We start from the raw sequence: 104,338 nt of genomic DNA on the forward strand, positions 1-104,338 counted from the left end.
CCTTTTTTAAGTTACAAAATCTATGTTTCTAGCCAGCACTGAGCGGAGTCGAAGTGTGTTGAAAATAATTACACCCAACGGGTTATAATTAGTGTAAATTAATGAAATTAGTGTTCGGTTTTTAATCGTTCTCTTAAATCCGCAACACCTTCAGAAGCAACTTTAGGAATAACTTCAACTTTATTTCGAATATTCGGAATCGAAATCGGTTTTGGATCAATATAAAAAACAGGAGTAATGCTGTAAGTGTACGAAATCAGTCCGGCTGCCGGATAAACTTGCAGAGATGTACCGATTACGGCAAAATAATCAGCTTCTTCTACTATTTTAATGGCTTCTTCAAGAGCAGGAACTTCTTCTCCGAACCAAACAATATGCGGACGCAGCTGATGTCCATTTTCGTCAAAATCTCCGGTAAATAAATCTTCTGTCCAGTCTAAAATCAGGTTTTTGTTTTGCGTACTTCTCACTTTTAGTAATTCACCATGCAAGTGCAATACTTTTGTACTTCCTGCGCGCTCATGTAAATCGTCTACGTTCTGAGTAATAATATGTACATCAAAATCTTTTTCTAATTCGGCCAAAATCTGATGCCCTAAATTAGGTTGGACTTCTTTCAGCTGCTGACGTCTTTTATTATAAAAATCCAATACCAATTCCTGATTTTTATACCAGCCTTCCGGAGTTGCAACTTCCATTACATCATGACCCTCCCATAAACCATCGCTGTCGCGAAAAGTTTTTATTCCGCTTTCAGCACTAATTCCTGCACCGGTTAGAACGACTAATTTTTTCTTCATTTTGATTTGATTCTAAAAAATAAAAATAATCAATTCTCAACTAAAACGAACTGTTGATTTTATAAAAAATGAATTTATTAAAGCAATCATTTTTTTAGTATTTTTACTATAAATAAACAGCAATATGCTGATTTATATCATTTTGTTTTACGTGTGAAAATAATTTTCAAATGATACTAATACAATTTACAGGTCTCTCAGGTTCCGGTAAAACTACATTAGCAAAAAATGTGGAGCATTTGCTGGTAGAGAAAGGACACAAAGTTGAAATCGTAGACGGCGACATTTACAGAAAAACACTTTGTAAAGACCTGGGATTTTCAAAAGATGACAGATGCGAAAATGTCAGGCGGCTTTTTAATGTCGGGCAGGATTTTGTTCAGTCTGAAGTTATCGTTTTAATGTCAGTAATAAATCCTTACGAAGATTTAAGAAACGAAATAAGACAATATGATTTTGTCAGAACGGTTTTTCTCGACTGTTCGATAGATAATCTCATTAAAAGAGATCCGAAAGGCTTATACCAAAAAGCACTTCTGCCGGATAACGACAGTAATAAGATAAAAAATTTTACAGGAATAAGTGATGTTTACGAAGTTCCTTTAAAAGCTGATTTAACACTTAAAACTGATTCAGAACCGGAATCAGTTTCAACAAATAAACTTTATTACTTTATAATAGATAACATTACTAATGCTGTTTAAGATCATAAAAGCTGACAATAAAATAAATTTTAGTGTATGGAAAATATAGATCACCCTCTTTTACATTGGATTCCTTATAAGTTAATTGAAAAAGATGGAGAGGTGTATTTTGAATGGATTTATCTGGGAGAAAAAAGGTATTCAGATCCTTTTTTTGATGAAACAATGATAAAATGCAGAAGTCATTCCAACAATTCAAATTTTTTTAAAGTTGTAAGTACTGTACAAAATCTTATTGATTGGTCTGCACAATTGGTTTCTGCTGAGTTAAAAGCATTTGTATTTCATATATCGCGTTGCGGTTCTACGATGTTAGCGCAATCTTTAGCAGTTTCTCCACAAAATATAATAGTTTCTGAAGCCCCGATTATTGATGAGGTTATAAGAAGTGAATTTTTTGATCTGGATAAAAAAAGAACTCTTGTCAAAGCCATAATTGTAATATTAGGACAGAAAAGGTTTCCGGAAGAAAATAATTTAGTTGTAAAACTGGATTCCTGGCACATATTTGAAGCTGACGAATTAAGATCAATTTTTCCTGAATTGCCTTTTGTTTTGCTTTACAGAAACCCAATTGAAGTTTTAAAATCGCATTCGAAACTTAAAGGAATGCATATGGTTCCGAATTTACTTCCGGCCGCTATTTTTGGTATAAGTAATAAACAAATTGAGGAAATTACTTTTCAACAATACAGTGCAGTAGTTCTTGAAAAGTATTTTGAAGCTTATTATAATTTTCATGAAACAGATCAAAATGTTTCGGTATTCAATTATAAAGAAGGGATGAAATCTATTTTAGAAAGATTTCTGACTATTATGGATGCTGATTTTTACATCGAAGAAGTAGATCAGATGAATGAGCGTTTAAAAAAACATTCTAAAAATAAAAAGAACACTTTTAAGGGCGATTCATTTGTGGATGAGAATTTAGCAATTGATGTCAGTAAGGTTAATAGGTTATATGAAAAATTAGAGGAGAAATTAGTTGGACAGTTGGCTGGCAGAAATTAACGATTACTTTGTTAACGATTCTTTTTTAGTATTTTTGCGGCAAATAAAACCAAAATGATTGATTTAGATTATCTCGCTTTTCTTGAAAATATACTTACTGATAATCGCAAAGAAAGATTTCTAAATGTTCTGGCCAATCGTACCAAACATTTTACGATTGCTGTAGAAGATGTTTTTCAGATGCATAATACGAGTGCCGTTATGCGCAGTTGTGAAGTTTTTGGGATTCAGGAACTTAATGTTATTGAGCAGCGTTACGGTAAAAGAATCGATAAGGAGATTGCAATGGGTGCCCAGAAATGGGTAGATATCAATCAGTTTGATTCGATTACGAATTGTCTTTCCACTTTAAAAAATCAAGGTTATCAGATTATTGCAACAACACCTCATGAAAACGATTGTTTGTTGGAGGATTTTGATATTACAAAACCAAGTGCCTTATTTTTCGGTACGGAACGCGATGGACTTTCACAGGAAATATTAGATAAGGCGGATGGCTTTCTTAAGATACCTATGGTTGGTTTTACTGAGAGTTTAAATATTTCTGTTTCGGCTGCAATCATCATTCAAAACCTTACCAATCGACTACGAAATTCAGATATTGCATGGCAATTGTCCGAAGATGAAATTTTGGAAAAACGTTTGTCATGGGCAAAAAGTTCGATTAAAGATATTAAGAGAATAGAAGCTCGTTATTACGAAGAAAATATTAGAGAATAAGGCTGTCAGGTTGAGCGGAGTCGAAACCCTTATAAATTAAAAAGAATCTCGACTCCGCTCGATTTGACAATTTTGTTATTTCCTCAAAAACAAAATAAAGCCTAAAACACTAACAATTAAAATAGTTAGCGCTGCCAAAACCATTGTCAGGTCGCGAATGTTTTTTCCTGCCCAATCCATGAATAAAAATTTATGTAAGATGGCAAAAGAATACCCTTCTACCTTATCTGAATTTTTAACCACAGCAGCTAATCTTGAAGTCGCCGTTTCGATAAAATATGTAGTTTTTTCCGGTGTGTCATATGCTAATTTTATGACCGGCAGTCTTTTGTTTACGAAACCATACTCCCTGCTTTCGAAATCAGTTAAGACTTTTGATTCTAATAATTTTACATTTTCCAAAGAAGGCTGAGGTTCTTCATCAGTACTTTCGACCATTTCACAGCAAGATGCTTTTGGTGCACCGTCTGTAAAATAATAAGCTAAAAACTCCGCATATTCTAAATCTATATTTGGCATAATTTGATTGGTTGTTGCATTGATGTAAACCACTTCTGATTTTGGGTCTTCTTTTTTATTCCATTTAGAATTGGAATCTGATTTTTGTTTTTTGAATTTTTTGGTTTCTTTTTCAACCAATTGACAGCGATAATAAGTTGTGTCGTTAAGTGTAATAATACTAATGTTTTGAAAACGATTCCAGTCTAAATTTAAGCTGGTATTGGGAATCGGGATTTCTTTGGTTTCAAAAGTTGGTTCATAAACCATTTGCGAAAGCGTGTATGGAGCCCATTTTGTAGTAGCATGATATGCGCCGCTAAAAGCAAAAGTTAGCGTAAAAAGAGATACCCAGATTCCGATTTGGCGATGGTATTTTCTTAGTCCTTTAGGTTGAACATTATCTGTTTTTTTGAATTGTTTCCATAATAAACCATAAATTAAGATGCCGCTTAAAGCAGAAAACCCGATAATTGATAACAAGAAAATCATCGTAATAATTCGGATACTATTGTTGGTAATAGCATCAATAAATGACCAATTATGAAAAGTGTCGAAAAACCAAATAAACCATTGTCTTGAAGTTGGATTATAGGTAGCTAATTTCCCTGAAGAAGTTTCCACATAAACTTCCATAGTGTCAGGACGATCGAAAGTCAGTTTGTAAACCGGTAAATAGCGGTTTACGTATTTGTATTGCGAAGTAAATTCGGTTACAATTTCACTGTTTTTTACAGCACTTTTCTGGTCGTCTAAAAAAGATCTTGAAAGCCATTCGGCATATTTTTGATCTCCGTTTTCCAGTTTTTTAGCATTTGAAGTATCGAAATATAATAAATCACCAGGAATCATTTTGACCTGATAAAAAGTGGTATTGTCAAATTGAACTATTCGAAAGTTTTTGAAATCGTTGATACTGTTTTTCTTCAGAACTTCCTGAATCGAAAAATGCAGTTGCTTTTTATCAATGGTTTGTTGTTCCAGTTTATCTCGGGCGATTTCCGGTTTGAAGAAATGTGCCATAAACGGATGCATCAATCCTGATAATGTCCAGAAAATTACAGGAATAATGGTGACTAAACCAATAACACGATGCCACTTATACATGTGCTGTTTGATTTTTTTGATAAATTTAGAATCTTTCTTTTTTGGTTTTTTTTCTTTGCTCATTGTTAGGTTTTTTAGCCCCGATGGGAGCGATATCCTTTTGTGGCGGGGTTCGCCGCAAAAGATATAGCGGACAGCGGGATTAGCTTCTAATACTTATTTTTTTAATGAAAAATTGTACTGTATTCCAAATACAAATGTTCTGGGAGCAGCTGCTGTATAAGTTGGCTGAGCGCCTGTGGTGTTGGCTCTCGAAACATTATAAGCGTATAATTTATCGGTAAGATTCATTACATTTCCGAAGATTTCTATTTTTTTCCATTGATAACCAATTCTTGCATTGAATAAATTATACCCGTCATATTTTACGGTATTAATCTGATCCTGGTAATAACTGCCGACATGTTGCCACTCGATTGAAGTTCTTAGGTTTGGAAGCCAGTTTGGATAATAACTTATCTCTGAGTTCCCGGACCATTTTGGTGCTGCCGGCATTTCTTTTCCGTTTAAATTCTGAACAGGATCTGATGGTTTGTCCGAAAGTTTAAAATCAATATAGGTATGTTGTGCATAAGTTCCGCCAAGACGAATATTAAATTGTTTTGATGGTTTGTATGAAGCACCGAACTCAAGTCCTTTATGACGCGTTTCTCCGGCAGAACGATAATATGTTGAATTATCTGCAAGTTTTATATTTAATAATTCGTTTTTGCCTTCCATATAATAAAGGGCATAATCAAAATTTAATTTATTTTCCAAGAATGAAAACCATCCGCCAATTTCATAGTTGTCAAAAGTTGCCGGTTCCAGGTTATAATAAAAATCTGCCGGGACTCCAGTTGTACCACCAGTTCCGGGTTTAGTTCTAAAGATTGAAGTAATTCCGGGAGGTGCAAAACCTTGTGAATAGTTGCCATAAAAACCTGCAAATTCTACCGGATTATAATTGACTCCAACTTTAAAAGTTGCTTTGTCATATACTTTGCTTCCGGAAGAATTATCTAAAGCATTTTCATAATCTACTTTCATATTGTCGTAACGGCCGCCAAGCGTAATAACTAATTTTTCGATTGGATTAAAACTTACCTGAGCATACCCGGCTGTGTTGAAAATATCAGCGGAATAATCTGCCAGTTTTGAGTCAGGATGCTCCGCAATAATTTCATAAGAATCTACGGTTTGTTTTCCTGCCTCACCAGGATTTAGATTTGCTTTCAAATCAATAACATATGACCAATAGGTTACAGGTGAATAATCATATAAAGCTCCTGCAACAATTTTTGTATGTAGGAAGTCGATTTTTTGAGTATGCTGACCGATAGCTCCGTAACTTTTGAAGTTATTCGAGTTTACTTCACCTTTAGCGGTTGTAGGGTTTACAGTTGGACTCCATTTGATTCCGTAAGAAGGATTTTGACCTAATTTATTGTCACGTAAATAACCTGTGATGTAACTGCTTGAATTATCGTTCCAATCATGCTCAAGGGTTAATCGTGTACGCAAAGCATCAGATTTTCTATAAGTGAAATCGGTTGTGCTTTTATAAGTTCTATTGTTAAAGGCTTCTTCGTTAACACTTCCGCTCATGTCCGAATAATATTTTCCGTACATGGTATTGCTGATCAATCGGGTAGAAGGTGAGATATTATAATCGATTCGGGCATTCAGATTATCTTTATTGTAATCTGAATATGTCATCCAGCCGTTTTCCTGTAAACTTGAAATCCCCGCAATATGAAAACCAACTTTGCCTATTGTTGCGCCACCAGCTGCCTGAAATCTTCTGTAGCCGTAATTATCTGCCTGAATTCCAAATTTAAATTCGGGATCAACAGGTGGTTTTAGTGAAATTAAATTGATAGTTCCGCCAACAGCTTCGGGGCCGTACAATGAAGAAACAGGTCCTTTTACCACTTCGATACTTTGCAAATTATATTGATTAATTTCAAGTAAAGCATTGTGATTGAAGATTCCCATTGGTCGAATTGGCAAACCGTCTTCCAGATATAAGTAATAGGCATTTGTTGTCATTGGCTGACGAATCGACATCATGTGTTGTTCGTTTCCTAAATTGACCATTAATACACCGGGTGTTTTATTGATGATTTCGTAAACGGCAGTGGCTTTGGTTTCGTTAATGGTTTTTGCCGTTATTTTGCTGATGGCAACTGGAGTTTCTTTACGTAAAGTTGCCGTACGGTTGGCAGTTACAAAAACATTTTCAAGTTCCTGAGATTTGGTTGTGTCCTGCTCTACTTTGTTTTGTGCAAAAACACATTGCCCTATGATTAACAGGGTAAAGTATATATTTTTCATTTTAAATTATATAAATTTTAAAAAGTAACCGGTATTCTTTGGCTTTAAACCAAGAAAAGACCTTTCAATTTGTATTGAAAAGGGAGACTAAAATTTATATAAAATAGGATGGGGGATGAAAAGTAGTATTTGAAACCGATATTGGTTTGTTGTCATTAAAAGCGAAAAGTTTTGCTTTTGATTCAATCAGTTCTACTAGTTTGAAATTATTTAAAGTTGTATTCTGAATGTAAACTACTTCTGCTTTTTCTTTCAGATTGTTTTGCATTCTTTTTTCGTTATCGGAGTATTTTTTTAAACTTTTTTGAAGTTCACAACGACCGTTACAACTATTAAAAACCATTTTTCGCTGTACGCATATGGTTTTTGAAATTTCTTCCTGATTTAATTTGAATGCCGTATAAACAAAGAAACTGCCAAATGATGGCACTAAAAGCATACAGGAAAGAAATATGATGATTAACTTTTTCAAAAGTTGTTTCGTTGTTTACGATTGCAAAAGTACATTTTTATTATTTTTAAACAGTATGATTTTTGTCATTTTGCAAAAAAAAATCCCCAATTACAACAGTAGTTGGGGATAATTTGAGTTTTTAGTCACAGTTTTCAGTCTTCAGAATGTAAACTGTGACTGTACACTGGAACTTTTATTATTTAACAAGAACCCAGGCTCCTGAAGCTAATAAGGTTTCTGCTTTTTTAAATTTCATTGTTTCAGTTTTACCTGTAGCAATTTCCTGAACAGTTACAGTATCATTACGATTGATTTTTGGCATATCTCTCACAATGGTTTCCGTAACCTGACGTTGTTGTGTTTCTCCGGCTTCGCGATTGATGTTTTCGCTGTTTACAATTTCGTCTTTGCTTAATTTGAAGTTTTCTTTTTGACGAACTTCTCTTGCTTCGTGAATCTCAGGAACGTTTTGAGCTGGTAAATCACCTTTGAATAAAAATGAAATCACCTCTTTATTTACGTTGTCCAACATTCCTCTGAACAAATTGAAGGCTTCTAATTTGTAGATAAGTAATGGATCTTTTTGTTCATGAACAGCTAATTGAACAGATTGTTTCAATTCGTCCATTTTACGTAAGTGTTTTTTCCAGGCTTCATCAACAATAGAAAGTGTGATGTTTTTCTCGAAATCAGCAATTAATTGTGTTCCTTCGCTTTCATACGCTTTTTTCAGGTCAGTTACCACATTTAACGTTTTTATTCCGTCTGTAAATGGAACTACGATACGCTCAAAATGATTGTTTGGCTCTTCGTAAACTCCTTTTATGATTGGGAAAGCTTCTCGGGCACTACGTTCTGTTTTTTCAGTATAGAAAGCTAAAGTTTCCTTGTATATTTTTCCTGTGATTTCAATATCAGTTAATTTTGCAAAATCAGCTTCAGAAATTGGAGAAGTGATCGAGAAATAACGAATCAAATCAAATTCGAAATTTTTGAAATCATTTATTGGTTTTGTCTGACTTACGATTAATTCGCAAGTATCATAAAGCATGTTTGCAATATCCAGTTTCAAACGCTCACCAAATAATGCGTGACGACGACGTTTGTAAACTACCTCACGTTGTGAGTTCATTACGTCATCATATTCTAATAAACGTTTACGAACCCCAAAGTTGTTTTCTTCTACTTTTTTCTGAGCACGCTCAATAGATTTAGTCATCATAGAATGCTGAATAACTTCGCCTTCCTGTAATCCCATTCTGTCCATTACTTTAGCAACTCTTTCGGAACCAAATAAACGCATTAGGTTATCTTCAAGAGAAACATAAAACTGAGAACTTCCCGGATCTCCCTGACGTCCTGCACGACCACGCAACTGTCTGTCTACACGACGGGAATCATGACGTTCTGTACCTACGATCGCTAAACCTCCGGCAGCTTTTACTTCTGGAGATAATTTAATATCGGTACCACGACCAGCCATGTTGGTAGCAATAGTTACAACTCCGGCTTTTCCTGCTTCTTCTACGATTTGTGCCTCTTGTTTGTGCATTTTAGCATTCAAAACGTTATGTGTAACGCCTCTCATTTTCAACATTCGGCTTAACAATTCTGAAATCTCCACAGAAGTTGTTCCAATTAAAACAGGTCTTCCTGCATTTGATAATTGTGTGACATCTTCAATTACAGCATTGAATTTTTCACGTGTGGTTTTATAAATGTAATCTTCTTTATCTTGTCTTGACATCGGACGGTTGGTTGGAATTTCAACAACGTCTAATTTATAAATCTGCCATAACTCTCCGGCTTCAGTCACAGCTGTACCTGTCATACCGCCCAATTTGCTGTACATTCTAAAGTAGTTTTGTAAAGTAACTGTAGCGAATGTTTGTGTAGCAGCTTCGATTTTTACATTTTCTTTAGCTTCAATTGCCTGGTGTAAACCATCAGAATAACGACGGCCATCCATGATACGACCCGTTTGTTCATCGACAATCATAATTTTGTTGTCCATGATCACGTATTCTACATCTTTTTCGAATAAAGCGTAAGCTTTTAAAAGTTGCGTTAAAGTATGGATACGCTCGCTTTTTACTCCAAAATCCTGAAATAATCTTTCTTTTGCTTCTGCTTCAGCATCTTTGTCCAGTTTTTGTTTTTCGATAGCTGCAATTTCAGTTCCGATATCCGGAAGTACGAAAAAGTCTGAATCTGTATCTCCAGAAAGGTATTGGATACCATTATCAGTCAATTCAACCTGATTGTTTTTTTCTTCAATAACAAAATACAAAGCTTCATCCACTTTATGCATTTCGCGATTGTTATCCTGCATGTATTGATTTTCGGTTTTTTGAAGTAATTGCTTAATTCCTTCTTCACTCAAAAATTTAATTAATGCTTTATTTTTAGGTAAACTTCTGTAAGCTCTTAACAATAAGAATCCACCTTCTTTAGTGTTTCCTTCTTTGATTAATTTTTTAGCTTCAGCCAGGAAACCATTTGCTAACTGGCGTTGTTGACTTACTAAGTTTTCAATTTTTGGTTTCAACTCATTAAATTCATGACGATCTCCCTGAGGAACCGGTCCTGAAATAATAAGTGGTGTTCTTGCATCATCAATTAATACAGAATCGACCTCGTCGACAATAGCGTAATTATGTTTTCTTTGCACTAAATCGCTCGGCGAATGCGCCATGTTATCTCTTAAGTAGTCAAAACCAAATTCATTATTGGTTCCGTAAGTGATATCAGCGTCGTATGCTTTTTTTCTTTGTTCAGTACTTGGCTGGTGATTATCAATACAATCAACTGTTAAACCATGAAATTCGAATAAAGGTGCTTTCCATGTACTGTCACGTTTTGCAAGGTAATCATTCACAGTTACTAAGTGAACTCCGTTTCCGGTTAAAGCATTTAAGTAAAGAGGAAGCGTAGCCACTAACGTTTTACCTTCACCCGTTTGCATTTCGGCAACTTTACCTTCGTGTAAAACCATTCCGCCAATTAACTGAACATCATAATGAATCATGTCCCAGGTAATTTCTTTACCGGCAGCATTCCATTTGTTAGCCCAGATAGCTTTGTCACCTTCAATAGTAACATATGTTTTGGCAGCAGAGAATTCTCTGTCTTTTTCGGTTGCGGTAACTTCAATAAAAGAATTGTCTTTAAAGCGACGGGCAGTTTCTTTAACAACAGAAAAAGCTTCCGGAAGAATTTCTAATAATGTTTTCTCGGAGATTTCATATGCTTCTTTTTCAAGGGCATCTATAGCATCATAAAGATCTTCTCTTTTATCGATGTCTTCAATATTTTCAACTTCGGCTTTAAGCGAAGCAATCTTAGCATCTTTATCAGCTCTGGCTTCTTTTATTTTTTCTTTAAAAAATGCGGTCCTGGCTCTTAATTCGTCATGAGACAAACTCGTTAAGCTGGTTTCGAATGTTTTAATTTTGTTTAAATACGGTTGTAAAGCTTTGACATCTTTCTGTGATTTATCACCTACAAAGACTTTAATAATACTGTTTATGAAACTCATGATTTATTGTATTTCTATATTATGTAAATGTGTATTTTGAGCCAAAAAAAAAGCCTCCTTGATGAGAGACTTTTTCCTTTGGTTTATTTTTTAATATTCATCCTCATTCCAAAGATAATCTTCGTCTGTTGGATAATCAGGCCAAATTTCTTCCATTGATTCATATATCTCTCCTTCATCCTCAATTGACTGAAGGTTTTCTACTACTTCTAATGGAGCCCCAGCTCTAATAGCGTAATCAATAAGTTCGTCTTTGTTAGCAGGCCATGGTGCATCACTTAAATAAGATGCTAATTCTAATGTCCAATACATCTGTTATCTGTTTAGTTTGTGCAAAAATAAATTTTTTACTGAAAAAGACAAGTAAAATTTGATTTATTTTAATAAAATTTAAGAACGTCTCTATAAATATTCAGTTTTCGGTGCCAGTTTGCAGTCTAAAAACTGAAAAATCGGAACTGTTTACTTTCGCGGAATCCACTTCACTTCATCCGCTTTTAAGTCTGACGACAACTTCCGTGCCAAGACAAAAAGGTAGTCAGAAAGTCGGTTTAGGTATCGAATTGCGATTTCAGGAACGTGTTCATTATGACTTAAATGTACTGTCAGACGCTCTGCACGACGGCATATGCAACGTGCAATATGACAATGTGACACGGTAGGATGTCCGCCCGGTAAAACAAAATGAGTCATTTGTGGAAGGCTTTCTTCCATTTTATCAATTTCGTTTTCTAACAATTCAATATCAGTATCAATGATTCCGAGATTTTTTAATCGAAGTTCACCGTTTTTCAATACTTCTTTTTCTTCCGGAGTTGCCAAAATGGCGCCAACTGTAAATAATCGATCCTGAATTTCTATTAAAATGGTTTTATAATACGAATTGATTTCCTGATCGCGAATGAGACCTATATAAGAATTTAATTCATCAACTGTGCCGTAGCTGTCAATACGGATATGATCTTTAGGAACACGTGTGCCTCCAAAAAGAGCCGTTGTTCCTTTATCTCCGGTTTTTGTATATACTTTCATTTTTGTAATTTTTAGATTTCAGAGTTCTGATTTTAGATTTTAGATTTTTAATCGGAATTCTAAAATCAGAAATCTACAATTATTTGATAGTGTCACTTTCAATCATTCCATCTCTCAAACGAATTACGCGATGAGCGTAGGCTGCAATATCTTCTTCGTGCGTTACCAGAATTACAGTATTTCCTAGTGCATGAATGTCTCCAAAAAGCTTCATAATTTCTACAGAAGTTTTACTGTCTAAGTTTCCGGTTGGTTCATCGGCCAAAATAATAGAGGGCTTATTGACCAAAGCACGGGCAATTGCCACACGCTGGCGCTGTCCTCCAGAAAGCTGGTTTGGCTGGTGATCCATTCTATCGGCAAGATTTACTTGTTTTAGAACTTCTGTCGCACGGACTATACGTTCTGATTTGGAATGTCCGGCATAAATCATGGGTAAAGCCACATTGTCTAAAGCAGTAGTTCTGGGCAAAAGATTAAATGTCTGAAAAACGAAACCAATTTCTTTGTTTCGGATTCCTGCTAATTCATCGTCTTTCATTTGGCTCACATCTTTTCCGTTTAACACATAACGTCCGGAAGTTGGTGTGTCCAAACAACCAAGTAAATTCATTAAAGTAGATTTCCCTGATCCTGAAGGCCCCATTAAAGCTACATACTCTCCTTTGTTTATTTCTAAATCAATCCCTTTTAAGACATACACTATTTCGTTACCAAGAACAAAATCTCGTTTTATGTCCGTTATTTTAATTAATGGATTTGCCATTTCGTTTTTACAATTTTGATTTTAAAAGTACAAAACACTTTTCAATAATCGATGAGTAGCCTTTAATTGATTTTTGTTACAAGGCCGGGGTTATTTTAATGATTACATGTTTAATTTTAAAAGCATACTTTAAATTGAAAAATATGTTGTTATATGATTTTAAGTTATTTTTACATAATTGTCATATTTTGTAATTTTAATTAAATTATTTATAAAATAAAAGCTAATTTATTATTAATAATTTACTTTTATTCAGTTTTTTAACTATATTTGTTATCTAATATTTAAATAATCAAGATTATGAAAAACATACAAATTTTATCAGGGATTTTATTAATAACTCTAAGTCTTACATCTTGTAAGGATGAAAAACAGGAAAAAGCCAAAAAGACAATCGACTCCTATGTAACCTACGTCGATTCTGTGAAAAATGTTTCAGCTGACAATTTAAAAGAAAACTGGAAAGATGTTGAGGCAGAATATGACAGAAGAGCAGAAAATGCTCAACTGGCACTTGCCGATATTAAAGAAAATGCAGCCGAGACTGAAAAAATAAATACAAGTAAAATAAAATACGAAGAATTCAAAAATGAGATGACTACCCTTTTTGCCCCACCGGCACCCAGTGCTAAACAACAATTGCGTAATGCTTTATTTGGTGAAGGAAAGATTGGTAATGACATGAGTTTTAGTTGGGTAAATGCCCAAAATATTCATAGTGTTTATCAACAATTTGTTAATACTGTGCAAGATAACAAAGATAAATATTCCCGTGAAGACTGGGATGAAATCAAATTGATGTATGAAGCTCTTGACAGTCGTAAAAACACAGTCGAAAAAGAAGGACTTACCTCTGAAGATAATAGAAAAATTGCAGGTTTAAAATTAAAATTTGCTCCAATGTATACCCTAAACAGAATGGGAGCTAAATCTGAAGAAACGGCTGCCGCTAAAAAATAATAGGTTAATTGGTTTTATTTAGTAAAAATGACAATCAGAAATGGTTGTCATTTTTTTTATGCCCGAATCACAAAGTGCTCTTTTTTCTGTTCACGTCTGAAAAACACAAATCCCCATTGAAAAGTATCTATTGTAACAGTCACTTTTGAGTGGTTTTGAATAATTTCCCAGACTTCTTCCATTTCCAATGACCAATGAATATCATCAAAAATCCAAACAGAATCATTGTCGATAGTTGGTAATAAAAATTCAAAATAAGCTAAAGTGGCTTTTTTCGAATGGTTTCCGTCAAAATATATTAAGTTGTAGCTTTCAGTTTCAGTTTTCAGTCTCAGTTTGATATCTTGAAAATATTTTTCAAATTCTGTTACAATTGAATTTACATTATTGAAATTGAATTTTTGTAATTGTAATTGACATTGATTTGCTGTTTCAGAACAACCTTCTAAAGTAATTACTTTTGCTTTTGGATTTCCCAACGCCAGGGCAGAAGTTGCTAAACCTAATGAAGTTCCTATTTCAAGAATGTTTTCCGGTTTAAAATAATTGGTAACCCTGAATAATAATTCGGCACGTTTTGGTAAAATTCCTGCTGTTTTTGCAATTTTAGAAATTTGTCTTCTGTTTGATTTAAAAACTCTTGAACCGGCACCAAAATCAGTTACTTCAATAAAATTTTTATTTTCAAGTAGTGATTTTCGATACTTCTTAAGGATTAGATATTCAGGTTTTGGCTTTTTATCGTAAAAACACTTCGTCAATAAATTAAACACAAACGGCGAATGAACTGCATGTTCGTTTTTTGAATGCCAAAGGAATTTAATGTATGATTTTATTTGAAATAGCATAGAAACATTTATAAAGTAGCCGCGAAGATACAAAAGCAAAGACAATACCCAAAAGCATAGGTTTTAAGAAGTTTTATTGTGTCTTAAAAGACTATATTTGCGACCTTGAAATTAATACACATTTTATGATGTTAAAGGAAGAAAAAGAGGATAAGAGTGTAATAACTTCCGAAGAAATTGATCGATGTATTGCTATTCTGGCACAATTAAATAATGATACAGATCAGATATTTGATATTCCGAAAGATCAAAGAATAGCATTGATTAAAGCTGCAGGAATGTTTTCGAGACCGGATAGAGGAGAGTTTTCCAGAAGAATTAAGGATGGAAAACAAGCCGCTAAACGTAAAATGGAAAAGAAAGACAAAACGGCACGTAAAGAAACCGGAATTCGTTATGCCCGTGAAGCTAGTGTGTTTGTTGCCCCAAAATTATTAGCTTTTAATGATCTCGCTCATAAAGAACAATTAGAATTAGAAAAGCCCGGAAACTGTTATGTATGTAAAACAGGTTTTACTAAAATGCATCATTTTTATGATACAATGTGCACCGATTGTGGTGATTTTAATTATGCGAAACGTTTTCAAACAGCTGATGTAAAAGGGCAGGTGGCTGTTATTACGGGGTCCCGGTTAAAAATTGGTTATCATATTACTTTGATGCTTTTGCGGGCTGGAGCAACTGTTATTGCAACAACCCGTTTTCCTGTTGACTCTGCGCTGCGTTTTTCTAGAGAAGATGATTTTCTAGAGTGGGGACATCGATTAAAAATTCACGGATTAGATTTGCGGCATATTCCCAGTGTGGAGATTTTTTGCAATTTTATTGAACAAAAATACGAACGCCTGGATATTCTGATCAATAATGCTGCACAAACGGTGAGACGTCCTGCCGGATTTTATACTCATTTAATGGAGAATGAGGAGCGATCAATAGGTTCTTTGCCAAAGCAGGCCCGGGAATTATTATTGGATCATACTAATTGCCTGGATGAATTAAAAATATTGACAGCAGGTGCTTCTTCCAATCAAAATATGCCGGTAACATGGCACGGACCAGAACCTGGAATTGGGTTACGTGCTTCGGCCAAATTATCTCAAATACCATATTCTTTTGATAATGCCCTGGTAGCAAATGAAGTTTTTCCGGAAGGAGAATTGGATGCCGATTTGCAGCAAGTAGATTTGAGGAAAACAAATAGCTGGCGTTTGCGTCTGGGTCAAATAGAGACGACTGAAATGATTGAAGTTCAATTGGTGAATTCGGTTGCTCCTTTTGTATTGTGTAATCGCCTTTCGGAAGTAATGAAGAAAGACAATACAGGACAAAAACATATTATCAATGTTTCGGCAATGGAGGGGAAATTTCATCGCTTTTTTAAAGAGGACCGTCATCCGCATACCAATATGGCCAAAGCCGCTCTAAATATGCTAACGCATACTTCATCCGGTACGCTGGCAAAACATGGTATTTTTATGAATGCAGTAGATACAGGTTGGGTAACTGACGAAGATCCCGCTGAATTAGCCAAGAAGAAACAAGAACTGGAGGATTTTCAACCGCCATTGGATATTGTCGATGGTGCAGCGCGTGTTATGGATCCTTTGTTTGATGGTATTAATACAGGGAAACATTGGTGTGGAAAGTTTTTGAAAGACTACAATCCGATTCCATGGTAATTGTAATTGTAAGTCTCAGTCTCAGTTTTTAGTCTCAGTCTGTATTTTTTTTCTCCAAATAAAAAGAAGGTTTTTCTTATTTTTTTATTATCCTTGTAAAAAATTAAATTTATGGATTTTAAAGAATTACTGGCTTATAAAAGATCATTTCAACTTGCTATGGAAATTTTCGAAATATCAAAATCATTTCCATCGGAAGAAAAATATTCTCTTACTGATCAAATACGTCGTTCATCAAGGAGTGTAAGTGCTAATATTTCTGAGTCATATAGAAAAAGAAGATATGTAAATCATTTTATAAGCAAGTTGACAGATAGTGATGCAGAAAATTCAGAAACAAATGTTTGGTTAGAATTTTCATTACAATGCAACTACATTAATAAAGATACATATGATAATTTAAATAATAAAAGTTTAGAAATTGGAAAGTTGATTAACTACATGATAAACAATCCCAATAAATTTGGTTGTACAATATAGATTTCTTTTTTGAATACAATACTGTTTAAATTTAATTAGCCTAAGATTAAGAGATATAAAAAAACCATAACAAAAACTCATTTTGTTATGGTTTTTTATAATTTAATTCTAAACTAAAAAAAATCGACAATATGACTGAACACTGCCACTGTGACTTTAATACTAAAATTAACCTTCGATCTTCGCAGAAAGCTCAAACCAGCGTTCTTCTTTCTGGTCTATTTTATTGATGATGTTTTGCAATTCGTTTGCTTTTTTCTCAATATCGGCATCTACAACTTTTCCGTCAGAGAATAATTGTTCAATTTTAGTTTTGTCAACTTCTAAATCTTTAATTTCTTTTTCCAGTTTTTGATATTCTTTTTGCTCGTTAAAAGTTAAATTTCCAGTCGGATTATTTTGTTTCCAATCTTTCTTTTCGGCTTTGTTCTCTTCTTTTTGGGCAACATCAGCGCTATCTTCATAAGCTCTAAAGTCAGAATAGTTTCCCGGGAAATTTTCGATTTCACCATTTCCTCTAAAAATAAATAAGTGATCGACAATTTTGTCCATAAAATAACGGTCGTGTGAAACTACCAATAAACATCCCGGATAATCTAAAAGGAAACTTTCAAGAACATTTAACGTAACAATATCTAAATCGTTTGTGGGCTCATCGAGAATTAAAAAGTTAGGGTTCTGAATCAAAACAGTACATAAATACAAACGTTTTAATTCACCACCGCTTAATTTTTCGACAAAATCATATTGTTTTTTAGCATCAAAAAGAAAACGCTCTAATAATTGCGAAGCCGAAATCATTCTGCCTTTTGCAAGCGGAATAAATTCACCATATTCTTTAATAATATCGATAACACGCTGATTTGGTTTCGGATTGATTCCGCTCTGCGTGTAATAACCCACTTTTATGGTCTCTCCTTTTACCACACGCCCACTATCAAGCGGAAGTGCTCCCGTTAGAAGATTTAAAAAAGTCGATTTTCCGGTTCCGTTTTTACCAATAATTCCGATACGTTCTCCTCGTTGGAAATCAAAGCTGAAATTATCAAGAATAACGTGGTCTTTAAATTTTTTAGAAATTTTGTGAAGCTCAAGAATTTTGCTTCCCATACGTTCCATATTAATTTCAAGTTCAACTTTATTTTCCTGACGACGACTTTGCGCTTTTTCTTTAATTACGTAAAAATCATCCTGGCGTGATTTCGATTTTGTCGTTCTCGCTTTTGGCTGACGGCGCATCCATTCTAATTCTTTTACAAATAAATTTTTGGCTTTGTCAACACTTGCGTTTTCGGAGGCAATCCGCTCTTCTTTTTTCTCTAAATAATAAGAGTAATTTCCTTTGTATTGGTATAATTTTCCGTTGTCTAATTCGATAATTTCGTTACAAACACGCTCTAAAAAGAAACGGTCGTGCGTAACCATAAACAGCGTAATATTTTCTTTGGCAAAGTAACTTTCAAGCCATTCGATCATTTCAAGATCTAAATGGTTGGTTGGCTCATCCAGAATCAATAAATCTGGTCGATTGATCAAAATGATGGCTAATGAAAGACGTTTTTTCTGCCCACCGGAAAGGTTTTTTACTTTTAGTTTAAAATCTTCCAGTTTTAATTTGAAAAGAATCTGTTTGTATTGTGTTTCGAAATCCCACGCATTATGCTGATCCATTCCGTCAAAAGCTTTTTGGTAGGCTTCTTCGTCATCTGGGTTCTCTAATGCTTTTTCATAAGCTTCAATTACTTTAAGAGTTTCATTGTCTGAAGCGAAAATACTTTCTTCGATAGTCAGTTCTTCCTGCAAATTGTTATTTTGCGAAAGAAAAGCCATTCTGATTCCTTTTCTTAAAACTACCTGACCTGTATCTGGTTCGTCCAAACCATTAATAATGCTCATAATGGTTGTTTTTCCGGAACCATTTTTGGCAATAAAAGCAATTTTTTGATCTTTATTGATTCCGAATGAGATGTTGTCAAATAAGGTTCTTTCCCCAAACGACTTCGATATATTTTCTACAGATAAGTAATTCACTTTGTAAATTATGAGTTATAAATTATAAGCTGTGAATATTTTACAAAACACAACTTTTTTGCAAAAGTAAGCTATTATATTGCTATTTGCGAATTATTTATGGAGATAAGAATTCAATAAAGAACTTAAGTCAAAATAATGAATTTGCTGAGGAACATTCAAAATGGGTTTTCGTATTAAGGATTCATTGGTTAGGTAATAATGTAAACCATCTTTTGTTGCAATACCTTCAATTTGATGAAATGGAAGTTTAAGATTGATTTTTCGTTTATTTCCTGACAAAAAATCATAATCTTTAAAATCGTATAAAAGATATAAAAAAGATTTTCCTTTTTTTGAATACCCGCAAAGTACAATCAGTTTTTTTGATTCTAAATATACAGCGCCTGTTACCAAACCTTCTGTATTTAAGATTTCTTTTAATTTGGCAATATATTTTCCAGGTTGGTTTGGTAAAACATAAATACTCGTTTTAGAAGAACTCCATTCTTTGGAAAATAAATAAATACTATCTTTTGATACAATAAAAGCTTCACAATCAAAATTGGTTGTATTTCCTTTCTGAGGTTTAAAATCGGTTTGGTTTGGATACGAAAATGAAATCGTATCAATAATCGAATTCTCTTCTAAAAAAGACTTTTTCTTAATTCTTAGAATCTGCAAATCGGTTCGGTTTCCCCGGTAATTATTTCCAAAATCGCCAATATATAGATGAGTGCTGTCTTGTGAAATTTCTTCCCAATCATGATTCGCTACTTTGTTGAGAATAATTTTTTTTCTAATTTTTCCTAAAGAATCTAATCCATAAATGGTTTTGTCATGATCGTCATTATGTGTCCATAATAAATGATCAAAAGCAATTAATCCTGAAGTTTCTTTAATAGAATCACTCAATCTGATCGAATGCTGTGGTTTTATTTTATATACGCTATATAAACAGCTTCCATCGTTTTTCGTTGCGTTGGGATTGTGATTTTTCGAAAGAGAATCTGTACAGCCAGAAATTTGGCCATATGTTGAGGAAACGAATAGAAAGAAAAATAAAAAAAATGTTTTCATGATATTCAAAATACAATAAACTAAAATTTTAAAAGTTATGTTTTGAAAGAAAGTTCAATTTGAAAATTTAGATTGACAATATATAAATGTAAATATTTTTTTATTAATCATAATTTTAACAGGGTAAATTTCAATTTAATATAATATCAGATTTTTAAGGTTAAAAAAGATGTTATTTGGTTCTTTATTTTTACAAAATTAGTTATCTTTAAATTAAAATAGTTGCTTTTTTGGATTGAAAGCATATGTTGTTGATACTGAGATTGGTGTAGTTATATAGGGCCTTATTCGTAGTTTTTTTTGTTAATTTTAAGTTTAATAGTTAAAAATTGTCAATACATTTGCACAAATTTTATTTTTTTTTCTAATTTTCTAAATGGGAGTTAGAATAGCGAAGCTGTACTTAAATAGTTGTGTTTTACAAAATTTTATAAGAAGAAAAATGTTAAATATTTTTTTTCTCAAATATAATTGCAAAAACATAAACATTTATGAATGTTAAAGCTGCAATTTGATCGTTATTTTGACGTTAAAGTTTAGTGTTAGATTAATCTTAAAAAAAACAAAGAAAAAAGTTGCCCGATTTATTATATAACAAATTTTTAAAAATTGCCCTTATGAAAAAAATATTTTTTGCTTTATTATTGATTACTACAATTTCACAAGCTCAATACAGAATAAGATATGATAAGCTTTTTATGGAAGCTGGAATTGGATTGGCTATGCCTTTATCAAATGTTTCACCATCTGGTGAAAACAGACCAATAGCAATAGTTCATGGTCAGGGTGCGTTACGTTATATGTTTGACGAAAATGTTGGAATCATAGGTTCTTTAAGTTATGATCAGTTTAGTCATGGAAATCAAAAGAGTGATCAAAAATTGGCTGGTTTAGAGCTTTGCTATAATTTGGGTAATGCTATTGAATTGTCAAGAAATACCGGGGGACAATTTGGATTATTGGTTCATGGTGGAGCAGAACTTGGAGTGATGTCAAGTAAATATAACAATCGTGATAATATAGCTGCTTTGGTAATTGGAGCAAGACCGTATATTGCCATAAACGAAAAAGTTTCTTTTTTTGCAGACTTAACTTATAAGTCTACTTTGCAACAAAGTATGTATTATAACGGAGATTTAGCTGGAAGAGAGCTGTCAGGTAGTCAGTTGGGGCTTACTTTTGGTTTTATGGTTGCTTTGGGACAAAATCGTTTCCATGCGGATTCAGCTTATTAATTGAATAAATAAACTATTAATCCGATTTTGATATCTGCGAAGATTGAAGTGGATTATTGAACGATTAAAAAAAAATATTTTTTTGATTTCTATGTATAATATTAATAATTTATAATACAATTTTAAAAATATTTAGATTTAGTATTCTAAAATAAAAGTTTATGAAAACAGGAATTACATTTAGTGCTTTTGATTTGCTTCATGCAGGACATATTACGATGTTGGAAGAAGCAAAACGTCAATGTGATTATTTAATTTGCGCATTGCAGACCGATCCAACCTTGGACCGGCCTGAAAAGAACAGACCTACTCAAACTGTAGTAGAACGTTATATTCAATTAAAGGGATGTAAATTTGTAGATGAAATAGTTCCCTATGCTACTGAACAGGACTTAGAAGATATTTTACGTTCTTTTAAAATTGATGTACGTATTATTGGTGATGAATACCGTGAGAAAAACTTTACTGGTCGTGAATACTGTGAATCCAAAGGAATTGAACTGTATTTTAATACCAGGGACCATCGTTTTTCAAGCAGTGGTCTAAGAAAAGTAGTAGCTGAAAAAGAAGCGTTAAAGGTAATTTAAGCAAAATGAAAAGCAGTACGAAAATTTACATTGCAGGGCATAACGGAATGGTCGGAAGTGCTATCTGGAGAACACTCGTTAATAAAGGATTTACAAATCTAATAGGAGTTTCCAGTAAAGAATTAGATCTTCGAAATCAGCAGGCTGTCCGGGATTTTATGGCTAAGGAAAATCCTGAAGTTATTATTGATGCTGCTGCCCGTGTAGGTGGAATTTTAGCTAACAATGATTATCCATATCAATTTATTATGGAGAATATGCAAATCCAGAATAATCTAATAGATTCAGCTTTACAAAATAATGTGGAGAAATTTATTTTTCTGGGGAGTTCTTGTATTTATCCAAAATTAGCACCACAACCTTTAAAGGAAGATTATTTATTAACAGATACCTTAGAGCCAACTAATGAGTGGTATGCAATTGCCAAAATTACCGGAGTAAAAACATGTCAGGCTATTAGAAATCAATTTGGAAAGGATTACGTGAGCTTGATGCCGACTAATTTGTATGGTACACATGATAATTTCGACTTAAATACATCACATGTTTTGCCGGCAATGATTCGAAAGTTTCATGAAGCCAAAGAAAACAGCCATGCACCTGTAACACTTTGGGGAAGCGGAACTCCGATGCGTGAATTTTTATTTGTAGATGATATGGCTCAGGCTGTCGTTTTTGCTTTAGAAAATAAATTACCTGACTATTTGTATAATGTAGGAACTGGAGAAGATTTAACTATTAAACATTTAGCGGAAACCATTCAACAAATTACAGGACATAAAGGAGAAATTATTTGGGATTCTACTAAGCCTGATGGAACTCCAAGGAAATTAATGGATGTTTCTAAAATGCATAATTTAGGATGGAAACATAAAATTGAGCTTCAGGAAGGAATTCAGAAAACATATAATTGGTTTTTAGAAAATAGTGATGTTTTCAAACAAGTAAAAATGTAGTTAAAAAGTTTAATTGGTTAGAAAAATCTAAATCTTTTAACCAATAATGAAACAACCAATTAAGCAGTTAATCAAATAAACAATTAGCCAGTTAACAAAAATATATATGAGCACACAAAAAGTAGCACTTGTAACAGGAATCACTGGTCAGGACGGATCATATTTAGCGGAATTATTATTAGAAAAAGGATATCAGGTACACGGAGTTAAAAGACGTGCATCTTCTTTTAATACACAACGAATTGATCATATCTATCAAGATCAACATGAGGTCCACGTTAATTTTAAGCTGCATTATGGAGATTTGACTGATTCAACTAATATTATTAGAATAATTCAGGAAGTACAGCCTGATGAGATTTATAATTTAGGAGCCATGTCTCATGTAAAGGTATCTTTTGATTCTCCCGAATATGTGGCAAATGTAGATGGATTAGGAACCTTGCGAATTTTAGAAGCGGTAAGAATACTAGGTCTAGAGAAAAAAACAAGAGTTTACCAAGCTTCAACTTCTGAGCTTTATGGAGGTTTGGCAGAAAATAAAAACGAAAAAGGGTTTTATGATGAAAACTCACCATTTTACCCGCGTTCTCCATACGGTGCTGCTAAAATTTATGGTTTTTGGATTACTAAAAATTACAGGGAAGCTTATAACATCTTTGCTTGTAACGGTATTTTGTTTAATCATGAGTCACCAAGACGTGGTGAAACTTTTGTGACGCGTAAAATTACTATGGCAACTGCCGCTATTGCAAAAGGAAAGCAAGAATGCCTGTATTTGGGTAACTTAAATTCACAAAGAGATTGGGGACATGCCAAAGATTATGTCGAAGCAATGTGGAGAATTTTGCAGCAAGACGTAGCAGAAGATTATGTGATAGCAACAGGTGTAACTACTTATATTAGAGATTTCATAATCATGGCTTTTGCAGAAGTTGGAATAGAACTGAGTTTTGAAGGCGAAAACGAAAGTGAAGTAGCTAAAATCTTAGCTTGTAACAACCCATTATATCAATTAGAAAAAGGAAAAGTAGTAGTACGTGTAGATCCGGAATATTACCGCCCTACAGAGGTAGATCTTTTAATCGGGGATCCTACAAAATCTAAAACTAAACTTGGGTGGGAACCTAAATATGATCTTGCTGCTTTAGTAAAAGAAATGGTAGCAAGCGATTTGAAATTGTTTTAAAAGACGAGTATTTAACTTCTAAATGTAAAATGAAGATTATTAAAATTTTTTATTAACGAAAAGTTATAAACTACTCATTAATTTAGAAATTATGTTATTAATCATTAGCAGTTTTGGTCTGAATTAAATGTTTGTAAAAAATATTATGAGTAAAAGAATAAGATACCAAGAGCTTGATTGTTTAAGAGGATTGGCAGCGATAGCGGTTGTGTTATTTCATTTTACATTTGGTTACGATAATGGATTGCATATTTTATCAGAAGATAAGTTTTATTTTAGATATGGGAATTTTGGGGTGTATTTATTTTTTATTATAAGTGGGTTTGTTATTTTCATGACATTAGAAAATACAGCAAAAGTAAAAGATTTTATAATATCTAGATTTTCAAGATTGTATCCAGCATATTGGGCAGCAATTTTTTTATCTGTAACCATTACATCATTATTGGCAGCACCTTTTCAAAAAGGAATTTTTACATTAAAACAGATTCTGGTTAATCTAACAATGTTCCAACATTGGTTTAAAGTTAAAGATGTTGATGGTGCATTTTGGACATTGGCAATAGAATTAGCTTTTTATTTTATCATGGCTTTAGTTTTTTTTCTAGGAAAGCAAAAGCAAATTATATTCATTTGTATATCATGGTTATTATTGTCAGTTGTATTTGCAGTTTTTGAAATACCATTAGAAAAATACATAACAGCAATTTTGATATTAAAATTTGCTCCTTTGTTTATAGCTGGAATTTTTTTTTATTTAATTAAACACAGGCCGAAAAATAAGGTTTATCATTTATTGATACTTTTTAGTTTGTTATCTGAATTGGTTGTTTTCTATCAAGTTGATTCTTCTCTAATAGAATACCTGATTATTATTTCTTTGTATGTTGTTTTTTATTTGTTTATATATAATTATCTAGGATTTTTAACCCATAAAATTTTAGTTTTTTTTGGAACAATTTCCTATTCTTTATATCTAATACATGAAAATATAGGTTATGGAGTAATATATTGGTTGAAAAAAATTAATGACAATCAGTTTTTTTATATATCTATAACTTTTTGTATAGTTTTTTTGTTAGCTGTTTTTATAACTTTTTGTATAGAAAAACCTGCAATGAGATACTTTCGAAATTACTATAATAAAAGAAAAGAAGCACATATAATCTATTAATATTGCCAATTTCATTCAATGATTAATAAGCTAACTCAACTCAAAACCCATCCTAAATTTAATAATTGGAAGCAGTGGGGAAAGTTGATAAGTATTACGGGTGGAGCCCAAGTATTAATTCAAATCATTAGTTTTGGTTGTGGTATTTTTATCATTAGAAATTTTTCAGTTGCTGAATATGCTATTTATACACTTGCTAATACAATGCTTGGTGCTATGAATATATTAGCAGATGGCGGAATTGTTTCAGGAGTAATTGCAGAAGGCGGAAAAGTTTGGCAGGATAAAGATAAATTAGGTGCAGTTATTTCTACGGGAATGAATCTAAGAAAAAGATTTGCTATTGGGAGTATTTTAATTGCTGGCACAGTGTTGATTTATTTATTAATGCATAATAATGCTAGTTGGTATTATTCCCTTTTAATATTACTGTCGTTAATTCCTGTTTTTTATGCAAATCTTTCCGATTCCTTACTCGAAGTTGCGCCTAAACTACATCAGGATATAAAGCCTTTACAAAAAAACCTGGTAATGGCGAACATAGGGAGATTATTATTGACAATTCCTTCTGTTTTTTTTATTCCTTTTACACCAATTGCAATAATTACTACTGGTATACCACGAATAATAGCAAATTTTAAGCTTAAAAAAATATCCAATAAGTTTGTTGCCTCAAACCAAAAAGAAGATGTTCAAATCAAAAAGAATATTTTACATATGGTCAGTCGTATTTTGCCAGTAGAGGTATATAATATTTTTTCAACTAATATAACCGTTTGGATTTTGTCAATTATTGGAGCAACTAGTTCTATAGCACAGGTTGGGGCGTTATTTAGAATTGGAGCGGTTTTGTCATTGTTTACTATTGTCTTTAATACTATAATAGTACCCCGATATTCAAGATTGCAGGAAGTGAAAAAAGAATTGCAAGAAAAAATGATAAAAATTCAATTACTTTTATTCAGTGTTAGCTTTGTTATTGTATTTTTTACATGGCTTTTTTCAGCTCAAATTATTTGGCTTTTAGGTAACAATTATAAAAATTTAGATTCTGAATTAGTTTTGACAGTAATTATTTTTTGCTTTAACATAATATCTACTATAATCTATACACTTTGTAGAGGTAGAGGTTGGGTAATAAGCCCTATTTTAAACATAAGCATTAATTTGTTATCAATAGTTTTGGGTGCTTTTATTTTTGACATTACAAGTTTAAAAGGAATTTTAATATTTAATATCGCTACATCAGCAGTTTTGGTAGTAATGCACGGAGGGTATTCTTATTTTAGATTGTATCAGCTAAAAGATATGAAAAACATTTATGAGTAGGACAAAATATGAATTAGATATTCAAAATAGATCTTTGTTTCGTTATTATTTAGGTATAGGAGCAAGGTTGAAAAAATATTTTTATTATTCGTATTCCAGATATGTTGCAAGAAAAAAAGGAGCAATTATTGGAGAGAATACGGTTTTGCCACTTTCATTAGCAAAAAGAGCAAATGAGAATCTTGTAATTGGGAAAAATAGTTCTATACAAACTGATTTAATAGATTTAAGGGCAAAAGTTACTATTGGCAGTAATGTAATAATTGGTTCAGGTGTTGAAATTCTTACTTGTAGTCACGCTATCGATTCACCTGATTGGGAATTTAAATCATATGGGATAACAATCGAAGATTATGTCTGGATAGCAACGCGGGCATTTATATTGCCTTCTTGTAGAAGCATTGCCTATGGTGCAGTTTGCGCTGCAGGAGCAGTAGTCGCTAAAGATGTTGAGTCAATGAATGTTATTAGTGGTAATCCTGCTATAACAATCAAAGATAGAAAACAAGTTCATACAAACTTAGTGGTCTCATCACTTTTAGGAGCAGATTTAATGATATATAAAGAAACTTTTAAGAATAGAAAAAAAATTAAATGAGAATAAATATTGCAGCTTCACATCGCTTTCATTTATTAGATTTAGCCAGAGAATTAGAATTATTAGGACATGATGTTCGTTTTTATTCCTATGTACCTACTAAGCGCGCTTTGCAATATGGTTTGAAAAAAGAGTCAAGTTTTTCTTTGCTTTTTATAATGTTGCCTTTTTTAGGTCTGGTAAAATTGTCAAAAAAAGCTTCGTGGTCGCTAAAATTGATTAATTGGGCATTAGATAGTTATTTGACATTTTTTATGAAGCCGTGTGATGTGTATATTGCTTTAGGGACAGTTTATAAAAACTCGCTTGTAAGTGCTAAGAAAAAATTTAATGCTATTACCATATTAGAATGGGGGAGCAAGCATATTGAAGAACAACAAAGAATTTTATCTCTGATTCCTAAAGTAGTGCAACAGGATAAGTATTTTATAAATCGTTCTTTGGCAGGCTATAAACTTGCCGATTATATAGCTATAGCTTCTGATCATGTTAAACAAAGCTTTATTGAACGAGGTGTCTCTGAGCAAAAGTTAATTCAAAACCCGTATGGTGTAGATTTGTCAATGTTTGCCCCTACAGAATTATCTTCTGAAAAAAATTACGATATAATCATGGTAGGGGGTTGGAGTTATCGAAAAGGATGTGATTTACTGATAGAATATTTTAAAAATTCTGAATTGACTTTTTTACACGTGGGATCTATTGTTGATTTATCATTTCCTGATTTTGATAATATGACACATGTAGATAGTGTCGATCAAAAAAAATTATTAGAGTATTATAAAAAAGCCAAAATATTTATTCTTGTGTCAAGAGAAGAAGGTTTGGCTATGGTACAATCTCAAGCATTAGCATGTGGTTTACCAATTGTTTGTACTAAAGATACCGGTGGTCGAGATCTTAGAGGTTTTTTACAAGATAAAAAATGGATTATAGAATTGCAAAATTTTACGATTCAAGACTTAGATTCAAGTATAAAAGAAGCTTTAGTCTTAGCACAAACTCAAATGGGACTTAGATCATATTCTACGAATGTAAGTGATTCTTTGAACTGGAATGCTTATGGAGGGCGTTATAATAAAAATTTGGAGAAAATTTTAAAACTAAATTAATGGATAAATTTTATAATAATTAATGAATTTTTCCAAACTTGCAAAATACAGCGTTATATTATCAACAATTCCAGCATTATATGTTAGTATTAATCATGGTAAAATAGCATTAATATCTATATTGTGTTCATATTTTCTTTTAGGAGGAATGTTAATTATTGGGAGTAAGTTAAAGATTGTAAATGAAAAAATAAACAGAAATTTTGATAGTGTCTTTTATATAAAATTATTTTTATATTATAATCTTTTAGTATTAATAAGAGGTTTATATGATGCTAAATCAGAACAAGATTGGGTAGTTATATTTTCAGCAACAATTCCTTTGTTTTTAGTAATTCATTTTTCTATTTATTTGGCGGCATATAAAACATCAATTAGTAGTCTTATTAAATCCTTTATAACTTATGGTGTAGTTCTTTCTTTTTTTATATATTTATTAGCTCCACCTTTGTCTCTTGATTTTGCAAAGTCGATATCTCCAATTTATTTAATGATATTTATGATTCCTTATGTAAATAAAAAGAATCGTATTTTTATTATTTTCTTGACACTTATGTCATTTTTTAGTGATTTTTCAAATCGTTCCAATCTTCTTAATATTTGCGTTGCTTTTATTATAACACTTACCTTTTTATGGCATAGTAAGAGTTGGATATTAAATTTAATTAAAGGAGTGAGATTTTTTTTATTAGCTTCTCCAGTTGTTTTTTTAATATTAGGATTATCTGGCATTTTTAATATTTTTTTACTTGGAGATATGATGGATACTTATAGTATTGAATATGGTGGAGGTAATAAACAAGATCTTTTAGTTGATTCTAGAACAAGTATTTATGTTGATGTATTTTCTCAACTAAAAAAAGAAGACAGTTTTATTTTTGGATTAGGAGCTTCGGGTAAAACGAAAACATCTTTATCTGATGTTTCTTATGCTGATTTTGATAAAGTATATAAAGAAGGACGTAGAAGAACAGAATCGGGTATGCTTAATTATATACAATGGGGAGGGATGATTGGAGGATTAGTTTATTTTTTACTTTTTGTCAAAGCATCATATTTGGGTATTTATAAATCTCAAAATTGGTTTTGCATAATGTTAGGAGTTTGGGTAGCTTTTAAAGGTCTCTTTTCATTTATAGAAGATGCAACTTATTTTTCAGTAAGTTCAATATTTATTTTTTTTGCGATTGGAATTTGCATGAGTAAAAGTATTCGAGTTTTAACAGATTCAGAAATAAAAATATTCTTTAACAAATTTTTAAAATTTAATTTAGGTAACAAATAACTTTTTAATGAAAATTATTAGAGTTGAGAAGTTGTATTGTTTAAAAAAAAGCACCGTATTTCAATATGAAAATAAAAGATGTATTAATTCGTGTTTTCAAAAAAGGACATAGAATCCTTTTCAATAAAAAATTTGAAAATCCAGAATGTGATATTGACAGACAGTCAGCAAATGACAAGATTTATGACCTTTTAAACAGTAAAGAGCCTTGTATGATTGCAAGATTTGGGACTACAGAATTGATTGCAATAAATAATTATCTCTGTATAACAAGTAATGAACGTTATTATAAAAAGATTTGGAATTACATTTCTGATAAAACACATTTGCCATGGTGGGATGAAAAACATTTTAAATTTATGGAGATATATTCGGGTATTTTTCCGCCAACAAAAGAAATAGCAGAACGATTTTCCAGACTTTATCTTTCAGATACACCTTCGATTGATTTATTAGGATCGTTCCAATATTATGAAAAATTTATGCCTCTGCGTTCTGATGTACAAAAAGTTCATTTAGAAACCCTATATCCTTTTTTTGTAGAAAGACCTTGGACTCGCGCCTTAAAAGGAAAAAAAGTATTGATAATTCATCCCTTTGAGGAAACTATACAGGAACAATATAAATTAAGAAATAAACTTTTTGATAATCCTGATATTCTTCCTGAATTTGAACTAATAACTTACAGAGCAATTCAGTCAGCAGCTGGTATTGAAGTACCCTATAAAGATTGGTTTGAAGCCTTAAAATATATGCAAGATGAGATAAGTGAAATTGATTTTGATATTTGTATTTTAGGTTGTGGAGCATATGGTTTACCTTTAGCAGCACATATAAAAAGAATGGGTAGAAAAGCCTTTCACATGGGTGGGGGATTACAATTACTATTTGGCATTAAAGGTAAGCGTTGGGATAGAGCAAGTTACGGATATGAATATGGAATACCTGAGTTGTTTGTTGAACCATATTGTAATTTATATAATCAATATTGGACAAAACCATTAAAAATTAACACTCCGGATAAAGCTTCAAATATTGATGGAGCGACCTATTGGTAAGATTAATGAGTACTCAATAAATTATTCAATTATGAATTTTATCAGACAAAAAGTTAAATATTTGATTCTTAAATTCAAATATTCAAACGCTTATATTGATTCAACTGCCTTTGTTTCAATGGATTCTGTTTTGGATAAGGGAGTGAAAATTTTAAAAAGAGCCAGAGTAGGAAATTGTAAAATAGGAAGATATAGTTATATAGGTATTAATTCTAATTTTTCAAATACAAACATAGGATCATTTTGTAGTATAGGACCTGATGTATTATGTGGTTTAGGTGATCATCCGATTGACTTTGTTTCTACTTATCCTGGATTTTATTCAAATCAGGCCTCTGGTTCATATTGGTTTGGGCATGTACATGATTTTAAAGAACAGCAAAATACTATTATTGAATCTGACGTTTGGATTGGGGCAAAAGTAATTATTAAAGGCGGAGTACATATTGGTATTGGCGCCATCATCGGAGCAGGTGCAGTAGTTACTAAAAACATACCTCCATATGCAATTGTTGGGGGGATTCCGGCAAAAATATTAAAATATAGATTTGATGAAAATTTAATTTCCTTATTAATTGAATCAAAATGGTGGGAAAAGAATGAGGAAACATTAAAAAATCTTAGTAGTTATTTTAACGAACCTCTCGTTTTTTTAGAAAAACTGGAAAAATTTTAGAAATAATAATAAGAAAAGTGTATCTGCTAAATTAATTTTCCATTTATGAATTTAATTAAAATATTAAAAATTCCATATTATTTTTATAGATTTTTACGTGATATTTTATTTTGTACCCTCAATATAGGACATTGGCATAAATCATGGCGTTTCCATGGTTTGCCTTTGATTCAGAAATACAAAAAATCAAGTATAAAAATAGGGACGAATTTCGTAGCATGCAGTAATCCTAAAAACAATACAATTGGTGTATTTCAAAAAGTAATCATTAAAACATGTTCACCCGAAGCAGTTATTCAAATTGGGAATCATGTTGGTATTTCAGGCGCCACTATTTCCAGTAATTCTAGAATTACGATTGGTAATAACGTTTTAATTGGGAGCGGTGTTTTAATAACAGACAGTGATGCCCATTCTATAAATCCAAAGTTTAGAAATGATAAAAGTAAGATAATGTCTTCGCCAATTGTAATAGAAGATGATGTTTTTATTGGTGCTAGATCTATTGTTTTAAAAGGAATTACAATAGGAAGAGGAGCTTTGATTGGTGCAGGTTCAGTTGTTTCTAAAGACATTGAGGCTTTTGCAATAGTTGCCGGAAATCCTGCAAAAAAAATAGGTGATGTTCGAGACGAAAAATATCAATAAAATTTATTTTCTTCAATGAGACAAATAGCAGTTCTATTAACCTGTTTCAATAGAAAACAAAAAACAATAAATTGTTTAAATCAGCTTTTTAAACTTAAAAGTGATTTAGATGTATATTTAGTTGATGACGACTCAACAGATGACACAAGTAAGGCAGTAGTAAAAGAATTTCCACAAGTAAATTTGATTAAAGGATCAGGAAATTTATTTTGGAATAAAGGAATGAATTTGGCTTGGGAACATGCAGCCAAAAAAAACTATGATTATTATATTTGGTTAAATGACGATGTTGTTATTTATGAAAATTGTTTTGATGAACTTTATTCATGTGTAGATTTGACAGAAAATAATGCAATCATATCAGGAATTATTGAGACTTCAGATAAGAAAGATATTTTATATGGAGGTTTTGATTCTAATAAGAAGCTAATTAAACCAAATGGGAGTTTAAATCCTATTAGAAATATGAATGGTAATGTAGTAATTGTACCTAAGAGAGTTTATGAAATTTTAGGTTGTCTAGACAATCATTACCATCATGATTTAGGAGATGTTGATTACGGTTTGCGTGCACAAAATAATGGTATTGGTGTTTATACAACGAGAATTCCTATCGCAAGCGGAGAAAAAAATGATATTTGTCGGGTAAGGCAAAATAACTCTAATATCTTAAAAAGATTTAAAAAGTTGTATTCTCCATTAGGAGCAAATCCTAAAATTATATTTTATTATAGAAACAAATATTTTGGTTTTGCAAATGCTGTATTCTATTTCATTTTTTTACATTTTATAAATCTTATTCCCGATAGGTTAAACAAATTGCTTTTTGGCAGTCGTTACGTTTAAATTATTAAGATAATAAATTGATACAATGAAAATCCTTCGTGTCATTTCGTCAATGCATCCCAGTAAAGGAGGTCCTTGTCAGGGGATTCGTAATGCTATACCTTATTTTCGAGAGGCAGGAATTACAAGTGAGGTGGTTTGTATGGATGATAGCGATAGTAATTATCCAGTTGTAGATGATTTTACTATTTATAAAGTAGGAAATGGTAAAACATCTTATCAATATCAGCCAAAATTATTAAAATGGTTGGAAAATAATATTCTAAATTATGATTTTGTAATTGTCCATGGGCTTTGGCAGTACCATAATTTAGCAGTTTATAAAACAATTAAATTACTGAGGAAACAAAATCAAAAAACTCCAAAAGTAATCATTATGCCTCATGGCATGTTAGATCCTTATTTTCAAAAAGCAACAGATAGAAAATGGAAGGCATTAAGGAATGAAATAGTTTGGACTTTTATAGAAAAAAAATGTATCAATAAAGCAGATGCTGTTTTTTTTACCTGCGAAGAAGAAATGCGATTAGCAGCTACCACTTTTAAAAGTTACAATCCTAAAAAAGTATTTAATGTTGGATATGGTATCCAGTTGCCTCCTGATGATGATGATTTTAGAGAAGCTTTTTATAAAAGATGTCCTGCTGTTGAAAATCAAAAATACTTGCTTTTTTTGAGTCGTATTCATGAAAAAAAAGGTGTTGATTTATTGATAAATGCCTACAATGAATTGTTTCAGGAAAATCAAGATTTACCTGATTTAGTTATAGCTGGTCCAATAATATCTGATTATGCGCAGAAAATGATACAATTGGCTTCTAAGAATCCAAAAATACATTTTCCAGGGATGTTAACCAGCAGTGCAAAATGGGGTGCTTTTTATAATTGTGAAGCTTATTTATTGCCTAGTCATCAGGAAAATTTTGGTATTGCTATTGTTGAGGCAATGGCTTGTAAAAAGCCTGTTTTAGTAACAAAAAATGTAAATATTTGGAGTGAAATTCAGGAGGGTTCAGGAGGATGGATTATAGATTTAGAAGAAAAAAACACTTTAAAAAAAGCTTTGTCGGATATAATAACTAAATCAGAAGAAAGTTTATTAACAATGGGATATAAAGCTTTTGAAACCTATCAAAATAATTTTGATGTTAAAGCTTGTGCAAATAAATTTATTGAAACCTTGAAGAGTATTTAATGGAGATTCCAAAATATATAGACACAATACCTAAGTCAGATAAGATTTACAGATTAGTCTGGCGAATTATATCATTATTTTTTTTTACTCCATTTTCACTTCCTTTTTTTAATGGCTGGAGAATTTTTTTATTAAAAATTTTTGGAGCAAAAATTGATAAAAATTGTAATATTTATGCTTCCGCTTATATTCCATCTCCAAGAAATTTAATAATGGGTGTACATTCTACATTAGCGCCTGGAGTGCAATTGCATTTTGGGAAAACAATTATAGGAAATAAAGTAACTATTTCGCAAAGGACATATTTGTGTAGTGCCACTCACGAAACGAATTCTTTAAATGTTCCTTTTGTTGCAGGAGAAATAATAATTAAAGATTTTGTATGGATTGCGGCTGAAGCATTTATAATGACCAATACAGTAATTGGTGAAGGTGCTATAGTTGGTGCCAGATCTGTTGTTGTAAAAAATGTAGAACCATGGACTATTGTTGGGGGAAATCCAGCTAAGTTTATTAAAAACAGAATATTAACGGATTGATTTTATTCGTTAGAATTTATCTATATAGTATAATTATGATTTCAATACTTATCCTCACTAAAAACGAAGAGCAAGATTTGCCTGGCTGCCTGGCATCAGTATCGTGGAGTGATGACATTCATGTTTTTGATTCTTTTAGTGATGATCAAACGGTAGCAATTGCTCAGGATGCTGGGGCGACTATTACTCAGCGTGTTTTTGATAATTGGTCAGCACATCAGAATTGGGGCTTGGCTAACATTAAATTCAAATATCCATGGGTTCTTTATATTGATGCTGACGAAAGAGTTTCAGAATCTTTATTAAATGCTATTAAAGTACTTAAGCCAAATGCTGACTCTGAATTTGTCGCATACGAACTTAGAAGAAGAGATTTTGCATGGAATGGGAAATGGCTGAAACATGCACAAATGTCTCCTTTTTATTTACGGTTGTTTCGTCCGGATAAAATGCGTTATGAAAGACTTGTAAATCCCGTTTCAATTCCTGATGGACCAACTGACAAAGTCGATGGCTTTTTAGATCATTATCCTTTTAGCAAAGGATTTAAATTTTGGATCCAACGTCATTTAAGTTATGCTGATATGGAAGCTTTAACAAGAGTCAAAGATTTAGAAAACGGCGCCGCTTTTTCTCTTAGAAAAGCTTTATTAAGTAAAGATTTTACAGAAAAAAGATACCATCAAAAAGGATTGTTTTACAAATTACCCGGACGTCCTTTAATAAAATGGTTTTATATGGTAGTAGTAAGAAGAGCATTTTTAGATGGAAGTGCCGGTTTAACTTATGCTACATTACAATCCATTTATGAGTATTTTATTGTTTTGAAAAGTAAAGAATTACTCCGTCAAAAAAAGTAAATAAAATAAGGTTTTTAAGCTAATCATAATTTATGAAAGTTTCAGTTATTACAGTTTGTTACAATCGAAAAGCTACTATTGGACAATCAATAAAGAGTGTTTTAGATCAGGATTATCCGGATGTAGAATATATAATAGTCGACGGTAATTCATCAGACGGGACAAAGGATATCATTAAATCTTATTCAGATAAAATCACCAAATATATTTCAGAATCGGATAACGGAATGTATGATGCCATTAATAAAGGATTGGGTATGGCAACAGGAGATATAGTTGGCTTAATGCATTCGGATGATGTTTTCTATGATACAACGGTAATTTCTAAAATAGTTGAGGTTTTTAAAAATAATCCAAATACCGATGCTATATATGGTAATGGTATTTATGTTACCAATGATGATGAACAGAAAATAGTAAGGAACAGGATTGGAGGAGAATATGATTATAAAAGATTGAAATCGGGCTGGTTGCCTTTGCATCCTACGGTTTATATCAAAAAAACGATTATTGATAAATACGGAAATTATAACTTAAATTTTAAAATTGCCTCTGATACGGAATTTTTATTACGTTATCTGTTTAAATATAAAATAAGTATAATTTATCTTAATACTTATATCGTAAAAATGAGAATGGGAGGTTTAAGTACGAACTATAAAAGAGTACTTGAGGTATTAAAAGAAGATTACAATATTTACAAATTCCATCAGATATCAGGTATAAAAGTTGTTTTTCAAAAAAAAATACTCGCCTTAATACAATATGTAAAAAAATAAATTTGTTATGATAAATAGTAAAAAGATTTTTTAGACTTATGAAAATTTTAGATGCATTATCCCGTCATCGTTTTTCCCGCTATTTTAAACTTTTGTTTGTAGTTTGGGATGTAATTCTATTAAATTTTTCAATTGTATTGTCATCCTGGTTACGATTTGGTAATTTAGATAAACTTTTTCTTAAAGAAGTGCAGGCAGTTTCATTTTTATCTAATTTAATTTGGATTGGATTGTTATTGCGTAATGATTCATATCGTATTGTGCGAATAGAACCATTAGAATCTATTTTGAAACGAACAACAAAAAAGTTTATATTTCATATTGCAATAATTACTTTTTTTGTGCTTTTTCTAAATTATTCGCAGATTTCCCGTCTTCGATTATTTTACTTTTATTCTATTTTTTTCTGTTTATTAATGTTCTCACGATTTTCATTAATGGAGCTTTTAAAATATATTCGGGCAAAAGGATATAATTTTAAAAATGTTATTATAATTGGTGCCAACGATGCCGGTGAACGAATTCGTAAAACGTTATCAAAAGATTTAACTTACGGTTATCGATTTTTAGGTTTTTTTGATGAAAAAATTGATCCGTTTGCTTTTATATCAGCTCCTGTATTAGGAGGGTTTGAAGATGTAGAAAAATATGTATGTACACATCAAATTGATGAAATGTATGTTGCTTTACATATTGATAATGTGAGAGTAATTAATAGTTTAATACAAATTTGTGAGCATCATATGATTCGTATTAAATTTATTCCTGATTTTCAATTGTATACTAAATCGAGTAAAGTGGAAATTTCTTTTTATGAGAACACACCCGTATTGATGTTTCGTACAGAACCATTAGAGTATACAGTCAATCGATTATTAAAAAAAACATTTGATATTGTTTTTTCTTTTTCAGTCATAATGTTAATTTTTCCATGGTTATTTCCAATAATAATGATTCTGATTAAAATGGAATCGCCAGGGCCAATTTTTTTTAAACAAGAGCGTTCAGGTCGCGATAATGAGTCTTTTTTTTGTTGGAAATTTAGAAGTATGCGGGTAAATAAGCAGGCCGATAAATTACAAGCCGGAAAAGGAGACGAACGTATTACTAAGTTTGGAGCATTTATTCGTAAAACGAGCATAGATGAGTTACCACAGTTTTTTAATGTTTTTTTGGGTGATATGTCTGTAGTAGGACCACGACCACATATGGTCAACCATACCAAACAATATACAGATTTAATTGGGAATTATTTAGTGCGCCAGTATACTAAACCGGGTATTACAGGTTGGGCTCAGGTAAACGGCTACCGTGGGGAAACTAAAGAACTTATTGATATGGAAAACAGAGTAGAATATGATATTTGGTATATAGAAAACTGGAGTATCATATTAGATATCAAAATTATCATTAAAACGGTTATTAATGTATTTAAAGGAGAAGAAAATGCATATTAATAATGTTGTTTTGTTATTAATTTTGACGGTTTAGTTTGAAAATCAAAAAATAAGAATTTGAATTAACAAATTCAATTAAAAAACAGTTATTTAAAAAGTGAATCTTTTAGCCAGCTAATGTGAAATGCCGGAAAAAACTAAAAGGATTCGTTATATTTGCTACATAAAACCACAATCCTAATGAATTTAAAAATCTTCTGTTATATAAAAAAAATAAGTGTATTTGTACTATTATTTTTGTTTTTTTCATGTGCGTCCAGAAAAGATATAGTATACTATCAAAATATTGATGGGATGAATACCCAGCAAAATGTAAATTCTTATGAAGTGAAAATCCAGCCGGATGATTTATTGATGATTATAGTTTCGGCAGAAGATCCTGAAATTGCTATTCCTTTTAATTTAACATCCGTTACAATACCTAATGCAACTAATTTACAGGCGGCTGTAGGTCAACAGACAATTCAGTCCTATTTGGTGGATAGAAATGGGAATATTGAATTTCCTGTTTTAGGAAAGCTACAGGTAGGAGGTTTAAGCAGAACAGAAGTGCTACAGTCTTTGAAAGATAAAATTGCAGTTTATATTAAAAACCCAATTATTAACCTGCGAATTATAAATTTTAAAGTCTCTTTACAGGGTGAAGTGAATATGCCGGGAACATATTCTATTGCTTCCGAAAGAGTTACACTGATTGAAGCTTTAAGTATGGCTAAAGATTTAACTATTTATGGCAAAAGAGATAATATTTTGGTTATACGTGAAATCAATGGTGCAAAATCATATAACAGAGTAGATATAACAAAGGCAGATTTTATCAATTCTCCTTTTTATTATTTAACCCAAAATGATGTGGTGTACATAGAACCTAATAAAACCAAAGTAAATGCGTCAGCAGTAGGTCCTAATACTTCTGTTATTATATCAGCGGTTTCTATTTTAATATCGCTTTCTGTTCTAATTTTTAAATAAAAATTGAATAAACAAAAGACAAATGAAAGATTTTTATAATGATGCAATAGAGGATGAAATCGAAGAAGCAAGTATTCGGGAACAATTAGATAAATATATAATTCATTGGAAGTGGTTTTTACTAAGTGCAATGCTATGTTTGATTTTTGCATTTCTATACTTACGTTACATAACTCCAAGTTATGAAGCCAGTACGACTATATTAGTTAAAGATGAGAAAAAAGGAGGAATGCTTTCGGAATTATCTGCTTTTTCAGATTTAGGATTAGCTGGTAGTGCTATAAATAATGTCGATAATGAAATTGAAATTTTAAAGTCAAGGACTTTAGTTGAATCTACAGTAAAAAAACTGAATTTAAATATTGCCCTACTAGTTGAAGGTAATGTAGTAGATCGCGATATTTATGGAGGTGGGGAATCTATAAGTGTTTATTTTCTCAATAAAACAGAATTATTTGAGGAGGCTAATGCAATTTTAAAATGTGATTTATTATCTGATGGTACTTTCAAATTAGAAAATGAAATAAAAGACGGTAGCGGAATAGAAAAACTTATTTTAACGCCTAAGGAGCAATTTAAGTTTGGTGAAAAAATACCTACCCGTTTAGGAATATTGATTATTGAAAAGACCGCATTCTATAAAAAAAATACTATTGGAGAGGATGATAAATCAATTCGAATAATAATTAGTCCGTTAGAGAATGTAACTGCAAGTTTTAGAAACAGACTGAAAGTAGAAGCTATAAGCAAAACCAGTAGTGTGGTTAGTGTGTCTATAACTGATCCTGTTCAGAAAAAAGCCGAAGATTTTCTGGATAATATGATCCAGATTTATAATGAGGATGCTGCAGAAGATAAAAATTTTATTTCTGAGAATACTTCAAAGTTTATTGCTGGTCGATTAGCATTAATAACACAAGAATTAGGCGAAGTAGAGCAAGATGTTGAAAGTTTTAAAAAAACGAATAGATTAACCGACATCGAGTCAGAAGCCAAACTTTTTATTGAAGGTTCAAATGAATATGATAAAAAAAGTGTTGAAACTGAAATTCAATTAAATGTAATTTCATCACTATTGGATTTTATGAAAAAAAGTACAAACGCTGATTTATTGCCGACTAATATTATAACAGAGGATGGTGATGCAGGTGGGTTGATTACTTCTTATAATCAGTTAGTTTTAGATCGTAACCGAATTTTAAAATCAGCTACGACTGAGAACCCTTCTGTTATTAAACTAGACCAACAAATTTCGTCATTAAAAGCAAATGTAGCTACAAGTCTAAAAAGAATGCAGTCTAATTTGCAAATTCAAAATCGGGATTTAAAAAATCAGGAAGGTATCTTGAATAATAAAATTGGTAAAATCCCAGTACAGGAACGCCAGTTCAGGGTAATTGCCAGACAACAAAAAGTAAAAGAAGAACTATATTTATATTTGTTGCAAAAACGTGAAGAAACCGCTATTTCGTTAGCAGCTACCGAACCCAATGCCCGTATAATAGATGTGGCAAAAGCAAATAAAATTCCGGTAAGTCCAAAGAAAAAAATTATTTACCTTGTTGGATTGTTAATAGGATTACTTATTCCTTTCGGGATTATTTATTTGCATGATTTATTAGATACTAAAATCAAAAGCAGATTGGATTTAGAAGGCAAAACACAAATTCCTTTTATTGGAGATGTGCCAACTTCTTTTGATACAGGTGAGTTGATAAAAACGGAAAGCAGAAGCAGTTCTGCTGAAGCTATACGAATAGTTAGAACGAATCTTGAGTTTATGCTCAATAAAGTGGAAGAAGGAATTGCTAAAACTATTTTTGTGACTTCTACTTTTCCTGCTGAAGGGAAAACATTTATTTCTGTAAATCTTGCTGCAACTTTTGCCTTGTCCGGAAAAAAAGTATTATTGATAGGAATGGATATTAGAAATCCAAAACTTGCTGAATATATGAATGTTCCCGGTTTGGGATTAACTAATTATTTATCGGCAAAAGGTACTGATATTAAGGATTATATTATTAAGCACAACGATTATGAAAATTTCTTTATATTGCCTTCAGGTGTAATTCCTCCTAATCCTGTTGAACTTTTGATGAGTAAAAAGGTAGATCAGCTTTTTGAAACAATAAAAAAAGAATATGATTATATTATTGTAGATACTGCTCCTGTAAGTATGGTGGCTGATACTTTATTAATAGCAAAATATGCTGATACATTTGTATATGTAATGCGTGCCAATGTTTTAGAGAAACGTATGTTGTCTATTGCAAATACCTTTTATAAAGAAAAGAAATTGCCTAATATGTGTATAGTTCTTAATGATACCGATTCTAATAAAGGCTATGGTTACGGCTATGGTTATGGTTACGGCTATGGAGTTAATAAAGTAGAGGAAAAACCATGGTATAAGAAATTCAAAAAAAATAATTAAAATTCAAAATATAAAGTTAGGAGCTTTTAAAAAGTTTTTCTAAAAAATAAAAAACGGTTCAAATAAAATATTTGAACCGTTTTTTTATGAAGATACTTATTGAAAATTTATGACGTTAGAATTTAAAAAAATGATTGTTACTTATGATTTCTTTTAACGAAGTCAGGGAATTCACTTTTATTTTTTGTTCAAAAGCAGCTATATGGTTATTATGGTGTACATCGCTGCCTACAAAATCATACATTCCCTTCTTTAAAAGCTGCTCTGAAATTTTGGTAATTTCTCCGCCATAATAACCTACTACAGCTAATAAGTTTAGTTGAAACAGGCAACCAGCTTTTTTTAATTTTTCGTATTCATTGAAATTTTTATGATAAAACAAATATCGCTCGGGATGTGCTAAAACAGGAATATATCCGGCAACTTGTAAATCAAACAATATTTTATATAATTGTATAGGAGCATTCATATATGACATTTCTACCAATACATAATTGTCCTTTAACGTAAGCAATTTTTCAGCTTTAAAATGCTTTTCAAACCAATCATCCATAAAATACTCTGCAGCAGCCTGAAATGGTTTTTTTATATTGCTTTCAGACAATAAAATTGTTGTTGTTTTATGATTAGCAAGAATAGCCTGAGGAGAATTATCCCAAATATAATGACTAATATGTGGGGTTGTAATAAATTGCGAAATACCAATTGTTTCAAATGCTTTTGTCAATCTGATAGTATCTGATATCGTTTTTGCACCATCATCAATTCCGGGTAATAAATGAGAATGGATATCGACATAATCGTCGGATAAAAGATCTTTTAGGTAAGGTTTGGGTTTTAAAAATGATAACATAACTACAAAAATAAAGAAAATGATAATAATATTGAATGTTTAAGGTACAAAAGAAAAATTAATTCTAAAGGTGCCTGTAAAAACGATTGTCTTTGCAATGAAGTTTAGTCGAAAATTTTTAACTTCCCCAAAATAATCTAGAAATCTTTTTATATGCAATTATCTGTTATTATTCTCAATTATAATGTGCGTTACTTTCTGGAGCAATGTGTTTTAAGTGTGCAGGAAGCACTTTTTGAAATTGAAGGAGAAATTATTGTTGTTGATAATAATTCGACAGATGATAGCTGTTTGATGATGAAAAGTAGATTTCCTGAAGTGAAACTGATTCAGAATAATGAAAATTCAGGATTTCCAAAAGGTAATAATATTGGGGTGGAGCAGGCAAAGGGAAAGTATATTTGTATTCTTAATCCTGATACGGTTGTTGCAGAAGATACATTTTCTAAAATTCTGGCTTTCGCCGAAAAACAAATAGATCTTGGTATAGCAGGTTGTAAACTTATTGACGGAACAGGAAATTTTCTTCCCGAAAGTAAACGTGGTATTCCAACTCCCTGGGTAGCTTTTACGAAGATTTTTGGACTTTATAAAATTTTTCCAAATCAGAGACTTTTTAATAAGTATTATGCACAACATCTAACAGAAAATCAAACGGGTGAAGTAGATATTTTAGTAGGTGCTTTTATGTTTATGCAACGCAAATTGTATCTGGAAGTAGGGGGTTTTGATGAAAAATGTTTTATGTATGCTGATGATATTGATTTATCATATTTAGTTTTGCAAAAACAAAAAAAGAATTATTATTTTCATGAAACTACAGTCATACATTATAAGGGAGAAAGTACAGTGAAAAATGAAAAATATATGAAACGTTTTCAGGAAGCAATGGAGTTTTTTTATCAAAAGCATTTCAGGAAATCGTTGTTTTTTTCGATTTTTATAAAAATAGGAATTATCTTTTTTTCGTTTATAAAAATGTTTCAGGGGAAACCAAAAACAAATTCATTACCGGAAAGTTATATTTTGTATTCTTCAAATATAATTTTGTTTGATAAATTGACAGCTATTTTAAAAAATAAAGTACTCTTTTTCGATTTCAAAAAAGAAAAAATGGTAAATTCGTCTCTTGTTTTAAAGGATAAAAGAGTCGAAATTATTTTGGATAATCAATATATTTCATTCAAAAAATGTATAGAAATCTTAGAAACTCTTAAAGATAAGAGCATTACTTTTAAAATTTTCCCTAAAATGACCAATTTTATTATTGGGAGTAATTCTAAAAATGAACAAGGTGAAATAATAAAAATTGAATAAAAATTATGTTTTGTGTAATTTATATCTAAAATATTCAGTAATTTCGCAATCTGAAAACCAAAATCACCTTTTAGGTTAATAATATGGCAAGATTTGAATTAAAGCTTCCAAAAATGGGAGAAAGTGTCGCTGAGGCAACTATTACAAACTGGTTGAAAGAAGTTGGGGACAAAATTGAAGCTGATGAAGCTGTACTGGAAATAGCAACTGACAAGGTTGACAGTGAAGTGCCAAGTGAAGTATCTGGAATTTTGGTTGAACAATTATTTGGAAAAGATGATTTGGTTCAGGTTGGACAAACAATTGCCATTATTGAAACAGAAAGTGATGTGTCATCATTACTGGTTGATAAGGTAACTGAAGAACCAACTATTTCTAAAGAAGTGGCTGAAATTGAAAAAACAATTGAAGTTGCAAAAGAAATAACTTCAGTTCCTCAGGATTTTTCTAATTCGGATAAATTCTTTTCTCCACTGGTAAAGAATATAGCTAAAGAAGAAGGTATTTCTGTTGCTGAATTAGAAAGTATTTCCGGTTCAGGGAAAGAAGGTCGTGTTACAAAAGAAGATATTTTAAAATACATTGAAGATCGTAAATCAAACATTGTAAAATCAACTGTTATTCCTATTCCTGAAGTAGTTGAAGCAAAAGTTCAAAAAAGCCAGCAAGCTGTTCCTGTTTCTGTAAATGGTGAAGATGAAATTGTTGAAATGGACAGGATGCGTAAACTGATTTCAGGGTATATGGTGGCTTCGGTTCAAACTTCTGCACACGTACAATCGTTTATTGAGGTTGATGTTACCAATATTGTAAAATGGAGAGACAGGATCAAAGCCGCTTTTGAAAAAAGAGAAGGTGAAAAGCTGACTTTTACGCCAATTATGATGGAAGCTGTCGCAAAAGCATTAAAAGATTTTCCGGGAATGAATATTTCTGTTGAAGGCGATTATATTATCAAAAAGAAAAATATAAATTTAGGAATGGCTGCTGCTTTACCTAATGGAAATTTAATTGTTCCCGTAATTAAAAATGCAGATCAGTTAAATCTTGTCGGAATGGCAAAAGCCGTAAACGATTTGGGTAATCGTGCAAAGGCCGGAAAATTAAAACCGGACGATACACAAGGCGGAACTTATACTGTAACGAATGTGGGTAGTTTTGGCAGTGTTTTCGGAACACCAATTATTAACCAGCCACAAGTGGGGATTTTAGCTTTAGGAGCTATTCGTAAAGTACCGGCCGTTATCGAAACACCTGAGGGTGATTTTATCGGAATTCGTCAAAAAATGTTTTTGTCGCACTCTTATGATCATAGGGTTGTAGATGGTGCTTTAGGTGGAAGTTTTGTTAAACGTGTAGCAGAATATCTTGAGGCTTTTGATGTAGACAGAGATTTCTAAAAGCATATAAAAATGTATTTCAAAACCGGCAAAATTTTAAACTTGCCGGTTTTTTGTTTTTATCGATAAATATTTAATAAAAGAATAAATTTAACAGATGATTACAGTAAATAAATTTGTGATAATTCGGCTATAAAAATTACATTTGTAACATTCAAAAACTATAAAATGGAACTCAAACTCAGTAAGCCAATCTGCTTTTTCGATTTAGAAACAACAGGTATTGATATCGGAAAAGACAGAATCGTGGAAATTTCAATATTTAAGGTTTTTCCAAACGGAAATAAAGAAAGCAAAACTTGGTTAGTGAATCCGACAATTCCTATTCCTCCTCAGACAACTGCGGTACATGGGATCACTGATGAAAAAGTGGCCAATGAACCAACTTTTGCAGTATTAGCCCCACAAGTTTATAATATGATTAAAGATAGCGATCTGGCAGGTTTTAATTCAGATCGTTTTGATATCCCGTTATTGGCTGAAGAATTGCTTCGTGCAGGTGTTGATTTTGATATGAAAAATAAAGTTTCGGTCGATGTGCAGACTATTTTTCACAAAATGGAAGAGCGTACTTTGAGTGCTGCTTTAAAATTTTATTGTGGGAAAAGCTTAGAAAATGCCCATTCAGCAGAAGCGGATACAATGGCAACTTATGATATCCTGAAAGCGCAGCTGGATCGTTATCCGGAATTAGAAAATGACATGAAATCATTGTCAGAATTTACAACCCGTAAAAAAATTGCTGATTTTGCAGGAATGATTGCTTTTGATAAAGACAACGAAGAAATTTTTACCTTCGGAAAACACAAAGGAGCAAAAGTAGAGAAAGTATTAGAATCAGAACCGGGGTATTACAGCTGGATTCAAAATGCTGATTTTCCTTTATATACCAAAAAAGTTTTAACAGCAATTAAATTAAGAAAATTAAATACAAAATAAGTTGATAGTTGTTTGTTGATAGCTTTTTGCTGACAACCTACAACTGATAACCTACAACTGGAAAAATGAAGATAATCTGTATAGGCAGAAATTATGCCGATCATATTGAAGAACTAAAAAATGAAAAGCCTGCCGAGCCTGTAATCTTTATGAAGCCCGATTCTGCAGTTTTGTTAAAACAGCATCCATTCGTAATTCCTGAATTTTCAGAGGATATTCATCATGAAATCGAAATTATTGTTAAAATTAATAAAGTGGGAAAATATATAGAGCCAAAATTCGCACATAAATATTATGATGAAATTAGTGTAGGCATTGATTTTACCGCTCGTGATTTGCAGACAAAGCTGAAAGAGAAGGGATTGCCCTGGGAAAAAGCCAAGGCCTTTGATGGTTCAGCAGTTATTGGGGATTTTTTACCCAAGACACTTTTTAGTTCCGTAGAAAATCTTACTTTTGAATTGACAAATAATGGTAAAACTGTTCAAAAAGGTAATACCGATCTTATGATTTGGAAAATAGATGAACTTATTTCGTTTGCATCACAATATTTTACATTAAAAATAGGTGATGTTATTTTTACAGGAACACCGGCAGGAGTCGCAGCAGTTAAGCCAAATGATGTTTTAGAAGGCTTTTTAGAGGATAAAAAATTATTTAGAATACAAGTAAAATAATGGCATTAAAATATAATTTATCAAAAGTATACGCACTTTCAGACAATGATACAGAGTTTGTAAATGAAATTCTGAGATTATTTGTTACCGAAGTCCCGGAAGATTTAAAACAAATTAAAGAAGGGATTAAGAAAAAAGATCACAAACATGCATATTCTTATGCACATAAAATAAAACCTACACTTGATTTAATGGGACTGAATGTCGCTTTTGAGGAGATTTTACAAGTTGAAGCCTGGACAAAAGCAGAAGGTAAAAAGAAAGAAATTGTAGAAACTTTTAAAAGCATAAAAACACAGGTTAAAGAAGCCATAAAAGAAATAAAAAAAGACTTTGATTTGTAATATTTGGACGTGACCCAATTTTTGCCTTTTTTTTCAAATCGGTCAAGAATTAGGTCTGGTTATTCACTGTATCTTTTGTTCCTGAAGATTAGTTTAATCAGGTGTTGCTTTTGTCACAAAAGGATGCCGTTTCTACCCCTCACGCAAATCATGTAACAAGAACCTCTTTTTAAATAATGACTTGCATTCTTGTAAGTAAAAATAAGTTAATGATATGAAAGCAGTAATCATTACAATTGGAGACGAAATTTTAATTGGGCAGATTGTTGATACAAATTCCGGTTTTATTGCTAAATCACTTGATCGAATTGGAGTTGAAGTCACTGAAATGATTTCAATAAGTGATGATAAAAAACACATTTTAGATACTTTTGCACAATTACAAAATAAAGTTGATGTTGTAATTGTTACCGGAGGTTTAGGGCCAACAAAAGATGATGTTACTAAAAAAACATTTTGTGATTACTTTAATGATGAATTAGTAGTTGATCCAAAAGTTTTAGCACATGTAACGCAGCTGATAGAAGGTTATTTTAAACGGCCAATTACGCAAATAAACAAAGATCAGGCATTGGTTCCGTCTACGTGTACAGTGCTTCACAATCAGGTAGGTACTGCACCGGGTATGTGGATGAAAAAAGAAAACACTGTATTTATTTCGCTTCCCGGGGTTCCTTTTGAAATGAAATATTTGGTCGAAAACGAAATAATACCAAAGATAGTCCGCGAATATAAACGTCCGTATATTATTCATAAAACGATTTTAACTTATGGGCAAGGGGAGAGCCTAGTTGCAGAACGTATTGAAAATTGGGAAAATAATCTGCCTGATTTTATTAAATTAGCCTATTTGCCAAACCCCGGAAGAGTGCGATTACGATTAACGGCAAGAGGGACTAATAAAGAAGAATTAGACGCTGCTATTGAGGCCAATGTGCAATCTCTGGATGCTATAATTCATGATATCATAGTTGGTTTTGATGACGATGAAACAATTGAAGTAGTTGTTGGAAAAATGCTTACAAAGCAAAAGAGAACTATTTCAACAGCAGAAAGTTTTACGGGCGGAAAAATCGCATCAGCTTTATCTGCTGTTCCGGGAGCTTCAAATTATTTTAAAGGCAGTATAGTTTCATATGCAACCGAAACTAAAGTTAACGTACTTGAGGTTTCACAAGAAGTAATTGATCAGTATTCGGTAGTAAGTGCACAGGTGGCTTCAGCTATGGCTTTGAATGTGAAAAAGATACTTAAAACTGACTATGCAATTGCGACAACCGGGAACGCCGGGCCAACAAAAGGGGATTCAGATGCAGAGATTGGGACTGTTTTTATAGCTTTGGCAACTCCGGATGATATAATTGTTGAAGAATTTAATTTTGGTCAACCACGTGAGAAAGTGATAGATAGAGCTGTTATTAAGAGTTTGGAAATATTACAGAAAGAAATTTTAAAAAATGTGCATTAATTTTTTGCTACAATCGTTTATTTTTCTTTTCTTTGCACCCTGATTTTGAATAACGATAAAAGATAAGTATAATGTCAAGAGTTTGTGACCTTACAGGTAAAAGAGCGATGGTAGGAAATAACGTTTCTCACGCTATGAACAAAACTAAGAGAAAATTTTCTGTAAACTTAGTTAAAAAGCGTTTTTATCTTCCAGAAGAAGATAGATGGATTACTCTTAGAGTAGCAGCATCTACGATAAAAACAATTAATAAAAATGGAATTTCTGCAGTTTTGAAAAAAGCGCAGTCAGAAGGATTTATCAAATAATCCTTTCCTAAATAAATATATAGCAAGATGGCAAAGAAAGGTAATAGAATCCAGGTAATTTTAGAATGTACTGAGCACAAGACTACTGGTGTTGCAGGTACTTCAAGATACATAACAACTAAGAACAAAAAAAATACTCCGGACAGATTAGAGATTAAAAAATTTAATCCAATCTTAAAACGTGTAACTGTTCATAAAGAAATTAAATAATTTAAGTCATGGCAAAGAAAACCGTAGCATCGTTACAAACATCTTCTAAGAGATTATCAAAAGCCATCAAAATGGTAAAATCTCCTAAAACTGGCGCATATACATTCGTAGAATCTATTATGGCACCTGAAGAAGTTGATACTTTCTTGAAAAAGAAATAATAACAATTACAATATATAGAAAAGCTACTTTCATTCGGAAGTAGCTTTTTTATTTTTTATATTTGTCTAAATTTAGAGAAGCATAATAATTGGCTTTTTTTATACATAGTTTCCCGCTTTCCGCTTCAATCTTTTATTCTGAACTCCAGAATAAAAGGATTTCCACTGCAATCGGGGCTAATTAAAAAACAATTTTAGTTTCTTTAAAGATTAGGATTTCAGATTTATCTAATAATCTTGAGTCTAACAATCTAATAACCTACAAAAAATGAGTTTTTTTAAAAAATTATTTTCTACCGATAAAAAAGAGACTTTAGACAAAAGTCTTGAGAAATCTAAAACAACTTTTTTCTCAAAGTTAAGCAAAGCTGTAGCTGGAAAATCTAAAGTCGATGATGATGTTTTAGATAACCTGGAAGAGATTCTGGTAGCCTCAGATGTTGGAGTAAACACCACTTTGAAAATCATTACCCGAATTGAAAAAAGAGTAGCCGAAGATAAATACTTAGGAACAGAAGAATTAAACCAAATTCTTCGTGACGAAATTGGTGCTTTATTATCTGAAACCAATAGAGGTGAGGCAACTGAATTTGAAATCCCTAAAGATAAAAAACCATATGTTTTAATGGTTGTTGGTGTTAATGGAGTTGGTAAAACAACTACTATTGGTAAATTGGCTTATCAGTTTAAAAAAGCTGGTTATAAAGTAGTTTTAGGAGCTGCAGATACTTTTCGTGCTGCTGCGATCGATCAATTGCAGGTTTGGGCAGATCGTGTTGATGTCCCAATTGTTAGACAAAATATGGGAAGTGATCCAGCTTCTGTAGCTTTTGATACGTTGCAATCAGCGGTTGCTCAAAATGCCGATGTGGTTATTATTGATACTGCCGGACGTCTTCATAATAAAATTAATTTAATGAACGAACTTACAAAAGTAAAACGTGTAATGCAGAAAGTTGTTTCTGATGCGCCACACGATGTGCTTTTGGTTTTAGATGGTTCAACCGGCCAGAATGCTTTTGAGCAGGCAAAACAATTTACTGCTGCGACAGAAGTTACTTCGCTTGCTGTAACTAAATTGGACGGAACTGCAAAAGGTGGTGTTGTAATTGGTATTTCAGACCAGTTTCAGATTCCTGTAAAATATATTGGAGTTGGTGAAGGCATTGAAGATTTACAGGTCTTTAATAAATATGAATTTGTAGATAGTTTTTTTAAATAATATCAGAATGAGTTTTTCTTCTTTAAAAAATATAACGCCTGTTACTTTTTATTTCGCAAGCGTTTTGTGTTTTGTTTTGGCAAATGTTCTAAAAGATAAAAGTCTTTCCTTTTATTATATTTTATTGATTTTAGGACTTGGATTCTTTTTCGCAGGTATGATAAAAAGAATAAGTACTAAAAAATAAAATTACTTATGAAATACTATTTTCTCATTATGCTTTTCAGCTTAATTTCTTGTACAAAAGAGAAAAATGAAAATAGTATAGAAAAAAGAACAGTTCAAAAGGTCATTGTTATTCAGCCTTTAGGTAATTTTAAATCGTATCAGGCAAAGAATGTTTTTGATCAAATCAAGATTATTAACTCTAATGTAGTTTTGAGACAAAATATTCCTTTTCCTGAAAATGCTTATTATAAACCCAGAAACAGATATCGTGCTGACAGTATTATAAAATCACTTCTTAATACTATTGGGAAAGATTCAGTAATCGTTGGATTGTCGAATTCTGATATCAGTACTACTAAAAACGGAATTAAAGATTGGGGTGTTATGGGATTGGGCTATAAACCTGGGAAATCTTGTGTAGTTTCTGATTTTAGATTATCATTCAAAAATAAAAATCAACAGTTTTATAAATTAGTTTTGCATGAACTAGGTCATACGGTGGGCTTGCCTCATTGTAAAGCAAAAACATGTTTAATGCGCGATGCTGAAGGAGGAAACCCGCTGGATGAAGAAAAAGATTTTTGCAATTATTGTAAAAGCTTTTTAAAAAGTAAGGGTTGGCAATTAATATAAATAACTATCTTTTTCAAGTCTTTTTGCTGGGTTTTAATTATTGATACAAAGCACTAATTTTTGTCCATAGCTCTTCATCAAAACCGGATAAGGCAAAAGTTGGATTTTCAGGATTTGCAACATCGCCCATTCTAATGATTACCATTTTTTTGCTTGGAATTACATATATTTTTTGGTCATTTTTGCCCAAAGCCATAAACATGTCGTTTGGGCCGGTAGGAATTAAACTTCCATTAAATTGTAGTTGAGATTGCGGTAAATGATAATTCGCTTTTCCGTTAAGCCACCATAAATAACCATATCCTAAATTAATATTTTGTGAAGTATTTGTAGCTTCAGTAAAATAGGCTTCGTTTAAGATAGTAGTATTGTCCCATTTTCCTTTATTGAGCATCAAAAGTCCAAAGCGGGCCATGCTTCTGGATGTACTTGCATAAACGCTATTATTATCAATTTGTACCCAAGTACCATTCATGCCAATTTTATCTCTTAATTTGGCATTGAAATAATTTTGCCAGGTTTGTCCGCTTGCCTGTGCTACGACATCTTGCAACTTTACATATACATTATGATATGCCCAGCGTGTTCCTGCATTGGCTTTGTAAATTAGACTGGCAGGATCAACATCGTCTGTACTGTCATCTAATCCTGATGTCATGTTTAGTAAATTTTTGCAGGTAATGAGGTTTTCCTGAGCAGTTGTTTCGCTTGTCCAGCCCTGACCTATATAATCTGAAACCTTATTATTGATGTTAATAAAACCTTCTTGCTGTGCAATTCCTGTGACTGTTGAGGTTAATGTTTTTCCGGCACTTGCCCAATACCAATTTGTAGTTGCTGAATGTCCGTTGAAATAATTTTCTAAAACGATTCTTCCATTTACTAAAACTATAAATGATTTAGAGTGTTTAAGCTCCAGGTAATCCAAAAGTGGCTGTACGGCATTTTGATTCCATTTTAAGTCTGAAATTGATTGTGTTTCCCACGTAGTTCCTGTTAATGGGGGGAAATACATTGTTTGTGTGGGAGTTGAGTCGTCCCCGGATGATTCTTTGCTGCAACTAATAAAACTTAAAATTATCATCAGCTTAAAAATAGTTTTGGTCATGTTTTTAGGTTTTGGTTTTAGGTTTGACCAAAAATATGTAAAATAGTTTAATGGCTTTTGTGAATTTTTATTTCTTTTGAATTTTATAGGTTAACTTTGTAGTTCACAAAATATTCTTTTGAATACCGGAGTCCTAGCCCTGATGGGAGCGGCATCCTTTTGTGGCAGGGTTTGCCACAAAAGATACAGTCGGACAGCAGGAAACAGCTCCTTCCTTCGATTTCGCTCAGGATGACAAAAGGCTTCGTTTAGAATGACAGTTATTGAATTTTAATATAATAAATATGAAAAACACTTTTATGATTTTGGTTTTGTCGCTTTTGTTTGTGGGCTGCAAACAGGAAATAAAACCGGCAGATATTGCAAAATTGAATGGTTATTGGGAAATCGAAAAAGTGGTTTTTGATAAAGGCGAGGAAAAAGATTATGGTATGAATGAAAGCTTTGATTTTTTTAAGATGAAAGGAAATACAGGAATTAGAAAGAAGGTTATGCCACAATTGGATGGAACTTTTTTAACCGGTAATTCTTTTGAAAATGTATCGGTTCGATTTACAGATAAAGGAACTTTTCTGGATTATAAGACAGCTTACGCGAAGTGGAGTGAGGAATTAATTTCGATTTCGGATGAAAAATTTGTGGTGAAAAATGAGCAGAATAAAGAATATCATTATAAAAAATCCGGACCAATAAATATCCTGAACGATGGCAAAGAGACTAAATAACGAAAGTACGATTGGCGCTGTTCTGCAGCAGATTATTCAAGTGAATAAACTTCAACCCGGAATGGATCAGATTGATGTGAAGGAGGCCTGGAGACAACTCATGGGGAATGGGGTGAATACGTATACGAAAAATGTTGTTTTGAAAGGAAGTACACTTTATGTTGAACTTGGCTCCTCTGTCCTGAGAGATGAATTGAGCCATGGAAAGTCTAAAATAATTAAAATGATTAATGAAGAACTGGGCAGGGAAGTAGTTAAGGATGTTGTCTTGAGGTAGTTTTTCAGTCTCAGTCTCAGTTTTCAGACTAAACTAAGGTAAGGTATAAAAAAACCGTTTCAATTTTGAAACGGTTTTTTTTAAGGCCTTCTGTCACTGAAAACTGCGACTGAAAACTAATAATTAAAACTGCTCTCTACCAGCAAAATGGAATGCACTTTCGATAGCAGCATTTTCGTCGCTGTCTGAACCGTGTACTGCGTTTTCTCCGATAGAAGTTGCGTATGCTTTACGAATAGTTCCTTCAGTAGCTTCAGCAGGATTTGTAGCTCCAATTAAAGTTCTGAAATCTTCTACTGCATTATCTTTTTCTAAAATAGCAGCAACAATTGGTCCGCGTGACATAAATTCAACTAATTCTCCGTAGAAAGGTCTTGCAGCGTGTACAGCATAAAATGCCTGCGCATCAGCTACAGTTAATTGAGTTAGTTTTAATGAAACGATTTTGAAACCTCCATTAGTAATCATTGCCAAGATATTCCCGATATGCCCGTTTGCAACAGCATCCGGCTTAATCATTGTAAAAGTTCTATTTGTTGCCATTTTCTTGCGTTTTTTAAATTTTGTGCAAAAGTAGGTTTTTTTTATGAATTGATTTTAATAAATTCATAATTAAAACTTCATGAAATGATGTTATGGCAATTAAACCTTAAAAATGAGCTTGTTTTTGTAGAATATCCATAAAATAAAGGTCCAGATTCCAACATATACCAAAGCTCCGGCAAATGAAGCCATCATTGGATTGCTGAAAAAAGGTGCGATATCATAACGATACAGATAATTTAAAAGATTAATTTCTTTACCGGTTTTATGAGGGTTTTCAAATTGAATCATTACCAGTGCCTGTGGGATAATCTGTGAAGCGAAAAACACAATCATCGGGTTTACACCCCAGATTAAAAACAATTTGAATCCTTTTTTATATTCAGCAATGTCAATTATAAAATATAAAACAGACAAAGTGGTTGCAGCTAATCCTGTTGTGTACAATACATAACTACTTGTCCAGATTGATTTGTTTATTGGGAAAACAATATTCCAGAGTAATCCGGTAATAATTAATGCTATTCCAATCAATGCTATTTTTTTAGCGATTTCTATTTTAGCTATTTTAAGAAATAGTAATTGTCCGATTAATAAACCAATGATTCCGTTTACTATTGATGGAATTGTACTTAGAATTCCTTCCGGATCCCAGGTTTTGGTTTCGTGATACATATGACCTTTAAGCAGAATACTGTCGAGCCATGAAGCCAAATTGGTTCCTTTTTCCAGATTCGCTTCTCCGATTCCGGGAACGGGAATCAAGTTCATAACTGCCCAATATCCTAATAATAAAAAAACTCCGGTTATGATTTGTGTTTTTTGAGATGTTTTTAGGTATAATAACGAAACAACAAAATAAACAACGGCAATTCGTTGTAAAACTCCCGGAAGACGTACATCCTGATAAGCTTCGATTTCGCTATAGGCTAAAAACAGATAAATTATTAATATTGAGAAAGCAAAAATATTTTTTAGTTTAGAACTGAAATTACCCATTAAAACATATCCAACAGCGATTGTAATAATTAATCTGCCAATAAGAAGCGGAATTCCTTCTAAACCAAAAAGTTGTATTTTTTCGAAGAAATTGAAGAAAATCCCCAAACACAACATTCGTAAGGAACGAACCAGAATTTTATTGAAAGTAGTGTCATCGTATATTTTATCCGGCATTGCAAGGGGAACTGCAACTCCCATAATAAAAATAAAAAATGGAAAAACTAAGTCGGTTGGAGTACAGCCATTCCATTTGGCATGTAAAAGTGGAGGGAAAACATGGCCCCAATCTCCAGGGTTGTTGACAATTGTCATTAATAAAATAGTGAGTCCACGAAAGACATCTAGCGAAATTAAGCGTTCTTTTACCATTGGTTTTGGGTAAATTGATTAGTTAATAATTTTTAAAAGTCGCTATTTGGTTTAAGAGACAATAATTTCAGGACCAGGTGGTTATTTATCCTGAAATTATCGTTGTAACACATAATTATATTGTTATGATTGAAAAATTAGTTTCTAAAGGTCTTAATTTTTGAGTTAATAATGGAATCAGTTGTTCTCCTTTTTCTAAATAAAATTCAGAAAAATTAGCCTGGCGTTCCTGTAAACTGTTATTCGGAAATAATTCGCATTGTAAATCTGTAACACGATCTAATTGATCTTTTAATTTTCTTTTTTGTGCTTTTAGCAGGCGTTTTTCAAGATTTTCCAAACCTTTTGTCTGCTTTATTTCTTGTGCTTTTACAGCTCCGGTAAACGATTTATCGGTTTTTTGAGCTAACTCAAATAGATATTCAAATTGCTTCTCAAGAATTTCTTTTTGAGGGGTTAAGTCAATTGGAAATTCTGAAATTTTATGTGTTATGACATTTGTTAAATCGCTTGGTTTGGTGAATAAATCTTTCCAGGTTAAGCCTAATTGGTCTGCTTTTTTAGCTTGTTTTTCAGTTGTTAAGAGAACTGAGTTTCGAACTAAAATCATCGGAAAAGTGATATTTACAGCATCAAAAAAAGATTTTAATTCCAGCCAGTAAGCAATTTCTCCGCCTCCGCCAATGTAACATAAATTCGGTAAAATAATTTCCTGATACAGCGGACGCATAATCACATTCGGGCTGAATTTCTCCGGATTACTTTCCAGTAATTTTAGAATTTCTTCTTTTGAGAATGAAGTTTTGGTATTGTTGATGATGAATTTATCATTTTCAAAAACTATTCGTTCACGTAAATTGTCTTCAATATAAAATAAATTGATTTCACGCGGATTTACCTGAACCGTATAATCTTTTAGTTTTTCAATAGTCTCCTGAACAGCTTTAAATGAAGTTTGCTCTAATAACTCTTCTTTTATATAAGGAATAAATGCACGTTTTAAGTCGGCGTTATCAGCATCTACAATAACCAAACCTTGCGATGCAAATAAACTGTTCGCTAAAAATCGAGTTGCATCGGCAAGATTATCATGTTTTAAATAGGAGTCTTCAAACAGTTTTTTTAATGTATTTGCATTTGTACTCGCCCCTAATTCTAAAGCATATATTTCGAAAAATTCGGTTAATCCTTCTGTTGAAAGTCTTCCAACGGGGCCATTACTTTCAGTATTCCATCTGAATTTTTTTCCCTTAAAGTTAAAATAATTAATTTCTTCGAAATCGTGATCCTCGGTTGCCATCCAATAAATGGGAACAAAATTATATGCAGGGTATTTCGATTTTAATTCTTTGGTAAGATTAATGGTCGATATGATTTTATAAAGAAAATATAAAGGTCCGCTAAAAAGATTTAATTGATGTCCGGTTGTAACCGTAAATGTATTTTCTGACGATAAAAGCTCAATGTTTTGTTTGGTTAAATCTGAAATTTCAATTGACAAATATTGTTCTTTTAAAACAGAAACTAACGGAATTCGGTTCTGATTATTGAAATTCTGCTTTTTTTCGGTGATTTGTTTTTCAAAGTTTTCCAGCGTTGGAAAATTATTATATAGCGGTTTTAAGTCCGATTTTTGTTCTAAATAATCATGTATCAAAGTAGAAAAATATCCTGAGTTTTGGTAGCTGATACAGTCGGTAGGCATAATTTTGGGTTTATTTTGATAGCTGTAAATTTAATGAAAATATGTAGTTAAAAATGGTTTTAACGATTGCTTATGATTTGAATTTTATTTTTTATTGTAAGTAATTGTAAATCAGTGATTTTTAAGTGTTGTTTGAAAATATTTCAATATTAACTTGTTTATTAGGAAAATATTTTACAAAATTTGCCTCAGAAAAATAAATCACTAACTATTAACAACGAAGACAATGTTTGTATTAAACTTTACCTCTCAAAACATCGCATCAGAATCAGATTCTGTTGGTATGTGTCTTCGTGGCTTTTCTCAATCATAGCAAATTAATTTTAGATATATGAACAAGCCCGAAGTAAATTAACTTTCGGGCTTTTTTTTATTCTAGACTCTTCAAAAAATTCCCGATTACCAGAACTCAATTTATCTGTTTCTGATAAAATGTTTATCAAAATCAGTATTGCTGTTAATCAGCTATGTGTTTTGCAAATATTCTTATTTCTTTTAAAATGATTTAAGATGTTAAGCATTTCCTTTTGCACGATTAACAATTTGCAATATTGATTTTGAAAAGAATATCAATATTAAAAATATAATGGGAAATAAATTATCCGGAAAAGACCTGATTAAAATAGGCTTTCCAAAAAATAATAGTATCAATATTGCTTTAGGGCAAATAAACAGATACCGAAAAAGAGAAAAAAAAGAGAGTATACTAACCGAAGCCAAAGAAGTTTTACTGTTTCCTGAAAAATTTACCGGACACGGAACCTGGGGAAAAGTTGCTGAAGGATTAGTAAATCCGGTACAAGTGCGAATGCATCAATTAAATAATACACGGGCACCGTTTTCGATATTCGGAGAAAATGAAATTGATGAACAGGCGAAGTATCAGTTGTACGATGCTTTAAAATTACCAATTTCAATAGCCGGAGCTTTAATGCCGGACGCACATTCGGGTTACGGATTACCAATCGGAGGTGTACTTGCAACAGATAATGCTGTGATTCCATACGGAGTCGGTGTGGATATCGGATGTAGAATGAGTTTATCAATTTTTGATATTCCGGCTTCATTTTTCAAAGGAAAAGACCATCAGTTGCAGGCAATTCTAAAAGACAATACAAAATTTGGAATGTATGAAACGCACACTATAAAAGCGGATCATGAATTGTTTAGCCGAAGTGAATTTCAGGATATTCCGCTTTTGAAAAATCTTTTGAGTAAAGCTTACAAACAGCTGGGAACGTCTGGTGGAGGAAATCATTTTGTTGAATTTGGAATTGCAAAAATTACAAATCCGCTTAACGAATGGAAAATTGAAGTTGGTGAATATTTTGCGGTGCTTTCGCATAGTGGTTCAAGAGGTTTGGGAGCAAATATTGCCAAACATTATACCTATCTGGCCACAAAACAATGTCCGTTACCGAAAAATGTTCAACACTTGGCGTGGTTAGATTTAAACACACATGATGGTCAGGAATATTGGATGGCTATGAATTTAGCCGGGGATTATGCAAAAGCCTGCCACGATGATATTCATCGCCGAATTGCAAAAGCAATAGGAAAACGAGTTGTTGTTACAATCGAAAATCATCACAATTTTGCGTGGAAGGAAATCGTAAACGGAAAGGAAGCAATTGTGCATCGCAAAGGTGCAACTCCTGCAAACGTTGGTGAATTGGGAATTATTCCCGGTTCGATGACGGCTCCGGGATTTATTGTTCAGGGAAAAGGTAATACTGAAAGTTTAAATTCTGCATCGCATGGTGCCGGACGACTTTTTTCACGTAGAAAATGTAAAGAATCATTTACGCAAAGTGAGATTAATAAAGTCCTGAAAGCAAATGATGTCAGCTTAATTGGCGGAAATATTGATGAAGCTCCAATGGCATATAAAGACATTAATAAAGTAATGGCAAATCAGAACGAATTGGTCGATGTGCTCGGTACATTCACACCAAAGATTGTTAGAATGGACCGCTAAAAAAAACAGAAATTATGGAAAAAATAATTCAAATAACATCGGGTCGTGGCCCAGCTGAATGCAGCTGGGTTGTGGCTCAGGTTTTAAAAACCTTTATAGAAGAAGCAAAGGAGAATAATATTAAAACGACGATGCTCCAAAGAGAAATTGGAATCGAGAACGGAACCGTAGAAACGGCAACAATTTTACTCGAAAGTGATAACCTAAATGCTTTTGCCAATTCATGGATTGGAACGATTCAGTGGATTGGACAAAGCCAGTTTAGAAAATTTCATAAAAGAAAAAATTGGTTTATCGGAATTTTCGAAATTGAAAAATCAACTGCAACAGAAATTTTTGAAAACGATATTCAATATCAGGCAATGCGAAGTTCAGGAGCCGGTGGCCAACACGTAAATAAAGTTAGTTCGGCAGTCAGAGCGACTCATATTCCGACCGGAATTAGTGTCGTTTCGATGGATTCACGTTCGCAGCATCAGAATAAAAAACTGGCAACCGAAAGATTATTGCAGAAATTCAGAGAAGAAACCGTAAAGCAGTTTAAAGCCGAATTTCAGGTACAATGGATGAATCAATTGCAGATTCAGCGGGGAAATCCGGTTCGGGTTTTTCAGGGTTCGGATTTTAAAAAACAAAAACAGGAAAAAAAAATATAAACAGGAAAGACAAAGATTAAAAAGAGAAGATTATTTCGATCGGGATTAATAACTCTCATTTTTGGATTTCTAAAAAAAATCATATATGAAAACAGTAGATAAATACATTTTTGAAGCATTGGACAATTATCCATATTCGCTGGTTGAAACCATAGAATCATTGGATTATGCGTTGTCTTATGATGATAAAAATACCATGGCATTATGCTTATACGGGCGCGTTCAGGCTGATCAATTATTTAAATATGAAGAAGCCAAAGAATTTTTTCAGCAGGCAATCTCCATTAATATCAATGCAATCGAAGTTTATTCGTATTACATTAATACTTTAGTTTTGAATGAAGATTATTCGGAGGCGGCCAAACTTATAGATTTTGCTTTGACCATTAAAGGAATTAATAAAGTTGAAATTCTTCTTAAAAAAGTAATGCTTTTCGAAAGCCGGAAAAATTTCAAAAAAGCGTTGAAAGTATTAAAAGAAGCAAGACTTGTAACTTTAAGTAATGAATATGATTATCTTATTGAAGAGACCGAAAAGCGATTAAATAAAAAATTGGATAAGGTCTCTAAAAAAGAAAAACCGGTCAGGAAAAAAAGTAAATAAATTAGAAAGGATGTCATCATGGCATCCTTTTTATTTTTCAGAAACTTTATGTAATTCAAATCTCAACTATTTAGATTTTGAGTTTTTCACAATGATGCTGTATTTTTAAAGATAAATGTTTGTTACTTTCAGAAATAAGAATCATTTTTATACCCTGTTTTCTTAAAAAAAAAATCTATACCAAAACCATATGAAAAATAACCCCAATCAAAAGAATTCTTTAAGGCATGTTCTTTTTGGCAGTTTAATAGGTACCACAATCGAATTTTTCGACTTTTATATTTATGCCAATGCTGCGGTATTGGTTTTTCCACAATTATTTTTTCCGGGTTCTGATGCGACCATGGCAACTTTAGAATCATTAGCTACTTTTTCAATTGCCTTTTTATCGCGCCCTCTGGGTTCGGCATTTTTTGGACATTATGGAGATAAAATCGGACGCAAGTTTACTTTAGTTGCCGCCTTGTTGACGATGGGTATTTCGACTGTGACCATTGGTTTTTTACCAGGTTATGCCAGTATTGGTGTTGCTGCTCCTTTATTATTGATGTTATGTCGATTTGGACAAGGGGTTGGATTAGGAGGCGAATGGGGAGGAGCAGTTTTGCTGGCTATAGAAAATGCGCCACCAAACAAACGTGCCTGGTATGGTATGTTTCCGCAACTGGGTGCTCCAATTGGGTTGTTACTTTCGGGAGGAACCTTCTTGTTGTTAACGGATTCAATGAGTAGCGAAGATTTTATGGATTATGGCTGGAGAATTCCTTTTATTGCCAGTTCTCTTTTGGTAGTAGTTGGATTTTATATCCGAACTAAAATTACAGAAACACCTTCTTTTGAGAATTCAAAAAAGGAACATGAAGAAGTAAAAATTCCATTTTTGACCTTGATTAAATCGTATAAAAACCAATTGATTTTCGGGACATTAGCAGCCATTACAACATTCTTAGTATTTTATCTGATGACTGTATTTACATTGAGTTGGGCAACCACTGATTTAGGTTATGCTAAAAGAGATTTCTTATTGATTCAGTTGTTTTCAGTATTGTTTTTCGCCTTTTTTATTCCAATTTCTGCAGTAGTTGCGGATAGAATAGGACGTCGTAAAATGTTGATTATTGCCACGACTGCTATTGCTCTTTTTGGTTTTTTCTTTTCGTATTTTCTAAATTCAGGAAGTTCAGCTATGGTAACATTCTTTTTATGTACTGGAATGGCTTTAATGGGATTTACTTATGGACCTTTAGGAACATTCTTGTCTGAATTATTTCCTACCACAGTTCGTTATTCCGGAGCTTCATTAACCTTTAATCTGGCAGGAATCCTTGGTGCTGCTTTTGCCCCGATGATTGCAATTTGGCTGGCAAGCACTTATAGTTTAACTTATGTAGGTATATATCTGACTTCAGCAGCTTGTATTTCATTATTTTCTTTACTGGCAATTAGTAAGAAGGAACATAAGTTTTAGAAACTATAATTTATTAGGATATTATGAAGGTAATGATTGTAATCGTTACCTTTTTTTGTTTCCGAAAATAAATAAATATATAAAATGTTTTGTTAATATAAAAAGTATTTAGATATTTGTCTAAATATATAAATATATGAATGCTATTTTTAAAGCTTTAAACGATGCTACTCGAAGAGAAATTCTCGAACTTTTGAAACAGAAAGATTTGTCTGCAGGAGAAATAGCAGATGCCTTTAATATTTCAAAGCCCAGTATTTCCCATCATTTGGATATTTTGAAACGAGCAGATTTAATTACTTCTGAAAAAAATGGACAGTTTATTATTTACTCCATTAATACTACAATAATGGAGGATGTTTTACAATGGATACTAACTTTTAAAAAATAATAAGATGAATTTAGAATTTAAAAAAGAGCTTCCGTTAATAGGAATTGTTTTGGTACCTTTTGTGTATTTGGCTGTAATCTGGAATAATCTCCCTGAGAAAGTGCCAGTACATTGGAATTATAATGGACAAATTGATCGATGGGGAGAAAAATATACATTGATTATAATCGTATTTTTATTTACAATTTTTTTGTATGTTCTTATGCTTATTATTCCTAAAATTGATCCTAAGAAAAGATTAGAAGTAATGGGTGGTAAATTTTATCAGCTAAAATTCATCTTACTTTTATTTTTCTCCGGCTTAGCCTTAATAATTGTAAATATTTCTAAAAATGAGTCTCTGTCAAATCCAGGCTTGATTAATACTTTGATTGGTTTTTTGTTTATAGTTTTAGGGAATTATTTTAAAGTGATACAACCCAACTATTTTATTGGAATAAGAACACCCTGGACTCTTGAAAATAAAGAAGTTTGGAAATCTACACATGCATTTTCAGGAAAACTTTGGATGTTGGGAGGGGTAATAATTGTACTGTCAGGTTTATTGCTTTCAAATAAACTACTAAAGTATAGCTTGATAAGTGTTATGGTAATAATTGTAATTGTACCAATTCTTTTTTCTTATTTTAAATTTAAACAAATCAAAAAATGATTCTTGTAAAAATCTTCACTTTAATTTTGATTACTATTTTCTCAATTTTAACCGAAATACTAAAGTAACAAAAGCTCTTTTAAGAGCTTTTGTTTTTTATGTTATTATCGTTTCAGACTAAAATGGCCTCTAAATTCTGCACCATTCAATCGGGTAACGGTAAACCAGTAATCCGAAGCGGGCTCATCCTGTCCGATGTAAGTTCCGTCCCAGACAGTATTTACAGTTAATTCTTTGATGAATTTTCCATAACGATCAAAGATTCGGATTCCGGTATTTGGTTTCAAATAAGCAAAATCAATTGTCCAGGTATCATTGTAACCATCGTTGTTTGGAGTAAAAAACTTAGGAAAAGGGAGCTCTTCAACATAATTAATGCAGTCTGCAGTTGTGGCTTCCAGAATCTGAATAGTAATTGGAGTTCTATCGCTTTCACAATTGTTTACGGTTTGTGAAGCATAATAGGTAATTCCATTTTCGAGAGGAGTTGATTCTGATAATTCTGTTCCTGCAATTAAATCATTGTACCATTTTATGTTTTCTCCTGAAATTTTAATGTTATCTATTGTTGCATTTTGTTGTACACAGAAACTCTGATTAATATCTACTATTAGAGATTTTGTATCCTGAATTTTTACACTAATAGCAAACCTTTCGCTTTCACAATTGTTTAGTGTTTGCGTAGCATAATAAACACTATTTTGAAGTGAAGTCGTTTCGGTCAAAACATTTCCATTAATAGCAGAGTCATACCATTTAATAGCTGCTCCTGTAATGTTAATATTGGTGATGGTTGCATTTTCATCAATACAAAATTGTTGATTATTATTTCCTGTTGGCAATGGAGTGTCATAAATCTGAATTAAAACAGGAGTTCTATTACTTTCACAGCCTATAGTTTCTGAAGCATAATACGTTTTATTATTTTCTAATAAAGTGGTGTTAGGTAATGCAGCTGTTGCGATATTGGAATCGTACCATTTTATATTTTGCCCCTGCATTATAATATTGCTTAGAGCTGCATTGTCCTTTTTGCAAAATGACTGATTTGCATTTCCTGCTGGAGCAGAAGGGGTATTTACAATTGAAACAGTAATTCCAAATCGAGGACTTTCACAATTATTAACAGTTTGAGAAGTATAATAGGTTTTACCGTTAACAAGATTTGTGGTTTCTGCTAATAAAGAACCGTTACTTAACGCATCATACCATTTTATTGAATCTCCTGTCACTTGAATCTCTGTAATTGTCGGATTTTGACCAGTACAAAAAGGTTGATTTGCATCTCCGGTTGGTACTAAGGTATTTTGAATATTGACAGTTACTGGTATTCTATCACTTTCGCAGCCATTAATAGTTTGAGATGCATAATAGACACCATTGTTTTGAAGTATAGTTGTACTTGGTAAAAGTGTTCCTGCTGTTTGGGCATTGTACCATTTTATATTTTGTCCTGTGATAACAACATTGTCTAAAGTGGCGTTTTGTTGAAGGCAGAAGGTTTGTGGAGAGTTTGCAGTTGGTAATGGCTGGTCAGTAATCGTAATAGCTTGATTTTGCGTTGACGAATTTCCGTTTCCGTCGTTATAATTCCATACAATTGTGTAAGTCCCTGGTAAACTATAAGATAAAGGATTTGTAGTTGTCCCTGTAATTTGTCCTACACAGACATCTGTAGCAGTTGGGATTGTATTTATTACAGTATTACAATCGCCAGTAATTGTTGGTAATGTTACAATATTAGGAACTGGAGCTTCTATATCTCCAATTACAACAGTAATTTTTTTAGTGTCATCGCAACCACCAGTTCCAGTTATTAAACAACTGTATTCTCCGCTATTAGCTATTGCTGCATTTGCAATTGTCGGATTTTGATCTGTCGATGTAAAACCGTTTGGTCCAGACCATGAATAATTAGTTCCTCCTGATGCTTTTAGTTCTAATGTTTTACCGATGCAGACTGGAGAGTTGCTAGAAAGTGTTGTAGTTAGTTCGCAATCTTGAAATTCAGCAACAAAAATGTCAATAAATCCACCTCCATTTTCTTTATGTGTACCAGGTGTGCTTAAATCTTTCGAGTCATCATAAACAGTGCGTCCAGAAACGACAATTTTTCCGTTAGAATAATCAATACTTTTAAGGAAATCACCTCCTATTCCACCATAATAAGTACTCCAGTTTAACTCCCCGGTTGTTGAAAATTTTGCAATAAATCCGTCAGGTCCGCGTTTAACGGTGTTTTGAAAAGAATTTGGAGTAGCAATATTGTTTTGACTATCTGTGTATCCAATTAAATATATATTTCCTTCAGGTGAAATGAAACAGTTTGTTCCTGAATCTGTATAAAGAGTAGAGTTGTCTCCAAAATATGTTCCCCATATTCTATTTCCGTTCGAATCAAATTTTGCTATAAAGGCATCTTGCCCACCTGTATTTTGTGAAGTTTTAAATGCTCCTGCAGTGGAAATACCAGTTAAACTTTTTGTAGTACCGATTATGTATACATTATTCAAATTATCATAGCCAATCCCTTCTATTAAATCTGAATTTTCAGATGTGTCTGTATCACTTTTATCTCCACCATAATAGGTACTCCAAAGTTTTGTGAAATTGAGGTCAAACTTTATTAAAAATCCATCTACGGAATTTTGGGTTGTTTTAAAAGCCCCAGGTGTTGAAATATTTGGATAGTAATTAAAGAAATCATCAACATACTTATTTCCGGCAAAAAAGACATTATTGTTTTGGTCAATTGTACTGCATTTAATTACAACTGGAAAATAACTGCCATAAAGCCTATTTCCGTTTTTATCAAACTTGGCAAAGAATCCTGAATATAAATCAGGAGAAGCATTTAATGTTTTTTGATAGGCATTGGGAGTAGATATTCCTTCAATACTATGGGTTTCTCCTGCTATTATTATATTTTCATTACTATCTAAAGAAATCGCGTCTGCACGTTCGAAATTTTTTCCTCCAAAATAAGTTCCCCAGATTCTTTGACCATTTGAATCAAATTTCATTAAAAGAGCATCTGTAGAATCTAAAGTTTCTTTGTGAGAATTTGGTGTCGAGAGCACTCCTGAAGATGCATATCCAGCTATGTAAATCTCATTTTGAGAATTAATTTTAGCAGCTTGCACTCCCGATCCTCCTAAGTATGTGCCCCAAATTCTCAACCCGTCTGAGTTTAATTTAACCATAAAAGCAGAACCGAAAATAGTTGAAGTTGATTGGAAAGCGCCTGCAGTAGCTATTCCACTATTATTTTCGCTACTTCCGGTAAAAATAGTATTACCCAGACTATCAAAATTAATGGAATTTGGTTGGTTAGTAAGATATCTATCACCATAATAAGTTCCCCAAAGTCTAAGTGGTACAGGATCAATTACAATAGTTTTCCCATCAACATAATGATCGGAATCAAATCCATAAACATCTTTTTTAACCTTCCTATATCCAACAGCAATCTCCTTTTTGCTTCCTCCATCTTCAACCCAACTCGCAGGAAGCGTTTCTTCCATTTTTCCAAAACGAACATTCATCTGGATTTTATTATCAACCAATTCAGTTTCTGCACCATTAAATTTTAATTGGATATCAGATATTTTTCCTTTTGGATAAATTATAAAATTATATTCAACTGTTTTTTGAGGATCATTCGGAACTGTAAAAACTATATCAATATTAGGATAGATATTTTTGTAAGTAATTTGTTTGTATTGATGAACGCCAACAATACCATCAGGTTTATTAGGAATATTGTAATAATTGTCAAAATCTTTTGATTCGTGGCTGGTAATTAATTCCACTTTTGAATTTGCATTTACAAAGTCAATGTCGATTCTGTGAAATGTATATTCTAATGTATAGTCAGTTTGCTCTGTTTTTTCTTTTTCGGGAATTTTATGGGTAAGTGTTTTTGATTTTTCTGAACAAACAATTGGAATCTTTTTTACTTCATAAATATCATATGAAAAACCTTTTTTTTTAAGTTGAACATTTAATCCATTAGTATTCAATAAATATTTTACAGCAGTATTTGGTTTTCCTTTTTGATTAATAATTTGTCCTTTATTTTCTTTAAAACCAACTGACTGATTTACGTTTTGAGAAAATGATTGCAGGCTAATTATAAAAAAAAATAAAAGTAATGTATGTTTCATCCGAATAATTTGATTGCCGCAAATGTAATTAAATATATACAAAATAAAAGTAAAGTAAGCAGTCGAATCTTTTCATAAAAACAAAATAAATATCCCGTATTTTTGCAGAAAATAATTCCTTTTGAACACAAAGCTTTTCATTATCACACCACCTTTTACCCAACTGAATACTCCGTATCCGGCAACAGCGTATATAAAAGGGTTTTTGAATACTAAAAACATCGAATCCGTTCAGGCAGATTTGGGTATTGATGTGATTTTGGAATTGTTTTCAAAGAAAGGATTAATTGATTTGTTTCAGGTTTGCTCCGCCAATTCGGCTTCCAGCCTCGGGTCAGGTTACAAGTTTGAAGTTGCTGGAAATACAATTTCAGATAATTCTAAACGTATTTTTGCTTTGCAGGATGAGTATATCAAAACCATTGATGCCGTAATTCAGTTTTTGCAGGGAAAAAATCCAACGTTGGCTTTACAGATTTGTCAGGAAGATTTTCTGCCCGAAGCTTCTCGTTTTGCACAGTTAGAAGAACTCGATTGGGCTTTCGGAACCATGGGAACACAGGACAAAGCGAAACATTTGGCGACTTTATATCTAGAAGATATTTCAGATTATATTGTGGAATGTGTCGATGAAAATTTTGGCTTTAGCCGATATGCAGAGCGTTTAGGCCGAAGCGCAAATTCTTTTGATGAATTATATGAAGCTTTACAGCAACAACCAACTTATATTGATTCGATTTTAATTTCTCTTTTGAAAGCTAAAATCGAGGCTGTAAAACCGACTTTCTTTTTAATTTCTGTTCCCTTTCCGGGAAATTTATACAGCGCTTTCAGATGTGCGCAATGGGTAAAACAAAATCATCCTGAAATTAAGATTTCTATGGGGGGAGGTTTTCCAAATACCGAATTACGGTCTCTTTCTGATGCACGTGTTTTTGAGTTCTTCGATTTTATCACTTTAGATGATGGTGAAGTTCCAATTGAGGAACTTGTTGAAAACTTGTCATCCCGAGCGGAGTCGAGGGGCGAGAAGTATTATAAAAGAACTTTTTTATTAGAAAACGGAGAAGTCGTTTACAAAAACAATTCGCTGAAACACGATTATAAACAAGTATTTGTCGGAACGCCGGATTATTCAGATCTGCCTTTGGATAAATACATTTCGGTTATCGAAATCGTAAATCCGATGCACCGAATGTGGAGCGACGGACGCTGGAATAAACTCACCATGGCGCATGGCTGTTATTGGGGAAAATGTACATTTTGCGATATTTCGTTAGATTATATTAAAGTTTACGAACCTGTAGCCGCCAATTTATTGTGCGACCGAATGGAAGACATGATGCAGCAAACAGGTCAGAATGGTTTTCATTTTGTTGATGAAGCTGCGCCGCCTGCTTTGATGCGTGCTTTGGCTCTCGAAATTTTACGCAGAAAATTAGCAGTAACCTGGTGGACAAACATTCGTTTTGAGAAAAGCTTCTCTGCAGATTTATGTTTATTGCTAAAAGCTTCAGGCTGTATTGCTGTTTCCGGTGGATTGGAAGTAGCTTCAGACCGATTGTTAAAATTAATTGATAAAGGTGTAACCGTAGAACAAGTGGCAAAAGTAACCCGAAATTTTACAGAAGCCGGAATTATGGTTCACGCGTATTTGATGTACGGATATCCAACACAAACGGTTCAGGAAACTATTGACAGCCTTGAAATGGTGCGTCAGTTGTTTGAGGCGGGAATTTTGCAATCCGGTTTTTGGCATCAATTTGCTATGACGGCGCATAGTCCTGTTGGATTGTATCCGGAGAAATTTGGCGTAACTAAAGTTACAGAAACTATCGGAACTTTTGCCAATAATGATATCGATTATACCGATTCTACCGGAATTAATCACGATAAATTCAGTTTTGGATTAAAGAAATCACTCTTCAATTTTATGCACGGAATCTGTTTCGATTACGAATTGCAGGATTGGTTCGATTTTAAAATTCCGAAAACGAAAATAGATCCCGATTTTATTTTTAATGCACTGGAAGAAGGAAATGATTTCAATACAAAACCAAATGCAAAAGTGGTTTGGTTAGGAGGAAAGCCAGCCGTTGATCATTTCACCAAATCTAAAAAAGGCCAGACTTGGGAAATGCTGACCCTGACTTTTCACGATAAAAAAGAAAGTTTCACGATTCAGACCAATAAAAATGAAGGGGAATGGCTTGTGGAGATCTTGAAAAAAATCACAGTTTCAAACAGCAAAAATTATACTTTTCAGGAAGTAAAAACTGATTTTGAAACGAACTATGAGGATTTCGAATTGTTTTGGTATTCAAAACCAATCAATACGTTACGTGAATTTGGTTTGTTGGTTTTATAAAGCTTCAATAGCAAATCGAAAACCAATTCCGTGAAGGTTTTCAATAGAAATTCCTTTTTCGTTTATCAAAATTTTACGCAAACGCGAAATAAAAACATCCAGGCTCCTACCCATAAAATAATCATCAGTTCCCCAAAGCGAGGTTAAAATCTGCTCTCTTTTTAAAACAGAATTTTTATTATCGAGAAATAATTTCAGAAGTTCGGCCTCACGTTGTGTGAGACTAATTTTTTCTGTTTCATTAAAAAGAATAAAGTTTTTAATATCAAACTGATATTTTCCGATTTCGTAAAATGATTTTTTGACTGCATTATTTTTTTGCGAACGCTTCAGGAATATTTCGATTTTAAGAATTAATTCTTCAATACTAAAAGGTTTTACGAGATAATCATCTGCACCCAAACGCAGTCCTTTTATGCGGTCTTCCTTTAGTGTTTTTGCCGAAAGGAAAATGATTGGAATATCGGTATTGATTTTTCTAATTTCTGCTGCCAATTCAAACCCGTCCATTTTTGGCATCATAATATCGAGAATGCAAATATCAAAATCTTCTTTTTTGAAACTTTCAAAGCCTGAATTTCCGTCAGGACAATGTGTTACATCATAGTTATTTTGTTCCAGATTATCTTTGGTCAAAAAGGCTAATGTTTCATCATCTTCGGTATAAAGAATTTTAAAATTTTTCATTTTCTATATGGAATTGACAGTGTTATAGTACTACCTTTTTCTAAATTATTGATGGCGTTAATTTTCCAGTTTTGTAAGTTGCAAATCTCTTTTACGTAATATAGACCGAGCCCAAAACCAGTAACTTCATTACTTTTTTCATTTTGAATCCGGTAAAACTTATCAAAAATATAAGAGATTTTTTTAGACGGAATTCCAATTCCATTATCAATGAATTCTAATTTTAAGGATTGGTTTTCTTTCGAAATCCGAATGAGAATTTCAGGTTTTTCAGTACAATATTTTACTGCATTATCTAACAAATTGTAAACTAAATTGGTAAAATGAAAAACGTCCGTTTCAATTTTATAATTATCAGTATCCGTTTCAATTTTAATATTGGCTTCCGGGTATTTTAATTGAATATTAATAATCGTTTCTTCTATAACCGGTACTATCAAAATCGATTCCGTTTTTAACTCTAAAGGAGTATAATCAGATTTGGCAATGTTCAAAATTTTCTCGATATGATTATTCAGTTTATTGCTCTGATTGATAATAATATCAGTATAAGTATGTAGTTTTTTATCTTCTTTGATTGGATTCTGTTCAATTAAATATTTCGAAGCAATTAAAATCGAAGACAATGGCGTTTTAAATTCATGTGTCATATTATTGATGAAATCACGCTGTAATTCGGAATATTTTTTTTGTTGTAAAAGCGTAAAAATCGAATAAACATAAATCAATAAAATAAGAATTAATGCTATGGAAAGTATAAACCAAAAACGCATCGAACTGAATAAATAAGTGGTTTCATTAGGGAAACGAACCGCAAAATAATAAACCAGGTTTTTATGTTTAGGGAAGTAAACAGTTTGCTTTCCTTTTCCTTTTTCAGATAATGAAATGTAGTTTCCGTAAACCATTTCATCGCTTTGGCAATTGTACATGGCATATTCAAAATCAGTGGTGATATTCATTTTTTTGAATTCTGATTTCAAATAAAACTCTAAAATATCGGCTTCAAAATCGTTATCGATATTTACAATATAATAATCGTTGGCAATTTTCTGAACCGGATTTTGGGATGGTAATTCATGATTTGTGCCTTCATATAATTTTTTGGCGACTTCCAGTAAAGCAATATGTGTCTTCTGGCTTAACTTTTTTTGTTCTAAAGTAAAAGCCTCTTTTGTCCATAGCAATTGTACAACCAATATGCTGATGATGGCCGCTAAACCTAAAAGGATAATGCTATTGAGTTTGTTTATTTTCAAGGAAAAATAAAATTTATTAAAATGTAATATTAATCAAATTTATACTTAAAAATACCCATTAACAAGTCGTTAACAAACATTTGAGACCGCTTAACAGCGAATTGATTTTTTCTAAGGTAGTTTTGAAATATAAAATTTAACTATAAACCATTTAAATAGATAAACCATGAAAATTATTAAAATTTCGATGTTAGCTTTAGTTTTGGGTCTAATGTCTTTTTCAGCAATAGCACCAGTACAATCATTAGTTTCTAACATAAAAACAGAAACTACGGCTTCTGTAATTGTATGGAAAACTGAGTCAATTGATGTTGGTGAAATTCCACAGGGAACTCCAAAAGCAATTGTGTATGAATTTAAAAATACAGGAAAAGCAACAGTTGTGATTACAAATGTTCAGGGATCTTGTGGATGTACAGCAACAGATTATACTAAAGAACCAATTTTACCCGGTAAATCGGCTAAAGTAACCGCTACTTATAATGCAGCTAATAAAGGTGGTTTTACAAAAACAGTAACAGTAACAACAAGTGCAGAAACAACACCAAAAATCCTGACTTTAAAAGGAACGGTAATTTAAAATAAAAAGTTGATTATAAAGGGGAAAAACTCCAAATATGTGATGTATTTGGAGTTTTTTTATACTTTATTTTTGTTGATAATATTGTTGTTAAAATGAGTGTTTATTTTTTTATAAAAGGACTCTTTTCATGAAAACTTTTCTATTTTTATTAAAAATATCAATATGAAAATTTTGTATCCGCTTGCGGCAATAATAATTCTTTTTACAGCTGTTTCATGCAACTCCAAATCAAATAATAAAAAAGGAAACCAAATAAATAAAGCAAAGGCAGAATTACCTGAACTGAAGATTCCGATTGATAGTACTGATATTTCTAAGTTTTATCAGGCGTATCCTAAACTGGTTAAATTTCAGGAAGATGTTTTGTCTTTATATAAGAAAAAGAACTCTGCTCAATTATGGTTAGATAATAAAGGTGTAGTAGAGTTTGGAAATACTTTATTCAATAAATATAAAGGTTTGGGTGATGAGGGCTTAAAAGCTAATTTTCCATACAACGAAAAAATTAATTCAATTTTCGAGCGCACTTCAGAAAACAAATTATCGAAAATAGATACGGATTTGATGATAACCAATTTATATTTCTATTATGCTGAAAAAGTATTTAGTGGTTTCGATGAAAAAACATCAACATCCTTAGAATGGCTTTTACCCCGAAAAAAAGTAAATTATCAGGTACTTTCAGATTCCATTTTTAAACATTCTACTATTAATGACGATAATAAAAGTAAAATGTTCAGCCAGTATTATAAACTGCGTGAAGCGTTGAAACAATACAGAGAAATAGAGAAAAAAGGAGGCTGGAAAACTATTGAAGTCAGTGATGATTTTAAAAACCTAAAATTAGGAGATTCGGCTATAACAATAGCTCAAATTAGAGAAAGACTTTCTATTACAGGAGAACTTAAAGAAAACAGTAAAAGTGCCGTTTGTGATTCGGTTTTAATTTCGGCTATGAAAGACTACGAATTACATCATGGATATACGCCTAAAAATATAATTTTAAAAGAGCATATTGACGAAATGAATATTCCTGTTTCAGATAGAATCAAAACCATTATTGCAAATATGGAGCGTTGCAGATGGATTGATCCTGAATTAGAGAAAGGGGAAGAATTTATCGAGGTTAATATTCCTGAATTCAGATTATATTTAATTCGAAATCATGAAATTGTTTTTGTGTCGCCAGTTGTAGTAGGAAAAGCCATGACCAAAACCGTTATTTTTAGCGGTATGATGAATAATATTGTTTTTAGTCCGTATTGGAATGTTCCTCAAAGTATTATCAACAAAGAGATCAAACCCGGAATGGCTAAAAACAAGAACTATTTAGCTGAAAAACATTTAGAATGGAATAATGGTGTGGTTCGACAATTACCGGGAATAAATAATTCACTTGGTTTGGTAAAATTTTTATTTCCAAATTCAAATAACATTTATTTACACGATACACCGTCAAAAAGTTTATTTGAAAGAGAAAACAGAGCTTTTAGCCATGGTTGTGTGCGTGTGGCAAAACCCAGGGAATTGGCAATTGAACTTTTAAAAAACGATCCTAAATGGAATCCGGCCCGAATTGATAAAGCAATGCATGCCGGTAAAGAAAGCTGGTATACCTTAAAAAAGAAAGTTCCTGTTTATATTGGTTATTTTACTGCCTGGGTAGACAGAAAAGGACAATTGAATTTTTATAAAGACGTTTATCAAAGAGATGAAAGTTTGATAAAATTATTGACTGAAGAATAACTATTTATTTAGATAATACATCAATACACTTATAAAAACGTTTAGTGTAATGTTCTGAATTCAGTTCGCTAATAGTTACCTTATTCGCTTTTCCGGAAGAGGCATGTATAAACTTTGACTGCATGCCGTTTGCCTCACAAACAATTCCAACATGGCCTACGATTGTTCTGTCTTTATAACCGTAAAAAACTAAAATATCCCCAACTTTAAAATCTTCAGGGGCTAATGCAGTTCCTATATTTTTATAGCCATTAGAACTTCGCGGCAAGTTTATATCAAAATTATTAAATACATAATTGACAAAGCCTGAACAGTCAAACCCCCTTTGAGGACTATTTCCCGCATATAAATAAGGAGTGCCCAAATATTTTTTGGCATACATAATAATGGAATCCCTGTCAATTGCAGTTTGGTTTTTTTGAATTTTATTGATTACTGTTAGATTGTCTTTTTTTGAAAATGAAGAGAATAGAACGGATGCGGCAAATAATATATAGATGGGTAGTTTCATTTAATAAGTACTGAAGTGTATAAATTCAAAGGTAGGGCTAAGTTTTGGAAATCAAAGTAAAAGGTTGCTAATGAATGCCGGAAATGGATAAATGGGCAGAATTGCTTTTGGTGTTTTTTTATTGCATTTTGATATTTTAGTATCTTTTTTGATAATTCATTTGGGGTATATTTGTCAATCGTGTTTATATTTTAACAAATAAATTATGTTTCTCAAAAAAATACCACTTTTAATTTTGTTTTTATTGATTTCGATTGTTTCGACTTCACAAAATAAAACCAATACATTTCTTTATGAGGGCCGGGTTGACAAACTCCAGGATAATAATGTTGTCCTAATTGGAACGGCTTCTTCGGTTTCGTTCAATTTTACAGGAGATAAATGTTCAATTTCTCTTCAAAGCATTGATTCCTGGGAACATCATAATTATGTTTCTTTAGTTTTGGACGGAAAGTATATTGGAAAATTGAGAATTGAAAAAGGGGCTGCCCAATCTTTTCCAGTAAAGATTACTTGCGATAAAAAACATCATAATCTCACGATTTATAAAACTACAGAAGCACAAAGCGGTAACGTTTTATTTGCCGGAACTACTGCAAAACTAACTTCGATTTCTTCAAAAAAGAAAAAGAAAATCGAATTTATAGGAGACTCTATTACATGCGGTGCTGCAAGTGATGATTCCGATGTTCCTTGTGATCAGGGCGAATATTTTGATCACCATAACGGGTATTTTGCTTATGGTCCGACACTTTCCAGAGAAATTGATGTTGATTATTTAATGAGTTCTGTTTCCGGAATTGGAATGTACCGTAACTGGAATGACGAAAATAAAGACGAAGGTATTATGCCGGATTTATATGGGAATTTGTATTTAACAAAAGATGCTTCAAAACCTAAATATGATTTTGCTTTTCAGCCCGATATTATCAGTATTGCTTTAGGAACCAATGATTTTTCCGGTGGAGACGGGAAAAAAGAACGCCTGCCTTTTAATCCTGAAAAATATGTTTCGAACTACATTAATTTCATCAAAATGCTATACAGTCATAATCCAAATGTACAGATAGTAATTACGAACAGTCCAATGGTTGGCGGTGAGAAAGGAATTGTTTTTGAAGAATGTCTGAATAAAGTTAAAGATGCTTTTAAAGACGATAAAACACATAAACCAATTGTGATATTTAAGTTTAAACCAATGACTCCGAAAGGCTGTAGCTGGCATCCAAATCTTGCCGATCATAAGGTTATGGCTGATGAATATGGTCCATTTTTAAAAAAGCTGCTAAATGAAAAATAATATATTTAAGTTTGCTTTCTTTCTGTTGATTTCCAGTACTATGATGGCAAACGTTTCGCTACCCAATATTTTTGGTGATAATATGGTTTTACAGCGTAATTCCGAAGTTAAAATCTGGGGCTGGGCGAGTCCAAAAGAAGAAATTAAACTGGTTTCCAGCTGGAATAATCAGGAATATAAAGTTACGGCCAACAATCAGGCACAATGGGAACTTAAAATAAAAACTCCCGAAGCAGGCGGACCATTCACGATTTCTATAAAAGGATATAACGAAGTAGTTTTGAAGAACATTCTGATTGGTGAAGTCTGGGTTTGTTCCGGACAATCGAATATGGAAATGTCGGTAAGCTGGGGAATTGATAATGGAGAAGAAGAAGCAAAAAATGCTGCAAATCCGAATATTCGATTTTTTACGGTTCCAAAATTGACAGCTACAACTCCACAAAACAATTTATTAGGAAACTGGACAGAATCGACTCCGGAAACCATGAAATATTTTAGTGCTGTCGGATACTTTTTCGCGAAACGTTTAAGAGAAGATTTAAAAAATGTTCCAATCGGATTGATTTCTTCCAATTGGGGTGGAACTCCGGCGGAAATCTGGATGCCGGAAGAAGTGATTCAGAACGATCCTCTTTTATTAGAAAACGCTAAAAAATTAAACGAACAGGAATACGGACCGAGACAACCGGGACGTGCTTATAATGCAATGATTTATCCTTTTGTTGGATTTAAAATTGCAGGAACGCTTTGGTATCAGGGTGAATCGAATGTGGGATCTACAGTTTACGACAAAACATTGTCGGCTTTGATAACTTCCTGGAGAAAAGCATGGCAGGATGATTTCCCTTTTTATTATGTACAAATTGCACCTTATAAAACTGGCACCAATAATTTCTCGAATGTTACTCTGAGAGATTCCCAAAGAAAATTACTTAAAGAAGTTTCGAATACCGGAATGGTTGTAATCAGCGATGTTTCTGATACAATAGATATTCATCCAAAAGATAAAAAATCGGTTGGAATTCGTTTGGCGAATTTAGCTTTGGCAAATACGTATAAAACCAATTCAGGTTTAGTAAACGGTCCGGTTTTTAAAGATTTTAAAGCGGAAAAAAACAAAGCAATTGTTTCTTTTGATTCTGCTGAAGGTTTGCATTTTAAAAATAAAACATCCAATCAATTTGAAGTAGCCGGAGCCGATGGCGTTTTTTACACAGCCGAAGCCTCGATTAAAAATAATCAGGTGATTTTGACGAGTAAGAAAGTAAACGTTCCGGCAAAAGTTCGTTTTGCATGGGGAAATACAATACAATCTGATTTGTTTAATAAAGTCAATTTGCCTGCTTCGTGTTTTATTACGGAATAGGTAGTTAAGATTTTTGATTAACGATTTTTGATTTGAGATTTTGCATATTCTTGTCTAAAAAAAATCAAAAAGTTCTCGTTTGCCTTTTTTGGGCAAACAACACGCTCAAAATAATAAACTAACTAACCATGAGGAATAAAAAAATATTAACTATTGGGGTTTTTACCCTCTTTACTGTTGGAAATATGAACGCACAGAAAAAGCCATATCTGGATAAAAATAAAACGATAGAACAACGCATTGATTTGCTTTTACCATTAATGACTTTGGAAGAAAAGGCAGGTCAAATGAATCAATATAATGGTTTTTGGGATGTTACCGGACCAGCACCAAAAGGAGGAAGTGCAGAATTGAAATATGAACATTTGCGAAAAGGATGGGTAGGGAGTATGCTGACAGTTCGCGGTGTGAAAGAAGTTCGTGCCGTACAGAAAATTGCAGTTGAAGAAACGCGTTTGGGAATTCCGCTGATTATTGGTTTTGACGTAATTCACGGTTATAAAACATTGAGTCCAATTCCATTGGCAGAATCGGCAAGCTGGGATTTGGAAGCGATTAAAAAATCGGCAGCTATTGCGGCTGATGAAGCTTCGGCATCCGGAATTAACTGGACTTTTGGCCCAAATGTAGATGTTGCCAATGATGCTCGTTGGGGGCGTGTTATGGAAGGTGCCGGAGAAGATCCGTATTTAGGAAGTAAAATTGCAACGGCAAGAGTGAAAGGTTTTCAGGGAGAAACAATTGCTGATTTGACGAAAATAAATACGATTGCAGCATGTGCGAAACACTTTGCGGCATATGGATATGTTGAAGCCGGATTAGAATATAACATTGTTGATATTAGTAATTCTAAATTATATAATTCGGTTTTGCCTCCGTTTAAAGCGGCTGTAGATGCAGGAATTCGTACGTTTATGAATTCATTTAATACACTGAATGGTGTTCCTGCAACCGGAAATGCATTTTTACAAAGAGATATCCTGAAAGGAAAATGGAAGTTTGACGGTTTTGTAATTTCAGATTATGCTTCGATTCGTGAAATGATTGCTCACGGTTATGCAAAAGACGAAGAAGATGCAGCTTTAAAAGCTGTAGTTGCAGGTTCTGATATGGATATGGAATCGTATTTGTATGTTGCCAAATTAGTTGGTTTAGTAAAAGAAGGAAAAGTAAAAGAGGCGATGGTTGATGATGCTGTTCGCAGAATTTTACGCGTGAAATTTGAATTAGGTTTATTTGATGACCCATACAGATATTGTGACGAGAAACGCGAAAAAGAAACTATTGGAAGTAAAGCCAATAATGATGGTGTCCTTGACATGGCGAAAAAATCAATCGTGCTTTTAAAGAATGATAAAAATTTGCTTCCGCTAAAGAAATCCGGACAAAAAATTGCTTTGATAGGCGCACTGGCAAATGATAAAACCAGCCCGTTGGGAAGCTGGAGAATTGCGGCTGATGACAATACGGCGGTTTCGGTTTTAGAAGGAATGCAGCAATATAAAGACAATAAGCTGACTTTTGAAAAAGGTGCTGACCTGACGGTTGGAAAAGTTTCTTTTTTGGATGAGGTTGTTTTTAATACAACTGACAAAAGTGGATTTGAAGCAGCTAAAACTGCAGCAAAAAATGCTGATGTAGTGGTAATGGTTTTAGGAGAACATGGTTTTCAAAGCGGTGAGGGCAGAAGCAGGACCGATCTTAATTTGCCCGGTTTACAGCAGGAATTGCTTGAAGAAATTTATAAAGTGAATCCAAATGTTGTTTTGGTTTTAAACAACGGACGTCCGTTGAGTATTCCGTGGGCAGCAGAAAATGTTCCTGCAATTGTTGAAGCATGGCATTTAGGAACCCAAAACGGAAATGCTGTTGCGCAAGTATTGTATGGAGATTATAATCCGAGTGGAAAATTGCCAATGTCTTTCCCGAGAAACGTAGGTCAGGTGCCAATTTATTACAATAAATATAATACCGGAAGACCTGTAAATACTGATAAAAATGTGTTTTGGACACATTATACGGATGTTGAGAAAACACCTCAGTTTCCGTTTGGATTTGGTTTGAGTTATACTAAATTCGATTATAAAAACCTGAAATTAAACAAAACTGATTTCGCAAAAGGAGAAACTGTTAAAGTTTCCGTTGAAGTTACAAATTCAGGAAATTATGACGGAAAAGAAGTAGTGCAATTATATATTCATGATGAGTTTGCAAGTATTATTCGCCCGATTAAAGAATTAAAAGGTTTTGAATTAGTTAATTTGAAAAAAGGAGAAACGAAAACAATATCTTTTACTTTAACCGAAAAAGAATTAGGTTTTTATGATAATGAAGGAAATTATTTAGTAGAACCGGGAACTTTTAAAATTATGGTTGGAGGAAGCTCTGATGCTGGTTTGACGAGCGGTTTCGAATTGAAATAGATTAAAAAAAAATAACTTGGAAATATTTTTTTCACGCGGATTTAGCAGATCCCCCAATCTGCAAATCTGCGTGATTTTTTTTTATTAGCTAAAGTATATTTTACTAATTTGAATTGAAGTAATTAATAAATCTCTAAAATCATTAATTCATTAGTTGAAAAAGATTCTATGATTTCTTTTTTCGAAACCAGAAGTTCAGCAATCTGTTTCGTGTTTTTATTAAAAGTTTTTAAAATTATAACTTTCGAGGAGCTCCTTTCAAAAGTAGTAATTTTTCGAAATCATCATCGTGAGTCAATATTGTAAGTTGGTTTTGTTTTGCAAATTCCCAAATTTCAATATCTTTTGCAGGTTGATTTATTTCAATATCTTTAGAATGAAAACAGCCTGAAAAATCATTTTCAACAAGTTTGATAATTCTCCAGGAAATATTTGCATCCAGAAGTAATTTCATTATGCTGCTATTATTTTTGTTATGTTTTCTCTGTTTGCAGCAAATGCAAGTGATGCAAGAATATCCTCTTTTTTTAATTCCGGAAAATCTTCAATAATATCTTCAAAAGACATTCCTGTAGACAGCCATGAGAGAATATCAGAAACACAGATTCTTGTTCCTGTAATAACAGGTTTTCCAAATCTTATATCAGGATTTATAGAAATTAAGTTTTGCCAGTTATTATCCATAATTTTATTATTTAAACAAATTTACAAAAATAAAGTACTAATTTGGGTTTAAAATATTTGGGATTGTTTTTATCTTTAAAATCTTTAACTATTAAACCAAAACAATGAAATATAACAGATGTGGAAAAAGCGGGTTATTATTGCCTGAAATTTCTTTAGGATTATGGCATAATTTCGGATCGGTAGATAATTTTGAAAATGCCGAAAGTATAGCGGTTGAAGCTTTTGATAAAGGTATTACTCATTTTGATCTGGCCAATAACTACGGGCCTGTTCCGGGTTCTGCGGAAACTAATTTCGGAAAAATATTATGGCATAATTTTCAGGGAAATTTACGTGATGAAATTATTATTTCTACCAAAGCAGGTTATACTATGTGGGATGGACCTTATGGGGATTGGGGATCCAGAAAGTATTTATTATCTAGTTTGGACCAGAGTCTGAAACGGATGAAAGTTGATTATGTTGATATCTTTTATTCGCATCGTCCGGATCCCGAAACTCCAATCGAAGAAACGATGATGGCTTTGGATCATGCAGTAAGATGTGGAAAAGCATTGTATGTTGGAATCAGTAATTATTCGGCAGAGCAAACCAGAGTTGCAGTTGATGTTTTAAAACAATTAGGAACGCCTTGTTTAATTCACCAGGCTAAATATTCGATGTTGGTACGCTGGGTAGAAGATGATTTACTGGACGTTTTAGAAGAAAAAGGAGTAGGCTGTATTGCCTTTTCACCTTTGGCACAAGGACTTTTAACAGACAAATATTTAAACGGAATCCCGGAAAATTCCAGGGCACATAATCCAAACGGGCATTTAAAAGAAGATGAAGTTACAGCAGAACGTATTCAAAAATTAATTCAATTAAATGAAGTTGCTCAAAACAGAAATCAGTCTTTGGCACAAATGGCTTTGGCCTGGCTGCAAAAGGACAAACGAATTACTTCGGTTTTAATTGGTGCGAGTTCTGTACGTCAATTAAATAATAATATTGATTGTTTGCAAGGTCTTGATTTTTCTTCTGACGAATTAAATGCAATCGAATCAATTCTAAAATAATTTTATAAACTCTTCCATGTTTGATCATCTTAAAAACAAGTTCCCGATTGAAGACCATAAATGGGAGAGTTATATAAACTGTTTTCATAAACTTGAGGTTTCTGCAAAAACAGTTCTTTTAAATGAAGGAGAAATTTCTGAAAGGATCTTTATTATTGAAAAAGGCTGTATTAGATGCTCGTTTAATAAAGACGGAAAAGATTTAACCCTGCAATTCTTTTTAGAAGGTGGAATGGTTGCTTCTATTGAAAGTTTTAGAAAGAAAATCCCAAGTCCCATTTCGATCGAAACCATTGAGCCAAGCATTTTATGGTACATTGATAAAAAAAATGTTGACAGTATTCTTAACGATTTACTTGAGATTCCGGAATTAAGGGACAAAATTATTGACCTTATTTTCGAGCGTACTTTCGATTATATAAAACAATTTGTTTCTTTTATAAAAGATTCTCCGGAACAGCGTTATCAAAACATTCTAAAAGAAAACCCACTGATTATTAAACGTATTCCGCAGCATTACATCGCTTCTTATTTAGGAATTACTTCAGTTCATTTAAGTCGGATAAAAAATAAATTACGCAAATAAATCCGATTTGTATTTGATAACAAATGTTATCGTCCAGCTATTTACTGCGCACTAATTTTGCTTCATAAAATTTAAACACTACTTAAAATTTAAACATTATGAAAGCAGCAGTAATTTATAAAAAGGGTGAATTACCACAATACACTGATTTTCCGGACCCAATTATCGAAAATGAGAACCATCTTTTAATTTCGGTTAAAGCATCGGCAGTTAAAAATTTAGATAAAAACATAGCAAGCGGAAAGCATTACTCAGCAGATGCTAAAGAAATAGCAAAAGTTGCAGGCGGCGACGGAGTAGGAATGCTCGAAGACGGCACCAGAGTTTATGCCTTAGGTGTAACGGGAATGATTGCCGAAAAAGCAATTGTAGATAAAAACAAAATTGTAAAAGTTCCGGAAGACCTTGATGATTGTACAGCTTCAGCATTGCCAAATGCAGTTGCAGGATCAGCAATGGCTTTGCGTTTTAGGGCCAATATCCAAAAAGGAGAAACTGTTTTAATAAACGGGGCAACCGGAGTTACAGGAAAAATAGCCATTCAGCTTGCAAAACATTATGGGGCAGCAAGAATAATTGTTACCGGCAGAAATGAGCAGACTTTAAAATCATTGTTGGATTTAGGCGCAGATGAATACGTAATTCTTACGCAGCCGGATGATGATTTTAAAGCACAGATCAAGCAGATTCATACTAATACGCCAATTGATATTATAATTGATTATTTATGGGGACATTCTGCCGAATTAATTCTAAAGGCATTAAAAGGTGAAGGTTCATTTACGCATAAAACCAGATTTGTTTCTGTAGGCTCATTGGCGGGAGATTCGATTCAGTTATCATCTGAAATTTTACGAAGCGTTGATCTTCAGTTATCCGGTTCAGGTTTAGGAAGCTGGACTAAAGATGAAATGAAAAAGCTGGTAACTGATATTTTACCGGAAATGTTTGAGTTGGCAGCTTCTAAAAAGTTAGTTATAGAAACCGTTTCGATTGATATAAAAGATATCGAAAAAGCCTGGGATATGAATATTCCTGATGGTAAGAGATTGATAATTACAATTTAAGTAGAGACGCACAGCAGTGCGTCTTTATACACAACACGCGTAGAGACGCACTGCTGTGCGTCTCTACGCGTGTTGTGTTTAATTTTTTATTTGATGATAGCAGCTAATCCACCGCCGCTTGCTAAGTGATATTTTAGTTTTGTAGTTGAATCTACGGTTATAATTTCTTTTTTATAATCTGTTGCAGCTTTATCAGCATTTATTCCGTCAGAGAAAATTTCAGCTTCGTATTTTTTGCCTTTTTCAAGGAATGAGAAATCAATAGTTACCTCTCTGGAACCCCAATTTGTGATTGCTCCTAAATACCATGTGTTTGCTTTTCTTCGGGCCATTACTACAAATTTTCCAACTTCACCATCTAAAGCAATCGTTTCATCAAAAGTGGTTGGTATTTTTGCAATAAAATCAGTGCTTTCCTGTTCTTTCATGTAAGCCGTAGGACTATCAGCCATCATTTGTAAAGGAGCTTCAAAAATAGTATAAAGTGCCAATTGATGACATCTTGTTCCTTGACTTACCGGATTAGCATTACTTGGTTTGAATTCGCTTTTTGTTGCATTTCGCATTGCGCCAGGCGTATAATCCATTGGACCGGCCATCATTCTGATAAACGGAATCGAGCAATCATATGTCGGAACATCATCATTAGGTGTCCATTTATTGTTTTCTAATCCTTTTACGCCTTCAAAATTCAGAATATTCGGAAAAGTACGCTGAATTCCGGTTGGTTTGTACATGCCATGAAAATCTATTAGCAAGTGATTGTCAGCTGCTTTTTGAGCAATATCATAAACCGAATTTACCATTTTGGCATCATCACGATCTATGAAATCAACTTTGAAACCTTTGACTCCTAAATTAGCATAATTCTTTAAAATACCTTCAGTGTTTTTTGTCAAAGCCATCCAGGAACTCCATAAAATAATCCCCACATTTCGTTCTTTTCCGTAAGCAATTAAAGCTTCCAAATCTACATTCGGGCTATGTTTCATTATGTCATCTTCAAGGCTCCAGCCTTCATCCAAAACCACATATTCAACTTTGTTTTTTGAGGCAAAATCAATGTAGTATTTGTAAGTTTCAGTGTTAATTCCGGCTTTAAAATCAACATTATAAATGTTCCAGTCGTTCCACCAATCCCACGCTACTTTTCCGGGTTTGATCCAGCTGATATCTTTGATTTTTGTTGGCTCGGATAATTTCTGAACCATATCGTTATTGGCTAAGTCTTTGTCATTTTCAGAAATAACAATAATTCTCCAAGGAAAATTTCGCTTTCCTTTTGTTTTGACTAAATAATCAGCTCTTTCAGTAATAAGTAGATTGATATTATTGAAACCTCCGTTTTTTTCCTGCAATGGATATTTGGAAAAACGAGATTCAAAACCTGATTTTGAGCTATTATTCGTTACAAATAATCCTGGGTAATCTTCCAGATTTGCCTCCAGAAAAACTGCTTTTTTATTGTTTTTATAATCAATTAAAAATGGTAGAAAGGCCAGCGTGTCTTTTGCAAATTCACTCATTTTTTTGTTCTCATAATGCGCTTCAAAAGCAAAAATATGAGGATCTTTCGGATTTCTTAAATCACGTACATACGGCATTAAAGTACCATAATCCTGATCGAAATTTAAACTAACTTCTTCTGATTTAACCGTAATGTCTTTTTTCTTTTGTGTTATGAACCGATAGGCAGCACCATCATCAAAAACACGATATTCAATGCTGAATCCATTTTTAAAATTTAAAAGGAGGAGATTGTACTGATTCTTTATTGTACTTTTTTTGTAAAAAGGAGATTCAAACGTAGTGTTTACTTTTTCTCTTTTTGAATTCAAAACCAAAACATTTTTTCCTAAAACTTCATTTTGATCCAAAGTCATTGAAATAGAGGAAGGTGCCAGAATTTGATTTTTTTCATGCAGAACAGACCATGTTATTTTTTCGCCGACCAGAATGCTGACCTTAATTTTTCCGTTAGGAGATGTTACAACAAAGTCCTGGGCTTCCTGTGAAAATGTGGCATTAAAAAAAAGCAGTGTTAAAATAAAGAATATTCTTTTTTTCATTATTAGGTTATTTGGGTATAACGGCAAATTTAATTAATCATATGAATTATAAAAGCGTATTTTATAAATTTATTTAAGCAGTCCTCTCAAATGAAACTTTCATAACTTATATATCGTTAAATGTTTTTTTAATTAAGATTTATTTCAGTTTACAGTTGTATTTTTTTACAATTTTTAAAGTCGATTTATCAGATGAAAAAACCGAATTTAGTCCTTGTGGTTCCTGCGGAGGATCAGTTGTTAAAGGATCTCCGGGATTCCATTTTCCTGTTTCGTTTACCGGTTTTCCTTCACCGCCAAATCCCCAAAAATTCGCTGCCTGTAATGGACCTTTATTAGCTACACTTTCAGCAACCCTGCTAAAAATATAATTGTAAAATACATCTCTGTTTGCAACAGATGAACTATTTAATAAACTCTCGTTCTCTCTTGGTAAACCAAATTCTTCAATGATAATTGGACGTTTTAAATTATTTGCGACTTTTACATGCTTGTCGATATAAATCCCAGCATTTTCTAAGGTTGTCGGTAAAGTTTTTTCAGCATTATCTGCCTTAAACCAATTCCAGTTTTTTGGCCAGATGTGCATTGTTAAATAATCGATATTCGGATTTTGATGTGTTCTCTCAAAAATTTCCATGCTGTCATTTGAGCTGTTTAATCCTTCTGAACCTGTAGAAATCAAATGATTTTTATCTAAGCTATCAATTAAATTCACAATATTATTTAGCCAGGCTGTAAATTTTGCTTCATTTTCTACAGTAAAAAGTCTTGGTTCATTTCCAACCTGCCAAGCCATTATGGTGTTGTCTTCTGTGTACTTCTTTTTAGAATAAGAGTTTGTTCTGCCAATAATAAACTTCACATGGTTATTCAAAGCTTCCATACAAGGTTCACAACTATGAAATTGTTCTGTATACGACATAAATTGTGGCCATGTATTTGGGGCGATTGCCGGAACAGGAATTGGCCCTTTGCCATTCCATTCCAAATACTGTGACATTCCGCCTGACCATTCCCAGTTGTTCGTCAAATACAAAACTGCGTACATTTTGCGTTTGTTCATTTCATTAATTAAGAAATCCAGACCATCAAGTAAATCTTCATCATATTTTCCCTGCTCATATTGCAGTGCCGGACGAACTGTAAAATCATATTTTCCACCATCAGCACCAACGAGGATACGTAAGTTGTCGATACCATTTTTTTTCATTAAATCAAGTTCGCGAAGTAATCTTTTACGATCCCCAATTTTTTTTGAAGCCAGTAAACTTCCATACCAATAATTTGTTCCAATGTATGAATATGGTTTATCACCTTTATAAAATTGCGTTCCTTTTACGGTGATTCTTGGAAGCTGTTGTTGTGCCTGGCTATTTAAATTCGCTAAGCAAAAGACAAACAGAATTAATTTTGAAATAGAATTTTTCATGGTTTTATAAATTGATAATTTATTTTTTTTCAATAACAACAAAAACAGAAGAACGGGCTGGCAGTGTTATATTTGTCCCTTTTGTTGTTTCTGCTGAAAATGGTTTTAAAGAGGCGTAATTAGTTGGTCCTCCTGCTACTAAACTTGGACCTGTTCCGTTTATAATTACTTTTCTTGAAAATTCACCATTATCAGTATCACCAACTATAGTGTACCAAAACATTCTTTTTCCGGTAAGGAAGTTGTTAAGTTTTACTTTTATGTTAATTGAAGTTGTTGCTTTGTTTACAAATGCCAGACCTACTTTTCCATCAGAAAATGAGGAGGCATATACTTCGTAATTTCCGTTGGCATCTTTATTGGCTTCGATCAAACGGTCTCCCATATATTTCTGAAAATAATACATATGATAGAAAGCAGGGCGGGGTGTGCCTTTTGGAATATTAGGTTCGTCTCCGTTACTAAAGGTTCCATGATCATTTCCGTTATCCCAGGCATTTGCTAAATCCCAACGTGCTGCAAGACCAATTTTGTTTTTTAGAACTTCTCCTAAAATCAAAACTGCGTGCATTCCGTTTATATGTGAAACCTGCTGTTTGCTTCCGGTCGAGAAGATATTCCATTCATCTAATGCAAAAGGTTTGATGTCATTGCTTGTTGCAGTTAATTCACTTTTACAAAAAGTCATCATTTCGGCAGTTACTTTTTTAGGGGTTTCTAAAATTTCTGCTGCAGGTGCATTTGTATTATAGTTGGTGTAATAATTATGAATCACATAATAATCGGCATTACCATTGATGTTGGTAAGTAATTTATTATTCCATGTTTTATAACAATCAGGTACATAGCTGGCAGGAGTATTTTCGACCATTACAGCCCCAATTTTGATGTTTGTGTTTCCAACTGCAGCTGCAGCTGCACGCATGGCGGCTGCTATTATTTTAAAATGTTCTGCATATAATTTTCCGTTTAAAAGTTCTGGCTGGCCATCTTTATTGTTTGCAGTATTGATTCTGTAACTTGCTTCCCAATCAGCAAAAACCTCATTACCAATTTCCCAATATTGAGTTCTTCCGTTATCATAAGTTACCCAGTCTGCTGCTAGTTTTGCAGCATCTTCAACCGGATTTGCACCAGTTCCGTATCTGGCATAACCATAATTTACAGTAATAATTCCTTTACTGTTGGTCGATTGTAAAAGCTGGTAATAATTATCTAATGAAATCGTCCAGTCACCATCATTTTTACCAAACCAATAGCCGGATTCTACTTCAGTTCCATCGGCTTTTATTAATTTCGAAGGAGCAGTTGAAGGAGCATTTAACGCATTCCAAAAATAAACATCACTAATGCTTCCCCCTGGAAATCTAATGATATTGGGTTTCAGATTGGTTATGTCATTTACCAGAGTTGTATTGGTAATCATTTTTCCGGACCATAAATTGGCATTGTTTCCGTAAATGGAGCTGGGGATTTTAGTAATTACATTGGCATAATCAACAGTAACAGTAGAAGTTGTTACCTCAGGAACTGCAGCAACAGTATAATTGGTTGGAGATGTTAAGCTTTTGGATGTCCAATTATCCAGAAAAAAACCAATTGTATTTGATACCAAAGGATCCGTTTGTGGTTTTATTACAGGGTCTTCAGGTGTTGGTGTTGGATCAGAAGAATTGTCATCTTGTTTGGAGCAAGATGAGAGTTGTAATAAAAGAATACTAACTGTTATAAGGATTATTTTTTTCATCTTGACTATTTATTTAGGTAACTCATACATTTTTGGTAAAGAATTTACCAAAGCCGATTTCGTTTTTGTACTATAGGTTTTAAAATCAGCAGCATTAGAAACAGAACCATTTGGAACATAATAACCGTCGCTGTTGTTGTTCCAAAACATTACATAACTTACTTCTATACTATTTGATGTCAAAGCGCTGTATAAATATGTCGAAAACCAATTTGTAACAGGAGGAGTTGAACTTGTTACACGATAACCGGTTTCGGTCAGAGCAGCAATTTTTACTTTTGATTTAGCATAATCCGAAATAATTTTCAGCTTGGTATTTGCTTTATCTGCACCCGGTTGTCCCTGATTATTAAAATCTCCATAATTATCCATTCCTAAAATATCAACGTAAGCATCGCCTGGATAACGACTTAAATAATTGGTTTGTGTTGTGTATGAATTGTCAGGGGAAAAGGCGTATAAAATGTTGTGAACTCCTTTTGTAGTTTTCAAATAAGTAACTGTAAACTGATAGGCAGTTTTGTATTCTTCCGGAGTACAGAAATTTGCTCCCCACCAGAACCAGCTTCCGTCAAACTCGTGAAAAGGCCTAAATATTATGGGGATTAATTCACCATTTGCTCCTTTTAAATTAGAAACTACACTAGCTACTTTATCCAATTTTTTCTTGTACCATTCGTGATTTGTTCCGCCTGGTAAAATACTTTTAAAAGCAGTAGCTTTTTGCTCCGGAGTCATATCGGAAGCATAAAAACTGTCTTCTTTGTTTGGTTCTCTTAAATGCCAGCAAAAAGTGTTGATCATTCCTTTAGCATAAGCAGCTTTTACATCGGCAGTGATTTTTAGCTCTTGCTGATAAAACCAATTGTCTGACTGATTGTTATTGTTTTTATCAGTTATAAACATAAAATCCGAGCCTAAAATGGCAGGATCGTAATCTGTGTTTTTCTTAATGTCAGAGTCGCCACCGGCATCCTGATAAAAACTGTTAAAAGCTTCTTGTTGGCCAATTGCAGTTTTGGTTTTGGCCAGTTTTTTCAGGTTGTAAAATAAGGCTATCGTTTCTTTTGTAGCATTTGGGTCAACCATATAAGTGGTTACATTAGAAGTTGTCAACGGATCAGTTTCGACCACAGGGGTATCAACTATAACTTCATTTTCAGGGTCTTTATCTGATGAACAATTTGTAAATGTTAAAAGCGTAAAGCTGATAAATGCTATTTTTAGAAAAATATTTTTCATTTTTAATTTTTAGTTAGTTTAACCTGAATATCATCAGCTAATAATGTTCCGGTGCAGGCACTCATTGCGATGATAATTCGGTATTCTTTTGCTCCGTACGGAATTTGAAAAGATTTTTTAAAAAGGGTCCAGTCAGTTGTACCTGTCACAGTTCCTATTGCCTGGTCTTCAGATGCTTTAGTTGTTTCGTCTTTTTTAAATTCAATAATAAACATGCCGTTATTCCAAATTTCTTTGCCTTGTTGGATATTTATTGCTTTTAGCCAGCCTGAAACTTCTATTGTTCTATCTCCTTCATTAATTTGGGCTGTCTGATAAATCGCATTCCATTCGGCAGTTTTTGAAATTATTTCTGCAGCCGAATTACCTTCTTTTTTATATGTTGTAGTAATTATTCCGGGTCCTTTCCAGGAATTTAAGAGTTCTTCAAAATTTCCGTTTGAAAACTGGTTTACATTTGTGACTATTTTTTGACCCTCTGCAACTGTAATTATTGGATTTAATCTAAAATAATCCTCTTCGGAAAGCGCAACAGCTTTTACATCATCAAAAAATACTGAACCGTTTGTTTGTGCCAAAGCCAGCATTATTCTTATTTTTTGTGCCTTTTCAGGAACCAGGATAGTTTTTTTGTAATTGATCCATGGTGTAGTTCCTGTTACTTGGGCAATATTTTCTGAAGTGATTTTTTTTTCGGCTCCATTTGTAAATTCTGCGACCATAAGACCGGCATTATAAGCTTCTTTACCAGTTTCAATTTGATCTGCTTTTACCCAGGCACTAAATGTTATGGCATAGGTGTTTTTCGGAATCGTCATAATCTGATCGATCGATTTCCATTCTGCACCCGCAAACTGATTAATGGCAACACTATTTTGACCTATTTTTTTGTCATAAGGAGAAATAGTTCCAACATCTCCACGCCAATTTGTTGTTTCAGATTCAAAACTACCATTTTTAACTAAATTGATTTGTGCATTACTTATTGCACTAAAAAATAATAAACTAAAGAAAAAGATTTGTTTCATAATCGTTGTTTTTAATGCAATAAATTAATTTATGAAAAATAAAAACTTAAAGTTTGATTCTTTGAATTAGCTCTAAACAGGCGCGACTGTTATGATACGGACATTTCCAAAAACCGGCTTTGTCTTTTTCTATCAGAGAATAATCGCGATAAACACCCCAAAACCATTCTCCGTTTTTAGAATCGATTATGTGGTTTTTTATAAAATCCCAGTTTTTGAAAATGATGTCCAGATAATTTTTATCTCCGGTTAATTGATAAGCGTTATAAAAACCAATTAAAGCTTCTGCCTGAACCCACCAATGTTTTTCGGCAATTAACTCGTTCTTTTCAGGATCAAATTCATAGCATAAACCTCCGTCAGTATCTAATCCTTCTTTGGTAACTTCTGCTATTTGTACTGCATGTTTTTTATAATTGGCAATCAGGGTTTCATCTTCTGAAATTTCTGCACATTGCAATAAAAGCCAGCCTGCTTCGATATCATGTCCATACGAAATGACATCTGGTTTTTCAGTCCAGTTTTCATCAAAAAACAAATGTAAATGCCCTGTTTTTGTATTGATGAAATGTTTTTCGATGGTTTGCAGTAATTCGATAATATCATTATGGAGTGCTTTGTCTTTCCAAACCTTAAACAAATTTGCATATGCTTCAATGATATGCAAATGCGTATTCATTGTTTTCTTTTCATTAGCATCTTTAGCACTCAGACGCAAATCATCAATAGGCTGCCAATCTCTTGTAAATGCTTCTAAGTACCCTTTGTTTACAGGATCGTAACTATGTTTTTGTATTTTTAAATATAGATTAATTGCTAATGCCAGCGCTTTATCGTCTTTAGAAATAGCATAATATTCAGATAATCCATAGATAGCAAAAGCCAAAGCATAAATTTGATTTTTAGTGTCTTTTGGCGTTTTATCAACATTGATACTCCAAAATAAGCCTCCAAATTCTGGATCATAAAAATATTTTGAAAGAAATTCGAAAGCTCGTGCCGCTATTTTTTTATGTTCTTCATTTTTGGTAACCTGATAACTTGCAGAATATGACCATAAAATTCTTGCATTTAAAACGGAACCTTTTTCAGCATCAGGAATAACCTTTTCATTATAATCAATCTGGCCAATGAAACCGTCATTTTGAATATCAATCGTGTTTTTTGACCAATAATTTAAAATAGAATCCAGTTCATTAGATAATTCGGTTTTAAGTTGCTTTAGTTTTGTTGACACGATGTATTAAATTGCATTATTTTTTTCAATTTGGTCGATGATTGTATTTACAGAGCCTGCAGATATAAAAGTATCGGATGGCGTATTAGTCACATAATCAACAAGTTTTGCTACAGATGAAACTGCAACGTGCATTCTTGTATCAGATGAGGCGTAGTATACATAAACAGTTCCGTCAGTATCTTCAATCCAACCATTTGAGAATAATACATTTGATACATCTCCAATTCTTTCAATGTCTTCTGGTCCCATAAAATGACCTGCAGGAACGTGTGTTACTTTGGTAATATCATTTAAGTCAGTCATAAACATGTATAAAGTATAACGAAGACCGGCAGCAGTATTTCGAACTCCATGTGCTAAATGCAGCCAGCCTTTTTCAGTTTTGATAGGAGCAGGACCAAGACCATTTTTTAATTCGTAAATAGTATGATATTGTTTTCCGAAGATGATTTTTTCGTCTTTTACAACCGGGTTTGTCATATCATCGACATAACCTAAACCAATTCCGCCACCAGCTCCGACATCAATAAAACCATCTTGTGGACGTGTATATAATGCATATTTGCCATTTACGAATTCGGGATGCAAAACGACGTTACGCTGTTGACCGGTATTCGAAATTAAATCAGGCAATCTTTCCCAGTTTACTAAATCTTTTGAACGTACAATTCCTGCATTGGCGATAGCAGAACTTGTGTCGCTTTTTGGTGCTTTCGGGTCTTTTCTTTCCGTACAAAAAATACCATAAACCCAGCCATCTTCATGGTTAATCAAACGCATGTCATATACATTTGTATCAGGAACTTCGGTTTGTGGAATAACGCATGGCTTCTCCCAAAATTGAAAATTGTCTATTCCATTTGGACTTTCTGCAATAGCAAAAAAAGATTTGCGGTCAATTCCTTCAACACGAACTGCCAGTAAATATTTATCATTCCATTTTAATGCACCAGCATTAAATGCAGCGTTCATTCCGATTCGCTCCTGTAAAAATGGATTCGTTTTTTCGTTTAAATCAAAACGCCAGTTTAATGGAACATGGGCAGCTGTAACTACCGGGTTTTTATAACGTTGGTAAATTCCATTGCCTATTGTGTTTTGAGGTTCGTTTTTTTGCTCTAAAAGCGCTTTATGTTCTTTTTCTAATGCTACTTTTCTATCTTGAAATGTAGTTGAAGTTACTATTGTTGCCATAATATAAATGGATTTCTTAATATGTATTTTAATTTGTCTGGTCTCTTTTTTCGTTTAAATCCTGTTCTATTATTTGTAATTTTTCCTCGGATAAAGGATAGAACAAAATAAAAGCGACTGATATAATTGCTGCGATTGCAGGAAGTATGCTTAACATTAATTGAATTCCGTTTTGGGTAACAGCCGTTTGCTCAACATTGGCCTGAAAACCGTAATAACCCAAAAGCCATCCTGTTCCTGCTCCACCAATTGTCCATCCAAATTTTTGTGACATTGATGAAGCTGAGAAAACTAAACCAGTTGCTCTACGTCCTTGTTTCCACTCTGAGTAATCTGCACTGTCAGCATACATTGACCAGATTAATGGGAAAATACAACCGGCGCAAATACTGATTAAAACCTGGAAACTCAAAATAAGGGAAATATCTTCTTTTCCGAAGAAATAGAAAATCAGGCTCAAAATCGCTGCTAGTGCCATTGCACCAAAAAAGGTTTTCTTTTTACCAAATTTATTTGCAATTGGTGTAGCAATAATAACTCCGATAATATTTGCTGCTTGTCCTAATACTAAATAAATGGAAGTTGGTGTCATGTGGAAATCAGTTCCGAAAAGGGAAAAGTCAAAATTGACACTACTGCTGATATAATATTTAAAATAGTAAACAGCTGCACCATCACGAATCGAATTGAATACTAAAGCACCAATTCCTGCCCCAAGTAAGATCCACCATGGTTTATTTTTTAATAAATCTTTCAGATCTTCCTTTAAATTAGTTTGTTCATCAGCTATTGGCTTTACTCTTTCTTTCGTCCAGAAAAAACAACCCCAGAAAAAAGCTGTAGTTATAACTCCAAATACTGAAATTGTTGCCAGCCATCCTGTTTTTGAGTTTAAGCTTCCGCCGAAATAATTCACTAAAGGCTCAATTAACCAAAGTGCCAAAAGACTTCCTCCAAAAGCAAAAACCATTCTGTATGAAGAAAGTGTTGTTCTTTCTTTTCTGTCAGATGACATTACACCTAAAAGAGAAGCATAGGGTACATTGATTAATGAATAAATCATCATCATGGCTGAATAAGTAATATAGGCATAAATTATTTTTCCTTTTTCGTCAAAATCCGGTGTATAAAAAGTCAATACCCCAATTACGGCAAAAGGAACGGCTACCCATAATAAATAAGGTCTGAATTTTCCCCATTTGCTTTTTGTTCTGTCAGCTATAATTCCAACAATCGGATCGAAACAGGAGTCCCAGATTCTGGTAATTAAAAACATGGTTCCTACTACTGCAGGTGCCAATCCGAAAACATCGGTATAGAAAAACAAGAGGTACATGCTGAATATTTTCCAGAACATTGAAGAGGCTGCATCTCCAAGGCCGTAACCTATTTTTTCTTTTAAACTAATTTTGTCGTGCATCAGGTTTTTTTTAAGGTTGTGGTTATAGATTTGAGGCAATTTATTTTAATACTTTTTTAATGTCTTTTTCAAATAAAGTTTTATCTAAATTATAGAAATCAACGAAGTCTTTTTCACTTATTTGTCCTTTGTACGGAGCATAGTAATGCATTTTTTGTTCTTTTTCCTGCCAGCCGTGATTTCTCCATAATAATACATAAGAAATTTTATAATCTCCAATGGCTTTAGATAAAGTTCCGGTCCACCATTTTGCGTCAGGAACAGCTTCATATCCGGCTTCGGCAAGAGCCATAAGTTTATGTTTTTTCTGGGCGATGTCGTTTAATATTTTAAATTGATTTTGAACTTCAGTAATAAACTTCTCTCCATTTTTATCTTCATTATTCTGATAACTGTCAAAGCTTAGAATATCTGCGTAATTATCACCCGGATAATTAGCCAGAAATTCATTTTCAGAACTGAAACTTCCCGTATTATATACGTAAATTAAATTATGGACTCCTTTTTTCTGGAGATACTCAAAAGTAAATTTCCATAAGGATTTGAATTCTTCAGGAGTACAATTTCCTTTTCCCCACCAAAACCAACCGCCGGTAAGTTCATGATAAGGTCTGAAGAGAATTGGGATATTTTTTCCTTTTTTATCTTTTAATGATAAAAAGAAATTTGCAGCTTTATCCAGCCAATTAGTGAATTTTTTGTGATTTTCACCGTCCGGTAAAATTGTTTTCAATGAATTCGGTGTGTTATCCCAAGCATTTTTTCCTGTTGCAGGATTGTCAAAATGCCAGCTTATTGTCGAAATTCCGCCTCTTTCGTTTGCTTCCTTTATATATTGTTTCATTTTATCAAAAGGAACACCGTCAATGTTTTTAGCATCATCTTTTTCTAAACCTGCAATATCCCAGCCATAAACAGCGGGATAGTCTCCAACGACATCTTTTATATCACTTCTTTTATTTTCATATTTCCAATTAACACCGTAAGCAAGATCGTCCTGATGACCAAAAAGATACCCTTTTTGAGATAATTGATTGAGTTTTTTATATAGCGAAACAGTCTCAGCGGTTGCTTTTTTATCTGAAATTGACAAATTACTATTAGTAACAATATTTTTCGCAGAACAAGAAGTTCCTATAAGTACTGAGATCATTAAAGTTAATATGTTTTTTTTCATTTTGAATCTGGTTGTTTTTCAGCACACTGTGAGTAAATCTATAAATTGACATCAACTAAAAAAAGCTTATTTTTCTTATCGAAAATTCAGTGGCTTTTTTGGTCTAAAATTATTAAAACTATAAAAAGATATTGTATTAAAAATGATTAATGTTTATTATTAATATACTTTTTGTAAAAAATATAATTCTATTTTTCAAAGATATATCTATGTTTGTCGTATATTTAATATTATTTTATCAATTATATATCATATTATTGCAAAATAATAAACGGATTTTGCTTCCTAAATAGTATTTAAAGATGAGTAGTGATAAGAATTTTTATAGAGAAATCGCTCCGCTTTCTGCGGGAGATAGTTTTTTAGTTTTTGACAGAGTAAAGGATAGTTTTGATTTTCCGGTGCATTATCATCCGGAATTTGAGATCAATTTTATTTTGAACGGGAAAGGAGTGAAGCGTGTTGTTGGTGATAATATTGAAGAAATTGACAATGTAGAACTCGTTTTAATTGGACCAAATTTATATCATGGATGGGAATTGAATAAATGTACCAGTAAAAAAATACATGAAATTACGATTCAGTTTCATAATGATTTATTTCATGAGTCATTGCTTTCCAGACGTATTATGAATCCGATACGGGATATGTTTAATCGTTCTATTCATGGTATTCTTTTTTCGAAAAAAGTAGCCGAAGAATTAACACCAAGACTTATAAGTCTCTCTAAATTAGATGGAATGGATTATTTTCTTGAAATTACTTCCTTGCTTTATGATTTGGCTAATTCCAGAAATCAAAAATTACTTTCTACTTATACGGTTGATTATGATACGTTTGATGATTATGATAAGATGAAGTTGGTGTATGAATATGTTCAAAAGCATTTTACAGGTAAAATAACGCTTGAGGATGCTGCTAATGTAGCAAGTATGTCCATAATTTCATTTAATCGATTTATAAAAAAGCGTACCGGGAAAACTTTTGTGAATTATATCAATGATATTAGGATTGGATATGCTGCACGTTGGCTTGTAGAAAAGGACATGAGTGTGTCTGAAGTGGCTTTTAAATCCGGGTTTAATAATATAGCGAATTTCAATCGTAGTTTTAAAGCTACTAAAAATTGTACGCCTAGTCAATATAGGGAAGATTTTTCTGGACTAAAACGTATTTTGTAGTGATACTTTTTTTTCATAAACAAATATTATTTTTAACGAAATCGTTTGCTTTTGCCTTTTTTGTTAACTTTTATTTATGATTTATAGGTGTTTTTGAGTAGTCATTGCGAATAATGTAATTTTTTTTCAGTTTTATTTTGATATGTGTTTTTTTAAACTCTTATAGTAAAAATATTATCAGTAAATGATATAATACTATCGATTTAATGTTTCCATCTGTTATAGATTTGTTAAAATAATTTAAGAATAAATATCACCCTTTTTGTTACTGAATTATAATTTAAAAAAAACAATTTAAAACTAACCAACATTATTATGAAAAAACTAATGACTAATTTTATTCATTGGAACGCTAACCACAGAGCAGTTCCATTGATTTTATTTTTGTTACTTACGAGTAATTTTATTACTGCGCAGGTTAAAATATCGGGAACTGTATCCGATGATAAAGGATTGTCAATCCCTGGAGCAAATATTTCTGTTGTAGGGCAGAGGACATCAGTTTCAACGGATTTTGATGGTAAATATACTATTAATGCTCCTGCGAATGCGATCTTAGAATTCTCATTTATAGGTTTTACTACTCAAAAGATAGCTGTGAATGGAAAAACAACTATAAATGCAGTTTTGAAATCTGGTGCAGAAGAGTTAAAAGATATAGTAGTAATTGGTTATGGTACTCAAAAAAGGAAAGATGTAAACAGTGCTATTTCCAGCATTGGATCAAAAGACATTGCAAATTTAAAAGTAGCTTCTTTTGATCAAATGTTGCAAGGTAAGGTTGCAGGGGTTACTGTAAGCAGTAATTCTGGTCAGCCCGGAAGTAATGTTTCGGTAAAAATTAGAGGTGTATCTTCTTTAACAGGTACTAATGAGCCTTTATATGTAATTGATGGTGTGCCAATTTCCGGAGATGCCAGAAATTCATCAACATCAGGAAGAAGCGCTACGGGAGATTCTAATTTTTCTAATGCGGGAAATATTACTTTAAGTCCATTGTCCCTTATCAATCCTAATGATATTGAGTCTATTGATATTTTAAAAGATGCTTCTGCAACTGCTATTTACGGATCTCGTGGTGCTAATGGTGTAGTCATAGTTACAACAAAATCTGGTAAAAAAGGAACAGGTAAAGTATCTTATGAGAACTCATACTCAATCAGTACTCTGCCAAAAAAACTAAATTCTATGAATCTTAGAGAGTATGCTGCGCATCAAAATGCTTTATCGGATGTATACTATCCGGGATTTCGTCGTGTTGAGTTTGCAAATCCTTCTGCTTTAGGGACAGGTACAGATTGGCAGGATGCCATATATCAGACAGGAATTATGACATCTAATCAGTTGTCTTATTCAGGAGGTTCTGATGGGATTACTTATTATTTATCCGGAGGTCAGCTAAAACAAGACGGTATTGTTATTGAGTCAGGGTTTAAGAGATACAATGTCAGAGCAAATATTGATGCCAGAGTTAATAAATTTATTAAAGTAGGAGTTAATATGAGTGGAGCTCAAACTAACGAAAAATTAACTTTAAATGGTCAGTTTAATGGTGTAGTTGCAACCTCATTATTTAGTACTCCTGATGTAGCGGTTACAGAATTATCAGGAGAATATGCAGGACCACCTGCTGGTTCAAACCAGGTTTCATTTGTTAATCCTGTAGCAATATCAAAGTTGGGGTCCAATACTCTTGTTAGAAAAAATTTCTCCGGGAATTTTTATACACAAATTGATTTGTATAAAGGTTTAGAGTATCGTTTTGAAATTGGTGGTTATACAGAAACTAATTTAGGACAGCAATATGATCCAATGTATTCTTTGGGGAGTGCGGTGAAAAGTTATGCCAATTTATATTACAGACCATCAACAAGTAATTCATGGAATATAAAAAACATGCTTACCTATAGAAAGAAAATAGGAAATCATAATTTTACGTTGTTAGCTGTTCAGGAATCTAATAGAGGACATTGGGAAGGATATTCTATAACGGGGTATGGTTATAAAGACAACAATGATCATAGTCTTTCGGCTTCCGACCTTTCAAAAGCAGTAACGAGCGGAGTTTATTCTGGTACACAAACACTTGCTTCGTATTTAGGAAGGGTAGTTTATGATTATGGAGATAGATATAGTATTTCTGCTTCTATAAGAACAGATGGTTCTTCAAAATTTTTCGTAGGGAATAAATGGGGTGTTTTTAAATCTTTTGGAGGTTCATGGAAACTTTCTAACGAAGGTTTTATGGCTAATACAAAAGAATATGTAGATAACATTAAAATTAGATTTGGTTACGGTCAGACTGGTAATAATCAAATCCCAAATAATTTATATGACTCTAATTTGCATATAGTTAATAGTTCAATGGGGACATCTTATCTTCCAGCTAATACGCCAAATAAAAATTTGAAATGGGAAACACAAGAGCAAACCAATTTAGGGCTTGATTTTACTTTATTTGATTCAAAATTAACAACTTCTATTGATTTATATAGAAAAGTTTCTAAAGATTTCTTGTATCAGGTACCATTGCCAAACTATCTTTCAGGAGGTGGTAACTATGAAGGAGGAGTAGATCCACCGTACTTTAATCTTGGAACAATGGTTAATAAAGGGGTTGAGTTTACAGTTGGATATACTAATAAATTTAGCGAAAATTTTTCATGGAATGCTAGTGTGAACTTTACTAAATATGTAAATGAGGTTCAAAATATGGCAGGGTTGAATATTGTGAAAACTGCTAATACTCTGGCATATAATCCAGTGGATGTTTCCAGAACTCAGGAAGGTTTGCCTATCGGGTCATTTGTAGGGTACGAAGCTACAGGGATTTATAGAACAGATGATGATTTGATAACCTATGGACATACTGATGCTTCAGGAAATAAAGTGATTTTGAAAGATGGTATCAATTCATTGCATCCGGATTTTCAAAAAGGGGATGTAATTTATAAAGATCAAAATAATGATGGACTTATTGATACTAAAGATAAAGTAGCAATTGGTAATCCAAATCCAAAATTCACGTATGGTATTACTAATACATTCAAATACAAAAATGTTGATTTATCCATTTTTATACAAGGTACTCAAGGTAATAAATTAATGAACTTAACCAGAATGTCTGGTACATTAAATGCCTATGTAGGTACAAATTATTTAACTGAAGCGGCAGATTTTTATTCTGCATCTAATCTTGACGCAAGTTTACCAAGAGCTTCTACTTACGATAATCTTAATAATGCTGTTTCATCTCGTTTTATTGAAGACGGATCTTATTTAAGAATTCAAAATGTTACTCTGGGATATAATTTACCAAGTGATATGATTTCAAAATTGAAATTATCTCGATTGAGACTTTATGCAACAGGACAAAACCTATTTACTTTTACGAAATATAAAGGTTATGACCCTGAGGTTGGTTCATTTAATCAGGATGCTTTGTTAACTGGTGTAGATAATGGACGTTATCCATCACCGAGATTAGTCTCTTTTGGATTTAATGTTGAATTTTAATGCATACTAACATGAAAAATATAATGAAAATAAAAATAAACTTTTTGGTAATGTTGACACTGGTGTCAATATTTTCCTCATCTTGTTCCCAGGATTTTATAGATGTCCCACTTGAGGGAGCACCTACTTTAGGTAATTATTACGATTCAGATGAAAAAGTGGATAATGCAACCAATGGTCTTTATGGTATCGTTTGGTTTAATATGAACAAAGAAGGTTTCTATGGTATTACAGATGTTATTTCTGGTAATATGTATGCAGGGAACGGAAATAAGTTCGGTACTTTTGCTGATTTGAGTTTTACAAGTTCGTCAAGTTTTATTGAAGATTCCTGGAGATCTTGTTTTGGAGCTGTTGCTAACGCAAATGCTTATATTAATAATTTGCCAAAAAGTGTTGGGCCAAATGTGAGTGCAGCATCACTTAATAACGCATTAGGCGAATGCCATTTTATCAGAGCATTTTCTTATTTTTTCCTGGTAAGAGGCTGGGGTAACGTACCTATTATTGAAAATAATGCAGATTATTCTCAAAACTTTGTAATTCCAAGTAATCCTGTTGAAGATGTTTATACTTTTATTGAAAATGACTTAAAATTTGCTATTGCAAATTTAAAGACTAAAAACAGAGGTTCTGATTATGCTGCAAATGCTCATGTATCTAGTGGATCTGCAAAAGCACTTTTAGCTAAAGTATATTTGTATCAAAAAAAATATGATTTGGCAAGAGCATTAGCAGAGGAAGTTATTAACAGTGGAGAGTTTAAATTGTTAGGAGGAGATGAGTTGCCAAATTATACTTTTGCAGATTTGTTTTTACAAAAAAACAATAATAACCAGGAGTCAATATTTTCATGGCAATGGACGGGTGCAGGAACTTATTTTGAGGGTAATTTCTCAAATACATTGTTTGCTCCGGACAACAGATTGGTAGAAACTAGTTATTCAGGTCAGATTGCTCCGTCACAAGATTTAATTAAAAATGGTTTTGTTCCGGGTGACAGAAGAAGAAAAGAGACTTTTATGTTACCAGGAGATTATTATCCAAATTTAACGTATGCAGAAACACTTGCTGTAGATTCTCCTTTACTTTTAGGATATACTTTCGACATTGCCAATGAAGCTCACTCATCTGGTGCAGGGTTAAAAAAATACGTGATAGGGAAACAAAATCTGCCAATTACAGGACAATTTAATGCGCCATTTAATGGTGAAAGCAGTATGAATAGTTATATGATGCGTTACGCAGAGTTATTATTGATTCATGCTGAGGCGATATTAGGTTCCCAATCAGGAAGTACTACAGATGCAAATGCGCTTAAATCGTTTAATGCAGTTCATAAAAGAGCAGGTTTGCCTGCTGTATCGACCATTTCTTTTGATGATATATTCAAAGAAAGACGTGCTGAATTAGCCTGTGAGGGTGATTATTATTTTGATTTAGGACGTTTACCTTTTAGCAAAGCCAAAGAAATATTAGAAGCACAAAACAGAGGAGACAGATATACTGAAAAGCATATTTCTATTTCTGCGACAAATCTTTTATTGCCTTATCCGGCAAGTGACTTGACAAAAAATCCAAAATTAATTGAAGTTGTACCTTACACTTTTAAATAATCGTAAAATTTAAAATTATCATGAAATATATAAAATCAAAATTCTTAATCGGCTCCATATTAGGAACCATTTTGATGTCACTGCTTTATTCTTGTTCTTCAGATGATTCTGCAAGTTCTAATGGTGGTGATTTGACAGTAGGAGGTGTGTATAAATATGTTTATGCTAGACCAACTGCCAGTTCTCCAATTGATTATAGTGCACCCGTAGATTCACTAACCACCGTAGGATTTTCCGGTGTAAGTTATTTAGTTAGAGGTACAGGCTTATCAACACTTAAAAAAGTTACAGTAAACGGAACAAATGTTTATTTTAATAGTACTCTGGTTACAGATACTCAGTTTTTTATAAATTTACCGACTGGAATTCCGTATTCTGATGATACTACACCTAATAAGTTAGAAGTGGTTACTAAATTTGGAACAACTTCTACATATTTTTATATTGGACAGCCTTATCCGACTATTAAAACATATCCATTGGCTTTAATTGGTGGAGAAACGGTAACCATTACAGGAACTGACTTTGCCAGATTACAGGCAGTTAAATTTGGTAAGATTGAAAATGGTGTTGATACTACTGTAGAAGGAGAAATTCTTTCTTCTGATGAGAAAAGTATTACGGTAAAAGTACCGACAGGAGTCCCTTCAACCGGAAATATTTTTGTAAAAACCTTTGGAGGAATGTCTGTTGCTCCTGTGGTATACGGTTCTGATTATCCTGTTTTTGAAGAATCTGAATTATTTGATGACTGGAGTTGGGCTGCAATACATGAGCCTTCAAATGAGCAAGTCAGAGACGGGCTATATTCTGAAAAATTAGGATATACTGGTTGGGATGCTTTGTATGCACATTTATTAACTCCTGTTAAATTAGGAGATTATAAATACCTTAAAATCTCACTATATTCTGCAGTAAATACTAAGATAAAAATATTTTGTGATTGGTCAGCAGCCGGAAAAGTTGTTGATATTGCCGAAGGGAAATGGAATGATTTATTAATCCCTGTTTCTGATTTGACGACTAATCTTGATGCATCTACACAAGATTTTATCATTCAGGAATTTACAGGAGGGGCTAATACAGTTTATGTTGATGATATGGGCTTTATTAAATAATTTTGTTTGAGTTAGTTTAAGATATTCCCTAATTGAAAGATTAGGGAATTCTTTTTTACAATATGTTTTAAATTCAATAATAATGAAAAAAATAATTTTAGTATTTGCTTTAAGTTTTTCATACTTAGGGTTTGGTCAGGGCAATACACATACGCAGGTAGGAGGAAAATTTGAAGGTTTGGCTATGACCCCGCCAATGGGTTGGAATTCATGGAATACTTTTGGAACTAATATCGATGAAAAATTAGTAAAAGAAACAGCGGATATTATGGTTTCATCAGGAATGGCTGCGGCAGGTTATAATTATATTGTACTTGATGATGGCTGGATGGCAAAAGAACGTGATGTTAATGGGGATTTGGTTGCTGATCCTGTTAAATTCCCTAACGGAATGAAAGCTGTAATTGATTATGTGCATGGCAAAGGTTTGAAATTTGGATTGTATAATTGTGCAGGAACACAAACATGTGCAGGTTACCCGGGAACTCGTGGTTACGAATATCAGGATGCTCGTTTTTATGCTAAATTAGGAATCGATTTCTTAAAATATGATTGGTGTAACACACAGGGAATTACAGCCAAAGAAGCATATACAACAATGAGTAATGCACTTAAAACTGCTGGAAAGCCAATTGTTTTTAGTCTCTGTGAATGGGGAGATAATCAGCCGTGGGAATGGGGAAAGCCAGTTGGGAACCTATGGAGAATCTCGGGAGATATTTATCCATGTTTTGATTGTGAGTTTAAACATCCGGAAAATTGGTCTTCCTGGGGATTCATGAAAATTGTAGAAATGCGAAAAGATATTCGTAAATATTCAGGTCCGGATCATTGGAATGATTTTGATATGATGGAAGTAGGAAATGAAATGAATGATACTGAAGATAAATCGCATTTTGCTATGTGGTGTATGATGGCATCGCCGCTTTTTGCAGGAAATGATTTCAGAAAAATATCAAAAGAGACATTGGCAATTTTGACCAATAAGGAATTAATTGCTGTTAATCAGGATAAATTAGGAATTCAGGGGTTTAAATATTCTGCTGAAGATGGTTTAGAAGTTTGGGTAAAGCCTTTATCTGACGGAAATTGGGCTGTTACATTTTTAAATAGAAGTGATGTTGCTAAAAAAATCAATTTTGACTGGAAAAAACACACTATAAAAGATGCTGATTTTGGTTACGAAGCCGATTTTAATAAAACGGTTTTCAAATTAAAAGACCTTTGGAAAAACAAAGAAACGGGTAATACAAAAAAGAATTTTGTTGCTGACATTGCTTCTCATGATTCTGTAACATTAAGATTAATTCTGTAAAAAAATATTATGAAGTTAAAAGCTAAATTTTTGATGATTGCTTTATTATTGATATTTGGTGTGTCAAAAGCACAATTTGTAAAACGTCATGGACAATTAAGTGTTCAGGGAACTCAGTTGGTTGATAAGAACAATACTCCAATTGTATTACGCGGAATGTGTCTTGGATGGCATAGCATGTGGCCAAGATTTTATAACGAAAAGGCCGTGAATTGGTTAAAAAAAGATTTCAATTGCAATATTATTCGTGCTGCAATGGGTATCGAACTAGGAGAGAAATCATATATAAAGGATGCTCAATTCTCAAAAGATAAAATTGAAACTGTTGTAAAAGCAGCTATAAAATCAGATATTTATGTAATTATAGATTGGCACAGTCATAATGTTAATCTGAATGAAGCAAAAGTGTTTTTTGCTGAGATGTCTAAAAAGTATGCTAAATATCCTAATATAATTTATGAGGTTTTTAATGAACCGGATAATGAATCATGGATGGAAGTTAAAACATATGCCGAAGAGATAATAAAAGTAATTAGGGAGAATGATCCAAATAATGTTATTTTGGTAGGTTGCCCGCATTGGGATCAGGATATTGATCTCCCGGCTGCAGATCCAATAAAAGGGTATAATAATATAATGTATACGATGCATTTTTATGCAGCAACACATGGTAAGGAATTGCGGGACAGAACAGATGCAGCTATAAAAAGCGGGCTTCCTGTTTTTGTCTCTGAATCAGCCGGAATGGAAGCTTCAGGCGATGGACCTCTAAATCTTCAAGCCTGGCAGGAATATATTGATTGGATGGAAGCCAGAAAGCTGAGCTGGATTACATATTCTGTTTCTGATAAAGATGAAACTTGTTCTATTTTACAAAAATCAGCTAAGTCAGAAGGTAATTGGAAAGAAAAAGATTTAAAAGAATCGGGAATTAAGGCTCGTGAATTTTTAAGAAAATACAATACACAAGAATAAAGAAGGGATTGTTAATTGTGTAAATGAAAGCCTGTTCAGTTTAGACTGCACCCAAAAGTTTAGACAAATTTATAATTAAATTTGATAATAATGAGCTCGATATTTTATCGGGCTCATTTTGTTTAAATTTGATTTAATTCTTTCGTTA

At 32.8% G+C, this 104,338-nt stretch carries 91 protein-coding genes; 60 read left to right on the forward strand and 31 right to left on the reverse strand.

Annotated elements, in window-relative coordinates; translation table 11 throughout:
- Positions 1 to 107 precede the first annotated feature (107 nt).
- Positions 108 to 800, reverse strand: coding sequence for an SIR2 family NAD-dependent protein deacylase (locus PMI10_RS06115; protein ID WP_007805718.1), 693 nt, complete (start codon positions 798 to 800; stop codon positions 108 to 110).
- A gap of 170 nt (positions 801 to 970) precedes the next feature.
- Here PMI10_RS06115 and cysC point away from each other — a divergent pair, with 170 nt between their 5' ends.
- The 3 genes from cysC to PMI10_RS06130 are packed head-to-tail and all read left to right on the forward strand — an operon-like array spanning position 971 to position 3,235.
- Complete coding sequence (gene cysC, locus PMI10_RS06120; protein ID WP_007805720.1) at positions 971 to 1,504, forward strand: adenylyl-sulfate kinase; 534 nt, start codon at positions 971 to 973, stop codon at positions 1,502 to 1,504.
- Positions 1,505 to 1,540: 36 nt separating this feature from the next.
- Positions 1,541 to 2,515, forward strand: a complete 975-nt coding sequence (locus tag PMI10_RS06125; protein ID WP_007805723.1) for a sulfotransferase family protein — start codon at positions 1,541 to 1,543, stop codon at positions 2,513 to 2,515.
- 54 nt (positions 2,516 to 2,569) lie between these two features.
- A complete protein-coding gene (locus PMI10_RS06130) occupies positions 2,570 to 3,235 on the forward strand; it encodes a TrmH family RNA methyltransferase (RefSeq protein ID WP_007805725.1) in 666 nt (221 codons plus the stop codon).
- 75 nt (positions 3,236 to 3,310) lie between these two features.
- Here PMI10_RS06130 and PMI10_RS06135 read toward each other — a convergent pair whose 3' ends face one another.
- From PMI10_RS06135 to PMI10_RS06165, 7 genes are all read right to left on the reverse strand, one after another.
- A complete protein-coding gene (locus PMI10_RS06135) occupies positions 3,311 to 4,903 on the reverse strand; it encodes a PepSY-associated TM helix domain-containing protein (protein WP_007805727.1) in 1,593 nt (530 codons plus the stop codon).
- A gap of 93 nt (positions 4,904 to 4,996) precedes the next feature.
- Positions 4,997 to 7,156: a TonB-dependent receptor gene (locus PMI10_RS06140; RefSeq protein ID WP_007805729.1), complete on the reverse strand. Its 2,160-nt coding sequence runs from the start codon at positions 7,154 to 7,156 to the stop codon at positions 4,997 to 4,999.
- Positions 7,157 to 7,250: 94 nt separating this feature from the next.
- On the reverse strand, positions 7,251 to 7,628 hold the full coding sequence (locus PMI10_RS06145; protein WP_035631492.1) for a hypothetical protein: 378 nt from the start codon (positions 7,626 to 7,628) through the stop codon (positions 7,251 to 7,253).
- 178 nt (positions 7,629 to 7,806) lie between these two features.
- Positions 7,807 to 11,148 (reverse strand): preprotein translocase subunit SecA, encoded by a 3,342-nt coding sequence (secA, locus tag PMI10_RS06150; protein WP_007805734.1) that lies wholly within the window; start codon positions 11,146 to 11,148, stop codon positions 7,807 to 7,809.
- Positions 11,149 to 11,238: 90 nt separating this feature from the next.
- Complete coding sequence (locus tag PMI10_RS06155; protein ID WP_007138072.1) at positions 11,239 to 11,460, reverse strand: DUF2795 domain-containing protein; 222 nt, start codon at positions 11,458 to 11,460, stop codon at positions 11,239 to 11,241.
- A 150-nt stretch (positions 11,461 to 11,610) separates the two neighbouring features.
- Positions 11,611 to 12,180 (reverse strand): cob(I)yrinic acid a,c-diamide adenosyltransferase, encoded by a 570-nt coding sequence (locus PMI10_RS06160; protein ID WP_007805740.1) that lies wholly within the window; start codon positions 12,178 to 12,180, stop codon positions 11,611 to 11,613.
- A gap of 79 nt (positions 12,181 to 12,259) precedes the next feature.
- Positions 12,260 to 12,946 carry an ABC transporter ATP-binding protein gene (locus tag PMI10_RS06165; protein WP_007805742.1) on the reverse strand — a complete coding sequence of 229 codons (687 nt, stop codon included), beginning with the start codon at positions 12,944 to 12,946 and terminating at the stop codon, positions 12,260 to 12,262.
- A gap of 300 nt (positions 12,947 to 13,246) precedes the next feature.
- Between PMI10_RS06165 and PMI10_RS06170 the strand changes: the two genes are divergently transcribed.
- On the forward strand, positions 13,247 to 13,906 hold the full coding sequence (locus PMI10_RS06170) for a DUF6565 domain-containing protein (RefSeq protein WP_007805744.1): 660 nt from the start codon (positions 13,247 to 13,249) through the stop codon (positions 13,904 to 13,906).
- A gap of 56 nt (positions 13,907 to 13,962) precedes the next feature.
- Here the strand turns inward: PMI10_RS06170 and PMI10_RS06175 are convergent, their stop codons facing one another.
- Positions 13,963 to 14,754: an O-methyltransferase gene (locus PMI10_RS06175; protein WP_007805747.1), complete on the reverse strand. Its 792-nt coding sequence runs from the start codon at positions 14,752 to 14,754 to the stop codon at positions 13,963 to 13,965.
- A 128-nt stretch (positions 14,755 to 14,882) separates the two neighbouring features.
- Here PMI10_RS06175 and PMI10_RS06180 point away from each other — a divergent pair, with 128 nt between their 5' ends.
- Together PMI10_RS06180 and PMI10_RS06185 are read left to right on the forward strand one after the other, a co-directional pair.
- Positions 14,883 to 16,433, forward strand: a complete 1,551-nt coding sequence (locus tag PMI10_RS06180; protein ID WP_035631494.1) for an SDR family oxidoreductase — start codon at positions 14,883 to 14,885, stop codon at positions 16,431 to 16,433.
- A 111-nt stretch (positions 16,434 to 16,544) separates the two neighbouring features.
- Positions 16,545 to 16,913: a four helix bundle protein gene (locus tag PMI10_RS06185; protein ID WP_007805754.1), complete on the forward strand. Its 369-nt coding sequence runs from the start codon at positions 16,545 to 16,547 to the stop codon at positions 16,911 to 16,913.
- 168 nt (positions 16,914 to 17,081) lie between these two features.
- Here PMI10_RS06185 and PMI10_RS06190 read toward each other — a convergent pair whose 3' ends face one another.
- Together PMI10_RS06190 and PMI10_RS06195 are read right to left on the reverse strand one after the other, a co-directional pair.
- Complete coding sequence (locus PMI10_RS06190; protein ID WP_007805756.1) at positions 17,082 to 18,944, reverse strand: ABC-F family ATP-binding cassette domain-containing protein; 1,863 nt, start codon at positions 18,942 to 18,944, stop codon at positions 17,082 to 17,084.
- Between the two features lie 93 nt (positions 18,945 to 19,037).
- Entirely contained in the window at positions 19,038 to 20,003 is a 966-nt protein-coding gene (locus PMI10_RS06195; RefSeq protein ID WP_007805757.1) for a hypothetical protein, read from the reverse strand.
- A gap of 617 nt (positions 20,004 to 20,620) precedes the next feature.
- Here PMI10_RS06195 and PMI10_RS06200 point away from each other — a divergent pair.
- The 20 genes from PMI10_RS06200 (at position 20,621) to PMI10_RS06295 (ending at position 40,932) form a co-directional block, all read left to right on the forward strand.
- Complete coding sequence (locus PMI10_RS06200; RefSeq protein ID WP_007805758.1) at positions 20,621 to 21,238, forward strand: outer membrane beta-barrel protein; 618 nt, start codon at positions 20,621 to 20,623, stop codon at positions 21,236 to 21,238.
- Positions 21,239 to 21,399: 161 nt separating this feature from the next.
- Positions 21,400 to 21,825 carry an adenylyltransferase/cytidyltransferase family protein gene (locus tag PMI10_RS06205; RefSeq protein WP_007805760.1) on the forward strand — a complete coding sequence of 142 codons (426 nt, stop codon included), beginning with the start codon at positions 21,400 to 21,402 and terminating at the stop codon, positions 21,823 to 21,825.
- 5 nt (positions 21,826 to 21,830) lie between these two features.
- Complete coding sequence (locus PMI10_RS06210) at positions 21,831 to 22,781, forward strand: GDP-L-fucose synthase family protein (protein WP_007805762.1); 951 nt, start codon at positions 21,831 to 21,833, stop codon at positions 22,779 to 22,781.
- Between the two features lie 106 nt (positions 22,782 to 22,887).
- Positions 22,888 to 23,970, forward strand: a complete 1,083-nt coding sequence (gmd, locus tag PMI10_RS06215) for a GDP-mannose 4,6-dehydratase (RefSeq protein WP_007805765.1) — start codon at positions 22,888 to 22,890, stop codon at positions 23,968 to 23,970.
- Positions 23,971 to 24,115: 145 nt separating this feature from the next.
- Entirely contained in the window at positions 24,116 to 25,144 is a 1,029-nt protein-coding gene (locus tag PMI10_RS06220; protein WP_007805767.1) for an acyltransferase family protein, read from the forward strand.
- Positions 25,145 to 25,162: 18 nt separating this feature from the next.
- On the forward strand, positions 25,163 to 26,473 hold the full coding sequence (locus PMI10_RS06225) for a lipopolysaccharide biosynthesis protein (RefSeq protein ID WP_007805769.1): 1,311 nt from the start codon (positions 25,163 to 25,165) through the stop codon (positions 26,471 to 26,473).
- Positions 26,466 to 27,071: an acyltransferase gene (locus tag PMI10_RS06230; RefSeq protein WP_007805772.1), complete on the forward strand. Its 606-nt coding sequence runs from the start codon at positions 26,466 to 26,468 to the stop codon at positions 27,069 to 27,071. The genes PMI10_RS06225 and PMI10_RS06230 overlap by 8 nt, the downstream gene beginning before the upstream one ends.
- Positions 27,068 to 28,183: a glycosyltransferase family 4 protein gene (locus tag PMI10_RS06235; protein WP_007805774.1), complete on the forward strand. Its 1,116-nt coding sequence runs from the start codon at positions 27,068 to 27,070 to the stop codon at positions 28,181 to 28,183. Before PMI10_RS06230 ends, PMI10_RS06235 begins: the two co-directional genes overlap by 4 nt.
- Before the next feature lie 22 nt (positions 28,184 to 28,205).
- Entirely contained in the window at positions 28,206 to 29,468 is a 1,263-nt protein-coding gene (locus PMI10_RS06240; protein ID WP_007805777.1) for a hypothetical protein, read from the forward strand.
- A 65-nt stretch (positions 29,469 to 29,533) separates the two neighbouring features.
- Entirely contained in the window at positions 29,534 to 30,526 is a 993-nt protein-coding gene (locus tag PMI10_RS06245; RefSeq protein WP_007805780.1) for a hypothetical protein, read from the forward strand.
- A gap of 31 nt (positions 30,527 to 30,557) precedes the next feature.
- Positions 30,558 to 31,202 carry a CatB-related O-acetyltransferase gene (locus tag PMI10_RS06250; RefSeq protein WP_007805781.1) on the forward strand — a complete coding sequence of 215 codons (645 nt, stop codon included), beginning with the start codon at positions 30,558 to 30,560 and terminating at the stop codon, positions 31,200 to 31,202.
- Between the two features lie 45 nt (positions 31,203 to 31,247).
- On the forward strand, positions 31,248 to 31,850 hold the full coding sequence (locus PMI10_RS22305; RefSeq protein ID WP_007805784.1) for an acyltransferase: 603 nt from the start codon (positions 31,248 to 31,250) through the stop codon (positions 31,848 to 31,850).
- A gap of 15 nt (positions 31,851 to 31,865) precedes the next feature.
- Positions 31,866 to 32,696, forward strand: coding sequence for a glycosyltransferase family 2 protein (locus PMI10_RS06260; protein WP_007805786.1), 831 nt, complete (start codon positions 31,866 to 31,868; stop codon positions 32,694 to 32,696).
- A gap of 25 nt (positions 32,697 to 32,721) precedes the next feature.
- Entirely contained in the window at positions 32,722 to 33,891 is a 1,170-nt protein-coding gene (locus PMI10_RS06265; protein ID WP_007805788.1) for a glycosyltransferase, read from the forward strand.
- Entirely contained in the window at positions 33,891 to 34,430 is a 540-nt protein-coding gene (locus tag PMI10_RS06270) for an acyltransferase (RefSeq protein WP_007805790.1), read from the forward strand. Before PMI10_RS06265 ends, PMI10_RS06270 begins: the two co-directional genes overlap by 1 nt.
- 35 nt (positions 34,431 to 34,465) lie before the next feature.
- Complete coding sequence (locus PMI10_RS06275; RefSeq protein ID WP_007805791.1) at positions 34,466 to 35,290, forward strand: glycosyltransferase family 2 protein; 825 nt, start codon at positions 34,466 to 34,468, stop codon at positions 35,288 to 35,290.
- Positions 35,291 to 35,322: 32 nt separating this feature from the next.
- Positions 35,323 to 36,069: a glycosyltransferase family 2 protein gene (locus PMI10_RS06280; protein WP_007805793.1), complete on the forward strand. Its 747-nt coding sequence runs from the start codon at positions 35,323 to 35,325 to the stop codon at positions 36,067 to 36,069.
- A gap of 38 nt (positions 36,070 to 36,107) precedes the next feature.
- Complete coding sequence (locus PMI10_RS06285; protein ID WP_007805795.1) at positions 36,108 to 37,526, forward strand: undecaprenyl-phosphate glucose phosphotransferase; 1,419 nt, start codon at positions 36,108 to 36,110, stop codon at positions 37,524 to 37,526.
- Between the two features lie 294 nt (positions 37,527 to 37,820).
- Positions 37,821 to 38,498 (forward strand): polysaccharide biosynthesis/export family protein, encoded by a 678-nt coding sequence (locus tag PMI10_RS06290; protein WP_238539451.1) that lies wholly within the window; start codon positions 37,821 to 37,823, stop codon positions 38,496 to 38,498.
- 22 nt (positions 38,499 to 38,520) lie between these two features.
- Complete coding sequence (locus PMI10_RS06295) at positions 38,521 to 40,932, forward strand: GumC family protein (protein WP_007805799.1); 2,412 nt, start codon at positions 38,521 to 38,523, stop codon at positions 40,930 to 40,932.
- Between the two features lie 115 nt (positions 40,933 to 41,047).
- On the opposite strand, the gene PMI10_RS06300 is transcribed toward PMI10_RS06295, so the two are convergent.
- Positions 41,048 to 41,785 (reverse strand): tyrosine-protein phosphatase, encoded by a 738-nt coding sequence (locus tag PMI10_RS06300; RefSeq protein ID WP_007805802.1) that lies wholly within the window; start codon positions 41,783 to 41,785, stop codon positions 41,048 to 41,050.
- 153 nt (positions 41,786 to 41,938) lie between these two features.
- Between PMI10_RS06300 and PMI10_RS06305 the strand changes: the two genes are divergently transcribed.
- The 11 genes from PMI10_RS06305 (at position 41,939) to PMI10_RS06355 (ending at position 50,632) form a co-directional block, all read left to right on the forward strand.
- Complete coding sequence (locus PMI10_RS06305; protein WP_007805804.1) at positions 41,939 to 43,102, forward strand: glycosyltransferase family 2 protein; 1,164 nt, start codon at positions 41,939 to 41,941, stop codon at positions 43,100 to 43,102.
- An 83-nt stretch (positions 43,103 to 43,185) separates the two neighbouring features.
- Complete coding sequence (locus PMI10_RS06310; RefSeq protein WP_007805806.1) at positions 43,186 to 44,502, forward strand: dihydrolipoamide acetyltransferase family protein; 1,317 nt, start codon at positions 43,186 to 43,188, stop codon at positions 44,500 to 44,502.
- A gap of 168 nt (positions 44,503 to 44,670) precedes the next feature.
- Complete coding sequence (locus tag PMI10_RS06315) at positions 44,671 to 45,441, forward strand: 3'-5' exonuclease (RefSeq protein WP_007805808.1); 771 nt, start codon at positions 44,671 to 44,673, stop codon at positions 45,439 to 45,441.
- 65 nt (positions 45,442 to 45,506) lie between these two features.
- Positions 45,507 to 46,118 (forward strand): fumarylacetoacetate hydrolase family protein, encoded by a 612-nt coding sequence (locus PMI10_RS06320; RefSeq protein WP_007805810.1) that lies wholly within the window; start codon positions 45,507 to 45,509, stop codon positions 46,116 to 46,118.
- On the forward strand, positions 46,118 to 46,462 hold the full coding sequence (locus PMI10_RS06325) for an Hpt domain-containing protein (RefSeq protein WP_007805812.1): 345 nt from the start codon (positions 46,118 to 46,120) through the stop codon (positions 46,460 to 46,462). Before PMI10_RS06320 ends, PMI10_RS06325 begins: the two co-directional genes overlap by 1 nt.
- Positions 46,463 to 46,676: 214 nt before the next feature.
- Entirely contained in the window at positions 46,677 to 47,930 is a 1,254-nt protein-coding gene (locus PMI10_RS06330; protein ID WP_007805813.1) for a CinA family nicotinamide mononucleotide deamidase-related protein, read from the forward strand.
- A gap of 71 nt (positions 47,931 to 48,001) precedes the next feature.
- Positions 48,002 to 48,238: a 50S ribosomal protein L28 gene (gene rpmB, locus PMI10_RS06335; RefSeq protein ID WP_007805815.1), complete on the forward strand. Its 237-nt coding sequence runs from the start codon at positions 48,002 to 48,004 to the stop codon at positions 48,236 to 48,238.
- A gap of 27 nt (positions 48,239 to 48,265) precedes the next feature.
- A complete protein-coding gene (rpmG, locus tag PMI10_RS06340; RefSeq protein ID WP_007805817.1) occupies positions 48,266 to 48,448 on the forward strand; it encodes a 50S ribosomal protein L33 in 183 nt (60 codons plus the stop codon).
- 8 nt (positions 48,449 to 48,456) lie between these two features.
- The gene (locus PMI10_RS21855; RefSeq protein WP_007805819.1) at positions 48,457 to 48,609 is read left to right on the forward strand and encodes a DUF4295 domain-containing protein; all 153 of its coding nucleotides are present in this window, start codon (positions 48,457 to 48,459) and stop codon (positions 48,607 to 48,609) included.
- A 268-nt stretch (positions 48,610 to 48,877) separates the two neighbouring features.
- Entirely contained in the window at positions 48,878 to 49,831 is a 954-nt protein-coding gene (gene ftsY / locus PMI10_RS06345) for a signal recognition particle-docking protein FtsY (RefSeq protein ID WP_007805821.1), read from the forward strand.
- Positions 49,832 to 50,026: 195 nt separating this feature from the next.
- Positions 50,027 to 50,632, forward strand: a complete 606-nt coding sequence (locus PMI10_RS06355; protein WP_007805824.1) for a Zn-dependent protease — start codon at positions 50,027 to 50,029, stop codon at positions 50,630 to 50,632.
- 37 nt (positions 50,633 to 50,669) lie between these two features.
- Here the strand turns inward: PMI10_RS06355 and PMI10_RS06360 are convergent, their stop codons facing one another.
- Complete coding sequence (locus tag PMI10_RS06360) at positions 50,670 to 51,740, reverse strand: serine hydrolase domain-containing protein (protein WP_007805825.1); 1,071 nt, start codon at positions 51,738 to 51,740, stop codon at positions 50,670 to 50,672.
- 284 nt (positions 51,741 to 52,024) lie between these two features.
- On the opposite strand from PMI10_RS06360, the gene PMI10_RS06365 reads away from it, so the two are divergent.
- Positions 52,025 to 52,465, forward strand: coding sequence for a hypothetical protein (locus PMI10_RS06365; RefSeq protein WP_035631496.1), 441 nt, complete (start codon positions 52,025 to 52,027; stop codon positions 52,463 to 52,465).
- The gene (locus PMI10_RS06370) at positions 52,446 to 52,742 is read left to right on the forward strand and encodes a DUF721 domain-containing protein (RefSeq protein ID WP_007805827.1); all 297 of its coding nucleotides are present in this window, start codon (positions 52,446 to 52,448) and stop codon (positions 52,740 to 52,742) included. Before PMI10_RS06365 ends, PMI10_RS06370 begins: the two co-directional genes overlap by 20 nt.
- 123 nt (positions 52,743 to 52,865) lie before the next feature.
- Here PMI10_RS06370 and PMI10_RS06375 read toward each other — a convergent pair whose 3' ends face one another.
- From PMI10_RS06375 to bshC, 3 genes are all read right to left on the reverse strand, one after another.
- Positions 52,866 to 53,285 (reverse strand): nucleoside-diphosphate kinase, encoded by a 420-nt coding sequence (locus PMI10_RS06375; RefSeq protein ID WP_007805828.1) that lies wholly within the window; start codon positions 53,283 to 53,285, stop codon positions 52,866 to 52,868.
- A 99-nt stretch (positions 53,286 to 53,384) separates the two neighbouring features.
- Positions 53,385 to 54,656, reverse strand: a complete 1,272-nt coding sequence (locus PMI10_RS06380; protein ID WP_007805829.1) for an acyltransferase family protein — start codon at positions 54,654 to 54,656, stop codon at positions 53,385 to 53,387.
- A gap of 115 nt (positions 54,657 to 54,771) precedes the next feature.
- Positions 54,772 to 56,361: a bacillithiol biosynthesis cysteine-adding enzyme BshC gene (gene bshC / locus PMI10_RS06385; protein ID WP_007805830.1), complete on the reverse strand. Its 1,590-nt coding sequence runs from the start codon at positions 56,359 to 56,361 to the stop codon at positions 54,772 to 54,774.
- Positions 56,362 to 56,947: 586 nt separating this feature from the next.
- On the opposite strand from bshC, the gene PMI10_RS06390 reads away from it, so the two are divergent.
- From PMI10_RS06390 to PMI10_RS06415, 6 genes are all read left to right on the forward strand, one after another.
- Entirely contained in the window at positions 56,948 to 58,339 is a 1,392-nt protein-coding gene (locus tag PMI10_RS06390; RefSeq protein WP_007805831.1) for an RtcB family protein, read from the forward strand.
- 14 nt (positions 58,340 to 58,353) lie between these two features.
- A complete protein-coding gene (prfH, locus tag PMI10_RS06395) occupies positions 58,354 to 58,995 on the forward strand; it encodes a peptide chain release factor H (RefSeq protein WP_007805832.1) in 642 nt (213 codons plus the stop codon).
- Positions 58,996 to 59,080: 85 nt separating this feature from the next.
- Complete coding sequence (locus tag PMI10_RS06400) at positions 59,081 to 59,599, forward strand: hypothetical protein (protein ID WP_007805833.1); 519 nt, start codon at positions 59,081 to 59,083, stop codon at positions 59,597 to 59,599.
- A 190-nt stretch (positions 59,600 to 59,789) separates the two neighbouring features.
- Complete coding sequence (locus tag PMI10_RS06405) at positions 59,790 to 61,067, forward strand: MFS transporter (protein WP_007805834.1); 1,278 nt, start codon at positions 59,790 to 59,792, stop codon at positions 61,065 to 61,067.
- Positions 61,068 to 61,203: 136 nt separating this feature from the next.
- Positions 61,204 to 61,458, forward strand: a complete 255-nt coding sequence (locus PMI10_RS06410) for an autorepressor SdpR family transcription factor (RefSeq protein WP_007805836.1) — start codon at positions 61,204 to 61,206, stop codon at positions 61,456 to 61,458.
- Positions 61,459 to 61,462: 4 nt separating this feature from the next.
- The gene (locus PMI10_RS06415; RefSeq protein ID WP_007805837.1) at positions 61,463 to 62,110 is read left to right on the forward strand and encodes an SdpI family protein; all 648 of its coding nucleotides are present in this window, start codon (positions 61,463 to 61,465) and stop codon (positions 62,108 to 62,110) included.
- 104 nt (positions 62,111 to 62,214) lie between these two features.
- On the opposite strand, the gene PMI10_RS06420 is transcribed toward PMI10_RS06415, so the two are convergent.
- Positions 62,215 to 66,276 (reverse strand): DUF7948 domain-containing protein, encoded by a 4,062-nt coding sequence (locus PMI10_RS06420; protein WP_007805839.1) that lies wholly within the window; start codon positions 66,274 to 66,276, stop codon positions 62,215 to 62,217.
- Positions 66,277 to 66,397: 121 nt separating this feature from the next.
- Here PMI10_RS06420 and PMI10_RS06425 point away from each other — a divergent pair, with 121 nt between their 5' ends.
- The gene (locus PMI10_RS06425; RefSeq protein WP_007805841.1) at positions 66,398 to 68,644 is read left to right on the forward strand and encodes a B12-binding domain-containing radical SAM protein; all 2,247 of its coding nucleotides are present in this window, start codon (positions 66,398 to 66,400) and stop codon (positions 68,642 to 68,644) included.
- Here PMI10_RS06425 and PMI10_RS06430 read toward each other — a convergent pair.
- Both PMI10_RS06430 and PMI10_RS06435 read right to left on the reverse strand, forming a co-directional pair.
- A complete protein-coding gene (locus PMI10_RS06430) occupies positions 68,639 to 69,331 on the reverse strand; it encodes a response regulator transcription factor (RefSeq protein WP_007805843.1) in 693 nt (230 codons plus the stop codon). The genes PMI10_RS06425 and PMI10_RS06430 overlap by 6 nt on opposite strands.
- Positions 69,328 to 70,590 carry a sensor histidine kinase gene (locus PMI10_RS06435; protein WP_007805845.1) on the reverse strand — a complete coding sequence of 421 codons (1,263 nt, stop codon included), beginning with the start codon at positions 70,588 to 70,590 and terminating at the stop codon, positions 69,328 to 69,330. The genes PMI10_RS06430 and PMI10_RS06435 overlap by 4 nt, the downstream gene beginning before the upstream one ends.
- A 166-nt stretch (positions 70,591 to 70,756) precedes the next feature.
- On the opposite strand from PMI10_RS06435, the gene PMI10_RS06440 reads away from it, so the two are divergent.
- On the forward strand, positions 70,757 to 71,170 hold the full coding sequence (locus PMI10_RS06440; protein ID WP_007805847.1) for a DUF1573 domain-containing protein: 414 nt from the start codon (positions 70,757 to 70,759) through the stop codon (positions 71,168 to 71,170).
- 165 nt (positions 71,171 to 71,335) lie between these two features.
- Positions 71,336 to 72,919, forward strand: coding sequence for a L,D-transpeptidase family protein (locus tag PMI10_RS06445; protein WP_007805849.1), 1,584 nt, complete (start codon positions 71,336 to 71,338; stop codon positions 72,917 to 72,919).
- A gap of 4 nt (positions 72,920 to 72,923) precedes the next feature.
- Here PMI10_RS06445 and PMI10_RS06450 read toward each other — a convergent pair whose 3' ends face one another.
- A complete protein-coding gene (locus tag PMI10_RS06450; protein ID WP_007805850.1) occupies positions 72,924 to 73,430 on the reverse strand; it encodes a C40 family peptidase in 507 nt (168 codons plus the stop codon).
- 205 nt (positions 73,431 to 73,635) lie between these two features.
- Between PMI10_RS06450 and PMI10_RS06455 the strand changes: the two genes are divergently transcribed.
- From PMI10_RS06455 to bglX, 3 genes are all read left to right on the forward strand, one after another.
- Positions 73,636 to 74,730 (forward strand): SGNH/GDSL hydrolase family protein, encoded by a 1,095-nt coding sequence (locus tag PMI10_RS06455; protein WP_035631497.1) that lies wholly within the window; start codon positions 73,636 to 73,638, stop codon positions 74,728 to 74,730.
- Positions 74,720 to 76,099 carry a sialate O-acetylesterase gene (locus PMI10_RS06460; RefSeq protein WP_007805854.1) on the forward strand — a complete coding sequence of 460 codons (1,380 nt, stop codon included), beginning with the start codon at positions 74,720 to 74,722 and terminating at the stop codon, positions 76,097 to 76,099. The genes PMI10_RS06455 and PMI10_RS06460 overlap by 11 nt, the downstream gene beginning before the upstream one ends.
- A gap of 128 nt (positions 76,100 to 76,227) precedes the next feature.
- Entirely contained in the window at positions 76,228 to 78,522 is a 2,295-nt protein-coding gene (gene bglX / locus PMI10_RS06465; RefSeq protein WP_007805855.1) for a beta-glucosidase BglX, read from the forward strand.
- A gap of 235 nt (positions 78,523 to 78,757) precedes the next feature.
- Here bglX and PMI10_RS06470 read toward each other — a convergent pair whose 3' ends face one another.
- Positions 78,758 to 78,976, reverse strand: coding sequence for a DUF5615 family PIN-like protein (locus tag PMI10_RS06470; protein WP_007805857.1), 219 nt, complete (start codon positions 78,974 to 78,976; stop codon positions 78,758 to 78,760).
- Positions 78,976 to 79,206, reverse strand: a complete 231-nt coding sequence (locus PMI10_RS06475; protein ID WP_007805858.1) for a DUF433 domain-containing protein — start codon at positions 79,204 to 79,206, stop codon at positions 78,976 to 78,978. The genes PMI10_RS06470 and PMI10_RS06475 overlap by 1 nt, the downstream gene beginning before the upstream one ends.
- Before the next feature lie 104 nt (positions 79,207 to 79,310).
- On the opposite strand from PMI10_RS06475, the gene PMI10_RS06480 reads away from it, so the two are divergent.
- The 3 genes from PMI10_RS06480 (at position 79,311) to PMI10_RS06490 (ending at position 81,920) form a co-directional block, all read left to right on the forward strand.
- Positions 79,311 to 80,267, forward strand: a complete 957-nt coding sequence (locus tag PMI10_RS06480) for an aldo/keto reductase (protein ID WP_007805860.1) — start codon at positions 79,311 to 79,313, stop codon at positions 80,265 to 80,267.
- Positions 80,268 to 80,283: 16 nt separating this feature from the next.
- Complete coding sequence (locus PMI10_RS06485) at positions 80,284 to 80,853, forward strand: Crp/Fnr family transcriptional regulator (protein ID WP_007805862.1); 570 nt, start codon at positions 80,284 to 80,286, stop codon at positions 80,851 to 80,853.
- Positions 80,854 to 80,951: 98 nt separating this feature from the next.
- Positions 80,952 to 81,920 (forward strand): quinone oxidoreductase family protein, encoded by a 969-nt coding sequence (locus PMI10_RS06490; RefSeq protein ID WP_007805864.1) that lies wholly within the window; start codon positions 80,952 to 80,954, stop codon positions 81,918 to 81,920.
- Positions 81,921 to 82,006: 86 nt separating this feature from the next.
- On the opposite strand, the gene PMI10_RS06495 is transcribed toward PMI10_RS06490, so the two are convergent.
- The 9 genes from PMI10_RS06495 to PMI10_RS06535 form a co-directional block, all read right to left on the reverse strand.
- Positions 82,007 to 83,989, reverse strand: a complete 1,983-nt coding sequence (locus tag PMI10_RS06495) for a glycoside hydrolase family 97 protein (RefSeq protein ID WP_007805866.1) — start codon at positions 83,987 to 83,989, stop codon at positions 82,007 to 82,009.
- A gap of 139 nt (positions 83,990 to 84,128) precedes the next feature.
- The gene (locus PMI10_RS06500) at positions 84,129 to 85,421 is read right to left on the reverse strand and encodes a glycoside hydrolase 5 family protein (RefSeq protein WP_007805868.1); all 1,293 of its coding nucleotides are present in this window, start codon (positions 85,419 to 85,421) and stop codon (positions 84,129 to 84,131) included.
- Between the two features lie 19 nt (positions 85,422 to 85,440).
- The gene (locus tag PMI10_RS06505) at positions 85,441 to 87,168 is read right to left on the reverse strand and encodes a hypothetical protein (protein ID WP_007805870.1); all 1,728 of its coding nucleotides are present in this window, start codon (positions 87,166 to 87,168) and stop codon (positions 85,441 to 85,443) included.
- Between the two features lie 9 nt (positions 87,169 to 87,177).
- On the reverse strand, positions 87,178 to 88,410 hold the full coding sequence (locus PMI10_RS06510; RefSeq protein ID WP_007805872.1) for a glycoside hydrolase family 26 protein: 1,233 nt from the start codon (positions 88,408 to 88,410) through the stop codon (positions 87,178 to 87,180).
- A 2-nt stretch (positions 88,411 to 88,412) separates the two neighbouring features.
- Positions 88,413 to 89,438 (reverse strand): hypothetical protein, encoded by a 1,026-nt coding sequence (locus tag PMI10_RS06515; protein WP_007805874.1) that lies wholly within the window; start codon positions 89,436 to 89,438, stop codon positions 88,413 to 88,415.
- A 46-nt stretch (positions 89,439 to 89,484) separates the two neighbouring features.
- Positions 89,485 to 90,675, reverse strand: coding sequence for an AGE family epimerase/isomerase (locus tag PMI10_RS06520; RefSeq protein ID WP_007805877.1), 1,191 nt, complete (start codon positions 90,673 to 90,675; stop codon positions 89,485 to 89,487).
- Positions 90,676 to 90,681: 6 nt separating this feature from the next.
- Positions 90,682 to 91,872, reverse strand: a complete 1,191-nt coding sequence (locus PMI10_RS06525; RefSeq protein WP_007805879.1) for a glycoside hydrolase family 130 protein — start codon at positions 91,870 to 91,872, stop codon at positions 90,682 to 90,684.
- 28 nt (positions 91,873 to 91,900) lie between these two features.
- Positions 91,901 to 93,292: an MFS transporter gene (locus tag PMI10_RS06530; protein ID WP_007805881.1), complete on the reverse strand. Its 1,392-nt coding sequence runs from the start codon at positions 93,290 to 93,292 to the stop codon at positions 91,901 to 91,903.
- A 40-nt stretch (positions 93,293 to 93,332) separates the two neighbouring features.
- Positions 93,333 to 94,469 (reverse strand): glycoside hydrolase family 26 protein, encoded by a 1,137-nt coding sequence (locus tag PMI10_RS06535; RefSeq protein ID WP_035631499.1) that lies wholly within the window; start codon positions 94,467 to 94,469, stop codon positions 93,333 to 93,335.
- Positions 94,470 to 94,771: 302 nt separating this feature from the next.
- Here PMI10_RS06535 and PMI10_RS06540 point away from each other — a divergent pair, with 302 nt between their 5' ends.
- The 6 genes from PMI10_RS06540 to PMI10_RS06565 all read left to right on the forward strand — a co-directional run bounded on the left by PMI10_RS06540 (position 94,772) and on the right by PMI10_RS06565 (position 104,190).
- Positions 94,772 to 95,650, forward strand: a complete 879-nt coding sequence (locus PMI10_RS06540) for an AraC family transcriptional regulator (RefSeq protein ID WP_007805884.1) — start codon at positions 94,772 to 94,774, stop codon at positions 95,648 to 95,650.
- Positions 95,651 to 95,965: 315 nt separating this feature from the next.
- Positions 95,966 to 99,166, forward strand: coding sequence for a SusC/RagA family TonB-linked outer membrane protein (locus PMI10_RS06545; RefSeq protein WP_007805887.1), 3,201 nt, complete (start codon positions 95,966 to 95,968; stop codon positions 99,164 to 99,166).
- 23 nt (positions 99,167 to 99,189) lie between these two features.
- Complete coding sequence (locus PMI10_RS06550; RefSeq protein WP_162129561.1) at positions 99,190 to 100,782, forward strand: RagB/SusD family nutrient uptake outer membrane protein; 1,593 nt, start codon at positions 99,190 to 99,192, stop codon at positions 100,780 to 100,782.
- Between the two features lie 20 nt (positions 100,783 to 100,802).
- On the forward strand, positions 100,803 to 101,900 hold the full coding sequence (locus tag PMI10_RS06555) for an IPT/TIG domain-containing protein (protein ID WP_007805890.1): 1,098 nt from the start codon (positions 100,803 to 100,805) through the stop codon (positions 101,898 to 101,900).
- A gap of 82 nt (positions 101,901 to 101,982) precedes the next feature.
- On the forward strand, positions 101,983 to 103,215 hold the full coding sequence (locus tag PMI10_RS06560) for a glycoside hydrolase family 27 protein (RefSeq protein ID WP_007805892.1): 1,233 nt from the start codon (positions 101,983 to 101,985) through the stop codon (positions 103,213 to 103,215).
- Positions 103,216 to 103,224: 9 nt separating this feature from the next.
- A complete protein-coding gene (locus PMI10_RS06565) occupies positions 103,225 to 104,190 on the forward strand; it encodes a glycoside hydrolase family 5 protein (RefSeq protein WP_007805894.1) in 966 nt (321 codons plus the stop codon).
- The last annotated feature ends 148 nt before the right edge of the window (positions 104,191 to 104,338 follow it).

The sequence above is a fragment of the Flavobacterium sp. CF136 genome (genome assembly GCF_000282055.1).
In the GTDB taxonomy this organism is placed as follows: domain Bacteria; phylum Bacteroidota; class Bacteroidia; order Flavobacteriales; family Flavobacteriaceae; genus Flavobacterium.

Bases quoted from the DNA above. Each gene is read 5' to 3' on its own strand.
- PMI10_RS06115 (WP_007805718.1), bottom strand. From the start codon at position 800: ATGAAGAAAAAATTAGTCGTTCTAACCGGTGCAGGAATTAGTGCTGAA.
- cysC (WP_007805720.1), top strand. From the start codon at position 971: ATGATACTAATACAATTTACAGGTCTCTCAGGTTCCGGTAAAACTACA.
- PMI10_RS06125 (WP_007805723.1), top strand. From the start codon at position 1,541: ATGGAAAATATAGATCACCCTCTTTTACATTGGATTCCTTATAAGTTA.
- PMI10_RS06130 (WP_007805725.1), top strand. From the start codon at position 2,570: ATGATTGATTTAGATTATCTCGCTTTTCTTGAAAATATACTTACTGAT.
- PMI10_RS06135 (WP_007805727.1), bottom strand. From the start codon at position 4,903: ATGAGCAAAGAAAAAAAACCAAAAAAGAAAGATTCTAAATTTATCAAA.
- PMI10_RS06140 (WP_007805729.1), bottom strand. From the start codon at position 7,156: ATGAAAAATATATACTTTACCCTGTTAATCATAGGGCAATGTGTTTTT.
- secA (WP_007805734.1), bottom strand. From the start codon at position 11,148: ATGAGTTTCATAAACAGTATTATTAAAGTCTTTGTAGGTGATAAATCA.
- PMI10_RS06155 (WP_007138072.1), bottom strand. From the start codon at position 11,460: ATGTATTGGACATTAGAATTAGCATCTTATTTAAGTGATGCACCATGG.
- PMI10_RS06160 (WP_007805740.1), bottom strand. From the start codon at position 12,180: ATGAAAGTATATACAAAAACCGGAGATAAAGGAACAACGGCTCTTTTT.
- PMI10_RS06165 (WP_007805742.1), bottom strand. From the start codon at position 12,946: ATGGCAAATCCATTAATTAAAATAACGGACATAAAACGAGATTTTGTT.
- PMI10_RS06170 (WP_007805744.1), top strand. From the start codon at position 13,247: ATGAAAAACATACAAATTTTATCAGGGATTTTATTAATAACTCTAAGT.
- PMI10_RS06175 (WP_007805747.1), bottom strand. From the start codon at position 14,754: ATGCTATTTCAAATAAAATCATACATTAAATTCCTTTGGCATTCAAAA.
- PMI10_RS06180 (WP_035631494.1), top strand. From the start codon at position 14,883: ATGTTAAAGGAAGAAAAAGAGGATAAGAGTGTAATAACTTCCGAAGAA.
- PMI10_RS06185 (WP_007805754.1), top strand. From the start codon at position 16,545: ATGGATTTTAAAGAATTACTGGCTTATAAAAGATCATTTCAACTTGCT.
- PMI10_RS06195 (WP_007805757.1), bottom strand. From the start codon at position 20,003: ATGAAAACATTTTTTTTATTTTTCTTTCTATTCGTTTCCTCAACATAT.
- PMI10_RS06200 (WP_007805758.1), top strand. From the start codon at position 20,621: ATGAAAAAAATATTTTTTGCTTTATTATTGATTACTACAATTTCACAA.
- PMI10_RS06205 (WP_007805760.1), top strand. From the start codon at position 21,400: ATGAAAACAGGAATTACATTTAGTGCTTTTGATTTGCTTCATGCAGGA.
- PMI10_RS06210 (WP_007805762.1), top strand. From the start codon at position 21,831: ATGAAAAGCAGTACGAAAATTTACATTGCAGGGCATAACGGAATGGTC.
- gmd (WP_007805765.1), top strand. From the start codon at position 22,888: ATGAGCACACAAAAAGTAGCACTTGTAACAGGAATCACTGGTCAGGAC.
- PMI10_RS06220 (WP_007805767.1), top strand. From the start codon at position 24,116: ATGAGTAAAAGAATAAGATACCAAGAGCTTGATTGTTTAAGAGGATTG.
- PMI10_RS06225 (WP_007805769.1), top strand. From the start codon at position 25,163: ATGATTAATAAGCTAACTCAACTCAAAACCCATCCTAAATTTAATAAT.
- PMI10_RS06230 (WP_007805772.1), top strand. From the start codon at position 26,466: ATGAGTAGGACAAAATATGAATTAGATATTCAAAATAGATCTTTGTTT.
- PMI10_RS06235 (WP_007805774.1), top strand. From the start codon at position 27,068: ATGAGAATAAATATTGCAGCTTCACATCGCTTTCATTTATTAGATTTA.
- PMI10_RS06240 (WP_007805777.1), top strand. From the start codon at position 28,206: ATGAATTTTTCCAAACTTGCAAAATACAGCGTTATATTATCAACAATT.
- PMI10_RS06245 (WP_007805780.1), top strand. From the start codon at position 29,534: ATGAAAATAAAAGATGTATTAATTCGTGTTTTCAAAAAAGGACATAGA.
- PMI10_RS06250 (WP_007805781.1), top strand. From the start codon at position 30,558: ATGAATTTTATCAGACAAAAAGTTAAATATTTGATTCTTAAATTCAAA.
- PMI10_RS22305 (WP_007805784.1), top strand. From the start codon at position 31,248: ATGAATTTAATTAAAATATTAAAAATTCCATATTATTTTTATAGATTT.
- PMI10_RS06260 (WP_007805786.1), top strand. From the start codon at position 31,866: ATGAGACAAATAGCAGTTCTATTAACCTGTTTCAATAGAAAACAAAAA.
- PMI10_RS06265 (WP_007805788.1), top strand. From the start codon at position 32,722: ATGAAAATCCTTCGTGTCATTTCGTCAATGCATCCCAGTAAAGGAGGT.
- PMI10_RS06270 (WP_007805790.1), top strand. From the start codon at position 33,891: ATGGAGATTCCAAAATATATAGACACAATACCTAAGTCAGATAAGATT.
- PMI10_RS06275 (WP_007805791.1), top strand. From the start codon at position 34,466: ATGATTTCAATACTTATCCTCACTAAAAACGAAGAGCAAGATTTGCCT.
- PMI10_RS06280 (WP_007805793.1), top strand. From the start codon at position 35,323: ATGAAAGTTTCAGTTATTACAGTTTGTTACAATCGAAAAGCTACTATT.
- PMI10_RS06285 (WP_007805795.1), top strand. From the start codon at position 36,108: ATGAAAATTTTAGATGCATTATCCCGTCATCGTTTTTCCCGCTATTTT.
- PMI10_RS06290 (WP_238539451.1), top strand. From the start codon at position 37,821: ATGAATACCCAGCAAAATGTAAATTCTTATGAAGTGAAAATCCAGCCG.
- PMI10_RS06295 (WP_007805799.1), top strand. From the start codon at position 38,521: ATGAAAGATTTTTATAATGATGCAATAGAGGATGAAATCGAAGAAGCA.
- PMI10_RS06300 (WP_007805802.1), bottom strand. From the start codon at position 41,785: ATGTTATCATTTTTAAAACCCAAACCTTACCTAAAAGATCTTTTATCC.
- PMI10_RS06305 (WP_007805804.1), top strand. From the start codon at position 41,939: ATGCAATTATCTGTTATTATTCTCAATTATAATGTGCGTTACTTTCTG.
- PMI10_RS06310 (WP_007805806.1), top strand. From the start codon at position 43,186: ATGGCAAGATTTGAATTAAAGCTTCCAAAAATGGGAGAAAGTGTCGCT.
- PMI10_RS06315 (WP_007805808.1), top strand. From the start codon at position 44,671: ATGGAACTCAAACTCAGTAAGCCAATCTGCTTTTTCGATTTAGAAACA.
- PMI10_RS06320 (WP_007805810.1), top strand. From the start codon at position 45,507: ATGAAGATAATCTGTATAGGCAGAAATTATGCCGATCATATTGAAGAA.
- PMI10_RS06325 (WP_007805812.1), top strand. From the start codon at position 46,118: ATGGCATTAAAATATAATTTATCAAAAGTATACGCACTTTCAGACAAT.
- PMI10_RS06330 (WP_007805813.1), top strand. From the start codon at position 46,677: ATGAAAGCAGTAATCATTACAATTGGAGACGAAATTTTAATTGGGCAG.
- rpmB (WP_007805815.1), top strand. From the start codon at position 48,002: ATGTCAAGAGTTTGTGACCTTACAGGTAAAAGAGCGATGGTAGGAAAT.
- rpmG (WP_007805817.1), top strand. From the start codon at position 48,266: ATGGCAAAGAAAGGTAATAGAATCCAGGTAATTTTAGAATGTACTGAG.
- PMI10_RS21855 (WP_007805819.1), top strand. From the start codon at position 48,457: ATGGCAAAGAAAACCGTAGCATCGTTACAAACATCTTCTAAGAGATTA.
- ftsY (WP_007805821.1), top strand. From the start codon at position 48,878: ATGAGTTTTTTTAAAAAATTATTTTCTACCGATAAAAAAGAGACTTTA.
- PMI10_RS06355 (WP_007805824.1), top strand. From the start codon at position 50,027: ATGAAATACTATTTTCTCATTATGCTTTTCAGCTTAATTTCTTGTACA.
- PMI10_RS06360 (WP_007805825.1), bottom strand. From the start codon at position 51,740: ATGACCAAAACTATTTTTAAGCTGATGATAATTTTAAGTTTTATTAGT.
- PMI10_RS06365 (WP_035631496.1), top strand. From the start codon at position 52,025: ATGAAAAACACTTTTATGATTTTGGTTTTGTCGCTTTTGTTTGTGGGC.
- PMI10_RS06370 (WP_007805827.1), top strand. From the start codon at position 52,446: ATGGCAAAGAGACTAAATAACGAAAGTACGATTGGCGCTGTTCTGCAG.
- PMI10_RS06375 (WP_007805828.1), bottom strand. From the start codon at position 53,285: ATGGCAACAAATAGAACTTTTACAATGATTAAGCCGGATGCTGTTGCA.
- PMI10_RS06380 (WP_007805829.1), bottom strand. From the start codon at position 54,656: ATGGTAAAAGAACGCTTAATTTCGCTAGATGTCTTTCGTGGACTCACT.
- bshC (WP_007805830.1), bottom strand. From the start codon at position 56,361: ATGCCTACCGACTGTATCAGCTACCAAAACTCAGGATATTTTTCTACT.
- PMI10_RS06390 (WP_007805831.1), top strand. From the start codon at position 56,948: ATGGGAAATAAATTATCCGGAAAAGACCTGATTAAAATAGGCTTTCCA.
- prfH (WP_007805832.1), top strand. From the start codon at position 58,354: ATGGAAAAAATAATTCAAATAACATCGGGTCGTGGCCCAGCTGAATGC.
- PMI10_RS06400 (WP_007805833.1), top strand. From the start codon at position 59,081: ATGAAAACAGTAGATAAATACATTTTTGAAGCATTGGACAATTATCCA.
- PMI10_RS06405 (WP_007805834.1), top strand. From the start codon at position 59,790: ATGAAAAATAACCCCAATCAAAAGAATTCTTTAAGGCATGTTCTTTTT.
- PMI10_RS06410 (WP_007805836.1), top strand. From the start codon at position 61,204: ATGAATGCTATTTTTAAAGCTTTAAACGATGCTACTCGAAGAGAAATT.
- PMI10_RS06415 (WP_007805837.1), top strand. From the start codon at position 61,463: ATGAATTTAGAATTTAAAAAAGAGCTTCCGTTAATAGGAATTGTTTTG.
- PMI10_RS06420 (WP_007805839.1), bottom strand. From the start codon at position 66,276: ATGAAACATACATTACTTTTATTTTTTTTTATAATTAGCCTGCAATCA.
- PMI10_RS06430 (WP_007805843.1), bottom strand. From the start codon at position 69,331: ATGAAAAATTTTAAAATTCTTTATACCGAAGATGATGAAACATTAGCC.
- PMI10_RS06440 (WP_007805847.1), top strand. From the start codon at position 70,757: ATGAAAATTATTAAAATTTCGATGTTAGCTTTAGTTTTGGGTCTAATG.
- PMI10_RS06445 (WP_007805849.1), top strand. From the start codon at position 71,336: ATGAAAATTTTGTATCCGCTTGCGGCAATAATAATTCTTTTTACAGCT.
- PMI10_RS06450 (WP_007805850.1), bottom strand. From the start codon at position 73,430: ATGAAACTACCCATCTATATATTATTTGCCGCATCCGTTCTATTCTCT.
- PMI10_RS06455 (WP_035631497.1), top strand. From the start codon at position 73,636: ATGTTTCTCAAAAAAATACCACTTTTAATTTTGTTTTTATTGATTTCG.
- PMI10_RS06460 (WP_007805854.1), top strand. From the start codon at position 74,720: ATGAAAAATAATATATTTAAGTTTGCTTTCTTTCTGTTGATTTCCAGT.
- bglX (WP_007805855.1), top strand. From the start codon at position 76,228: ATGAGGAATAAAAAAATATTAACTATTGGGGTTTTTACCCTCTTTACT.
- PMI10_RS06470 (WP_007805857.1), bottom strand. From the start codon at position 78,976: ATGAAATTACTTCTGGATGCAAATATTTCCTGGAGAATTATCAAACTT.
- PMI10_RS06475 (WP_007805858.1), bottom strand. From the start codon at position 79,206: ATGGATAATAACTGGCAAAACTTAATTTCTATAAATCCTGATATAAGA.
- PMI10_RS06480 (WP_007805860.1), top strand. From the start codon at position 79,311: ATGAAATATAACAGATGTGGAAAAAGCGGGTTATTATTGCCTGAAATT.
- PMI10_RS06485 (WP_007805862.1), top strand. From the start codon at position 80,284: ATGTTTGATCATCTTAAAAACAAGTTCCCGATTGAAGACCATAAATGG.
- PMI10_RS06490 (WP_007805864.1), top strand. From the start codon at position 80,952: ATGAAAGCAGCAGTAATTTATAAAAAGGGTGAATTACCACAATACACT.
- PMI10_RS06495 (WP_007805866.1), bottom strand. From the start codon at position 83,989: ATGAAAAAAAGAATATTCTTTATTTTAACACTGCTTTTTTTTAATGCC.
- PMI10_RS06500 (WP_007805868.1), bottom strand. From the start codon at position 85,421: ATGAAAAATTCTATTTCAAAATTAATTCTGTTTGTCTTTTGCTTAGCG.
- PMI10_RS06505 (WP_007805870.1), bottom strand. From the start codon at position 87,168: ATGAAAAAAATAATCCTTATAACAGTTAGTATTCTTTTATTACAACTC.
- PMI10_RS06510 (WP_007805872.1), bottom strand. From the start codon at position 88,410: ATGAAAAATATTTTTCTAAAAATAGCATTTATCAGCTTTACGCTTTTA.
- PMI10_RS06515 (WP_007805874.1), bottom strand. From the start codon at position 89,438: ATGAAACAAATCTTTTTCTTTAGTTTATTATTTTTTAGTGCAATAAGT.
- PMI10_RS06525 (WP_007805879.1), bottom strand. From the start codon at position 91,872: ATGGCAACAATAGTAACTTCAACTACATTTCAAGATAGAAAAGTAGCA.
- PMI10_RS06530 (WP_007805881.1), bottom strand. From the start codon at position 93,292: ATGCACGACAAAATTAGTTTAAAAGAAAAAATAGGTTACGGCCTTGGA.
- PMI10_RS06535 (WP_035631499.1), bottom strand. From the start codon at position 94,469: ATGAAAAAAAACATATTAACTTTAATGATCTCAGTACTTATAGGAACT.
- PMI10_RS06540 (WP_007805884.1), top strand. From the start codon at position 94,772: ATGAGTAGTGATAAGAATTTTTATAGAGAAATCGCTCCGCTTTCTGCG.
- PMI10_RS06545 (WP_007805887.1), top strand. From the start codon at position 95,966: ATGAAAAAACTAATGACTAATTTTATTCATTGGAACGCTAACCACAGA.
- PMI10_RS06550 (WP_162129561.1), top strand. From the start codon at position 99,190: ATGAAAATAAAAATAAACTTTTTGGTAATGTTGACACTGGTGTCAATA.
- PMI10_RS06555 (WP_007805890.1), top strand. From the start codon at position 100,803: ATGAAATATATAAAATCAAAATTCTTAATCGGCTCCATATTAGGAACC.
- PMI10_RS06560 (WP_007805892.1), top strand. From the start codon at position 101,983: ATGAAAAAAATAATTTTAGTATTTGCTTTAAGTTTTTCATACTTAGGG.
- PMI10_RS06565 (WP_007805894.1), top strand. From the start codon at position 103,225: ATGAAGTTAAAAGCTAAATTTTTGATGATTGCTTTATTATTGATATTT.